We start from the raw sequence: 112472 nt of genomic DNA, 5'->3' as shown, positions 1-112472 counted from the left end.
CCGGTGATCGGGATCACCATCGGCCTCATGATACTGATTGCCGCGCTGCTGATGGCGCAGCCAGATTTCGGCTCCACCGTGCTGTTCGCTGGTGTGTGGTTCGTTCTCGTGCTGCTTTCCGGACTTGATCTCACCAAGATCGGCTGGACTGCCGGCGGCGCCGTCGTCTCGGTCCTGCTGGCCTATTTCTTCTACCCCAACGCGACGCACCGCATCGACGCGTTCCTTTCGGGCGGCAGCGAGTTCGATCAGGTGGACCTCGCCATGCGCACGCTGGTCAGCGGCGGTTGGAGCGGGGCGGGGCTCTGGCTCGGCAGCCGCAAGATGGCGCTGCCCGAGGCGCATACCGACTACATCTTCTCGGTCATCGGCGAAGAGTTCGGCCTGATTGCCTGCGCGCTGATCGTGGTGCTTTATTGCGCCATCGTCATCCGCGTAATGATGCGCCTGGCGGATGAGGAAGACCTGTTCACCGTGCTCGCCGCCGCCGGGCTCACCGCGCAGCTGGCGGGGCAGGCCTTCATCAACATCCTCGTCAACCTCCAGCTTTTCCCCTCAAAGGGCATGACGCTGCCGCTCATCAGTTACGGCGGTTCCTCGACCATTGCGCTGCTGCTCGGCGTCGGGTTCCTCCTCGCCATCACGCGGCGCAATCCCTATCTTTCGCGCGAGACGATGGACCTGAGGGAGCTCGTGCGCACATGACGAATCACATCCCCGGCGTGTCGCGCCATTTCGTTCTGGCGGCGGGCGGCACCGGCGGGCACCTCCTGCCCGCTTTCGCGCTGGCGACCGAGCTGGAGCGGCGCGGGCATCATGTCGCGTTGGTGACGGACGAGCGCGGCGCGAAGATCCCCGGCAAGCCTTCATTCCTGCCCGCGCACGTGCTGCCGGCCGGCCGCCTCGGCAAGAATCCGATTGCGCTCGCCAAGGGCCTCGCCGCGATCTGGCGCGGCCGGGCGATGGCGCTGCGCCTGTTCGAAAGCTTCCAGCCGTCCTGCGTCGTCGGCTTCGGCGGCTATCCGGCGCTCCCCGCGCTGCTGGCCGCGCGCGCGGCGAACATCCCCACGGTGATCCACGAACAGAACGCCGTCCTCGGCCGGGTAAACCGCCTGCTGGCAAAGCGCGTCGATGCCATCGCCACGGCCTACATGGAAGTCGAGCGGCTCGATCCCAAGCTCTGGGCCAAGGTCCACCGCGTCGGCAATCCGGTCCGCGCGGAAGTCCTTGCGCTGCGCGGCGAACCGTTCCCGCCCTTCTCGGAAGACAGCCTGTTCCGCGTGCTGGTGACCGGCGGCAGCCAGGGCGCCACGATCCTCTCCGAAGTCGTGCCCGATGGCCTTGCCATGCTCCCGCCGGCGCTGCGCCACCGCCTGCAGGTGACGCAGCAGTGCCGGCCCGAGGATATCGAGGCCGTTCGCGCGCGCTATGCCGGGCACCAGATCCCCGCCGAGCTCGGCACCTATTTCGAGGACATGGCCACCCGCCTCGCCGATACGCACTTGTTCATCGGCCGCTCCGGCGCCTCGACCATTGCGGAGCTGACTGCAGTCGGCCGCCCGGCGATCCTCGTGCCGCTCCCCATCGCGACCGACGATCATCAGGCCGTCAACGCGCGCGAGATGGTGAAGGCGGGCGGCGCCCGCGCGATCCGCCAGTCGGGCTTCACCCCCAAGGAACTCGCCAAGCAGATCCAGACCATGGCGCTCGATCCGACCTCGCTCGCCAATGCCGCCCACGCCGCTTGGAACTGCGGCTTGCCCAATGCGGTCAAGGACCTTGCCGACCTTGTCGAAAGCTTCGGCGGCGTGCCGCTGATGGACGTGATCCGCATGGAAGGCGCCGCGCAAACGGCCAGCACCCAGCAGGCGCTTGCCCGGGAGACCGCGGAATGAGCCGCGACGTCCTTGGTCCTCCCCATTTTTGCGAAGCGCAAATGGGGAGGTGGCAGCCCGCAGGGCTGACGGAGGGGTTTTCCCTCGCCGCCGATACCCCTCCGACCCGCCTGCGGCGGGCCACCTCCCCATTTGCGTCTGCGACGAAAATGGGGAGGACCATGTCTGCCTGCGGAGCATGTGCATGAAAGGCGTCGGCACCGAGATCGGGACGATCCACTTCGTCGGCATCGGCGGCATCGGCATGTCTGGCATTGCCGAAGTCATGCACAACATGGGCTATAGCGTGCAAGGCTCCGACATGGCGGAAAGCTATGTTGTTGATGGCCTGCGTGCGCGGGGCATTCCGGTGATGATCGGCCAGCGCGCGGAGAACGTTGCGGGCGCAGCGGTTGTCGTCACCTCCACCGCGGTGAAGCGCGACAATCCCGAAGTCGTTGCTGCACTGGAGGGCCGCATCCCCGTGGTGCGCCGCGCCGAGATGCTGGCCGAACTGATGCGCCTGAAAAACACCGTTGCGGTGGCGGGCACGCATGGCAAGACGACCACCACATCGATGGTCGCCTGCCTCCTCGATGCGGGCGGGATCGATCCCACCGTGATCAACGGCGGCATCATCAATTCGTACGGCTCGAACGCCCGGCTGGGTGACAGCGACTGGATGGTGGTCGAGGCCGACGAGAGCGACGGCTCGTTCCTGCGGCTCGATGGCACGCTGGCGGTCGTCACCAACATCGATCCCGAGCATCTCGATCACTACGGCTCGTTCGAGCGGGTGAAGGACAGCTTCGTCGAATTCATCGAGAACGTGCCGTTCTACGGCGCGGCGATCCTGTGCATCGATCATCCCGAAGTGCAGGCGATCATCCCCAAGGTGCGCGATCGCCGCGTGGTGACCTACGGTTTCTCCGCGCAGGCCGACGTGCGCGGAGAGGCGGTCACGCCAATCCCTGGCGGCAACCGCTTCACCGCGGTGCTGCGCCAGCGCGATGGCAGCTTCCGCCGGATCGAGGGCATCGAGCTGCCCATGCCCGGCCGCCACAACGTGCAGAACGCGCTCGCCGCTGTCGCCGTCGCGGTCGAGATGGGCGTTTCGGAAGATCTCGTCCGCACCGGCTTTGCGAAGTTCGGCGGGGTCAAGCGCCGCTTCACCAAGGTTGGCGAAGTGGACGGTACGACGGTGATCGACGACTACGGCCACCACCCGGTCGAAATCCGCGCCGTGCTTGCCGCCGCGCGCGAGGGTGTCACGGGCCGCGTCATCGCGGTCGTCCAGCCGCACCGCTTCACCCGCCTGCGCGATCACATGGAAGACTTCCAGGGCGCCTTCAACGACGCCGATGTGGTCTATGCCGCGCCGGTCTATCCGGCGGGCGAGCAACCGATCGAGGGAGTCGATAGCGCGGCCATGGTCGAAGGCATCAAGGCGCGCGGCCACCGCTCGGCGCACCTGATCGCGGGCGCTGACGCATTGGCCGAGGAACTGGCGGGCGTGGTCCAGCCGGGCGACATGGTCGTGTGCCTCGGCGCGGGCGATATCACCAAGTGGGCGGCAGGCCTTGCCAGCGCGATTGCATCGCAGCGGGGGGCGGTGTGAGCATGCAGGCGCCACCCCCAACCCCCTCCTCTGAAGAGGAGGGGGCTCTCGATCTCCCCCTCCTCTTCAGAGGAGGGGGTTGGGGGGTGGTGGAACACGTGCGTAGAGGCAAACTCACGCCCAACGCCCCGCTCGCCCCGCTGGTCTGGTTCAAGTCCGGCGGCACGGCTGAGTGGCTGTTCGAGCCCAAGGACGCGGCGGACCTGCAGGACTTCCTCGCCGGTCTCGCGCCCGATGTGCCCGTCATGGCGCTCGGTCTCGGCTCCAACCTGATTGTCCGCGATGGCGGGGTTCCTGGCGTTGTCGTTCGCCTCGGCAAGGCGTTCGCCAAGGTCGAGCGCGTGGACGAAATCACGCTCAATTGCGGCGGCGGTGCGAGCGGCATCCTCGTCTCCAGCACCGCGCGCGATCATGGCATCGCGGGCCTCGAATTCCTCCGCTCGATCCCCGGCACCGTCGGCGGCTTCGTGCGCATGAACGGCGGTGCCTATGGCCGCGAGGTCAAGGATATCCTGATCGATTGTGACGCCGTGATGCGCTCGGGCGAGATCGTCACGCTGTCGCTCGCCGATCTCGGCTACACCTACCGCCATTCGGAACTGACCGACGGCAGCATCGTCGTCGCCGCGCGCTTCCGGGGCCATCCGGGTGAACCCGCCGCGATCCAGGCCGAGATGGACCGCATCTCCGCCGCGCGCGAGGCGAGCCAGCCGCTACGCAGCAAGACCGGCGGCAGCACCTTCAAGAACCCTGATGGCCACAAGGCCTGGGAACTCGTCGACAAGGCCGGCTGCCGGGGCCTCACATTGGGCGGCGCGCAGGTCTCCGAAAAGCACACCAATTTCCTCATCAACACGGGCGAGGCGACCAGCACCGAGATCGAAGCGCTGGGCGAGGAAGTCCGGCGGCGGGTGAAGGAACAGTCGGAGATCGAATTGCAGTGGGAAATCCAGCGGGTGGGCAAAGCATGAGCCTGCCCAAACTCCATATCGCCGTCCTGATGGGTGGCTGGTCGAGCGAGCGCCCCGTCAGCCTCATGTCCGGGAACGGCGTCGCCGATGCGCTTGAAGCGAAGGGCCACCGCGTCACCCGCATCGATATGGGCCGCGACGTTGCGCAGCGCCTTGCCGAAGCCGCGCCCGATGTCGTGTTCAACGCGCTCCACGGCACGCCTGGGGAAGACGGCACCGTGCAGGGCCTGATGGACCTGATGGGCCTGACCTATACGCACTCCGGCCTCGCCACCTCGGTCATCGCCATCGACAAGCAGCTGACCAAGCAGGCGCTGGTGCCGCACGGCATCCCCATGCCTGGCGGGCGCATGGTGAAGAGCGAGGAGCTATACACCCGCGATCCCCTGCCGCGCCCTTATGTCGTGAAGCCGGTCAACGAAGGTTCTTCGGTCGGCGTCGCCATCGTGACCGCGGGCGGCAATTATGGCGATCCGATCAGCCGTGACAGCATCGGCCCGTGGAACGAATTCGACGAGCTCCTCGCCGAACCGTTCATCCGCGGGCGCGAACTCACCACCGCGGTGCTGGTCGATAAGGCGCTCCTCGTCACCGAACTTCGCCCCAAGTCCGGCTTCTACGATTTCGACGCCAAGTATACCGACGGCATGACCGACCATATCTGCCCCGCCGAAATCCCGGACGAGATTGCGGAGGCCTGCAAGGACATTGCGCTCCGTGCCCACCAGCTGCTCGGCTGCAAGGGCACCAGCCGCAGCGATTTCCGCTGGGATGACGAGCAGGGTGTCGAAGGGCTGTTCCTGCTCGAGGTCAACACCCAGCCGGGCATGACCCCGCTCAGCCTCGTGCCCGAACAGGCGCGCGCGCTGGGTATGGATTATGGCGATCTGGTCGAGGCGATTGTCGCCGATGCGCTCGCGCATGCGAAGAAGGAGGCCTGAGGCATGGCGCAGACCATTCGTCGGGGCGGCAAGGCGGTGCGGCGCGCCGCAGCAGCCAGCGGGACCAAGCGCAAGGTGACCGCCGCGCGCCGCCAGACCGGTTCGGTGATCGACCAGATCATGCAGTGGATGCCGTTCAGCGAGGAAACGCTGCACCGTATCCTGATGTTCATGATCCTTGGCGGCGCGGTGGTGCTTGCCTGGGTTGTCGCCAGCATGGCGGGCGTGCCCCAGCTGGCCGAAGCCGAGATGGCGATGATCTCTGCCAAGTCCGGTTTCGAGGTCAAGCGCGTTGAAGTGCGCGGCGTCAACCGCATGAACGAACTCAAGATCTACGAGAAAGTGCTCGGCCAGCGCGATCAGGCAATGCCCCGGCTCGATATTGCGGCTTTGCGCGATGAACTGCTCCAGCTTTCATGGGTGAAGGACGCCCGCGTCTCGCGCCAGCTGCCCGATACGCTGGTGGTCGATGTGATCGAGCGCAGCCCCAATGCCGTGCTGCGCCGTGACGGCAAGCTGACTCTGATCGACGAGACCGGCCACCCGCTCGAGGATGTGAACCCGGCCAAAGCCAAGGGCTTGCTCGTGCTTTCGGGCAACGGCGCGGAAGACCGCGTGCCCGATCTCGTCCACTTGCTCGATACCGCGCCCGCGCTGCGTCCGCAGGTTGCCGAAGCCGAATGGATCGGCAATCGCCGCTGGAACCTGACGTTCAAGACGCGGCAGGTCCTCGCGCTGCCCGAGGGCGAGACCGAATCGGCGAGCGCGCTGCTTACGTTCGCCCGCATGGACGGCGTGGACCGCCTGCTCGGCGGCAAGGTGGCGAGCTTCGACATGCGCAGCACCGACCGCATCTACATGCGCGTTCCGGGCCGCGCCGATGCCGCTGCCGCTGCCGTCCGCGCCGAAGCCAGCGCCAAGGCCGAAGCTGCCACTGCCAGGACAGAGGCCGCGCGCGCTGCTGTTGCCTCCGCTGCGCCTGCAAAGGCACCCGGCAGCAAGACCGCACAGGATTGATTATCCGGCCATGGCAGCCCCGCGCATCACCAAGGTCTTTGCGGCCGTCAATCTCGGCTCGTTCCGTGTCTCGGCGATCATCGCCGGGCTGACCGAGGCAGGCGAGATGGTCGTCATGGGCTCGGGCCACCGCCAGTCGCAGGGGATCAAGCGCGGCTACGTGACCGACATGGTCGCCGCCACCCATTCGGTACGCGATGCGATCGAGCGCGCCGAGAAGATGGCCAACGCCAGCGTCCAGAGCGTGTGGATCGGCTGCTCCGGCGCGGGGCTCGCCAGCACCACCGCCAAAGTCGAGGTCGAGATCGGCGGGCGGCGGATCGAGAGCGACGATATCGATCACCTGCTGATCGCCGGGCGTGAGGTGATCCAGCCCGATGGCCGCACAGTGCTCCACGCCCAGCCCGCGCATTACACGCTCGACGGGGCGGACGGCGTGCCCAATCCCAAGGGCCTCCATGCCGAACGCCTCGCGGTCGATATCCATGTCATGCTGGCGGACGGTGCGCCGGTCCGCAATCTCAAGGAAACGGTCGAGAACGCGCATTTGCGGGTTGAGGCCGTGGTCGGCTCGCCCATCGCGGCGGGGCATGCCTGCCTCTCCACCGAGGAACGCGAACTGGGCGTCGCGCTGATCGAATTCGGCGCCGAAGTCACCACTGTCTCGGTCTATGCTGGCGGCATGCTGCTTGGCATGCAGGCCATCGCGTTCGGTTCGGGCGATATCACCGATGCCATCGCCTCCGCGTTCGGCATTCGCCGCTATCAGGCCGAGCGCCTGAAGTGCATGGCCGGTTCGGCCCTCGCGAGCCCCGCCGATCACCGCGAGATGGTGCCGGTGAGCGCGCCCGGCGATCCCGAGCAGGGCGCACCCGTTGCGCGCCACGCCGATGACAAGAACCGCATCCCGCGCGCAGAGCTTGTCTCGGTGATTACCCAGCAGCTTGGCGTGTTCACCGACGAAGTGGGCCGCGCGCTCAAGGCGCTCGGTTTCAATGGCAAGCGCGGCCAGCAGGTCGTGCTCACGGGTGGCGGCGCGCAGCTTCCGGGCCTTGCCGATTATGCGCAGGCGGCTCTTGGCCGTCCGGTGCGGATCGGCTCGCCGCCGACGATGCTGGGCCTGCCGCCGGGCCACGCGACGCCCAGTTCGTCCACGCTTGTGGGCCTCATGCTCTATGCTGCGGCCGATCCGGTTGACATCCGCAAGATTGGCCCGACCTGGGGGCCCACGCAGTCTTACAGCGGGCTTGGCCTCATCCAGCGCATCTGGCGCGCGATGAAGGACTATTTCTGATGGTGGAAGGCCGTTCAAACCCTCCTACTTGTGGAAAAACCTGTCGAAGCTTTGATTCGGTGAAACAATCCGTGCCAAAGCAATTATTACGATTTTCGGGGCTCCGTTTCCGGCCCCCCGCAGACCCGCACGGGAGAGCGCTATGAGCATCAACATCGGACCGCCGGCCATCGACGAACTGCGGCCGCGCATCACCGTCATCGGCGTGGGCGGGGCGGGCGGCAACGCCATCGCCAACATGATCAACGCGAAGATCGAAGGCGTCGATTTCGTCGTCGTCAATACCGACGCGCAGGCGCTCAACAATTCTATCGCCGATAACCGCATCCAGCTCGGGCCTGACATGACGCAGGGCCTCGGCGCTGGTGCCCGTCCCGAAGTTGGCCGCGCTGCTGCGGAAGAAACGATCGAAGACATCGAGCGCGCGCTGGAAGGCGTGCACATGTGCTTCATTGCCGCAGGCATGGGCGGCGGCACGGGCACTGGCGCCGCGCCTGTCATCGCAGAGGCCGCGCGCCGCAAGGGCGTGCTCACCGTGGGCGTTGTGACGAAGCCGTTCCTGTTTGAAGGCACGCGCCGCATGCGCGCCGCAGAAAGCGGCATTGCCGAGCTGCAGAAGCATGTCGATACGCTGATCGTCATCCCGAACCAGAACTTGTTCCTCGTCGCCAAGGCGGAGACCACGTTCAAGGAAGCGTTCCAGCTGGCCGACGAAGTGCTCCAGCAGGGCGTGCGCTCGATCACCGATCTCATGGTCATGCCGGGCCTTATCAACCTCGATTTCGCCGACGTGCGCTCGGTCATGGGTGAGATGGGCAAGGCGATGATGGGCACCGGCGAGGGCGAAGGCCCGAACCGTGCGCTCGAAGCTGCGGAACGCGCGATCGCCAACCCGCTGCTCGATGGCGTCTCGATGCAGGGCGCCAAGGGCGTCATCATCTCGATCATCGGCGGCGATGACATGAAGCTGCTTGAGGTGGACGAGGCCGCGAACCACATCCGCGAACTGGTCGATCCCAACGCGAACATCATCTGGGGTTCGGCATTCAACCCGAACCTCGATGGCAAGATCCGCGTCTCGGTGGTCGCCACCGGGATCGAGCAGAGCGCAGAAATGGCCGAATCCGCTGCCCGCCCGGCAACGACCGGCGGCATGCGCGGTCCGGCGTTCCCCGGTGGCATGGGCCGCACCGCTGCGCCCGAGCCGGCACCTGCTCCCGCGCCCATCGCGGCAGAGCCGCAGCCTTTCGCGCCGCCGCCCGGCTATGTCGCGCCCGAACCGGTTGCTGCCGAGCCGGAAGCCGCTGCCCCCGCTGAAGAACCGCTCGATCTGACGCTCGACCTGTCCGACGCGCAGGAAGCCGCAGCGCCTGCTGCCGAACCGGGTGAGCTCGAGCTTGGCCTGGGTGATGCGGAGCCGATCCCGCCGCGCTTCGGCCGCGCCCAGCCTGATCCTTCGGCCGAAGCGCCGCGCAGCGCGCCGGGGAGCACCTTGTTCGAACGGATGGCCAATCTCTCGCGCGGCGGTGGCCGTGTGGGTGAGGAAGATGCCGAACCAGAGGATGGCAGCGCGCTTAACATTCCGCGCTTCCTCGGCCGTCAGAACAACCAGTAAAACGGCACGGCCCGGCGCAAGGGTTTTGGCAAGGGGGTGCATGCCGGTTAGGCGCACCCCCTGCCTTCCCACTCCGCCAGGATTGCCGTCGGCTCAGCTTTGCGTGTCCCCCCAAGCCGCGATAAGGTCGGCCCCATGATCCGCCGTCTCCTCCGCTCCGGGCTCCCGCACCGCCTATCGATTGCCCGCTTCGGGCTCGTCGCGGCTACGGCGCTCGCGGTTGCCCAACCCGCCATTGCGGCGCAGCGGACGGGGCCGGTCGATGATGACGCGGTTGAACCGGTCACCACCACGTCGATCCCCGTCGTCCAGTCGACGGTTCCGAGCCCGACTCGCCTGCTCAATGCCGCGCTCGCCCGTCTCGCGCGCGATCCCCGCGATGTCAGCGCTCTGCTCGATGCCGGTGGTGCGGCGCTCGATCTGGGCGATAACGATGCGGCCATCGGATTTCTCACCCGCGCCGAACAAGTCGCGCCCGGCACCGCCGGCGTCCGCGCGCGGATGGGCATCGCGATGCTGCGCTCGAACCAGCCGTTCGAGGCGATCCACTGGTTCGATCTTGCCGAGCAGGCCGGTTTCAACCGTGTCGAGATCGCCACGGATCGCGGCCTTGCCTACGATCTCATCGGCGATAATGCCGCCGCGCAGCGCCAGTACCAGCTCGCGCTCACCGCCGGCCAGAATGACGAGGCGAGCCGCCGCTACGCGCTGAGCCTGGTGATCGCCGGTGACCGGCGCGGCGCCGAACAAGTCATCCAACCCCTGCTCGAACGCAGCGACCGCGGGGCGTGGCGGGTGCGCGCTTTCATCATGGCGATTGCCGGGCAGAGCGACGAGGCCGAAGGCATTGCCAAGGCGACGATGCCGGCCGATCTTGCCACCGCGATCTCGCCTTATTTGCGCTACATGCCGCGCCTCACCCCGGCGCAGCAGGCCGCTGCCGCCAACCTCGGACGCTTCCCGCGCGCCGCCGATATCGGGCGCGATGATCCGCAGATCGTGCAATATGCGCTGGCCCATCCGCGCGCGCCGCGCGTCGATGCCGCGCTTGTCCCGCAGGGTGAAGCGCTGGGCGCACGCGGCCGCGACGATCGCTCGAAGCGCCGCCGCCCCGGCAAGGAAGACCGCCGGGAAACTGCCGTCGCTGCAGCGGCTCCGGCGCCCGCTCCCGCAGCGCCTGCCGTCAGCGCGCCCTGGGGCCTCCCGCCTGGCACCCGCACCGCCGCCGCTGCGCCGCAGCCGGCGCCGCCCACGCCGCAGTTCCAGACCTTGCTGGAGCAGGCGCCCGCGCCGACTCCGCCGCCAGCTGCGGCGCAAGCGCGTCCTACTGTCCTGTCCAAACTCGATGTGCCGCCCGGCACGCCGCTGAGCCCGCCGCCGGCGCCGCAGCCGCGCGTTGTTACTCCGGGACCCGTACCTGTGCCGACGCCGCCGCAGCCAATCGCCCCGCCGCCGGTGCCGAAGCCCGCCGTCACCACTCCGGCACCCGCACCGGTGCAGGTGGCAACCGCGACGCCGACCGCGCCCGTGCCAGTCTCGGCGCCCACTACTGCTGGACCGCAGCTCGCGCTCGTCTCGCCCCCGCCGTCATCGGTGCCTGCGGCCCAGACGCCGGTCACACCAACGCCCATACCGTCCGCGCCAGTCCCACCGCCTGCGCCCGCGCCGACTCCGGCTCCTGCCGCAACGCCTCCTGCGCCAACACCGCCGCCCGCACCGGCTGATTTCCGCAGCGCGTTCGATGGTTTCAAGCCGCCCGCACAGGAAACCGCGGCCACGACTGAAGCAGTCGATCTCGCGCGGATCGAGGCGCTGCGCGAATCGGCAGCGAAGGCCGCGGCTGCCAAAGCCAAGGACCGCAGCGCGAAGGATCGCAGCGCCAAGGATCGCGGGGAGCGCCCCGACGGCCCGACCGCCGTCTCGCGCACGAGTGATCAGGAAGCGGCCGAACCCGCCGTGACCCGCAGCGGCAGGGAAAAGGCGGCCGAGAAGGACATCAAGGGCAAGAAGGATAAGCTCGCGCTCGATACCGACTGCCTCGACGCTTCCGCCAAGGGCAAGGCCGGCAAGGGCAAAGGCAAGGCCGCGCCGGCAAGAGGCAAGGCCGCCGCGAAATCTGGCACGAAATCCGCGAAGGGCAAGGCCGCTGCCGAAGCCCAGTGCCCGCCCGAAAACGGCAAGGCAGCCAAGGCCAAGGCGAAGGCGGAGCTCGCGCATGCCAGCCGCATCTGGGTCCAGGTGCTCACCGGCTCGAACCGCGCGGCGATGAGCAAGGAGTGGGATCGCCTTGTCCGCGAAGCCGCCGCGCTCAGGGGACGCAAGCCTTCGATCACCCCGTGGCGCAGCAATTATCGTTTGCTCACAGGGCCTTTCGCCAGCGATGCGGAGGCTCAGGCTTTCGTCGAGAAACTGCGCGGCGAAGGTGTCAGCAGCTACCAGTGGACCAGCCCGGCAGGCCAGGCGGTAGACAGCCTGAGCGTGAAGTAGTTGGCGTGGAGGACCGGCGGCCTCCCACCGCTTCTCCACAGCTTATGAACAGACTAGTCGAGTTTTGCCCAGCCCCGGACGGGGCCCCGATTGCCGCCACGGGCCTGCTCCGCGATGGCACGCAGGTGCCCAGTCCGGGTACTTGAGGAACACGCGATGCGCACCGGCCATGAAGACAGCGAACGCGAGGATGCGGCGCCGGTCGATATGCTCGCCTCGCTGTTCGAGGCGCGCGGTTGGCCTTGCGAGTTCGTGTCCGAGGACGAAATCCACGGCGAGATCCAGGGCAGCTGGGCCAGCTACCAGCTCCGCTGCATCTGGCGCAGCGAGGACCACGTCCTCCAGATTCTCTGCCTCCCCGATATCCGCGTCGCCGAAGAAAAGCGCGGCGCGATGTTCGAGATCATGGCGCTGATCAACGAGCAGGTCTGGCTTGGCCACTTCGATATCTGGTCGAACGGCTCGGTCCTGCTCTATCGCCACGGCCTCATGCTGGGCGATGATGGCCTGCTCAGCCTCGTCCAGGCGCAGACCGCGATCGAGGCGGCGGTGGATGAATGCGACCGGTTCTACCCGGCGTTCCAGTTCCTCCTGTGGGGCGACAAATCCCCCGCCGAAGCCCTCGCCAGCGCCCTCATCGACGCAGCCGGCGAGGCTTAGCCAACCCCGCCAACCTTCCCACCGTTCGTGTCGAGCGAAGTCGAGACACCACCCGCAGCGCCTGGTGTCTCGACTTCGCTCGACACAAACGGGAAAAAAGGCTGAAATTCTGTCAGCCCCCATCTTCCGGAAAGGGGCAGGAGACCTGACGTGACCTTTTCCCTTCTCCAGTTCGGCTGCGGCAACATGGGCGGCGCGATGCTGAACGGCTGGCTTGCCGCCGGGTTCGATCCGGCCGCCTTCACCGTGGTCGATCCGCTGCTGGTCGAAGCTCCTACCGGCGTCAGCCTGCTGCGCGAAGCGCCGGAAGGTGCGCTGCCGGCCGATGTGGTGCTGCTCGGCTTCAAGCCGCAGCAGTTCGCTGCTTCTGCCGCCGCGATCCGGCCGAATGTGGGGGAGGGCACGCTGCTGTTCTCGATCCTCGCCGGGGTGGATCTTGCCACCTTGCGCGGCGCTTTCCCGCAAGCCGCCGCCATCGTGCGCGTCATGCCCAACCTTGCCGCGGCAATCGGCAAGTCGCCCATCGCGCTCTACGGTGATGCTGCGGGCGCCTTGCGCGAGCGGGCCGAGGCGCTGATGGCCCCGCTCGGCCCCGCCGAATGGCTGGCGGAGGAAGGCGCCATGGATATCGTCACTGCGCTGGCGGGCTCCGGCCCGGCCTTCGTTTACCGCTTCATCGATGCGCTGGCCGAGGGCGCCGCCACGCTCGGCCTCCCGCGCGCCCAGGCCGATCGGCTCGCGCTCGCCATGGTCGAAGGCGCCGCCGCGCTCGCCGCGTCCGCCGCCGATGCGCCGGGTGAGCTCGCCCGCCGGGTCGCCAGCCCGGGCGGCACCACCGAGGCCGGGCTCAAGGTGCTCGATGCGGATCAGCGCCTCGCCGAGCTGATCACCGCCACCCTGCGCGCCGCGCGCGACCGCAGCGCGGAGCTGACAGAGGCCGCTAGGAAATAGGGCCAGAAAATAGGGCCAGAAATTGGGGACACTCCCTATTTTTACTGAGCCGGGCCAAAACCGGAACTTATTACGCTTTGACACACTCTGTTATGGCCCCCGCGCTTGAAAAGGCGTCGCTTTGGGGCGATATTGGCAGCACTCGGTCCATCCCGGGCCGAAACGGAGTTTGGTACGTCATGGCAAACTGGAATGACCCCCAGCCCTCAGGCTGGAGCCCGGCAGGCTTCGGCGCTGCGGCGGGTCTCGCCGGGCGCGGCGCCGCGTATGATGCGGGTCTGCGCCGCTACATGCTGTCGATTTACAACTACATGGCCTCGGGCGTGCTGCTCTCGGGCGTGGTCGCGCTGTTGTTCGCCTCGACCGGCATGGCCGAGGCGGTGTTCGGCACCCCGCTGCGCTGGCTCGTCGCGCTCGCCCCGCTCGCCATCGTCATGGTCATGAGCTTCGGCATCAACCGGATCTCGACGACCACGATGCAGGCGCTGTTCTGGGCCTTCAGCGTGCTGATGGGCATCTCGCTCTCGGCGATCTTCGCGGTCTACACCGGCCCGTCGATTGCGGCGACGTTCTTCGCCACCGCGGGCGCCTTCGCCGGTCTCAGCCTCTATGGCTACACCACCACGAAGAGCCTGTCGGGCTTCGGCACGTTCCTTATCATGGGTCTCGTCGGCATCCTGATCGCCAGCGTGATCAACATCTTCCTGCAGTCGCCGGGCCTTGCCTGGGGCATCAGCTTCCTCGGCGTGCTGATCTTCGCAGGCCTCACCGCCTACGATACGCAGAAGCTCAAGCTGATGTACGATCAGGTCGCGGGCACGGAATTCGCCGGCAAGATGATCGTGCTCGGCGCGCTCACGCTTTACCTCGATTTCGTCAACATGTTCACGTTCCTGCTGCAGTTCATGGGCGATCGCCGCTGATCTGAAGCCGGTTCGGTTCACATTACCGTGCCCGGCGGGCCATCCGGCTCGCCGGGCATTTTCTTTGTGCGATAGGCCGGTTAAACCGCGCGTCAGCCTTTTTCCGGGGGAACCTTCTCGCATGCCACGTACCTCGCGCCCTGCGGCGCCTGTTTTCCAGACGATCGCCCGGTTCCTCCCCGCCGCCGTGCTCGCGGCTGCGCTGGCAAGCTGTGCCGCGCCCGCGCCGCCGCCACCCCCGCCGCCGCCCCCGCCGGCGCCCAAGCCCTATATCCCGCCGCCGCCCAAGCCGACCCCGCCTTCCGGCGCGAGCGACAGCCTCGCCATCCCTCCGCTCGATGCCAGCGGCCTGCGCCAATCGGTCAATCGCAACATCTCGCCCACGCAGATGCTGTGGAACCTGCGCTCGGCGTTCAACGTCGCTGCGCTCAACTGCAACGATCCCAAGCACGCCGAGATCCTGCCGCGGTACAAGACGTTCCTGAAAAACTACAACATGACGCTGGCCGCGGCGAACCGCAAAGTCGATGCCGAGTTCAAGACCCGCTATGGCGCCAAGTTCACCGCCCCGCGCGAGGCTTACATGACCTCGGTCTACAACCACTTCGCGCTGCCGCCGGCCATGCCGGAATTCTGCAACGCGGTGCTGGCAGTTACGGGCGATCTGGAGTCGCTCACGCCAGCAGCGCCCAGCGCGCCCACCCCGAAGACGGCACGGGCCAAGGCTGCCGCACTCAAGGCGCCGCCACGGGTGATTACCCTGAAACCGGCCGAGCTCGAGGCTTTTGCCGTGCGCAGCCTGCCGAACATCGAGATCGTCTACGACGATTTCTACCGCCGCTATGAGAAGTACCGGGTCGATCTCGCCGAATGGAACGCGCGCTACGGCCCGCCGACCGCCTCCGCGACGGCCGCGAGCGGGACGCCTTGAAGGGTTTTCACCGAATACCCAAACCGCGCATGCTGAGCTTGTCGAAGAATAACAGCGCGACGCGGCCGCGCCAGCACCCTTCGACAAGCTCAGGGTGAGCGGGTCATGAGATGATCCGGCGTGTTTCATTTTGCACTTGGCAAGCGCGGCCCCGCTGGGCTAAGGGCCGCGCTCCCGGCAGGGCAGCGTTCGCGCGGTCATGCCGGCGGATACTGGGAACGGGGCCGTAGCTCAGCTGGGAGAGCGCGTCGTTCGCAATGACGAGGTCAGGGGTTCGATCCCCCTCGGCTCCACCAGTATGCCGTAAATTGGTCCTGAGCGGCCTGCGAACGGCACCTTTCTGCGCTTCCGGTGCTCACGGCCATCAAGGCCGCTGCGCCGGTTCGCGAACGGCACCATTCTCGGCTCGCTCAGAGCCAATTTCCGACATACTGGTCTTCACCGCCAGCGGGTCGGGACAAAATGTCCTCTTTCCGTTAGAACTGTCCCATGCATTTTCTCGACCAGGCCAAGATCTTCATACGCTCGGGTGCGGGCGGGCCGGGTGCGGTCAGCTTCCGGCGCGAGAAGTATGTCGAATATGGCGGCCCCGATGGCGGCAATGGCGGCAAGGGCGGGGACATCATTTTCGAGGCGATCAGCGGCCTCAATACCCTGATCGACTTCCGCTACACCCAGCACTTCAAGGCCCCGCGCGGCGGCGGCGGCGCGGGCAAGAACCGTACCGGCGCGGGCGGCGATGATCTTGTCATCAAGGTCCCCGTCGGAACGCAGGTGATCGACGAAGACGGCGAGACTGTGCTCCTCGATCTCAGCGAGCCGGGCATGAGCGCAACCCTCCTGCGCGGCGGCGATGGCGGACGCGGCAACCTTTCCTACAAGACCTCCACCAATCGCGCCCCGCGCAATGTCGGCCCCGGCTGGCCGGGCCAGGAAATGTACGTCTGGCTGCGGCTGAAGCTGCTCGCCGATGCGGGCCTTGTCGGCCTGCCCAATGCCGGCAAGTCCACGTTTATCAACCAGATCACCAACACCAAGGCCAAGGTCGGCGATTACGCCTTCACCACACTGCGCCCGCAACTGGGCGTGGTGCGCCACCGCAATCGCGAATTCGTGCTGGCCGACATCCCCGGCCTGATCGCGGGCGCTGCCGAAGGGGCAGGGGTGGGCGACCGCTTCCTCGGTCACATCGAGCGCTGCCGCGTGCTGATCCACCTGATCGACATCAACGGCACCGACCCCGCCGATGCCCTGCGCATCGTCGAGGAAGAGCTTGAAGCCTACGGCGGCGGCCTTGAAGACAAGCCGCGCCTGATCGCGCTCAACAAGATCGACACCGTCGACGCCGAACTCGTCAGCGCCTTCCGCGCCGAACTGCGGGCCGCCGGCGCTCGCCGTGTGTTCCCGATCTCGGGCGCCACGGGCAAGGGCATGAACGCGCTGCTCGATGCCGTTCTCGATCACCTCCCCGCCGCCACCGCCACCGAACGCCCGGAAGGCGAGGTCGAGGACGCGGCTGATCAGGTACCTTGGTCACCGATTTGAGTTGAAACTCGTCATCCCCGCGCAGGCGGGGATCCAGAGCGGCATAGCGCCCCGCCCGCGATCAGCACGGACGGCTCAACCCAGCCCCTTCCCGCGCCGCCGCATTTCCCCTAAGCGGCGGCCACCATGTCCGTCGAGAACCTTCCCCAACTGACTGATCCTGCTGCCGCGCCGCGCCTTGTCATCAAGGTCGGTTCGGCGCTGCTGGTGGGCAAGGATGGCGCGCCGCGCCGTGCGTGGCTCACGCTGCTGGTGGCGGAGATCGCCGCCGCCCGTGCGCGGGGGCAGGATGTGATTGTCGTTTCGTCGGGCGCGATTGCGCTGGGCGCGCGCAAACTTGGCCTTGCGCGGGGCGGGCGGGGGAGCCTTGCCGATGCGCAGGCCGCCGCCGCCGTCGGCCAGATCGCGCTGGCCGGGCTGTGGGCGGAGTTGCTCGCCGCGCATGGCCTGATTGCCGCGCAAGTGCTGCTCACGCTCGAGGACCTTGAGGACCGCCGCCGCTATCTCAATGTCACCGCCACGCTCGGCACGCTGCTCGCGTCGGGCGCGGTGCCGGTGATCAACGAGAACGACACCGTCGCGACCGAGGAAATCCGCTTCGGCGATAACGACCGCCTTGCCGCCCGCGTCGGGCAGGCGGCGGGCGCCAGCGCGGTGCTGCTGCTCTCCGATATCGACGGGCTCTACGATCGCGATCCCCGCCTTGAAGGTGCGGTGCGCATTCCCGTGGTGCGCGGCGTCACGCCGGAAATCCACGCCATGGCAACCGGCGGCTCCTCTTCCGGGCTCGGCTCAGGCGGGATGACCTCCAAGCTCCAGGCCGCCGAGATCGCGGGCCTTGCCGGGATTGCGCTCGCGATCATCGATGGCCGCCCGGATAGCCCCATCGCCGCCGCCTTTGCCGAGGAACGCGGCACCCTGTTCTGCCCGCCCGGCAAGGCCCGCGCGCGCAAGGCCTGGCTTGGCGGCAAGCTGCGCATGAAAGGCGCGGTCACAGTCGATGCAGGCGCCGCCGCCGCCCTCGCGCGCGGTTCCAGCCTGCTCGCCGCCGGGGTCACAGCGGTCGAAGGCACGTTCCTGCGCGGCGATGCGATTGCCGTCAACGGACCGGATGGCGCCGTGCTCGCGCGCGGCCTCAGCGAATATGACGCTGCGGAGTGCACCGCGCTGATGGGCCACCCTTCCGCCGATCATGATGCGCTGCTCGGCTATGCGCCGCGCTCGGCGCTGATCCACCGCGATCAGCTGGTGATGCTGTGAACGCAGCGGGAGGCGATCTCGTCGCCGTTACCGGGGCGACCGGCTTTGTCGGGCAGGCGGTGCTGCTCGCCTCAGCCCGCCACAAGATCGAGGTGCGCGCGCTCACCCGGCGCAAGCAGCGCCTGCGCGGCGGGGTCGAATGGATCGATGGCGATCTGGCCAGCAAGGATGGCCTCAAGCGGCTGATGGATGGCGCCAGCGCGGTCGTTCATATCGCCGGGGTGGTGAACGCGCCCGATGCGGCCGGCTTCGAGGAAGGCAACGTGCAGGGCACCCTGCGCGTGATCGAAGCGGCGCATGAAATGGGCGTGAGCCGCATGATCCACGTCTCGTCGCTCGCCGCGCGCGAGCCGCAGCTCTCGCTCTATGGCGCATCCAAGCTGCGCGGCGAGAAGCTCGTCCGCGCCTCCGGGCTCGATTGGACCGTGGTGCGCCCGCCCGCCGTGTTCGGTCCGCGCGATACTGAAATGTTCGAGCTGTTCCGCCTCGCGCGCCGGGGGATCGTGCCGCTGCCGCCGCCGGGCCGGCTTTCGGTCATCCACGTCGCCGATCTTGCCGAGCTGCTCCTCGCCTTGCTCCCCGGCAGCGAGGCGACCACGCACCAGATCTTCGAACCCGATGACGGCGAGCCGGGCGGCTGGACGCATGTCCGCCTCGCTAAGGCTATCGGTGCTGCGACCAATGCAGGGACCGGGCGCGAAAAGCCGATTCGCCCGCTCTCGCTCTCGCCCCGGATGATCGGCCTTGCCGCCCGCGCCGATCGCTTGCTGCGCGGCCGCAAGGCCAAGCTCACGCCGGACCGCGCGCGCTATATCTGCCATCCGGACTGGACGGTGGGGGAGGGCGCCCAGCCGCCCGCATCGCTCTGGCGCCCCCGCATCGACACGCGCGAAGGGCTCCACGCCACCGCGGCCTGGTACCGCGAGGCGGGCTGGCTGAAGTAGAGCATCGTTTGGACCGAGAGCCGTCGCCTCCCCAAACCCCGCTCATGCTGAGCTTGTCGAAGCATCATACGCGTCGGTCGCGCCAGCACCCTCCGACAAGCTCAGGGTGAGCGGGAGTTGGGAGATCAAGGGGGCTCAGGCAGGCTCGACCAGCCCCGCCAACCGCGCGGCGACCATCGCCTGCAGCGGCAACCGCGCTTTCATCCGCACCGCCAGCAGCGCGGTGCCGCTCACCTTGCGCTGCACGAACAGCGTGTCCATCGGCGGCAAGTGCCAGGTGTCACGGTCCTGCGCCACCGGCTCGCCGAAATCGCGTAAGCGGGCCACGAAGCTGCGGTCGGCGAAGTCGAAGATCTCGGCCTTGTTCACATGTTCGAGGATAACCCCGATCACACCTTCAAACGCCGCGCCGTGCCGGGCCATCTGCTCTTCCGAGGCAAAGCCCACCTCGCAGATCCGGCGCTTGAGCTCGGCGGGATCGCCGTCGAGCCCGGCCTGCATCATCCGCCGGTAGGCCGTCTGCGTCTCTTCCGGCACGCCCCGCGCCGCGCCGAAATCGAGCAGCACCACGCGGCCCGTTTCCGGCTGCCAGCGATAGTTGGCAAAGTTGGGATCGGTTTGCATGAAGCCGAAGGTGAACAGCTCGCGCAGCACCAGATCGAGCATTGCGCCCATCACCCGGTCGCGCACCTCCTGCGGTGCATCGGCCAGCGTATCGATGGGCTTGGCGGCGATGAAGTCCATCGTCAGCACGCCGGGGCCAGTCAGCTCGTCCACCGGCGCAGGCACCACGAACTGCGCCTCGCCCGCCAGCATCGCGCCGTAGCGGCGCATCTGCTCGGCCTCGCGCAAGTAATCCGCTTCCTCGTGCAGCTGGCGCTTCGCTTCGGCGAGCAGCGGCGTGATATCGAGCGCCTTTGGCAGCAGCCCCGAAACGCGCAGCAAGGTCGCCACGTTGTCGATATCGGCATCGATGCTCGCCGCGATCCCCGGATACTGCACCTTGACCGCCACGGTGCGCCCATCGTGCATTACCGCGCGGTGGACTTGCCCGATGGAGGCCGCGGCAATTGGCGTCGCTTCGAAGCGCGCGAACTTCCGCCGCCAGTCCGGCCCCCACGCGGCGGCGAGCACCGTCTGCAACTGCTTGGGCGGCATGAAATGCGCCGCATCGCGCAGCCGCGCGAGGATCGCGGTCAGTTCCTGCGGCAGCAGATCACCCGCATCGAGCGAGATCATCTGTCCCAGCTTCATCGCCGCCCCGCGCAGCCGCGAAAGCTGCTCGGTCACGCGCGTGGCATTGGCGGGAGTGAGTAGCAGGTCCGCCATCGCCGGCCGCTCGCCGCGCGCCAGCCGCTTCGCGCCCTCGGCGATCACTCCGCCAGCGACACCGCCCGCCAGCTGGCCAAACGCGGAGAAGCGGCCGAGGCGGCTGGTCGGAACCTTGCGATACCTGTCGTCGCTCAACGCATCATCCTTTGCAGCGCGGGCCGCACCCGCAGAAACCGCACATAGGCCCATTCAAGCGCCGAGAGCACTACGGGAATGCGCGCGATCAGGCCCAGCGGAAGCAGCAGCGGGATCGCCCGCCACATCGCGGCAAACGCCGCCGCGCCATCGAGCAGCACGCCATCCTCGCGCGCATGGAGCCGCGCCAGCAGCAGCGTCCGGTCACGCGGGCAGGCGGCGCCGTCCTTGCTCACATCGACAAAATCGATCCGCCGCGCCCGGTCCAGCCGCCGCATCAGCGCAATCTCGCGCGTGCAGAGCGGACAAGCGCCGTCATACCAGACAGTGAGCGGGGAAGGGGGCATGCCGACCCGCCTAGGCCTTCGGGAGAAGTCCTCACAAGGTGCTCAATGGTGAGGGAGACCCAACCGCCGTTGTGCCCCCCCAACCCCGCTCATGCTGAGCTTGTCGAAGCATCAAACGCAACCGTAGCGCCAGCACCCTTCGTCAGGCTCAGGGTGAGCGGGGTTGGTAGGGGGAGATAAGTGCGCCTCAGAACGCCGGATCATACCCCGGAGGCAGTTCGCCATCGCTCTCGCTCGCGGGCGAACCCGGCACGTGAATGCCGCATTCCACCTTGTCCCAGCCCTTCCACCGGCCCGAACGCGGGTCTTCGCCCGGCGCGACCTTGCTGGTGCAGGGGGCGCAGCCGATCGAGGGATAGCCCTGCGCCACCAGCGGATGGCGCGGCAGATCGTGGAGCGCCATGTAGGCTTCCAGATCCTCGGACGTCCACGAAGCGAGCGGATTGAACTTCAGCCGCCCTTCCGCGTCGGTCCGGTCGATCTCGAAGCGCGGGAGGCCCGAACGCGTGGACGATTGAAAGCCCTTGCGCCCGCTGATCGAGGCATCGAACTCGAGCAACGCGCGCGCCAGCGGCTGCACCTTGCGGAGATCGCAGCAACCATCAGGGTCCCACGACCAGCGCAGCCCGTTCTCGTCCTTCTTCGCCACCAGGTCCATATCCGGCTCGACAATCAGGAGGTTGGTCAGCCCCAGATGCGCCACCAGTTCGTCGCGATAGGCGATCGTTTCCGGGAAATGCTTGTGCGTTTCCAGAAAGATCACCGGGATCGCCTTGTCCACCTCAGCAATCAGGTGCAGCAGCACAGCGCTTTCAGCGCCGAAGCTGGAGACGACCGCCACCTCGCCGATCAGCTTGTCCTTCAGGACGCTGCGCAGCATTTCGGGCGTATCGGTACCGCGAAACAGGTTGTTGAGCCGGATCGCATCACTTTCGGTGAAGCGCGGCCCGGTCGAAAGCCGGTCGATCTGGCGGGTCTCGTTAGAGGCCATGGCGCTTGGCCCAGATGGGCGAGCGGCCGTCCACCGTCTTCTGATAGACGTCGGGCCAGGTCGCGAAGGCCTGCTGCGCCGCTTCCGGAGCAATCGCCTTGGCGGGCGCAAAAGCATCGAACCCGCAGCGCTTCATGTGGCTCAGCTGATCGAGCAGCACATCACCAGTCGCGCGCAGTTCGCCCTTGTAGCCGTACTCGCGCAGGATCCGCGCCGAGGAATAGCCGCGCCCGTCGCCATAGGCCGGGAAGCTCACTTCGACGAGCGCGATGCGGCCGATGTGCGGCAGCAGCGCGCGCGCATCCTCGCCCGGCTCGATCCGCACGGCAGCCGCGTTATCGGAAGCCAGAAAGTCCGCCAGCGAAAGCACGGGGGCACCGCTCGCCGTATCGACGCGCAGGCGCAAAAGGGACTCAGCCATAGATCGCCTCCTTGAACGGCGCGGCGCCAATGCGGCGGTAGGTATCGATGAAGCGCTCGCCCTCGGCGCGCGCCTTCAAATAGACTTCGGTCGCGGTCTCGATCGCATCGACGATCCCGTCCTCGCTGAAGCCCGGTCCGACGATCTGCGCGAGCGAAGTATCCGCCGCTTCCGAGCCGCCAAACAGCAGCTGGTAGTTCTCGGTGCCCTTCTTATCGACACCCAGGATGCCGATGTGGCCCGCATGGTGATGCCCGCAGGCATTGATGCAGCCCGAAATCTTGAGCTTCAATTCACCCAGCGTCCGCTGCCGTTCGGGTGAGGCGAACCGCGCCGAAATCTTCTGCGCCAGCGGGATCGAGCGCGCATTGGCAAGGCTGCAATAATCGAGCCCCGGGCAGGCGATGATATCGCCGATAAGGTCGAGGTTCGCGGAGCCCAGACCTGCCGCATCGAGCTTCTGCCACAGTGCGTAGAGATCGCTCTGCTTCACATGCGGCAGCACGATGTTCTGCGTGTGTGTCACGCGCAGTTCGTCGAGGCTGTAGGCCTCCGCCAATTCGGCCATCAGGCGGATCTGGTCCGCCGTGGCGTCACCCGGAATGCCGCCCGCAGGCTTGAGGCTGATCACGACCGCCTTGTAGCCCGCCTGCTTGTGCGCGGCGGTGTTCTGGTCCGCCCACACGGCAAAGTCGGGATCGCTGCGGTCATAACCATCCGCCAGCCCGCTCTCGAGGCCGGGATCGGCAAAGAACGCCGCAATCCGCTCGAACTCGGCCTGCGGCGGCTCCAGCCCCAGGGTGAGGATATGCGCGAACTCTTCCTCGACCTGGCGGCGGTATTCGTCCGCCCCGATCTCGTGGACGAGGATCTTGATCCGCGCCTTGTACTTGTTGTCGCGGCGGCCGTAGCGGTTGTAGACGCGAAGGCACGCCTCGGCATAGCTCACCATCTGCAGCGCGGGCACGAAGTCGCGGATCACCGGCGCGATCATCGGGGTGCGCCCCATGCCGCCGCCCACATGGAAGCGCGCGCCGATCTCGCCCGCTTCGTTCGTCACGATCTGGATGCCGATATCGTGCAGCCGCATCGCCGCGCGGTCGGTATCGCTCGCGATCACCGCAATCTTGAACTTGCGCGGCAGGTAATCGAACTCCGGATGGAAGCTCGACCACTGGCGCAGCAGCTCGGCATAAGGGCGCGGATCGACCAGCTCGTCCGCCGCCGCTCCGGCGAAGTGATCGGAGCTGATGTTGCGGATGCAGTTGCCGCTGGTCTGGATCGCATGCATCTCGACGCCTGCGAGATCGGCCAGGATCTGCGGCGTGTCTTCCAGCTTGATCCAGTTGTACTGGATGTTCTGCCGCGTGGTGAAGTGGCCATAGCCGCGGTCATACTTGTCGGCGATATCGCCCAGCAGCCGCATCTGGCGCCCATTGAGCGTGCCGTAGGGAATGGCCACGCGCAGCATATAGGCGTGGAGCTGGAGATAGAGCCCGTTCTTCAGCCGCAGCGGCTTGAACTGGTCCTCGGTGATCTCGCCCGCCATGCGCCGTGCCACTTGCCCACGGAATTCCTCCACGCGTGCATCGACCATCGCCTGATCGTATTCGTCATACTGGTACATGTTCAGACTACCTGCTTCGCGGCTTCGGGATCGCCGGGGCGGAGGGAAAGGTCGAGCCGGACCGTGGGGCCAAGCGCGCGGATGCGGTCCTTGATATGCGCGGGGCGCACGCCGTCTGCGGTCTGCGTCGCGGCGATCGCATAGCCCGCGTTCACGCGCTGCGCGGCTTCTTCGGCGGCGAGGATCGCATCGGCCGCATCGCCGACGTCAACCGCGTCGTTCACATCGCGTGACCAGCCTTTGCCGTCCCACCACACGACATCGCCGGACGCCAGATCATTCCCCGTCAAAATCTTCACGCCGCATTCTCCGCAATCTTCAGGAGTTCATGAGCCTGCTCGCGCGCGGTCACTTCGCCGATCACGATCAGGGCAGGGCTCTTCACCCGCTCCTCCGCCACCAGTGCGCCAAGGCCCGCCAGCGCCCCGCGCAGCACGCGCATCGTCGGCCGCGCCGCGTTCTCGATCACCGCAACCGGCATATCGGGCGCAAGGCCGTCGGCCATCAGCTTCTCGGCAATCGCATCGCTGGTGGCGACGCCCATGTAGATCACCAGCGTGCGGCCGACGCCGGCAAGGCCCGCCCAGTTCTGATCGGCAAGGCCCTTGCATTGCCCGGCCACGAAGCTGACGATCGAGGCACTGTCACGGTGCGTCAGCGGAATCTGCGCCGCCGCCGCCGCGCCCAGCGCCGCGCTCACGCCGGGCACGACCTGCACCGGAACCCCGGCGGCATGGCAGGCCTCCGCCTCTTCACCGCCGCGCCCGAAGATAAACGGATCGCCGCCCTTCAGCCGCACCACATCGTGCCCGGCCAATGCCTCGCGCACCAGCAGCGCATTGATATCGTCCTGCTGCATCGTGTGCCGCGCGCGGCTCTTGGCGACCGAAACCAGCCGCGCATCTGCGGGGACCAGGGCCATGATCGCCGGATCGACGAGCCCGTCATGCACCACCAGCGTCGCCGCGCTCAGCAAACGCGCCGCGCGCAAGGTCAAAAGGTCCGGATCCCCGGGGCCTGCGCCCACGAGGTAGACGGTTCCGATTCTGCCAGAATCGCTAGAGGCGGGCGAATTGCTCATGGGCGCCAGATGGTCCCTGCGCCCCGCAATCGCCAGCGAGGAATGCTAGGGGGAGGGCTAGGTAAGCTTTAGCCGATTGCCCACCCTCGCGCCCGCGCCGAAGTCTGCTTGTCTTCCCCGTTTGAACGGGTCTTAATGAAGCCAAGTTCAAGAGCGGGGGAGAAGCCGAATGGAACTGGTGCACGAGTTCACCTTCAGAGCCGGTCTGAAGCCGCCGCTTCCGGTTGGTGCAGGCCCCATCGGCACCCGCATGTACTACGAGATCGACGGCGGCGAAGTGGTTGGCGAGCGCCTGAGCGGAACCATCCGCGGGGGCGGCGAGTGGGCTCTGATCGGGCCCGATGGCTTCCTCAGGGTCGACGTCCGCGCCCAGGTAGAAACCCACGACGGGGCCTTTCTATACGTGCAGTATTTCGGCCTGCTCGAAATGAACGCCGCCGTCATGGGCGCCATCGAAAACGGCACCGGGACCGAGTTCACCGATCAATACTTCTGCACCAATCCGAGGATTGAAACCGGCGACCCGCGCTACAGCTGGGTCAACACAACGTTCTTCGTCGGCGAAGGCCGCGTCCTGCCCGGGCTCGGGATCGAATACCGCGTCTACCGTCCGTCTAGGGGGGCGGCAGGCTAGCGCAACTCAACTGGCTTCGCTATCCCCGCGCCCCTTCAGCGCCTCCGCCAGCAGCCGCAGCCCGTCCGAATCCCGCAAGGTCACGTCCGATTGCGGCAGCGGAATGCTCACCTCGCTGTCCCTCAGCGCATGCCATGCCGCCTTCAGCACATCGGAACGCACGTTGCCCACGCCGTTTTCCGGGTCATTGATCGAGATGTAGATTAGCAGTTCGATCGCGCTCGGCCCGAAGGCGTTGAGCAGGATCGAAGGCGCCGGGTCCTGCAACACGCGCGGCACTGTCTGCGCGGCTTCCAGCAGCAGCCGTTCCGCCAGATCGAGGTCGCTGCCGTAAGCCACGTTCACCGGGATCGTGATCCCCACCATGCGCGAGGAGTAGGACCAGTTCTCCACTTGCGTGGTCATCAGGATTTCGTTCGGGATCAGGATCTCGCGGTTGTCGCGCGTCGTCACCGAAACCGCGCGCACGCCGATCCGGCTGACCTCGCCGAAGGTGCTGCCCTTGGTGTCAGTCAGCGCGATCACGTCGCCCGGCTTGATCGAGCGGTCCATCAGGAGGATCACGCCCGCGATCAGGTTGCCGAACGTCTTCTGCAGGCCAAAGCCCACTGCGAGGCCGAAGGCGCCCGAAAACACCGTCAGCGTGGTGAGGTTGATGCCCACCGCATCGATGCCGACGAGCACCGCCACGGTCCACACCGTCACCGTCATCAGCTTCTCGCCCAGCGCGCGCTGCGTGCCGTCGAGGCCCTTCATGCTGCGGACCGCGCGCCGCCCGACCCGGCCGGCCAGCCGCCCGAACGCGATCACCGCGATCACGACCACGATCATCCACACCGCGTTGAACAGCGAGATATGCGTGCGGCCGACATCGAAGCCGACATCGTCGAGCGAGGCGGCCCATTCGGCAATCGTGCGGCGCAATTTCGAAAAGTCGCTCATGCCGCTGCACTCCATACACCGAGCGCGCGTTCGAGATCGGCGATCAGATCGGCGGTATCTTCAAGCCCGATCGAAAGCCGCACCCCGAACCGGTCGCCCGCGTCCAGCCCCGGCAGCGGCCAGGGGCTCGCGGTGCGGATCGGTGCGGGATCTACGGGCGTGGCAAGGCTCTCGAACCCGCCCCACGAATAGCCGATGCCGAACAGCGCCAGCGCATCGATGAGCGCATCGCGCGCTGCCGAAGTGCCGCCCTTCAGCACAAAGCTGAACAGCCCGCAGCCGCCGGTGAAATCGCGGCTCCACAGCGCGTGTCCCGGCGATCCCGGCAGCATCGGGCAAAGCACTTTGGCGATTTCAGGCCGCGTTTCCAGCCACTCGGCAATCGCCAGCGCCGAAGCCGTCTCCTGCGCCAGCCGCAGCCCCATCGTGCGCAGGCCCCGCAGCATCAGCGAGGCATCATCGGGCGAGACCACATTGCCCAGCCCCTGCGCCCGCAGCCGCAACTTGCGGTGCCATGCCGGCCCCGCGCTCGCGCTGCCCATCATCGCATCCGAATGCCCGCCGACATGCTTGGTCAGGCTCATGATCGCGATATCCGCCCCGCGCTCCAGCGCCGGAAAGCCGAGCGGCGAGGCCCAGGTGTTATCGAGCACCACCGTCAGCCCATGTGCCTTGGCGATGGCGGAAAGCGCGGGAACATCGCAGACTTCGATAGTCAGGCTGCCCGGCACCTCCAGCAGCACCGCCTTGCTGCGCGGGCAGATCGCCGCTTCGAACGCCGCCGGGTCCGCGGGATCGAACCAGCGCGTCTCCACGCCGAAATCCTTGAGGAGGCCGCGCCCCATCGCCCGGCTAGGCTCATAGGCATTGTCGATCATCAAGATCACATCGCCCGGCCGCAGCACCGTGAGCAGCGCGCCCATCATCGCCGCGACGCCCGAAGGATAGAGCACCGTGCCTTCCGCCCCCGGCTCCAGCGCCGTCAGCGCCTCGGCCAGCGCCCACTGCGTCGGCGCGCCGCGGCGGCCATAGTAGAATTTCCCGTCAACATTGGCCGGATGCGCCCTGAGCGCTGCCATATCGGGATAGAGATGCGTGCTCGCCCGGTAGATCGGCGGATTGACCACCGCGCCGGGATGCTCCGCCGTCCCCGTCCAAGCCGCGCGCCGGCCTGCGCCGACCAGCCGCGTGCCGGTGCCGAGGTGTTCGTTGTCATGCTCTGCCATGCGCCACTCTTAGGGGCATTTTGCGGCGAAGGGAATCGTGCAGTCCAACCCAAACCCAGACCTGCCCCAAAACCCAAATCCCAAATCCCGCTCATGCTGAGCTTGTCGAAGCATCGCACGCAGCGCCCGCGCCAACACCCTTCGACAAGCTCAGGGTGAGCGGGGAAGGGGGGCCCCGTTACGCTCTCCCGTTGAACCAGTCCGTCGCGACAATGAAGCGTTCCGCAGCCAGCGGCGTATCGAATGGACCTACCAGCCTGCCCTCATGCCGAGGCGCAAACGTCGTTCCCTCAACCCGATCGCTTTCCCGCAAGTAAGTCTTGCCCCAGCGGAACTTCAGAATTTCGGCGCAGCGCTTGCCGTCGGCGCTGTAGAGTGTTGCTGCAATGCGATAGGCCTTTCTGGCCCGCGAGGTTTCAAGGCCCTTCGAGCGCAACTGCCTCCACCATCGCATCGGCGAAAAACCGGCCATTGCCCCCTACCGCGCCGCCCCCGTCTCCTTCGGCGTTTCGGGATCAGCGCCCCACTCCGTCCAGCTGCCGTCGTAGAGCGCGGCGTCGTCCTTGCCGATGAGGTGCAGCGCGAAGATCAGCACGTTGGCGGTCATGCCCGAACCGCAGCTCGAAATGATCGGGCGGGAGAGGTCCACGCCCGCCGCCTCGAACACGGCGCGGATTTCGGCGGGGCTCTTCCATGTGCCGTCGGGGCCAAACAGGCTGGCGTAATAGACATTGCGCGCGCCCGGGATGTGGCCGCTGGCGAGGCCCGGCTTCACTTCGGGTACGTCGCCGGTAAAGCGCCCCGGCCCCCGCGCATCGACGACCAGTTCGCCTCCGGTTTCAAGGTTTGCGAGCACATCGGCCTTGCTGCGCACGGTGCGGTCGTCACTCCACACCGTGAAGTGCCGGTGCCGCAGCGTTTCGCGCCCTTGCGCGCAGGGGCGGCCTTCCGCTTTCCACTTGGCGATCCCGCCATCGAGCAGCGCCACGTTCGCCGCGCCGAACATCGTCAGCATGAACCACGCGCGCGTGGCCGAGCGGATCGGGCTGTCGTCATAGATTACGATGCGGCTGCCATCGCCAAGCCCCAGGCTCTGCATCCGGCTGGCAAACCGCTCGGCGCTGGGGAGCATGTTCATCCCCGGCTGCGCGGGATCTGTCAGCTCGGCGAGGTTCATGAACACCGCCCCCGGGATATGGCACGCCTCATATTCGCGCAGCGGATCGCGCCCGTGCTCGGGCAGAAAGGCGCTGGCATCAACGATGCGCAGATCACTCGCGCCCAGCTCGCTGGCGAGCCACTGGGTCGAGACCAGGGAATCCATGGGTCAGCTCCGTCCTGCATGCGGCCCGTCTGTGCGGGTCCTTGGGGGTGAGACTAGTCGCGCTGTGCAAGTGCAGCAAGAAGGAAGAAGGGCTCGCGCAGAGGCGCAGAGGCGCAGAGTAATTGTGCTTGCGGCGCAGCCGCTCTGGTAAGTTGGCGCGGCGCACGCAAGTCTGGAGCGGCTTCGCCGCAAGAAGGCCATCTCCGCGCCTCCGCGCCTCTGCGCGAAACCCGCTTCCTCTTCTGCCCGCTTGCCCCGCCGCGCGCCGGGGTGCAAAGGCGCGGGCGCAAGAAAGGACCCGTCATGACCGATATCGGCGCCACCCCCCTCCACCTCGGCCAGACCAGCAGCCTGCCCGCCTCGCCGGAAGAGGCCGTCCTCGATTATGTGCCCAATCCGCGCGCTGGCTCGCTGTTTCTGGTGCGTTTTGCGGCGCCTGAATTTACCTCGCTCTGCCCCGTCACCGGCCAGCCTGATTTCGCACATCTGGTGATCGATTACGCGCCGGGCGAGACGATCGTCGAATCGAAGTCGCTCAAGCTGTTTCTCGGCGCGTTCCGCAATCATGCCGGCTTCCACGAGGATGTTACGGTTGGCATCGGCCAGCGCCTCTTTGCCGAGATGCAGCCGCGCTGGCTTCGCATCGGCGGCTACTGGTATCCACGCGGCGGCATTCCGATTGACGTGTTCTGGCAGTCGGACGCGCCCCCCGCCGGGCTGTGGGTGCCCGATCAGGGGGTCGCGCCCTATCGCGGCCGAGGCTGAGGCGGGGGTTGAGCCGGGGGCTGGGGCGGGGGCTGCTCAGCGCCCCCAGTAACCGCCGGATTCCCGGGCGATCCAGTCGCCGATGCGGTCATAGTCGCGGCTGATCTTGCCCACCGCGCGCCAATCGCCTTCGCTGCATTCGTGCTGTTCTTTCCACTGCAGCTTGTCGATCGCGCCCTGGATGCGCTGCGCGGTCCAGCCGTCGATCCGCCCGCGGTTCACTTGCCAGCGCAGTTGGCGCTCCAGCCCGTACCCGCGCTGGCCCGAGCAGGTGCCGCCAAAGTCACCGCGATCGCCCTGCCAGCCGCCGCCATACGGTTGGGCATAGCCCCAACCGTTCCCGCGCCAGTCATGCGCGCTTGCCGTACCACCCAGGGCCATCGCGCTGCCAAGTGCGAGCGCGGTGGCAAGAACCTTCGTCGTCGTCTTCATCGTCGTAACCCTTCACTGGTGCCGATGAAGCCATCGTGCCTGATTCGCCTTGGCATGAGCCTGAATGCCATGTTGGCTTTCGTTCAGGTTTATGGCCACTTTGCTGAACAAGATGTGCAGCCTCTTGCGCACACCCCGCTCCCTGCCGAAAAGGATGCGCAGGGAGGGCGCCGGCACATCAGGCCGCCCCGGGAGAGAGCATGCACAAGAACGGCGATACCGATTTCACCGGCCGCAAGGTCCTCGTCGTCGGCGGATCGAGCGGCATCGGCAACGGCATCGCCCATGCCTTCCGCCAACGCGGCGCGGCGGTGCATGTCTGGGGCACGCGGGCGCGGGCGGAAGACTATGATCCGGCCGAAGGTTCCGATCTCGCCGGCCTCGGCTACACCTCGGTCGACGTTGCCGATCCCGATGCCATCGAAGCCGCACCCTTGCCCTTCGCCAGTCTCGACATCCTCGTCCTTTCGCAGGGCACCGTCGTCTACAAGCGCGGCGAATTTGCGCGTGAGGGGTGGGACAAAGTCATGGCGATCAACCTCGACAGCCTGATGAACTGCGCCCGCAAATTCAAACCGCAACTCGCCGAGGCCAGAGGCAGCTTGATCACGGTCAGTTCGGTCGCGGGCTTCGGGGCCAATGTCGGCAACCCCGCATATGCCGCCTCAAAAGCGGGCGCGGTCAGCCTCACGCGCACGCTCGGCAATGCCTGGGCGGGGGAGGGCATCCGGGTGAACGGGATTGCCCCCGGCCTCGTCGATACCAAGCTCACCAAAGTGACCACCCAGAACCCGCAGCGCCTCGCCGGCTCCATCGCCCGCATCCCGCAAGGCCGCCTCGGCACGCCCGAGGACATGGCCGGCGCGGTCCTGTTCCTCGCCTCCCCGCTCGCCGCCTATGTCACGGGGCAGACGCTGATTGTCGATGGAGGGCTCACGCTGTGAGTGCACTCCCATCTCGCCTCCCCGCGTCCACCATTCCGCTCACCCTGAGCTTGTCGAAGGGTGATTGCCGCAAGCGCTGCGCTATGATGCTTCGACAAGCTCAGCATGAGCGGGTGCGGGTGCGGTGCGAGAGGAATACGGCAGCGAAAGGCCCCTGCGCATGAAGGCCCTGCGCTACTACGGCGCGCGCGATGTCCGCTATGAAAGCATGGACGATCCCGCGCCCCAGTCCCCCGCGGATGCCGTGGTGCGCGTCACCGCCTGTTCGATCTGCGGGTCTGACCTCCACATCTACCACGGCCACGGCTTCTCGGAAGACAAGGGCTTCTGCGTCGGCCACGAGGCGGTGGGCGAGGTTGTCGAAGTCGGCAGCGGCGTCCAGCGCCACAAGGTCGGCGATCTCGTCATGCTCCCAGCCGCCGTCGGCTGCGGACGCTGCCGTTCGTGCCTCGCGGGCGTGGTCCACACTTGCGAGTTTGGTGCCAGCGCCTGCTACGGCCTCTCCGCCCGCCTGCAAGGCTCGCAAGCCGAAGCCGTGCGCGTGCCCGCCGCAGACATGAACGCCGTCCCCATCCCCGAAGGCGTGAGCGAAGAGCAGGCGCTGATGATGACCGACGCGCTGGCGACGGCATGGTTCGGCGCGCGGCAGGCCGATATCCGCCCCGGCAGTTCGGTCGCGGTAATCGGCCTCGGCCCCATCGGCCTGATGGCGGTGGAAAGCGCCTTTGTGATGGGCGCGCACGTGGTCTATGCGATCGATCCGATCCCCGAACGCCGCGCCATGGCCGAAGCTTCGGGCGCGATCACGCTCCACCCGGACGAGGCGCTTGAACGCATCAAGGCCGACACCAAGGGCCGCAAGCTCGATTGCGTCGTCGAAGTCGTCGGCAGCGACGCGACGGTCGATTTCGGGCTGCGCCTGGTCCGCCCGCGCGGCACCGTCTCGGTCATCGGCGTCCAGCAATCGCGCCGCTACGCCTTCCCGCTCGAACGCGCCTTCGCCGCCGGCCTCACCTTCCGCATCGGCACGTGTTCGGTGCCCGAGGAACTGCCCGCGCTGTTCCCGCTCGTCCAGTCCGGCCGCCTCAAGCCCGAACGCACGATCACCCACCGCATGCCGCTCAGCGCAGGCGCGGAAGCCTACCGCCTGTTCGAGGCAAGGGAGGCGGGGGCGCTTAAGATGGTGCTGGTGCCGGATTGAGGGTCGCGAGGCATTCCCCCTCCCGTTCGTGTCGAGCGAAGTCGAGACACCGGGCGCTGCGTATGGTGTCTCGACTTCGCTCGACACGAACGGGAGGGGGGAAAGTCCTTCCACCAAAACCGCTCATGCTGAGCTTGTCGAAGCATCAAACGCAACCGTCGCGCCAGCACCCTTCGACGAGCTCAGGGTGAGCGGTTGGGGCAAACGTTTCTACCCCGCCACCACCAGCTCCACCCCAGCCGCGCGCACCATCGCCGCATGGTCCGGCGCAATCCCCGCATCCGTCACCAGCACATCCACCTCGTCTAACCCGCACACAATCGTGCCTGAACCGGAAGCGAACTTCCCCGAATCCACCAGCAGGATCACCTGCTCAGCCCGGTCGATCAGCCGCCGCTCCGCCGCCACCAGCACAACATCCTGTTGCATTACCCCCTGCGGCCCGACCGCCGCCGCGCCCATGAACAGCTTGGGCGCGTGGAAGCGCGGCATCGATTCCTCGCCCGCCGCTGCCAGAATGATGTTCTGCTCGCGAAACACCGTGCCCGAAGGCACCAGAATGCGCGTGCCGGCCTGCGGCAGCAGCGCGTTCACGATGTGGAGCGAATTGGTCAGCACTTGCAAGCCGAGCCCGGCCAGATGCGGGCACATCTGCAAGGTGGTCGTTCCGCCGTCGATCATCACGCCTTCGCCGGCCCCGCACAAAGCCGCCGCCGCCGCGCCGATCGCGCGCTTGGCCGCCATGTTGCGGTTGATCGATTGGTCAAACGGCGTGCCCGCCAGCTGCAGCACCGGCCCGCGCGGCCCTTCCGCCAGCTTCGCCCCGCCATGCACGCGCACGATAAGGCCCAGATCCTCCAGCCGCGCCAGATCGCGCCGGATCGTCGCGGGCGAGGCATCGAGCGTCGCTTCCAGCTCGCGATAGGTCACGAAGCCGGTGCCCTGCATCGCCTCGACGATCACCTTTTCGCGTTCCGCCGCGTGCACCCGTGCCCCCTTGATTAATTCCAATCAGAAACCGTCATGCCGCTCGGCCTCGAGTTGTTCAAGGCTTTTGCCCTCGTTGCGCGGCGCCCAGGCAAAGCCGATCACGCCCGAGATCACGAGGAACCCCGTCAGGATCACCGCCAGCGCGGTAAAGCCCGTCGCGGTCAGCAGCGGCACGAAAAAGCTGAAAATGCCAAGGCTCACGCGCACCACGGCAAAGCACACCCCCTGCGCGGTCGAGCGCAGCATGGTCGGAAACTCCTCCGCGCTCCACAGCTGGAAAAAGCTCTGCGCGCCGAACCCGCCGCCAAACTGCAGCAGGAACACATAGAGCAGCGCCACCGGGATCGTCAGCGGAAACACCACCAGCAGCCCCATGCCGATCACCTGAATGACTGCCGAAATCGCAAACAAGGTGCGCTGGTTCACCCGGTCGGCCAGGTTCATGAACACCAAGCCAATCGAGGCCATGCCGATGGCAAAGCTCAGCGCCTGAATGCCCACCGCCTGCGCCTGCGTCGCCGCGCCCACGGTGCGCAGGATATAGGGGAAGAAGAAGCCGTTGGTCCCGGCCCACAGGTTCCAGAAGCCGTACATGCCGACGAGCCCAAGGATCGAGGCGAGATGCTTGCCCTTGAACAATGAGGAAATCGGCGGGCGCTTTTCGCCCGAGGCCTGCGCCTCGGTCCACCGCACCGATTCCGCCATGCGCGAACGCAGGAATGTCAGCCCCAGCGCGATCACCAAAAGGTGCGCAAACACGATCCGCGCGCCAAGCTCGCCGAGCCCCGTCAGCGCAAGGCTCATCAAGAGCACCACGACCGGCCCCAGATACCACAGCACTTGCGCCATGCCCGAATGCCGCGCCCGCTGCCCGTCCGGCGCCCCTTCGGCGATCAAGGACCACGAGGCGGGAATATCAGCCCCCACCGCCAGCCCCACGATCAGGAACCCCGCCACGATCATCCACGGCGCGACGGCAAACACCAGCAGCGCCATGCCCGCGGCATAGATCAGCATGTCCCACTGGTAGATCGTCTTGCGCCCCAGCCGGTCGCACAGGATGCCGCCCACCAGCGCGCCAATCCCTGCGCCAATCGCATTGGGGCCAAACGCGCCGAGCAGGCCAAGGAACCCCGGCGAGAGGTGGTAATGCTCCTGCCACAGCGCCAGCGCCACCGATCCCGCCACGATCGAGCCCGCATCGATATAATTGGCGAGCCCCGCCAGGATCGTGTCACGCCATGCGGTGTTCCCGCGCGCTGCCTCGCCCAAACCCTATCCCCCCACCAAATTGTCCCGGCTGATCGCGCTCACCCGCGTGCAACCCGTCAGCGCCATGGCGACGCGCATTTCCGCCGCGATCAGCCCCAGCATTTTCGTAACCCCGGCCTCGCCGCCCGCCGCCAGCGCGAAGGCCCATGCGCGGCCCAGCAGCACGCCCTGCGCCCCCAGCGCCAGCATGCGCACCACATCGAGGCCCGATCGCACCCCGCCGTCCGCCAGCACCGTCAACCGGTCCCCCACCGCATCGACAATCGGCGGCAAGGCGCGCGCGGTCGAAAGCACGCCATCGAGCTGCCGCCCGCCGTGGTTGGAAACCACGATCCCGTCCGCCCCCACAGCGGCGGCCTGCTTCGCATCCTCCGGATCGAGAATCCCCTTGAGGATCAGCGGGCCAGACCACTCGCTGCGGATGAAGTCGAGATCGCGCCAGTTGATGCCGGGATCGAAATTCTCGCGCATCCACGCGAAGAAATCCTCAAGGCCGGTCCGCCCCTGCAGCACCGGCGCGATATTGCCGAGGTGATGCGGACGGCCGCGTAGCCCCACATCCCACGCCCAGCCCGGCCGCATCGCCGCCTGTCCCGCACGCCGCAGATCGCCCAGCAGCCCCGAAGCGCCCGCAAGCCCTGAGCGCACATCGCGGTAGCGGCTTCCTGGCACCGGCATGTCCACCGTGAACACCAGCGCCGAGCATTGCGCCTCGCGCGCCTCGGCCAGCAGATCGCGCATATGGCCCCGGTCGCGGATCATGTAGAGCTGGAACCAGAAGGGCTTGGCCGCCGCCGCTGCCACTTCACCCAGCGGGCAGACCGAAACGGTGGAGAGCGTGAACGGCACCCCCGCCTTCTCCGCCGCGCGCACCGCCTGCACTTCGCCCCGCCGCGCGTTCATCCCGGCAAGGCCAATCGGCGCGAGCGCCACCGGCATCGCCAGTTTCTGGCCAAACAGCTCCGCCGAAAGATCGATGTGTGCCACATCGGCCAGCACCCGCTGGCGCAGCGCGATATCGGCCAAATCCGCCACATTCCGCCGCAGCGTCGCTTCCGCATAGGAGCCGCCGTCGAGATATTCGAACAGGAAATGCGGCAGCCGCCGCCGCGCGGCTTCACGGAAATCGGCGATATTGGCGATGATCACGGCATGGTCTCCAGCAGCCAGCGCGCGCGATAGGCAAGGAAATCGCCGGCCAGCGGTTCCACCTGCCGCAACCGTGCCGCCGGCACCAGCCCCGGCTCCGCCAACCGCAGCGCGCCGAACGCCGCGTCGCATGGTCCATCCGCCACCATCACGCGCGTGTCCGGCCGCAGCGCCGCCAGCGCGCGCACGAAGACCTCGGCCCCCGCAAACCGCCCCTCGATCAGCAGCGTGTCCTTCGCGCCGATCAGCTCGAGCGCAGCATCCGCCATCAGCGCGCCATAGAGGCACGCGGCGGCGCGCTTGTCCGCCGGTTCGCCGATCCACCGCGGCGCGTGATCCGGAAACGGCCCGCATCCCGGCGCCAAAGTCGGTAGCAGCATCGCGCCCGCCGCCAGTAGCCCCGGCACATCAGCCAGAAGCGCCTCCTGCTCCGCCGGATCATCGACCGCCGCGCCCCCGGCGGCCAGTTCAATCTCCCGCCCGCCCATGAACCGCGCCGAAGGCACCGCGCGGCCTTCGATATCGACGTTCACCAGGCAATCGCGCCTTTCCGGCAAGACCGGCGCTTGCCCCCGCGCCCGCCGCATCGCGACGAACCACGTGCCGGTGGAAAGCACGGTCGCTTCATGGTCCGCAATCTCGGCAAACCCGCGCGCGCCGTGCAGCGCCGCGTTGGAATCATGCACGCCGGCCAGCACGCGCACCTGCGGGGAAAGCCCCGTCGTCGCCGCAATCTCCGGCTTCAGCGTGCCGACCATATCGCCGGCACGCGCCAGCGGCGCAAACCGCTCCGCCCAGCCCATGCGGACCGCCAAGGTCGAGAACGCAGCGGCAGCCGGTTCCCACAAGTCGGTATGACACCCCAGCGAGCTTACCTCGCTCACCGCCGCGCCGGTCAGAAACCACGCCCAGTATTGCGCCCAAGGCAGCAGCGTCACCCCCTCCAGCGCGCCCCGCTCCTCCAGCGACCACAACTGCGCACCAAGGTTCAGTCCATGGGGCAGGGCGGGGGAGCCCGTCACCGCAAAAGGATCGCGTGCTGCCCGGTAGTGCGCCATCACGTCGGCCGGGATCGCGGCTTCATAATCCGCCGGCGCAAAGGCCAGCGCGCCATCCCGCAGCGCGGCCACCCCCGCACCGTGCCCCACCGGCACGATCGCCTCCACCGGATGGGCAGGCCACGCCCCCAGCGCCTCGATCAGCCAGCCCGCAATCCCCGCCACATCGAGCGCACCGCCGGCCACACCATTGGCCCGCGTGCGCACATCGATTCGCCGCCCGGCGCGGTCCCACAGGGAAACCTTGGCCAGCGTCTTGCCCAGATCGATCACGATGTACGCGCCTTGGTTCAGCGCCTCTCTCCCTTTGTCTGAAACGATCATTATCAATCAATATTGATCGTTTCCAGTAAAAATGTTAGCAGGCTCATCAAGCGCAGCTCCTTTGCTGCCGCCGGAAGGATGCCATGAACGCCGCCACAACCCTATCCGCCGCGATTCCCTTTGCCGTGCCCACCAGCCGCTGGGACGACGCCCATGCCGCCACCCTCAGCTCGGCGGAATTGCTGCTCTATCGCTCGAACCTCCTCGGCAGCGACCTTACAGTCACCAACTTCGGCGGCGGCAATACCTCGGCCAAGCTCACCGGCACCGATCCGCTCACCGGCGAGGCTGTCCTCGTCCTCTGGGTCAAAGGCTCGGGCGGCGATATCGGTTCGATGAAGCTCGATGGCTTTTCAACGCTTTATCAGGACAAGCTCCTCGCCCTCGAAACGCATTATTCCGGCCCGGACGACGACGACGCAATGGTCGGCTTCCTCCCCCACTGCACCTTCAACCTCAACGCCCGCGCCGCCAGTATCGACACCCCGCTGCATGCGCTGCTGCCTTTCGCCCACGTCGATCACGTTCATCCCGATGCGATCATCGCACTAGCCGCCAGCTCGGGCGGCGAGGCGGCGACCCGCGAGATCTGGGGCGGCAAGATCGGCTGGCTGCCGTGGAAGCGCCCCGGCTACACCCTCGGTGTCAACTTACGCGATTATGTCCGCGCAAACCCTGAGGTGCAGGGCGTCATGCTCGCCGGCCACGGGATCATCTGCTGGACCGACAGCGCCAAGGCCGCCTACGAACACACCATCAGCCTCATCGCCGACGCCGCCCGCTACCTGAACGCCGCACTCGCCGGAAAGCCCGCATTCGGCGGCCAGGTCATCGCTCCGCACCCGGACCGCGCGGCCATCGCCGCCGATCTCATGCCCCGCCTGCGCGGGTTGATGAACGGCAGCCGGCGCAAGATCGGCCACTTCTCGGATGATGCCGAAGCGCTCGAATTCACCGGCAGCGCGCACTTCCAGCGCCTCGCCGCGCTCGGCACATCGTGCCCCGACCATTTCCTGCGCACCAAGATCGCGCCCCTCACGCTCGACCCTGCGCGCCTGACGGACGACGCCTATCTGGCGCAGCAACTCGCCGATTACCGCGCGCTCTACGCCGCCTATTACGAACGCTGCAAACGGCCGAATTCGCCCGCCATGCGCGATCCCAATCCGGTCGTCGTGCTCGTCCCGGGTGTGGGCCGCATCACTTTCGCCACCGACAAGACCACCGCGCGCCTCGCCGGAGAATTCTACGGCAATGCCATCAACGTCATGCGCGGTGCGGAAGCGATTGGCGACTACATCGCACTCGAGACCCAAGAAGCCTTCGACATCGAATACTGGCTGCTCGAGGAAGCCAAGCTCCAGCGCATGCCGGCCCCCAAACCCATGGTCGGCCGGATCGCGCTCGTCACCGGCGGGGCAGGGGGCATCGGCGCCGCCACCGCCGCGCGCCTCCTGAAGGAAGGTGCCTGCGTGCTGCTGGCAGACCGCGACGGCGAGGCGCTTGAATCCACGCGCACAAGTCTCGCCAGCCAGTTCGGCAAGGACGTGATCCGCACCATCACTTGCGACGTTACCGATGAAGCCGCCGTCGCCGCCACTTTCGCCACCTGCGCGCGCGAATTCGGCGGGCTCGACATGCTCGTCGCCAATGCCGGTATCGCCTCCTCCGCCACCATCGAGGAAACCACGCTAAGTCTCTGGCACCGCAACCACGATGTCCTCGCTCAGGGCTATTTCCTCACCGCCCGCGCCGCCTGGCCGCTCCTCAAACGCATGAAGGAGCAAGGCGGCACCTCGGTTGTCTTCATCGGCTCGAAGAATGCCATCGCCGCCGCCGCCGGGGCTTCCGCCTATGCCTCGGCCAAGGCCGCCGCCAACCACCTCGCGCGCTGCCTTGCCTTGGAAGGCGCGCCCGATGGCATCCGCGTCAACATCGTCAATCCTGACGCCGTGATCCGCGGCAGCCGCATCTGGGACGGTGACTGGCGCCGCGAACGCGCCGCCGCCAACAAGGTCGATGCGGGCGAGGAGCTCGAAGCCCATTACCGCAATCGCTCGCTGCTCAAGCGCGATGTTCTCCCCGAAGACATCGCCGAAGCCGCCGCCTGGCTCGCCTCCGATCTTTCGGCCAAGTCCACCGGCAACATGATCAATGTTGACGCCGGCAACGTCCAGGCGTTCACCCGCTGAACGGGAAGGGAAGACCAATGACCGAATTGCCCATCTCGTCTGACCTCATCGCGGACCGCAACGCCGCCCACCTCGCGGCGCTCGAAGACGATTACGCCGCGCTCGGCCGCAAGCTCGCCCGCGCCGGGATCGCAATCGACGCCATCAAGGCCAAGGTTGCCACCTTCTCCGTCGCCGTCCCCTCGTGGGGCGCCGGGCGCGGCGGCACGCGCTTTGCCAAGTTCCCGATCCCCGGCGAGCCGACCAATATCCACGAAAAGCTCGAAGACTGCGCGGTCATCCACCAACTCGGCCGTACCACGCCGCGCGTCAGCCCGCATTTCCCGTGGGACAAGGTGAGCGACTACAAGGCCCTGCGCGAAGAAGCCGCCGCCCTTGGCCTCGGCTTCGATGCGGTCAATTCCAACACCTTCCAGGACCAGCCCGGTCAGGCCCACACGTATGCCAACGGTTCGCTTGCCGCACAGGATGCCGCCACCCGCGCGCAGGCGGTGGAGCACAACATCGAATGCATCGAAATCGGCCGCCAACTGGGCTCCAGGGACCTTACCGTCTGGGTCGGCGATGGCACCAATTTTCCCGGCCAGCAGGATCTTGGCCGCAGCCTCGATCGCTATCTCGAAGCCGCCGCGCAGATCTATGCCGCGCTGCCGGATGATTGGCGCATGCTGCTCGAACACAAGATGTTCGAGCCCGCGTTCTACTCCACCGTCATATCGGACTGGGGCTCCTCGATCCTCGCCGCGCAGGAACTCGGCCCCAAGGCCAAGTGCCTCGTCGATCTCGGCCACCACGCGCCGAACGTGAACATCGAACAGATCGTCGCCCGCCTCCACCGCTTCGGCAAGCTCGGCGGGTTCCATTTCAACGACAGCAAGTATGGCGACGACGATCTCGATGCGGGCTCGATCAATCCGCACCAGCTGTTCCTCGTGTTCAACGAGCTCGCGGAAGCCGAGCTGAACCCGAGGGAAGGCTTCAACCCCAGCTACATGATCGATCAGTCGCACAACGTCACCGATCCCATCGAATCGATGCTCTCCTCCGCCGAAACCATCGCCCAGTGCTTCGCCAAGGCCGCGCTGGTGGACCGCGCCGCGCTCCACGCAGCGCAAGGAGCGAACGATACGATGATGGCCTTCCAGGCGCTGCGCCGTGCCTATAACACCGATGTCGCGCCGATCCTCGCGATGGCGCGCATGGAAGCCGGCGGCGCCATCGACGCGCTCGAGGCCTACCGCCTCAGCCAGTATCGCGCCCGCAAGGCGCAGCAGCGCAAACCGGTGGGGCTGGGCGCAGGGATCGTGTAAGCTCAAGCAATACTGCCCATGAAATCTGACGATATCTCGTCAAATTTCTGTCACGAAACTGGCTTTGCTGAGCCGGCGATGGTCTAGAGAGGGTAGGTTTTTACCGGGAGTCCTACCATCCGACAGATCGCCGCCTTGCCCTATCGCTTCGAAGACGTAGCCGCCGATACCCAGGTGCGGCTGATGCTGGTCACTTCGCGTGAGACCAAGCGCTGGGTCGTTCCCAAGGGCAATATCAGCGCGTCGATGCTCCCCCACCTCGCCGCCGCGCGTGAGGCTGAGGAGGAAGCCGGCGTCGCGGGCGCAGTCTGCCCCACGCCGCTTGGCAGCTATCGCTACCGCAAGAAGCGCGGAAACGGCGCCTCGCTGATGGTCGATGTCGATGTCTTCCCGCTCGCTGTCACGCGTGAAATGCCCACTTGGAAGGAACAGCACCAGCGCGAGCGGCGCTGGTTCACGCTGGCCGAGGCAGCTGATGCGGTGGACGAACCCGATCTGCGCGATCTCATCCGATCTTTTGCTGCATCCGAATTCAAGGCAGCGACACAGCGCACGAGTATGCTAGGAGCCGTCGCACATCACACACGGATCGGATCGATGTTCGCCTGGTTTCAGCGCCTCCTGCCCCAATCGGGCAACTTCTTCGACATGTTCGAAGCCCATGCCTCCACCGTCCTTGCCGCTTCCGACGCGATGTCGCGGCTGCTCGATGAAGGCTCCTCCAGCAACGATCACATCCGCGAGATCGTCGAGCGTGAGGCCGACGCTGACGAGATCACCCGCGCGGTGCTGCAAACGGTGCGCAAGACCTTCCTCACCCCGTTCGACCGCGGCGCGATCACCAGCCTGATCGGCGCGATGGACGATACGGTGGACGAGATGCATTCCGCCGTCAACGCGATCGCCATCTACGAGCTCAAGACATTCGCCCCCGAAATGCGCGACATGGCCGCGATCATCGTCGATGCGGCGCGCGTCATGGCCGAAGCGGTGCCCTTGCTGCGGGATGTGGCGCGCAACGGCACGCGGCTGCACGAGCTGACCGAGCGGCTGGTCCGCATGGAAGCCCATGCCGATGAAATCCACGCCGCCGGCCTGCGCCGCGCGCTGCGCGATTACGGCACCGCCGATACCCTGCGCTTCGTGGTCGAGCGCGAAGTCTACAAGCACCTCGAGAGGATCGTCGACGCCTTCGAGGATGCAGCGAACGAGATCGACGGCATCGTCATCGATCATTCCTGAGGGAGTGGGGTCATGCACCAGCTTGCCTTCCCGCTGCTTGTCGGGCTGATCGCCATCGCGCTTGCGTTCGATTACCTTAACGGCCTGCACGATGCCGCCAACTCCATCGCCACGGTCGTCGCCACCCGGCTGCTCACGCCGGTGCAGGCGGTCCTGTTCGCGGCGGTGTTCAACGCGGGCGCCTATTTTCTCACGATCAGTTTCCCCAGCCTCCAGGCTGTTGCCGCCACCATCGGCAAGGGCCTGATCGACAAGGACCTCGTCACCCCCGCCGTCGTCTTCGGCGCGCTGATCGGGGCCAGCTTCTGGAATATCCTCACCTGGCTCAAGGGCATTCCTTCCTCGAGCAGCCATGCGCTGGTGGGTGGCCTCATCGGCGCGGGCCTTGCGCATGCGGGCCTTTCCGGGATCCAGTGGAGCGGCCTCAACAAGACCGTCATCGCCATCGTGCTCTCGCCCACCATCGGCATGATGCTGGCGATGCTGGTGATGCTGGTGACCAGCTGGGCCTTCCGCCGCTCCACCGCGCGCGAGGCGGAGACGCGCTTTCGCTATCTGCACCTCATTTCCTCGGCGGCCTATTCGCTCAGCCACGGCCTCAACGATGCGCAGAAGACGATGGGTGTCATCACCGTCCTGCTCTATTCGACCGGGCGCCTGACCGGCCCGTTCGAAGTGCCGCACTGGGTTGCGATCAGCTGCTACCTCGCAATCGGGCTCGGCACGCTCACGGGCGGCTGGAAGATCATCGAGACGATGGGCGGGCGCATCACCAAGCTCTCGCAACACCAGGGCTTCAGCGCCTCGCTGGCTGGCTCCATCGTGCTGTTCGGCGCCTCGGCCCTCGGCATCCCCGTCTCGACCACCCACACCGTGACGGGCGCGATCATCGGTGCCGGCACCGCCCGCCGCGCTTCAGCGGTGCGCTGGGGCGTGGCGCAAAGCGTGGTCGTGGCGTGGATCATCACGATCCCGGCATCAGCTGCCGTCGGCGCGCTGTTCTACGCCCTGACGACGCTGTTCTAGGGTCCGCTTCCCAACCTTCGTCATTCCCGCGCAGGCGGGAATCCAGAGCGGCATGGGCCCACCGTCGCGCACAAACGCCCTGGACCCCCGCCTGCGCGGGGGTGACGAAAAATGGGAGAGTAGCGCTGAGAGTGATGGTGCCGGCTACAGGATTCGAACCCGTGGCCCCCTGATTACAAATCAGGTGCTCTACCAACTGAGCTAAGCCGGCTTGGGTTGCGTCCATAGCGTCAGGTGGCGCCAAACGTCCAGCCCTCGGTGCGGGCAATCTCGTCAGTCAGCCCAGCGGGCCGCCACAGCGCTGGATCATGCGCCACCTTGCGCAGCCATGCGGCGGTGATGAGCGCGTCGCTCGTGTGGTCATCCACCGCGCCCTCCAGTCCTGACGGCGCGCTGCCCAGCCGCGCCAGCGCTGTATCAAGCTCGCCCGCGTCCCGGATTTTCGACCGCGCTGCGCTGCGCCCCGCCGCCATCGCTGCAATCGTCGTGTAGATCTCGCAGATCACCGAGCCCGTCTCCGGCAGCGGATCAATCGGCCAGACCGGCAGCCGCCCTTGCAAGCGGTGCAGCACGCGCATCCCCGAAAGGCTCGATTTGCCCACTTGCGCCGCGCCGACCAGATTGAAGTTCGAGTAGGGTTTGCAGCCCAAGGCCTGCTGCGCCAGTTCGGTCACGCGGAATCGCCCGCGCCCGCCGCCGAACGCGGACCCCTCGCGCCCGCCATGCCGCCGGAAATGCGGGCTCGCCTCGGCATGATCGACAAAGGCCCCCACCGACAAGTGCGGCTCATCCGCGCAAACCCTGTCGATCAGCGCCCACAAGGCCCTGGCATCTGCGGGGCTCTCGGCCCAGCCGGGAAAGAACGCGCCCTTGTCGGCAAACGCCAGACTGATCCCCAGATCCATCCCCACCAGCGTGTCCGCGGGCAGCGCGTTCTGCAGCCACCCCAGCACTTCCGGCCTTGACCAGCGATGCCCCGGCCGGACCAGCTTCGGCGCTGCCGCGCCTTCGTCGCAGATCGCCAGCGCAATTCCCCGATGCCGCTCCCCCGCCGCGCCGGACCAGTCAATGGCGGCGAAGTGCCGAAACCTTGCGGAAGTCACGCCCCCCGCCGCTCGCGCCGCTTCTTCTCCCACCAGTCCAGCCGCTTCAAAATCTCGCGTTCGAACCCGCGCTCCACCGGCTTGTAGAACTCCTGCGCGCGCATGCCTTCGGGCCAGTAGTCCGCGCCGGAAAAGCCATCTTCGGCCTCGTGGTCATAGGCATAGCCTTCGCCGTAACCGATATCCTTCATCAGCTTGGTCGGCGCGTTGAGGATATGCGGCGGCGGCGCGAGTGATCCCGTTTCCCGCGCGCTCGCGAACGAAGCCTTCTGCGCCGCATAGGCCGCGTTCGATTTGGGTGCCGTGGCAAGGTAGAGGCAGGCCTGCACGATCGCCAGTTCCCCCTCCGGCGAGCCGAGGAACTGGTAGGCATCCTTCGCCGCAAGGCACTGCACCAGCGCCTGCGGGTCCGCCAGCCCGATATCCTCGCTGGCAAAGCGCACCAGCCGCCGCAGCACGTAGAGCGGCTCCTCGCCCGCTGTCAGCATCCGCGCCATGTAGTAGAGCGCGGCTTGCGGGTCCGATCCGCGCAGCGCCTTGTGGAGCGCGGAAATCAGGTTGTAATGCCCGTCGCGGTCCTTGTCGTAGACCGCGACGCGCCGCATCAGGAACTTCGCCAGCTCCTCCGGCCCCAGCGGCGCGGGGAGCGATACATCGAACAGCGTCTCGGCCTGCCCGAGCAGAAACCGCCCGTCCCCATCGGCAGAGGCAATCAGCGCCTCGCGCGCCGGCGGGGTCAGCGGCAGGCGCAGCCCGGTCAGGTCCTCCGCGCGGCTGAGGAGCGATCCCAGCGCCTCGGCATCGAGCCGGTGCAGGATCAGCACTTGCGCCCGGCTGAGCAGCGCGGCGTTCAGCGCAAAGCTCGGGTTCTCGGTCGTCGCGCCCACCAGCGTGACGGTGCCTTTTTCCACATAGGGCAGAAACCCGTCCTGCTGCGCGCGGTTGAAGCGGTGGATCTCGTCCACGAAGAGCAGCGTCTTGCGCCCGAAGCCATCGCGCATTTGGGCCATCGCCTCCGCCTCGGCGAAGGCTTTCTTGAGGTCCGCCACGCCCGAAAACACCGCGCTGATCGCAACATAGCGCAGCCCCACCGCATCGGCGAGCAACCGTGCAATCGTGGTCTTGCCGGTGCCCGGCGGGCCCCACAGGATAATCGAGGAAAGCTTCCCCGCCGCAACCATCCGCCCGATCGCGCCGTCCGGCCCGGTCAGGTGATCCTGGCCGACGACCTCGCCAAGGTGCGCCGGACGCAGCCGCTCGGCCAGCGGCGCATCGTGGCCGGCAGTATCGCGCGGCGTTTCGGCGGGGGAGGGGGCGAAGAGGTCGGACATCAGAGTCCCGCACTACCAACCCAGACCAGCACCGTCACCCCGGACATTATGCGGCGCGGGCTTCCACACGAACCGCAGGAAGAAAGGCAAACCCCGGGTCAAGCCCGGGGTGACGAGGGAAGAACCGGAAAACCAGTCAATCAAACCATTTCCGTCACCCCGGACTTGATCCGGGGTTTGGCTTCTTCGGCACTGGCAAGCTCGGCGTCCGACCCCCCAGCGGGCACCCGCAAACAAATTTCCATCCATCCTCTTGCCAAGAGCGTTTTAAGATATATCTTAGAGCCATCATGAAGCATCAAGGATACACAATGCGATTCGATAGACACGGCCATGGACATGGCCACAAACACGGCCTCGGGCACCACTTCGCGCTCAAGATGATGGCGCGCGGTTTCGGCGGCGGCTGGGGCCATCGCGGGGGTTGGGGCGGCGGTTTCGGCGGCGAGGACTGGGACGACGATGGCCCGGGCTTCCGCGGTCGCGGCCGCCATGGGGGAAGGGGCGGCCGCATGTTCGGCCCGGGCGAACTGCGCCTCCTCCTCCTGCTTCTGCTCGATGAGCAGGACCGCCACGGCTATGAACTGATCAAGGCGATCGAGGAACTCGCCGCCGGCGCCTATGCGCCCAGCCCCGGCGTGGTCTACCCCACGCTCCAGCTGCTGGTCGATGAAGGCATGATCACTGAAGTTCCGGGGGAGGGCGCCCGCAAGGCCTTCACCATGACCGAGGCCGGCCGCGCCGAACTTGCCCCCCGGCTTGAGGAAGCCAAGGCCGTCGTCCAGCGCCTCGGCGATTTCGGCAAGGCAAGGGAGGCAGCCGAAGGCCGCAGCGGCAGCCCGCCCTTGCGCCGCGCCGTGGCCAATCTCATGGTCGCGCTGCGCCACAAGGCCGGCGGCGGGCTCGACGAGACCACCGCCCACCAGATCGCCGATATTCTCGACGAAGCCGCGCGCAAGATCGAACGTCTGGGAGCCACGCAATGACCGCCGCAGCCACTGCCAAAGTCGTCACGCAGCACGCCAGCAAGTACCTCCAGCAGGTCTGCAAGCACTGGGAACACAACCTGGCCGTCACCTTCGATGCGGCGCAGGGCACTGTCACCTTCCCCCGCGATGCGCGTGGCGCTTCGTGGGCGGGGGACGCGGTAGTCACCTTCACCGCGCACCCGGACACGCTCGAATGCCACATCGCCGCGAGCGAGGCGGGCCAGCGTGACGGCCTCAAGGGCGCGGTCGAGCGCCACATCGATCGCTTTGCCTTTCGCGAAGCGCTCGCCTGGGCCTGGACCGATCTGGATTTCGATCCGGACGCCTGATTGCCAGCCCGCTCTCTCCGGCGTAGACTTGCCCCTACGTCGGAGAGGGAAAAACCACATGGGACTGAACGCCAAACCCAAGACGCCCCCGTCGTTCTGGATCATCGCGGTCCTCAGCCTCTTGTGGAACATGTTCGGCTGCTACGATTACCTCATGTCGAAGCTGTCCCCCGCCAGCTACTTCGCGGCCAACGGGATGAACGCCGAAAGCGCCGCTTATATGGCCGCGCTGCCCGCGTGGCTCACCGGGTTCTGGGCGCTCGGCGTCTGGGGCTCGCTGCTGGGCTCGCTCCTGCTTATCGCCCGCTCGCGCCAGGCCGCTCCGGCCTTTGCGCTCTCGCTGCTCGGGCTCGCCGTCAGCCAGCTCACGCAGGCCTTCTGGCTCCACCCGCCGCAGCCCGCGCCGATCGGGCTCACGCTGACGATCTGGTCCGCGCTGGTCTTCTTCCTGATCTATGCGCGCAGCATGGCCGCCAAGGGTGTGCTGCGCTAGCGCCGCGTCAGCGCGTTCTTCTGCCGGATCAGCCGCAGATAGGTATCCGCCACGGCCTGGTTGATCGCATCCCAACTGAAATCGAGTGAGCGCTTCTCGCCCGCCGCACCGTGGCGCGCGCGCATCTCCGCATCCTCGACATAGGCGCGCAGCGCCTGCGCAAACTGATGCAGCGCGCCGGGCACGATCAGGCGGCCCGAAACGCCATCGGAAACGAGGCTCTGGCTCCCGGTCGCCGCCGCTGCCACCACCGGCACGCCGCAGGCCATCGCCTCCAGCGTCACGTTGCCGAACGTCTCGGTAACAGAGGGGTTGAAAAGCACGTCCATCGCCGCCACCGCGCGGCCAAGGTCCTTGCCGCCCTGAAACCCGGTGAACACCGCGCCCGGCAGCCGCGCCTCGAACCACGCGCGCGCGGGCCCTTCGCCCACCACCATCACCCGGTGCTGCGTACCTTCGCGCGTGCCCCGGCGCTCCAGCTCGTCGATCGCGTCCGAAAACACGTCGAGCCCCTTTTCCATCACCAGCCGGCCGAGAAAGCCGATCACCACCTCGTCGTCGGCAATGCCAAGGCTGCGCCGCCATTCCAGATCGCGCCGACCGGGGTTGAAGATCGTTCGGTCCACCCCGCGCGACCATAGCGAGATGTCATAGTTCATCCGCTCCTCGCGCAGCACTTGCGCCATCGATTCCGAAGGCGCCACCAGCGCGTCGCAGCGACGGTAGAACCGGCGCAGCAGCGCGGTCAGGATCGGCTCCAGCCAGGCCATATTGTAATACCGCGGGTAGGTATCAAAGCGGGTGTGCACGCTCGCCAGCACCGGCAAGGAGCGCGCGCGCGCCCAGCTCACCGCGCGGTGTGCGGCCGGATCGGGCGAGGAAACGTGGACCACATTGGGCTGAAACGCCTTGAGATCCGCGCGCGCCTTGCGGCCCAGCCAGAGCGGAATGCGATATTCCGCGCGCCCCGGCAGCGGCAGCGAAGGCAGCCCGACGAGCTTGCCCATCGAGGGGAACGCGGGCTTCCTCACCTTGGGCGCATAGACATGGACTTGCGCGCCCTGCCGCTGGAGATAGCCTACCAGCCGGTTGAGCGCCTGGTTCGCCCCGTCGCGCACATAGTTGTAATTGCCGCTCAGCAGCGCCACGCGCAGTCCCTTGAGCGGCGCTTCCGTTGCCGGAGTCGTTTCCTGAGGGGGCTCGGTCTTGGCGGTCTCGGCGGCGGGGTCCATCCGCGCGGCCATAGTGGCTTTTACCCTCTTAAGAAAGGCGCACCGGTCACCTGCGGGCGGAGCGCCGCGCAAGTAACCGGTGCGAGCAGGGTTATCGCGGGGGCAGGGCGGTAGCCGGACCCCGGAGGCAGTTGGAATTTACCAGCCGCGCCAGCCTCCGCGATGCTCCCAGCGTTCGTGATCTTCCCGGCGCTCGTGATCTTCCCAGCGCTCGTGCTCGCGCCACCGCTCGTAGCGCGGGTCATAGCCCCGCCACGCCGGGTACTCGCGGTAGACCGGGTAGGCCGGATAGTAATACCCGCCATAATACCTCGGCCGATTATCGTAGCGCACGTAGACGTCGGAATTGTGATCCGATGCGATCGCTGCGCCCACGGCAAGGCCGAGCACGCCAGCGCCGATCGCCACTGCGGTGCCGTCGCCGTGATAGCGGTGCGCTTCGGCCGGCACGGCCATCGCCATGCTCCCGGCTGCAAGTGCAGCAGCGACAAGTCCTGATTTCCAAAGCTTCATGGCTCTTCTCCTGCGCTGGCCGCATCACGGCCCGCGTCCATGGTTGATAAAGGAGCTTCCCCGCCCTGAACCGTTTCTGAAGCGGCGCGCCCAATGCGGCGCGCCGCCCCGAACCTGCGATCAGCCGCTCTGATCAGTTACCGCGATATCCGTCCTGCTCGCTCTCCGGATCGCGGTAGCCGCGCCGGTCGTAGTAACCGTCGTTGCCCTGCGGGTAGCCGTCGCGGCTGTAGCCCGGCTGTCCGCCCTGATAGCGCTGGTCATAGGGGTCGCCATTATAGGAACCCTGCCAGGTCGGCTGACCCCGGTACTGGCCCTGATACTGGCCCTGATACTGGCCGCGATAGCGGTTGTCATAGCGGCGGTCGTAGTGGTCCCGGTTGTGGTTGCTGTTCGCTGCCGAGACGATGATCGCGCCGAGCGCCAGCCCGATGATCCCGCCCGCGATGGCCGCGCCGGTGCTGTCACCGCCGCCGTGGTGGCGATACCCGCCGCCGTAGTAAGGATCCGCCATCGCCGGGGTGGCGCTTGCCAGCGCGCTGGCGGCAAGGGCGGTGGCCAGCATGGCCTTCTTCGCGAAACTGATCATGGTCCGTCTCCTGAGGCGAAGGAAAGGCCAGCTGGAACATCCCGCTGCGATTCGTCGCCGTCGAATATCCGTCTAGCGCGCGCTGGCTGAACGCATGTGGGACGGAGCTTGCAGGAATCGTTCATATTTAAGCCGTCTTTTCTGAACGCCCGTTCGCACCGCACGGCTTTCGGCTGGCTCCAATGGTAAACAAAATGCACTTGAATCATGATTTTACAGATACCTCCTAATCCGAACCATCTCTGAAATCAGAGACTCCGGATCGCGCCCCCGGCGTGGCAATCCGCTCGTCATGTTCCTGAATGGGGAAGGGCGTTCATGACGATTCGCGATATTCAGACCGCGCTGGCCAAGGCTGGATACCGGCCCGGCACGATCGATGGCGTGTGGGGCCGGCAGACCGCCGCCGCGCTGCGTGCGTTCCAGAAGGCCAGGGGACTGCGCCCCGATGGCGTTGCCGGCCCGCAGACCTTGGCCGCGCTCGCCGCACTTTCCGCGCCTCCAGGCACCGTGCCCGCCCCGCCGCGGCCCCCGCTGGTCTGGCTCGCCGAAGCGCGCCATCTCCTCGGGCTCAAGGAAGGCCCCGGCGCGATCGACAACCCGAAAATACTCCAGTGGGCAGAGGATATCGGCCAGCGCCTCTACACCTCGGACGATATCCCCTGGTGCGGCCTGTTCGTCGCGCACTGCATCGCCGCCACCCTTCCGCACGAACCGCTCCCCGCCAATCCGCTCGGCGCCCGCGCCTGGGGCAGCTTCGGCCACAGCATCACCCCCACGCGCGGCTCGGTCATGGTGTTCTGGCGCAAGTCGCGGCAGAGCGGCCTTGGCCATGTCGGCTTCTATCTCGGCGAGGACGCAGGCGCCTACTGCATCCTCGGCGGCAACCAGTCTGATAGTGTATCCCTCGCATGGATCGCCAAGGACCGCCTCGTCACCGCCCGCTGGCCCAACTCCTTCGCCCCGCTGCTCGAAGGCCCGACCATGCTGGCAAGCCGCACCGCAGGGCTTTCGGTAAACGAGGCCTGAGGGAGGCGCTGCACGAAGCCCGCAACCTTTCGTGCCCCCTTTTTCGTGCCCCCTTTTTTTCGTCCCCCCCCCCATTTTTCGTCATTGCGAGGAGCGCAGCGACGAAGCAATCCAGAGCGTCACACACGGCCGCCCTGGATTGCTTCGCTACACTCGCAATGACGAAGTGAGGGGGGCGGAAACAAAAAAGGGCGGCCCGCAAAGGCCGCCCTCCCTGTCTCACCTCTGGGCCGAAAGCCCGCTCAAGTTCACCGCTTGATGCGCGGCATGCCCATGAAATCGCCTTTGCCCACCTTCACGCCCTGCGCCCGCAGGATCGCATAGGCGGTCGTGGCGTGGAAATAGAAGTTGGGCTGCGAAAACGAGAGCAGGAAGTTCGCGCCGGTGAAGGGCAGCTTCATCTCGCCAAACGCAAACAGCGTGTCATTCTCGCCAAGCGCATCGAACTCGGCCTGGTCCAGCGCGGAAAGTTCGGCAATGGCGCCCTGAATGGCCGCGTGGAGACCCGCGAAATCGGTCGGCCACGGCGAAAGATCGGGCCCGAACTGGCCAGCCCTTACCCCCGCGATAGCCCCCACCGAATGCGCCGCGCAGCTCTTCACCTGATAGCCCAGCGGCAGCATGTCGGGCGCGAGGCGCGCGTCGATCAGATCGCTGTCAGCGCGGCCATGCTCGGCGCAAAACGCCTCCGCCTTGCCCAGCAGCTTGTCGACAGCACCCAGGATCTGGAGGTTGGAAGGCACAACGGCATCGTAAAGGGAAATCGGCATGGTCCTGCTCCGTTTGTTTGGGTGCAGCCTATGTCATTGCCGGGCAGTCAGGTCCATGCCCGCGTTCCCAAACAAAAAGGGCGGCCCGCAAAGGCCGCCCCTCGTGTCTCATCCGAAAGCGGAAGCGCTTACGCCGCTTCCTTCTTCCGCCCGGCCTTCTTGCGCTCGTGCGGATCGAGCAGCGCCTTGCGCAGGCGGATCGACTTCGGCGTCACCTCGACCATCTCGTCGTCGTCGATATAGGCGATGGCCTGTTCCAGCGTCATGATCTTCGGCGGGGTCAGGCGGATTGCGTCGTCCTTGCCGGTCGAACGGAAGTTCGTCAGCTGCTTGGACTTCATCGGGTTGACTTCGAGATCGTCGGGCTTGGCGTTCTCGCCGATGATCATGCCTTCATACAAAGGCGTGCCCACGCCCACGAACAGGATGCCGCGCTCTTCCAAGGGCCCGAGCGCATAGGCCACAGCCTCGCCCGCGCCGTTGGAGATGAGCACGCCGTTCTTGCGGCCTTCGATCTTGCCCTTGTAGGGGCCATACTTCTCGAACAGGCGGTTCATGATTCCGGTGCCGCGCGTGTCCGAAAGGAACTCGCCGTGATAGCCGATGAGGCCGCGCGACGGGGCGGAGAACGTGATGCGCGTCTTGCCGCCGCCCGAAGGGCGCATGTCGGTCATCTCGCCTTTGCGAGTTGCCATCTTCTCGACGACCGTGCCGGCGAACTCGTCGTCCACGTCGATCACCACGGTCTCGTAAGGCTCGGTGCGCCCGCCGTTCTCGTCCTCGCCAAACAGCACGCGCGGGCGGCTGATGCCAAGCTCGAAGCCCTCGCGGCGCATCGTCTCGATCAGCACGCCGAGCTGCAGTTCGCCGCGGCCTGCCACTTCGAAGCTGTCCTTGTCGGCGCTTTCGGTCACGCGGATCGCCACGTTCGATTCGGCCTCGCGCTCCAGCCGGTCGCGGATCATGCGGCTGGTCACCTTGGTGCCCTCGCGGCCCGCCATCGGCGAATCGTTCACCGCAAAGCGCATCGAAAGCGTCGGCGGATCGATCGGCTGCGCATAGAGCGGCTCGGTCACCGTCGGATCGGCGATCGTGTTGGCCACCGTCGCCACGGTGAGGCCCGCGATGGAGATGATGTCGCCCGCCTTGGCTTCGTCCACCGGCACGCGCTCAAGCCCGCGGAACGCCATGATCTTGGAGGCGCGGCCCGTCTCGACGATCTTGCCGTCGCGGTCGAGCGCGTGGATCGGCGAGTTCACCTTGATCGTGCCCGACTGGACCTTGCCCGTCAGGATGCGGCCGAGGAAGTTGTCGCGGTCGAGCAAGGTCACAAGGAACTTGAACTGCCCGTCAACGTCGGCGGCCGGCGGCGGCACGTGATCGACGATCTTCTGGAACAGCGGGGTCAGCGTGCCTTCGCGTGCGTCCTGGTCCTCGCTGGCGTAGCCGTTGCGGCCCGAGGCATAGAGCACCGGGAATTCGAGCTGCTCGTCGTTCGCGTCAAGGCTCACGAACAGGTCGAACACTTCGTCGAGCACTTCCTGCGGGCGGCCATCGGGGCGGTCGATCTTGTTGACGACGACGATGGGCTTCAGGCCCAGCGCCAGCGCCTTGCCGGTCACGAACTTGGTCTGCGGCATCGCGCCTTCCGAGCTGTCCACCAGCAGGATCACGCCGTCGACCATGCTCAGGATGCGTTCCACCTCACCGCCGAAGTCGGCGTGGCCCGGGGTGTCCACGATATTGATGTGCGTGCCGTTCCACTCGACCGAGGTGCACTTGGCGAGAATGGTGATCCCGCGCTCCTTTTCGAGATCGTTCGAATCCATCGCGCGCTCTTCCACGCGCTGGTTGTCACGGAACGTGCCGGACTGGCGGAACAGCTGGTCGACCAGCGTGGTCTTGCCGTGGTCGACGTGCGCGATGATCGCGATATTGCGCTGGGAATTCGAAACGGGGGCGCTGGCCATGGGGTATGCTTTCGCTTGCAGTCGGGTGGTCCGGCACACGGCGCTTGCGCGCCCGACCGGGTCCGGCCGTCGGGGGCCAGATCATGGGCGCGGCGCTTACCCGCAATTGTGCGCTGCGGCAAGGGCGCGCGGAGGGCAAAGCGGTGGCAAGCCTTGCGGTGCGTCCCATTTCGTGGCTCAAGTGCGGCAGCGCCGCCACGGCACGAGGACCACCGCGATGAACTGGATGCTGCTGCCCTACCGCCGCTATGCCGAGTTTTCCGGCCGCTCGCGCCGCCGGGAATACTGGATGTTCGTGCTGTTTTACGTGCTGGTTTTCATGGCGCTCAACCTTCTGTTCGGCACCAATGAGCTTACCCGTACGCCCACCGGCTTCGGCTATGGCAGCCGCCTGGTCGGCGGGGGCGGCATGATCGGCGGCCTGTTCGCTCTCGCCAGCTTCGTCCCCGCGCTGGCGCTTTCGGTGCGCCGCCTCCACGATCAGGACCGCTCCGGCTGGCTCCTCCTCCTCGGCCTGATTCCCTTCTTCGGCGGCTTCGCGCTGCTCGTCCTGATGTGCCTAGATGGCACCCGCGGCCCCAACCAGTACGGCCCCGATCCCAAGGACCCCGGCAACGTGGACGTATTCCGTTAGGGCCACCCTCGTCACCAAATCCTCCTCGTCATTGCGAGGAGCGCAGCGACGAAGCAATCCAGAGCCGATGCGCACGAGGATGTGTTTCGCGCAGAGGCGCAGAGGCGCAGAGTCGGTGGTATCGCGGCGCAGCCGCTTTGTGGTCTTGAAGTAGAATCCAAAGACGGGCCTGCGGCGCACGCAGTTCCTCCGCGCCTCCGCGCCTCCGCGCGAACCCCAAATCAAAGCGCCCGCAGCGCCTCAGCCGGCCTCGTCCGCAGCACCGATAGCGATCCCGCCACTGCCAGCACCATGACGAGCGCCACGCCTCCCGCCAGCACGGCGAACACGCGTCCCCAGTCCGGCGACCAGTCGAACTCGAACAACTTCACCACCACCAGCCACGCCGTCCCGTCGCCCAGCACGAGCGCCACCAGCGCCAGCACCGCGCTCAGCAGCGCATATTCCGCCGCCAGCAGCGCCAGCAGCTGCCCCCGGCTCGCGCCCAGCACGCGCAGGATCACGCTGTCATACTGGCGCGCCGCCCGCGCCGCCGCGATGGCACCGGCCAGCACCGCAAGCCCCGCCAGCACTGCCACGCTCGCCGCCGCAAAGATCGCGGTGCCAACTTGCCCGAGCAGCGTCCGCGCCTGCCCGAGCACTGGCCCCACCTCGATCACCGAGCTTTCCGGCAGCGCCCGCACCAGCCCCGAAAGGATCGCGCGGCGCACGGCTGGCCGCTTCTCCGGCGCCCCCAGCGTGATCGTCGCGGCATAAGTGTGCGGCGCGTCCTCCAGCGCATTGGGGCTGAACACCAGCGCATAGTTGAATCCGAAGGACGACCAGTCGATCCGCCGCAGCGAAGCGACCCGCGCCTCACGTTCGGTGCCGAGCAGACTGATCCGCAGCTTGTCCCCCACTTTCAGCCCGATCGCCCTGGCCTGATCCTCGTCGACCGAAACCAGCGGCTCGCCCGCATAGTCCTTCGGCCACCAGCGCCCGGCGGTCAGCACGTTGCCGGGCGGAATTTCCGCAGCATAGGTCAGCCCCCGGTCGCCTCGCAGCAGCCACGAATCCTCCGGGATCGCCTTCAGCGTGGCGACATCGGTCATCGCCGCCTCGGGCCCATAGGCGATCACCGTCCCGCGCAGCGAAGGCACCATCCGCACCGTCGCATGCGGGGCCGTGCGCGCAACAAGCGCCTTGAACGTTTCCGCCCCGGCACCCCTCGGCACATCGAGCACGAAGTAATCCGGCGCCCGCTCCGGCACGCGCTTGGCGATATTGGCATCGATGCTCGTCTGCACCGCCGCCAGCAGCACGAAGGCCGCCAGCGCAAAGCCCAGCGCCACGACCAGCGCGGAAGTCTGCGACCCCGGGCGGTGAAGGTTGCCCAGCGCCATCCGCAGCAAGGGCCGCTTCGGCCGAGGGAGCCGCGCCGCCAGCCACGAAAGGCCGCGCCCGATCAGCGCCAGCAGCGCAAACACCGCCGCCGCCCCGCCAAGGAACCCCGCCGCCAGCATGGGCTGCGGCGATGTCAGCACCGCCAGCGCGGCAATCCCCGCAAGCCCCGCGCCCACTGGCAAGACCCACAGCGGAATGCGCCACCCGCGCCCGACCGGCGCTACCCGCGCGCGCAGCAAGGCCATCGCAGGCACCCGCCGCGCATCGAGCAGCGGCGGCGCGGCAAATGTCAGCGCGATCAGCAAGCCGTATGCCCCCGCGACGGCAAGCGCGCCCGCGTCCACGGTGAAACCCGGCGGGATCGGCAGCAGCCCTTCCAGCGCCCGCGCCAGCAGCGGCGTGATCGCCACACCCAGCAGCAGCCCCAGCGCGATTGCCGCGCCCGCCGCCGCCGCGATCTGCAGCAGATAGATCCGCACCACATCGCCCGACCCGGCGCCGAGGATCTTCAGCGTCGCAATGCTCGCCCGCCGCGCCTCAAGGTACGAGGATACGCCCCCCGCGATCCCGATGCCCGCAATCCCCAGCGCCGCCAGTGCCACCAGCACCAGAAACTGCCCCATCCGCTCGACAAACCGGTCCAGCCCCGGCGAAGCCTTGTCGCGCGTGCGCACCTGAAAGCCGCTGCTCACAAACCGCGCCTTGAATGCGTCTGCCAGCGCCGCCGGATCGGCCTTCTCCGGCACGCGCAGCCGATACTTCCACCGCGCCATGCTGCCCACTTGCACCAGGCCGGAAGCGCTGAGCGCCTCCTCGCTCACGATCACCGTCGGCCCAAGCGCAAAGCCTTCCGACAAACGGTCCGGCTCGCCCGCGATCACCCCGCCGATGATGAGCTGCGCATTGCCGATCTTCAGCCGGTCGCCCGCTTTCACCCCCAGCCGGTCGCCCACGCCGGGATCGATCCACGCGGTCATCCCCTGCGGCGCACCTACGCGGCGCCCGCCTTCAATGGTGAAAGCACCATAGAGCGGCCACTTCGCATCGACCGCCTTGAGTTCCACCGGCACCGCATCGTCGGCGCTTTCCGCGCGGCGTGCCCCGTTCTGCTGGGCCATCGCCTGCAGCCGCACGCCCTGCGATACCGTGCCAAGCCCGCGCATCGCTGCCAGCTCATCCGCCGCCGCCGCGCGCCCCGCCAGCGTGAATTCCAGATCGCCGCCCAGCATCGATTGCCCGCGCGCGGCCAGCTCGCGCCCGATCCCGCCCGTCAGCGTCCCGATGGCCGAAAGCGCCGCCGTCCCTAGCACGAGGCACACGATCAGCAGCCGAAGCCCGCGAAACCGCCAGTCCAGCCCCCGCCGCGCGAGCCGCCACGCGAGCGCCCAGCGGCTCATGATCCAAGCCCGCCCGCGCTGCCCTTGAAGCCCCTCTCCGTTGGGGAGGGGTCGGGGAGGGGTGCCCACCGCTGCCGGTTCACGCTGCGCCGTCCGAAATGATCTGCCCGTCCTCCAGCCGCACGATCCGCCCGCAGCGCGCGGCGAGCGCTTCGTCATGCGTCACCAGCAGCAGCGTCGCGCCCACCTCTGCCACTTGCGCAAACAGCAGGTCCGCCACCGCCTCGCCATTGGCATGGTCGAGATTGCCCGTCGGCTCGTCCGCAAACACCAGCGCCGGGCGCGGCGCCAGCGCACGGGCAATCGCCACGCGCTGTTGCTCGCCGCCCGAAAGCTGCGCCGGATAATGCCCCATGCGGTGCGCGAGGCCCACGGCCTCCAGCGCCGCGCGCGCCTGCGGAGCCGCCTCGCGCGCGCCCGCCAGTTCCATCGGGGTCGCCACGTTTTCCAGCGCGGTCATCGTCGGCAGCAGGTGAAAGGCCTGCAGCACCACGCCGATCCGCCCCCGCCGCGCTGCGGCCAGTGCATCCTCGGAAAGCCCCATGAAATCCTGGCCCCCCACGCAGAGGCTGCCGCCATCCGCGCGTTCCAGCCCAGCCAGCACCGCCAGCAGCGAGCTCTTGCCCGAACCCGAAGGCCCCAGCAGCGCGACCGTCTCCCCGGCCGAAACCGCAAGGCTCACACCGCGCAGCACATTCACCCGCGCCTCGCCTTGTCCAAGGCTCAACGTCAGATCACGTGCGTCGATCAACGGGGAAGGGGAGGGCGAGCCGGTGGCGGAACTTGTCACATCCCGCTATTGCCACGGATCGGTTGCACCTCGCAACCTAGCCCTTGAGGACTCCCGATGCGCCGCCTCGCCTTGCTTCTTCTCGCTGCTCTCGCCGCCTGCTCGAAACCGGCCCCCGCGCCCGAAGCGCCCACAGCGCGGGCAAGCTCCGCGCCCGCCATTCCCGCCGATGCTTCGGTCATCCTCGCCTTCGGAGACAGCCTCTACGCCGGCTACCGCCTCGCCCCCGGCGAAGGCTATCCGCCCCGCCTCGAAGCCGCCTTGAACGCGAGCGGGGTCAAGGTCCGCGTCGTCAACGCCGGCGTTTCGGGCGATACCACCGCCGCCGCGCGCGAACGGCTCGCCTTCACGCTCGATGGCCAGAAAGTGAAGCCCGCGCTCGTCCTCGTCGGCCTCGGCGGGAATGACATGCTGCGCGGACTTCCCCCCACCGAAACGCGCGCCAATCTCGATGCCATCCTCACCGAGCTCGACAGGCGCCACATCCCCGCCATGCTCACCGGCATGCTCGCCGCGCCCAATCTGGGCAAGGACTACGTCAGCGCCTTCAACCCGATCTACCCCGCGCTCGCCGCCAAACACAAAGCGCCGCTCGTGCCGTTCTTCCTGCAAGCCGTGATCGGCAACGACAAGCTTCTGCTAGACGATCACATCCACCCTACCGCGCAAGGCGTCGACAAGATCGTCGCAGCGACGAAGGACGATGTCGCCAAGGCCCTCAAGGCCGCGACGGCGCGCTAAGGCCCCCCGCCGCCACCCCGTCACGCCCCAGCCGGCAATCCCGCCGTCATTGCGAGCGTAGCTCGCAATGACGATCCCTGGGTTTGGCAGAGCCAAACAGATCCAATCCTCTTGCACCCCTCTCCAATCCATGGCTCATTCCCCTTCGGCGAGCACACCCGCGCGCGCCAAGGGGGACCACGCAATGGAATGGATGCTCATGCCCTATCGGCGTTACGCCGATTTTCAGGGCCGCTCATGCCGCCGCGAATACTGGATGTTCACGCTGCTCTCGGTGATTGTCGCTTTCGGCACGGTCGTTCTCATGGCGAGCGGCGGCGGGCTCAGCGCCAATGGCGAAGCCGCGCCCAGCGTGCTGTTCTGGATCGGCGGCGCCATCCTCGTGATCTGGGGCCTCGGCTCGATCATCCCCTCGATTGCGGTGCAGGTTCGCCGCTTCCACGATCAGGAACGCTCCGGCTGGATGGTCTTGCTCGGCTTCATCCCCTATGTCGGCGGGCTTATCGTGTTCATCTTCATGTGCCTCTCCGGCACTCGCGGCCCCAATCGCTTCGGCCCCGATCCACTCGATCCCTCGAACGTCGATATCTTCAACTAAACACAACTTTCCCCCTACCTTCGTCATTGCGAGCGAAGCGAAGCAATCCAGAGCGTCACGCACCACCGCCCCGGATTGCTTCGCTATGCTCGCGATGACGAAACCTCAGGCTATCCCCGCGCCACCGCCCCATCGGCCACGCGCCACACCGCCGCGTCTGCGCCCAGCGGCTCGAACGGCGCAAGCTCCGTCCCCGTCATCCACACTTGCGCGCCCGCCTCGCCAAGCCGCTCATACAAGGCCGCGCGCCGCACCGGATCGAGGTGCGCGGCGATCTCGTCCAGCAGCAGCACCTGCGGCCGCGCCCCCGCCGTCAACGCCGCATGGGCGAGCACGATCGAAATGAGCATCGCCTTCTGCTCACCGGTCGAACAATCCGCCGCCGGTGCCGCCTTTGCTGCCAGCGTGACGCCCAGATCATCACGGTGCGGCCCCACCAGCGTCCGCCCTGCCGCGCGGTCACGCCGCCGGCCTTCGCGCAGCGCGAGGCGCAGCGCCTCCGCCTCCACCGGCCCGCCTGCCACATAAGCCAGCGCCGGCCGCGCAAACGGCGCTTCGGGCAGGGCTTCCAGCGCCCCCGCCAGCCCCGCGACCAACCCGCTCCGCGCCCGCACCAGTTCCGCGCCCGCTTCGGCAAGGCCCGCCTCGATCCCGTCAAGCCACAGCGGATCGGGCTCCCCCGGCGCTTCGAGCAGCCGATTGCGTTCTCTCAGCGCCGTCTCATAGCGGCTCGCAGCGCGCGCGTGCCCCGGCTCCATCGCCAGCACCAGCCGGTCGAGAAACCGCCGCCGCGCGCTCGCGCCTTCGGCAAAGAGGCGGTCCATCGCGGGCGTCAGCCAGGTGATCGAAAGCCATTCGCCCAGCCGCGCCGCCGGACCTTCGGCGCCATTGATGCGCACAGTTCGCCGGCCCGGCGCGCCGGGCGATGTAGACGTCGCCAGCGCCACTTCGCCGCTTTCCAGCTCTGCCGCCACGGCAAAGCTGCCGTCCCCGCCGCGCCCCGCCATTTCCGCCGGCTGCGCGCGCCTCAGGCCGCGCCCCGGCGAGAGCAGCGAGATCGCCTCCAGCACGTTGGTTTTCCCCGCGCCGTTCTCCCCGATCAGCACATTGAACCGCGCCGTCCCCTCCAGCCGCGTCGCGGCATGGTTGCGAAAATCGCGCAAGGTGAGGCGGGTGAGGGGCATCGCAGGCGGCGTTAGAAGGTTTCGGCAGCGTGCGCAAAACAAGGAAGGGGTTTCGCGCAGAGGCGCAGAGGCGCGGAGGGGTTGCGTCGGGCCGCAGGCCCTTTTTCTGCATCATCGCGGTTAGGGGGACATGGGAATGGAGAGCGGCTTCGCCGCAAGCACTTTCCCTCCGCGCCTCTGCGCCTCTGCGCGAATCAATCTTGCTGCCTTTACGCCACTTCCCCCCGCTCCAGCAGCCCATGCTTCCTCAGGCAATGCCGCAGCTGATCATACGTCAGCCCCAGCGCCTTTGCCGTCTGCCGCTGGTTATAGCGGTTGCGGCCCAGATGGTGTTCCAGGATCGCCCGCTCATGCGCATCGACCGCGCCGCGCAGGTCGGTCACCCCGTCCAGTTCGGGCCGCAGCGCCGCCGGGGCAGGGGCCTCCGCCGCCGCGCCGCCTGCCGCAGGCGCTTGCTTGGCTGGCGCCGGGCTCGCTCCCGAAGGCCGCCACGGGCTTTCGAACGGATCGAACTGGATATGCCCGATGCCGCGGCCCGGATCGTCCCAGCGATAGACCGCGCGCTCCACCACGTTGCGCAGTTCGCGCACGTTGCCCGGCCAGGCGTAGTCCTCCATCGCCCGCGCCACATGCGCGGCAAAGCCGGGCCATGCCGGCCAGCCGAGCTCCGCCGCCATCCGCCGCCCGTAATAATCCGCCAGCACCGCAATATCCCCCTCGCGCACGCGCAGCGGGGGCAGGGTGATCACCTCGAAGCTCAGCCGGTCGAGCAAGTCCGGGCGGAACCGGCCTTCGTCGGCCATTTTCGGCAGGTTCTCGTTGGTCGCCGCCACGATGCGCACATCGACCATGATCGGCTTGTTCGCGCCGATCCGCGCCACTTCGCCATATTCCACCGCGCGCAGCAGCCGCTCCTGCGCGCCCATCGATAGCGTGCCCAGCTCGTCGAGAAACAGCGTGCCGCCATGCGCTTCCTCAAACCGCCCCGCGCGCGCCCGGGTCGCGCCGGTAAACGCGCCCGCCTCGTGGCCGAACAGTTCCGCCTCGATCAGGGTCTCGGGCAGCGCCGCGCAGTTCATCGTCACCAGCGGTTCCTGCCACCGGGTCGAGAGGCGGTGGAGGCGTTCGGCGATCAGTTCCTTGCCGGTTCCGCGCTCGCCGATCACCAGCACCGGGCGGCGCATCGGCGCGGCGCGGCTGGCGCGCTCCACGGCATCGAGGAAGGCGCTGGACTGACCAATGAACTGGACTTCGCGATCCATCCCGCACCTCGCTTCGTGACCTGTCCCAACCTCTAGCAGAATTTCCCAAGTCTAAGCAAGAATCCCCACATGACCGCTGCTGCCGATCCGACAAACCCCAGCAATTCCGCCTCTTCCGCGGTTTGGCACGCCCCATGCAAAGCAAGGATCAATTCCCGCAGAGGGAACCAACAGGAGACTTTCGATGTACAATGCCCGCTTCTTCTCGACCCAGCTCGGCCGCGCGGCGCTGATCAGCATCGCAGCGATGATGGCGCTCAACGTCGCCGTCGCGACCCGCCCCGTTTCGGCTGCCGCTCTCCAGGTCGTCGCTTCCAGCGCCGCGATCACGGGTGAGCTCGCCTGATGGGTGCCGATACGCCTGTGCGGCCTGCTGGCAGCGCCAGAGCCACAGGGCGCTCGCAATCCCGTTTCGAAATCGAGCTCGGTGCGCTACGCCGTCCCGATAGCGAAACCCTGCGGACTTCCGCCTCGTTCACCTCCGGAGCCAACCTGATGGGCATCTTCTCCCGCACCCGCGACATCATCGCCGCCAACTTCAACGACCTGCTCGACAAGGCCGATGACCCCGCCAAGATGATCCGCATGATCATCATGGAGATGGAGGAAACCCTCGTCGAAGTGCGCGCCTCTGCGGCCCGCACCATCGCCGATCAGAAGGAGATGGCCCGCCATGTGGCGAAGCTCGATCGGCTCCAGGCCGATTGGGCGGACAAGGCGCAGCTCGCGCTCTCCAAGGGCCGCGAGGATCTCGCCCGCGCCGCGCTCGTGGAAAAGAACAAGGCGGCCGACATGGGCGCCCAGCTCGCTGGCGAGATCAAGGTGCTTGACGATTCGATGCGCGCTTACGAGATCGACATCGAGAAGCTCCAGACCCGCCTGCGCGAAGCCCGCAGCCGCCAGACCGCGATCGCCGCCCGCCTCGAAAGCGCCGAGAACCGCGTCCGCCTGCGCACGCTGATGACCAGCGAGCGCGTCGACGAAGCCCTCTCGCGGTTCGACCAGCTCGAACGCCGCGTCGATTATGCCGAAGGCCGCGCCGATGCGCTCAGCCTCGCTGATGGCCAGCAGCCCGGCCTCGCGGACGAGATCGCCGCGCTCGCCGGGCAGGACAAGGTCGACGAGGAGCTCGAGGCGATGAAGCGCGCACTCGGTCAGGCCGAGAAGAAGGAGGGCTGATCCATGGAGGACGTTGTGGTTCCCATCGTTGCCATTCTCGGCATCTTCGTGGGCCTGCCCTGGGTCGTGCTCCACTACATCACCCGGTGGAAGACTGCCGCCACGCTCACCTCGGGTGACGAGGCGCTACTCGAGGAGCTCTACCAGCTCGCCCGCCGGCTCGATGAACGCATGGACACCGTCGAGCGCCTCGTGGCGGCCGACAATCCCGAATTCCGTCCTGCGCGCGTCCTTCCGGACCTCGACAGCGACAACCAGAAACTGCGCGAGCTGGACCGCATGCTCGCTGAAAAGAGGGGGACTTCCAAATGAGCAACCAGCTGCCCCAGCGCACCCGCTTCTATCGTGACAAGGTCAACGGCAAGTTCATGGGCGTGTGCTCCGGCATCGCCGATTACACCGGGATCGATGTCCTCTGGGTCCGGATCGCCTTCCTTGTCCTTGCCTTCTCGATGGGCTGGCCCTTCCTGATCTACTTTGCGATTGGCCTGCTTGCCGAAAAGAAGCCGGCCCGGCTTTACGTCGACCGCGAGGAGCAGAAGTTCTGGCAGGGCGTGCGCCAGTCGCCGGCCCGCACCGCACGCGAAGTGCGCTCGAACTTCCGCGATATCGACCGCCGCCTCGCGGAAGTCGAACAGTTCTACGTCTCGGGCAATCCGCGTCTTTCCGCCGAAATCGAAAAGCTGCGTTGATCGCCTGAACCACCAGGGGGAAATCACATGGACAACGGCACACTTGCGCTGATGGTTCCCATCCTTGCCCTGCTGATCCCGGTCCTCGCGATCTGGACCCAGCACCAGCGCAAGATCGAGGAAATCCGCGCCCGCTCGCTTTCCGAAACCAACGCCCAGGCCGCCGCGCGCGCCCAGGCGCTGGAGGAGCGGGTCCGCACGCTCGAAGCCATCGTCACCGACAAGAGCTACGATGTCGCCAGCCAGATCGAAGCGCTGCGCACGTCGGACATTATCAGGAGCACCAAGCAATGACCGCTGCCGATGCCATTGCCTTCGCCGCGCTGATGATCGGTCTCGTCACCATCTTCAACGTGATCGCCGAAATCTACAAGCGCACGCTCGCCCACAAGGAGCGCAAGCTCGAACTCGCCGTCAAGGAAAGCGCCGAACAGGCCGCCAGCTTCGCCGCGCAGGCGCAGAAGCTGGAACAGCGGGTCCGCGTCCTCGAACGCATCGCCACCGATCGTCAGGGCCAGGAGGTCGCCGCGCTTGCCAGCGAGATCGAAGATCTGCGCACCGCCGCTGCCAACTGAAACCCGCCAGCCAACTCTTCCCCTCGAACCCTCCCCAAGGACTGATCCATGAGCTTCTGGAGCGCCATAGTCGCGATCGTTGCCATTCTCGCTTTCGCCAACACGCGCAGCGCCCGCCTGCGCGCCAGGTACCCGCTCGCCGACCTGCACGATGCCCCCGCCGCCAGCCCCGCGCTTGAACGCGAAGTCATCGAACTGAGGAAGCGCGTCGAAGTGCTCGAACGCATCCTCACCGATGGCCGCGATGCCAGCCGCCTCGCGCAGGATATCGAAGCCTTGCGCGAACATTGATCTTGAGCCCTCTCCCCTGCAGGGGAGAGGGTTGGGAGAGGGGAAACCCCCAAAAGGAGAGCCGCCATGCCTTTCACCACTGCCGCCGTGCTCGCCGCTGCCGCGCTGGTGGCCATCGCGATCCTCGCCCGCACCGCGCTCACCGCGTGGAACGGCTGGCTCGATCTCAAGCGCGCCGAAATCGCGCGCCCCACCGATGGCTCGCCCCACGCACTCGGCATGATCGACCTCAGCGATCTCAAGGAACGCCTGCGCAAACTCGAAGCCATCGCGGCGGGCGTCGATCTCTGACCATCAAGGTCCTCCCCATTTTTGCGCAGCACAAATGGGGAGGTGGCCCGCCGCAGGCGGGTCGGAGGGGTATTTTCCTTCCCCACCGTCCCGCTTGCCCCGCCTGCACGATCCGCTATGTCCGCCCGCCATGAGCCAGCTCGACGACATCCTTGAAGAGTACGAATTCCTTGACGCGGACGAACGCTATCGTCTGCTGATCGATCTCGGCCGCAAGCTCGAACCCATGCCCGAAGCGCTGAAGACCGACGCCACGCTCGTGCGCGGCTGCTCCGCCAGCGTCTGGGTCTATCCGGTGGCGGGCACCGGCGATGCGCTGCATTTTCTCGCAGACAGCAACGCCGCGATCACCAAGGGCATCGTCGCGCTCGTCCTCGCCGCGGTGCAGGACCAGCCGGCAAAGCAGGTCGCCGAAACCGACATCGCCGCGCTGCTTGCGCCGTTCGACTTGAAGAACCAGCTTTCGTCGAACCGCACGCAAGGCGTCCCCAACATGATCGCCCTCGTACGCGAACACGCCGCGCGGATCGCGGCAGCTTGATGGTGCCTCCCCCCAACCCCCGCTTATGCTGAGCTTGTCGAAGCACTGTTCTTCTTGCGGCTGCAGCGCCGCGTCGCCACATGGGCGGCACGTGAGCGCAATGGCACAAAGCGGACTCGCAACATGAAGCGCCACCTCTGGACCGGCGCCGGCCTCATGTTCGTCGGCATCGGCGCGGTCGGCGCGGTGCTCCCGCTGCTGCCCACCGTGCCGTTCCTGCTCCTCGCGCTATTCTGCTTCGCGCGAGGCAATCCCGCGTGGGAGCAGCGCCTGCTCGATCACCCCACCTACGGCCCACTGCTGCGCGATTGGCGCACCCGCCGCGCCATCCCCCGCCGCGCCAAATGGGCCGCGCTCATCGCGATGGGGATCTCGGTCGCGGTCACCGCCTTCACCGCCGGATGGCCCTGGCTCCTGATCCCCGCCGCCGTCATGGCCCTCTCCGGCACCTGGATCTGGACCCGCAACGAGTAGGCATGAAAAAGCCCTCTCCCCTTCAGGGGAGAGGGTTGGGTGAGGGGGCGGCACAACGCAGCACCGCCTTTGCGTCCCTCAGTCCACCGCGTCCCGCACCACCGCAATCCCCGCCGCGCGCTGCCGTCGCAGTTCCTGCTTCAGCTTGGCCGGATCGAGCGCGATGATGAAGCCGAAGCTCACCCCGCCTTCCTTGCCGATCGTCGCGTGGTGCAGCTTGTGCGCCTGCACCAGCCGCTTCGCATATCCCTTGCGCGGCACAAACTTGAACCAGCGCTGGTGGATCAGCCCGTCGTGGATCAGCGTATAGATGATGCCGTAGATCAGCACGCCCACGCCGATCCACGTCGCCGGCCACCACGCATAGGCGCCCACGATCAGCGGGCTGCCGATCATGAACCCGCTGATCGAGATCGCCGCGCCGACCACCGCATAAAGGTCGTTGCGCTCGAAAAAGCCGTCGTGCGGCTCGTGATGGTCGCGGTGCCACGCCCAGCCGAAGCCGTGCATCACATACTTGTGGCTGCTCCAGGCAACGAACTCCATCGCCCACACGGTCGCGAACACGATCAGGAATTGAATCATGCCGCTGCCCTTACACCACGCCGCGCCGGGTTCCCAGCCATCCTCTCGGGCATACCCCAAGAGAGTAACATAATTGCGCGAGGAGGGCCCGCCGCGCCTTGAAATGTCCGCGCGCCGGGTCTAGCGCGCAGGGCATGACCAGCACCTCTGCACCCCGTACGCTCTATGAAAAGATCTGGGCCGCCCACGTCGTGGAAGATCGCGATGATGGCACCAGCCTCGTCTACATCGATCGCCACCTCGTCCATGAGGTGACGAGCCCGCAGGCGTTCGAGGCGCTGCGCCTTACCGGCCGCACGGTGCGCCGTCCCGATCTCACGCTCGCGGTGCCCGATCACAACCTGCCGACCACCGCCCGCCGCGATGCCCAGGGCAACCACGTGCCGATTGCGGACCACGAAAGCGCCGCGCAGCTCGAAGCGCTCGAAGCCAATGCGCCCGCATTCGGCATCCGCTATATCGGCGATGCCGATGTGGAGCAGGGCATCGTCCACGTCGTCGGGCCGGAGCAGGGCTTCTCGCTCCCCGGCGCCACCATCGTCTGCGGCGATAGCCACACCGCCTGCCACGGCGGCCTTGGCGCGCTCGCCTTCGGGATCGGCACGAGCGAGGTCGAGCATGTGCTCGCCACGCAGACCCTGCTGCTCAAGCGCTCGAAGACAATGGAAGTCCGCGTCGAAGGCACGCTGCTCCCCGGCGTCACCGCCAAGGACGTCGTCCTCCACATCACCGGCGTGCTCGGCGCGGCGGGCGGCACCGGCCATGTCATTGAATATACCGGGCAGGTCATCCGCGACCTCAGCATCGAAGGCCGCCTCACCGTCTCCAACATGGCGATCGAACACGGCGCCCGCGCCGGCCTGATCGCGCCGGACGAGAAGACTTTCGCCTACCTCAAGGGCCGCCCCTACGCGCCCAAGGGCGAAGATTGGGACAAGGCCGTCACCTGGTGGCGCAGCCTCGCCACCGATGCGGGCGCCAAGTACGACAAGACGGTCGTCATCCAGGCCGCAGACATCGCTCCCAGCGTCACCTGGGGCACCAGCCCGGAGGACGTCCTCCCGATCACCGGCGTGGTCCCCGCGCCCGAAAGCTTCGCCGATCCGTCCAAGCAGGCCGCCGCCCGCGCCAGCCTCGATTACATGGGGCTTGAGCCCGGCCAGCCGCTCACTTCGGTCGAGATCCAGAACGTCTTCATCGGCTCCTGCACCAACAGCCGCATCGAAGACCTGCGCGCCGCCGCCGCCGTGCTCAAGGGCCGCAAGAAGGCCGCGAACGTCACCTGGGCCATCGTCGTCCCCGGCTCGGGCCTCGTGAAGCGCCAGGCAGAGGAAGAGGGCCTCGACAAGGTGTTCCTCGAAGCCGGCCTCGAATGGCGCGAACCCGGCTGCTCGGCCTGCCTCGGCATGAACCCGGACAAGGTCCCCCCCGGCGAACGCTGCGCCTCGACCTCGAACCGCAACTTCGTCGGCCGCCAGGGCCCCGGCGCCCGCACGCACCTCGTCAGCCCCGCCATGGCGGCGGCTGCGGCGGTGACGGGCCGGCTGACGGACGTGCGCGAATTGGTTGCATGAACTGGTTTCGCAAGAAGCGTCCCACCGACGCACTTGCGATCCTGCAGGGTGCCGAATGGAAATGCGCCGGGTGTGACAATGTCCACCAGGGCATGTTCGATATTGCTGCATTCGCGCCAGACCCATGGCCAGGTCCGGAAAGGTACGAATCCAATTCAGCCCTCAGGCTTGATGGCGATTTCCTTTCTGAGGATTTCTGCGTTCTGGGCGGGCGCCATTTTCTGGTCCGCTGCGTGCTCGAAATCCCTGTCACAGGGCTGGACCGGTCGTTCGGTCTAGGATGCTGGGGCACCCTCTCGAAAGAGAATTTCGACCTCTACGTCTCGCGGTTTGACGATGCCGACTATGCCGGTCTGGGGCCATGGACTAGCTGGCTCTGCAACGATCTGATGCAACTGGTTGGCAGCGAACCGATTGGCTGCCACATGTTTCCGCAACTGGATCGCCAGCGCCCGGTCTTGCGGGTACACGACGACGAGCATCCTATTGCACTGATGCAGGATCAGGGCATTGCGCCTGAGGATGTGCTCGGCATTTATGCCATGTACGGGCATCCGGTCTCGTAGGGCTGTTACTCGACCTGAGTTGACTAGATTCACGTGAAGTCCCACTCATTGCGCATGACTATGAGAACGCGCCATTCAAGTCGCTCCACTGTTGAAACGGTAGAGGGCAGTCAGGTCGTCTCTATCCCCGCAAAGCTCGCATTTCCTGCTAATGTCTCGAAAGTCGTGGTCCGGAAGCAGGGTGGTTCCCTTGTCTTCACGCCCGTCGACCTGTTTTGGGATGAGTTTTTCGCGCAGCCCGGAAGTGCCATTGAAGAGCCAAGTGATCTTCCTGCGCCCCCAGCCGCCTCGTGGTACGATTGAGCTTGAAGCCGGGCATGGCGAGTTATATGAGTTGCTAACTGCAACTTAAATTGTAATCGGACATCCCCATGCGCATCGTGATGACCGGCGCCACCGCCGGCTTCGGCCTCTATGCTGCCGAGCGCCTTCTCGATGCAGGCGCCACGCTCACCATCGGCGCCCGCAACCCCGCCGCGCTGCCGCCTGCGCTGGCAGGCCGCGTCACCGCGCTGCCGCTCGATCTCGATGCGCTCGCCAATGTCCGCACCTTCGCCGCCGCGCTGGGGGAGGGGCCGATCGACGTCCTCATCCTCAACGCCGGGCTCCAGCTCGCCAAGCCCGCCGTCAGCGCCGATGGCTTCGAGCGCACTTTCGCGGTCAATCACCTCGCGCACTATCTGCTGCTGCGCCTGCTCGCCCCGCGCCTCGCCACCGGCGCGCGGGTGATCCTCACCGGCAGCGGCACGCATGATCCGGTGGAGAAGACCCCGGTCACCCCGCCCGTCCACGCCGATGCCGCGCGCCTCGCCCACCCCGAAACCGATCCCACCGCGGAGAAGGGCGTGCGGCAAGCCTGCTTCCGCGCCTACAGCACCTCCAAGCTCTGCAATATCATGACCGCGCGCGAGGCCCCGCGCCACTTGCCCGGCATCGATTTTCTGTCGTTCGATCCGGGCTATGTCCCCTACACCGGCCTCGGGCGCGATAATGGCCGCGTGATCGCCGCGCTGGTCAGCCTGATCCTCCCGCGCCTGATGAAGCGCGATCGCACCAGCACGATCCCCCGCTCGGGCCAGTTCCTCGCCGATCTCGCCATCGATCCGCGCTACGCCGGCGCGCGGGGCGATTACTGGTCGGTGCGCAGCCCCTCGCTGGAGCGCATCGAACCCTCGACTCTGGCCCGCGATGATGATGCCTGCGCCCGCCTGTGGCAGGACAGCGCTCGCCTCGTCGGACTATGATGTCGCCCCGCCGCGCCACAGCAACGGCTGGTCGATAGCGCCTGATCGGGCGGAATCTGGCGGCCTGCCTCTCCCACAACGTTCCGCCGCAGTACCCGCACGGCGTACCCTCGGCACGCCCCGTCTGAACCGCTCTGTTCATGTGGCAGAAAGCTTGCTCCAGCAGTGAGGAAGGCGAAGTCGTTCATCTTGGGGCCGCAAAACCTTGCTGTGCACCACTCGGCTTCCCCCGCGGCGCCCCCGCGCGGCGTCATGACAGAGCTTGAAGGAGTAGCCCGATGCGTGCCCCCACTTCCGCAAAGACCGGCCTTATGCTTGCCGCCGCGCTTGTCGCGTCGCTGCCGGCCGGCTCACTCGCGCTGGCGCAGGAACTCCCGCCGGTCGATCAAAACCAGGCCCAGCCGACCCAGCAGCCTGCCGCCAATTCCGAAATCCACACCACCGTTGCCCCTACCGGCGATACCGCCACCCTGCCCAAGGGACCGGACATCAAGGGCGTGATCTCGCGCCGCAGCGCAGACCGCATGGAAATCACCGCCGATGATGGCACCAAGACCATCGTCAACGTCAACGATTATACCAAGATCCGCTCGAGCAAGGGCCTGTTCGGCATGAGCCGCCAGCAGCTTGCCGCCAATGCCCTGCTCAATGGCCTCCCGGTCACGGTCCACACCTTGCAGTCGGGCGATGCGCTCATGGCCGCTGATATCCAGTTCAAGGACAAGGATCTCAAGATCGCCAACATGATCCGCACCGGCACCAAGCAGGGCTTCGAGGAGCAGACCGCTGCCACCGCCGAAGTCCGCACGATGACCGAGGCGCTGCGCAGCCGCTTTGGCGATATCGACGATTACAACATCAAGGCCACCACCAACGTGAACTTCGCCTCGGGCAAGACGCAGCTCACGCCGCAGGGCAAGGCCGATCTTTGCGCCACCGCCACGCAGGCGCAATCGATCAAGAACGCAGTCCTGCTCGTCGTCGGCTATGCCGATTCCAGGGGCAATGAAGATCTCAACCAGCGCCTCAGCGATCAGCGCGCCACGCGCGTTGTCAACTATCTGCAGCAGACCTGCGGCTGGAAGCCCTACCGCATGCTCACGCCCAGCGGCATGGCCACTGCCAATCCGCTGGCAGATAACAGCACCCCTGAAGGCCGCGCCCAGAACCGCCGCGTTGCAGTCAACGTGATGGTCAGCAAGGCCGTCGACGGGCTCTGAAGACGGTATTTCTCGCAGTGACGCAGAGGAAAACAGGATCGCAAAAAGGCAGCGCTACCCGGCGTGCCTCAGCGCTCTTGTTTCCTTTCGCGTCGCTGCGAGCAGCCACCCCTTCGTCTTCTCAGCCACCCCTTCGTCATTCCCGCGAAGGCGGGAATCCAGCGCCGCGCACCACATGCCTGCGGATAGCCACCTCCGCCCGCTTGCAATCCCGGTCTGCCAAGGCCACTTCCATGGCTTGCGGGATCAAGGAGCACGTCCGTGACCAAGAAGACCGATAAAGAGAGCAGCAACAGCTGGACGGGCCCCGCGGCCATTGCCGGCGCCGCAATCGGCTCGGCCGCGCTGGCCGCAGCCTTGCTCTATTCCTCGCGCCGCAAGGAACGCGCGGATAAGGCCAAGCCCAAGCCCCCCGTCGATCCCATCGATACGGACTGACCTCTAGCCCTCTGCCCTTCAGGGGAGAGGGTTGGGAGAGGGGGTGTTAGAGCAACGCTGAAGCCTTGCGTCCGGCCCGCCCCACCGGCTAAGGCCCACGCCATGGAACCCGTCACCACCATCGATGGCCGCGCCATCCCGTTCGGCCGCAAGAACGTCGATACCGACGTGATCATCCCTGCTGCCTGGCTCAAGACGATCAGCCGCGAAGGTCTCGGTCGCGGCGCGTTCGAGGCGATCCGCAAGGATCCGGACAACATCTTCGACAGCGCCGAGTTCAAGGGCTCCCCGATCCTCATCGCGGGTGACAACTTCGGCTGCGGTTCCAGCCGCGAACATGCCGCCTGGGCGCTGCTCGATCTCGGCATCAAGGCCGTCATCGCGCCATCGTTCTCGGATATCTTCTCGGGCAACGCCTTCAAGAACGGCATCGTCACCGTCGTCCTCCCGCAGGAAGCGATCGACCGCCTGATGGAAGTCGCGGTGACCGAGCCTGTCCATATCGACCTCGAAGCCCAGACCGTGACGACCCCGTTCCAGGATCGCTTCACGTTCGAGATCGACGCCTTCCGCAAGCACTGCCTGATGGGCGGCCTTGACGAAGTCGGCCTCACCATGGCGCGCGGCGACGCCATCAGCGCCTACGAAGCCAAAGCCAGCGCCGAACGCCCCTTCCTCGTCCACCCGGCGTAAGTTTCTCCACCCGGCACCCCAAGTCCGTTCGTGTCGAGCGAAGTCGAGACACCATGCGCCGCGCTTGATTGGTTTCGCGCAGAGGCGCAGAGGCGCAGAGAAGCCGTCTTGCGCCGCAGGCCTTTCATTCCAGCGGACCTGAAATAATGAGCGGCGCTGCAGCAGGCGCCACCCCTCTGCGCCTCTGCGCCTCTGCGCGATCCAATCTTCGTACCCGCTGCGCCCTCTTGCTCCTCTGCGTCCTCTGCGCGAACCCCTTAACCACCCGCTTAAAAAACCCTTCCCAAGGCCGCCAAAACGTGGCTCAAAGGCGCCAACCAAAGCACCGGAGAGATCGATGAAAGCCCCCAATCCATGAAGGCTCTGCGCACCCACGCCGTCGGCGGCCCCGAAACCCTCACGCTCGACGAGATCGACGCGCCCGTCGCCGGCCCCGGCCAGGTCGTCGTCGCGGTCAAGGCCTGCGCGATCAACTACCCCGATACGCTCATGATCCGCGACATGTACCAGTTCAAGCCGCAGCGCCCCTTCGCGCCGGGCGGTGAGGTCTCCGGGGTCATCGAAAGCGTGGGGGAGGGCGTCACCCGGTGGAAGGTGGGTGACCGCGTGATCGGCATGTGCGGCAACGGCGGCCTCGCCGAAAAGGTCGCGCTCGAAGCCGCCCGCATGTTCCCGCTGCCCGAAGGCGTCTCCTTCGAAACCGGCGCCTCCTTGCTGATGACCTATGGCACCACCATCCACGGCCTCAAGGATCGCGGCCGCATCAAGGCGGGCGAAACCATGCTCGTCCTCGGTGCCGCCGGCGGTGTCGGCATTTCCGCGATCGAGCTCGGCAAAGCCTATGGCAACCGCGTGATCGCCGCCGTCTCCTCCGAGGAAAAGGCCGCCGCCGCACGCGAAGCCGGCGCGGATGATGTCGTGATCTACGGCCGCCCGCCCTTCGACAAGGACCAGAGCAAAGCCCTTGCAGACGCGTTCAAGGCCGCCTGCGGGCCTAACGGCGCAGACATCGTCTACGATATCGTCGGCGGCGATTATTCCGAACCCGCCGTTCGCGCCATTGCGTGGGAAGGCCGCTTCCTTGTCGTCGGCTTCCCCGCCGGCATCGCCAAGCTGCCGCTCAACCTCACGCTGCTCAAATCCTGCGACGTCTGCGGCGTGTTCTGGGGCGCCTTCACCGCGCGCGAGCCCGAACGCAATGCCGCCAACGTCGCCGAACTCTTCGCCCTCCTCAAGGAAGGCCGCATCAACCCGCGCATCTCGGCCCGCTTCCCCCTCGAACGCGGCGGCGAGGCCATCGCCATGCTGGCAGACCGCAAGGCGGTGGGCAAAGTCGTCGTCACGATGGGGTGATTTTCTTCTCCCTCCCCATTTTTGCGGCACGCACAAATGGGGAGGTGGCCCGCCGCAGGCGGGTCGGAGGGGTAAGCCCCCCTACCGCACCTTCGCCCACACCTGAGTCTTGCACAGCGGCCACACCACGCAGCCCTTCACCACCAGCTCCCCCGGCGATTTCAGCGAAACTGTCGCCGCATATGTCCCGCCGTCGTTGGGATTGTAGATCGAACCCTTCCAGCTCCCGCCCGCAGGCTTCAGCCCCCGGAAGAGATACAGGCCCTGCAAAGGCCGCCCGCGCAGCGCCGGGTCCTTGTTGTTGCGGTCAAACCTGTCGTCCGCGTCCCCCGATCCGCCGATGATTTTCCCGCACAGACCGCCATCGCACTGCGAAACCTCGACCAGCCCGCCGCGTTCGGGCGTGCGCCAATGGCCATAGGGGCTCACCTGCTCCGCCGCCGCGCCGGCTCCCGCCAACATCAACGCCCCGGCCATCACAACTTTACGCATCGTCATTCCCTTCCGCGTCGCTGCCCATAGGCTGGCAGCGCCAGCTGCCAGTGGATCGCCGCGCCGCGTAGCCCAAATCCTGCCAGTGCCGCCAGCGGCCATACAGCCATATTGGAGAGACCGGCCATATGCCCGCCCGCGCAGAGCGCCGAAGTGAGCGCGGCGGGTGTCACATAAAGCTCGGGCCGCATGATGATCGAAGGCCGCCCGGCGATCACGTCGCGAATCACGCCGCCCACGCAGCCGGTGATCACGCCCATCATCGCGGCGGGCACCGGCGCCACGCCCAGCGCCAGCGCCTTCGCCGTTCCCAGCACGGCATAGGCGCCAAGCCCCGCCGCATCGGCCCATTCGATCACCCGCGTGCCATCGCCCTGCCACCAGCGCGCCGGGCTGAACCACACCAGCAGCGCCACGCCCAGGCACACCGGTGCGGTCCACGCATTGTGCACCCAGAACACCGGCGCGCCGATCAGCAGATCGCGCACCGTGCCGCCGCCCACGCCGGTTACCACGGCAAAGAACGCCATCGTCACAAAGGTTTGCCGCATCCGCGCGGCCAGCAGCGCCCCGCTCAGCGCGGTCACCGCAATGCCTGCGGGATCGAGCGCCGCGATCAGCGCGAACACGTCCGAGGCCGCCGCATGGGGCGGGGCAGGCAGCTGAAGCACAAGCGCAGTCATCGCGAGGGGCTTACCACCAAACTTAGGCTGAAAGTAACCAACTCGGGGCTAGAATAGAGCCGAACCGGCTTTTTCCTCCAACAGGCACTCTGCTTCAGGTGAAAAAACTGCTCAGGAACTGGACCACTGACAGGCGGGGCAACCGGCCTCAGCCCGATGCGCCCGCTCCTGATGAAGCGGCGCACCGGCTCGCTGTGTTCGAGGATATCGAGCGCGGCCATGCCGGCTGGTTCTGGGCCACTGATGCCGCCGGCCGCCTCAGCTACATTTCCCCCGCCGCCTGCGAACGCTTCGGCCTCTCCGCTGATGCCCTGATTGGCCAGCCGTTCACCAGCCTGTTTGAAACCGATCCCGAAAACCCCGGCGAACGTTCGGATCGCCCGCTTCAGTTCCTGCTTGGCGCCCATGTGCGGATTGCCGATGTCACCGTCCGCCTCATGCCCGATCGCTGCGTGCCCGGTACGCGCCCGGCATGGTGGGCGCTGTCCGGCCAGCCCAAGTTCGATGTGACAACGCCGGGCAGTGCCAGGTTGGAAGTAGGGGGCGCCTTCCACGGCTATCGCGGCAGCGCGCGCGATATCACGCTCGAATACGAACGCCGCATCGAGGATTCGCGCCTCGCGGAGTTCGATTCGCTCACCGGCCTTGCCAATCGCTACCGCATCACCCGCCGCTTCGATTCAATGCTGGCCGCGTTCAAGGGCACCCTGCGCCCTGCCACGCTGATGATGCTCGATCTCGATCGGTTCAAGCATGTCAACGATACGCTGGGCCACCAGGCGGGCGATGAACTGCTCCGCCAGGTGGCGCAGCGGCTCACCCGCGTCGTCGGCATCTCCGGCGAGATCGGCCGCCTCGGCGGCGATGAGTTCCAGATCCTGCTCGCCGATCAGGAAGATCGCGGCAAACTGGGCGAGCTGGCTGACAAGATCATCGCCGTCATTTCGCAGCCCTATTCGATTGACGACAACCATGTCGTCATCGGCGTCTCGATCGGCATGGCCATCGCCCCGTTCGATGGCACCGATCGCGAGGACATCGTCCGCGCTGCAGACCTTGCGCTCTATGCCGCCAAGCACGGCGGGCGCGGCCAGTTCCGCTTCTACTCGTCCGATCTCAAGGACGAGAAGGAAGAGCGCCGCCTGCTCGAAGAAGCACTGAAGGATGCGCTCGCGCTGGTCGCCGGCCCGGATGGCAAGCCGGATCCGGAAAGCTGGGAAGATCCCCAGCTCTCGATGGCCTACCAGCCCGTCGTGCGCACCGATGATCACACCGTTGTCGGCTTCGAGGCGTTGATGCGCTGGGAACACCCCCAACGCGGGACGATCCCGCCCACGGTGTTCATTCCCGTCGCCGAAGATACCGGCATGATCCTGGAACTCGGCGCCTGGGCGCTGCGGCAGGCCGTGCGCGATGCCGCACAGTGGCCGCATCCCTTGCGTATTGCGGTCAATGTCTCGGCAGTGCAGTTCGCCCACCCTGATTTTCCGGGCATCGTTGCCGATGCGCTCGATAGCACCGGGCTCGATCCCGATCGGCTCGAGCTCGAACTCACCGAATCCGTGTTCATGGGCGATAGCGAAGTAACCGACGGCGCCTTCAAGGCGCTCAAGGCTATCGGCGTCCGCCTCGCGCTCGATGATTTCGGCACCGGCTACTCCTCGCTCAGCTACTTGCGCGCCGCGCCGTTCGACAAGCTGAAGGTCGATCGCAGCTTCGTCGAAAGCTGCACGCTCAGCGATCAGAACAGCGCCAAGATCATCGCCGCGATCATTGGCCTCGCCGATGCGCTCGGCATGGAAACCACCGTCGAAGGCGTCGAGGCCTTCGATCAGCGCGATGTCGTCTGCGCCAAGGGCGCGCGCTTCATCCAGGGCTTCCTCTATTCGCCTCCGCTCGAACAGGAGGTGCTGCTCCACCGCATGGCCGCAGGCGAACTGCGCATCCCGCCCGATGGCCCGCAGCGCCACCGCCCGGAACGCCGCTCGGTCTATCGCCGCATCGGCGTGATCCACGAAGACCACCGATACGAAGCCCTGCTGCGCAATCTCTCGGCCACCGGCGCGCGCATCGAAGGCCTTGTCGGCGTACCCGTCGGCACCAGCCTCGTGCTCGATCTCGGCGCCGGCCAGCTCGCCGTCGTCACCGTCTCGCGCTCGGAAGACGCCACCATCGGCGTCGAGTTCGAAATCCCCCTCGTCAGCGACGGCGCCGGCGGCCTCGTCACCCGCTACCGCGCGAGCCCCTATGCGCTGGCATCTGCCGCCCGCATGGCCAGCACCAGCACCCCCCAGTTCCTCGAAGTAGAAGTCCGCAGACGGGCGTAGTGTGGCGGAACTGAAGTTCGGTTCCTCATTCAAAAGCTCTCGTCGGCCCGCGCTTGACACGGGCCGACGGGGATTTTCTGAACTGAGCTTCGGTTGCGGAGACCTAGACCTAGATCCTCCCCATTTTCACGGAGTGCAAATGGGGAGGTGGCAGCCCGAAGGGCTGACGGAGGGGTAATTCCTTCCCGGCACGGGGGCGGGGGACCACCAAAGGGGGTGGAGGCGCGCCCTCAGCAGGAAATAGTTTCGCGCAGAGACCGCAAAGATCGCAGAGAAGCGCCGGCAACCTGCCGCAGCCCCTCTGCGCCCTCTGCGCGAACCAATCTGCGGCAAGAGCCGCGCGCCTCAAATATGGATCGGCTTGCCGCCAATACCCATCGCCGCTTCCTTCAGCGCTTCGGCATGGGTCGGGTGCGCGTGGCTGGTATAGGCGATGTCTTCCGCCGTCGCGCCAAATTCCAGCGCCAAGGCGGCTTCCGCAATCATCGATCCTGCGACCGAGGCGATGCACCACACGCCGAGCACGCGCTCGGTCCTGGCATCGGCAATCACCTTCACGAAGCCGTCGGGCTCGTGGTTGGTCTTGGCGCGGCTGTTCGCCAGCATCGGGAACTTGGAAACCTTCACCTCGCCCTTCTCGCGCGCGGCCTCTTCGGTCAGCCCCACGCCCGCGATTTCGGGGAAGGTATAGACTACGCCCGGGATCACATTGTGGTTCACGATGCCCGTCTGCCCGGCGATGAACTCTGCCACGGCCACGCCTTCGTCCTCCGCCTTGTGCGCCAGCATCGGCCCCGGAATCACATCGCCGATGGCCCAGACGCCCGGCACCGAAGTGCGGAAATCATGCCCCGTCTCGATCTGCCCGCGCTTGTTCAGCTCAAGCCCGATCTTCTCCAGCCCCAGCCCATCGACAAACGGCCGCCGCCCGATCGCCACCAGCACGCAGTCCGCGCTCAGCGTCTCCGCCGCGCCGCCCGCCGAAGGCTCCACCGTCAGCGTCGCGGTCTTGCCCTTCACGGCAACGCCGGTCACCTTGGTGGAGAGCCTGATCTCCATGCCCTGCTTCTTGAAGATCTTGGCCGCTTCCTTGCGCACATCGCCGTCCATGCCGGGCAACAGCTGGTCGAGGAACTCCACCACCGTCACCTTCGCGCCGAGCCGCCGCCAGACAGAGCCCAGTTCCAGCCCGATCACTCCGCCGCCGATCACCACGAGATGCTCCGGCACTTGGCTCAGCGCCAGCGCGCCGGTGGAATCGACCACCACGCCCGCGTTGTTGTCCACCGTCACCCCCGGCAGCGGCGTCACGCTCGAACCCGTGGCAATCACCACGTCCTTCGCCGTAACCTTCTGGCCCGCCACAGAAACCGTGTGCGCATCCTCGAACGCGGCATAGCCCTTCAGCCAGGTCACCTTGTTCTTCTTGAACAGGAACTCGATCCCGCCCGTCAGCTGCTTCACCGAATCAAGCTTCTGCGCCTGCATCGCCGCCAGATCGAGCGTCACCGGCCCGGTCTTGATCCCATACTTGGCAAACGTCCCGTCCACCGCCTCGGCAAACTTCTCCGAACCATGCAGCAGCGCCTTGGAAGGAATGCACCCGACATTGAGGCACGTGCCCCCCAACGTCTCGCGCCCATCGGCGCAAGCCACCTTCAGCCCCAGCTGCGCCGCGCGAATGGCCGCAACATAGCCGCCCGGGCCGGCACCGATGATGAGGACGTCGTAGTCGTATTCAGCCATGGGAGATTACCTTTTCTGCGCCTGGACCCGCAGCGTCCGGCTCATATGCGTAACAATAGGGTCCCAGAATGCACGCTGGTCCGCAGGATAAGTCATATTCAGTTCAACGGTCTCGGTCGCATCGCTGGCGCCGACACGGTAGGTCCGACCGAACTTCTCGACATGGTAGACCACCTTGCCGTCCATGAGGCAGGAGTAGGCGAATATGTTCGTCCGGCTTATCCGATACGTGGCAGCGTTGGCACCGCAATCGACTGTTCGTTCGTTCACATGGGGCGTGGACCAGCTCAATTCAAAACTCGCCCGCGGGTCACCAAGCGCTACCTGAAAACTGTCGGCGTCAATTCGCTTTGCTGCTGCCGGAATCTCGATTGCCAGAAACTGATCGGTGAAGGGAACGAAGTGCAAGGGTTCCGCATTCGCGTGGAGGGGTAAGGCACCCGCCAGAAGCATGAACGCAAGAACCCCGCGCATAACGCCCTCACATATCAATCAGCAGCCGCGTCGGATCCTCGATCGCTTCCTTGATCGTCTTCAAAGCCGTCACTGCCTCGCGCCCGTCAATCAGACGATGGTCGTAGGAGAGCGCGATATACATCATCGGCCGCACCACGATCTCGCCATTTCGCACGACCGGCCGGTCCTCGATCCGGTGGAGGCCGAGCACCGCCGACTGCGGCGGATTGATGATCGGCGTGGACATCAGCCCGCCAAACACGCCGCCGTTTGAAATCGTGAAAGTGCCGCCCGCCATGTCGGCCATGGTCAGCGTCCCGTCGCGCGCCTTCTTGCCGTATTCGGCGATGGCCTTCTCGATTCCGGCAAAGCTCATCTTGTCGACATCGCGCACCACCGGCACGACCAGCCCATTGGGCGCCGAAACCGCGACCGAAATGTCCACGTAATCGAAGTAGACGATCTCATCACCCTGCAGCTGCGCGTTGACCGAAGGAATGTCCTTCAGCGCCAGCACCGAAGCCTTCGCGAAGAAGCTCATCAGGCCCAGCTTCACGCCGTGCTTCTTCTCGAACACGTCCTTGTACTTCGCGCGCGCTTCCATCACCGCGCTCATGTCCACGTCGTTGAACGTGGTGAGCATCGCGGCGGTTTCCTGCGCCTGCTTCAGCCGCTTGGCGATGGTCTGGCGCAGGCGGGTCATCTTGACCCGCTCCTCGCCCCGCCCGCCCGACGACGACACGGCCGCCACCGGAGCCGGGGCAGGGGCCGGAGCTGCCACCACCGGCGCGGGCGCGGCCTGCTTGGCCACTGCCGCCGCCAGCACGTCTTCCTTGGTCAGGCGCCCGTCCTTGCCGGTCCCGCGCACCGTTGCCGGGTCGATCCCGTGCTCCAGCACCGCGCGGCGCACGGCAGGCGAAAGCGCCGCCGCATCATCGACTGGGGCCGCCGGGGCAGGGGCCGCCGCCGCCGGAGCAGCAGCAGCAGGCGCAGGCGCGGCCGCAGCCACCCCGCTCGTCTCGATCAGGCCCAGCAGCGCGCCCACCGCCACGGTGTCACCCTCGGCAGCCACATGCGCGCCCATGATCCCCGCCACGGGCGAGGGCACTTCCACCGCGACCTTGTCGGTCTCGAGGCTGGCGATGGGTTCATCCACCGCCACCGCTTCGCCGGGCTGCTTCAGCCACTGGCCAACCGTCGCTTCGCTGACGCTTTCGCCCAGCACGGGCACTTTCACTTCGATAGACATAGATTGTCTTCCTGAGAAAATTGCGGCCGTTCAGGCCTTCTTCTTGGTCCGGCGCAGCTCGCCGCGCACCGAAAGCGAAAGCGCATTGCTCACCAGCGCGGCCTGTTCGGCGGCATGGCGCTTGGCAAGGCCCGTCGCGGGCGATGCTGCCGCCAGACGCCCGGCATAGCGCGCGCGCTTCACCTTGCTGTGCGCCGCCTTCAGCGATTCCTCGATCAGCGGCTCCACAAAGAACCACGCACCGTTGTTGCGCGGCTCTTCCTGGCACCAGACCACCTCTTCAAGGTTCGCCATGCGCGAAAAACGCAGCGCCAGCGGCTCACCCGGGAAGGGATAGAGCTGCTCCAGCCGGATGATCTGCGTATCGGTAATCCCCGCCGCATCGCGCGCCTCGATCAGATCATAGGCGACCTTGCCGCTGCACAGCACCACGCGCCGGGTATCCGCGTCGCTCGCCGGATTGAGGTCAGAAAGGATGCGCATGAAGTGCCCCTCGCCAACGAAGTCCGAAGCCTTCGATTTCGCCAGCGGATGGCGCAGCAGGCTCTTGGGGGTCATGATGATCAGCGGCTTGCGGAACGGCCGCTGCATCTGCCGCCGCAGCACGTGGAAGTAGTTCGCCGGGCTGGTGATGTTGCAGACCTGCAGGTTGTCCTCGGCGCAAAGCTGGAGATAGCGCTCCAGCCGCGCGGAGGAATGCTCCGGCCCCTGTCCTTCATAGCCATGCGGCAGCAGCATCACGAGCCCGTTGGCGCGCAGCCACTTGGCTTCCGATGCCGCGATATACTGGTCGATCACGATCTGCGCGCCGTTGGCAAAGTCGCCAAACTGCGCTTCCCACAGCACCAGCGTCTTGGGGTCCGCGCTGGCATAGCCATATTCGAAGCCCAGCACGCCGTATTCGCTCAGCGGACTGTCATGCACTTCGAACTTGCCGTGGGGCAGCGTCGTCAGCGGCACGTACTTGCGCTCGTCGGTCTGGTCGACCCACACCGCATGGCGCTGGCTGAACGTGCCGCGGCCCGAATCCTGGCCCGAAAGCCGCACGTTGAAGCCCTCGGTCAGCAGGCTGCCAAACGCCAGCGCTTCCGCCGTCGCCCAGTCGAAGCCCGCACCCTCGCCAAACATCGCCCGCTTGGCCTCGATCACCCGCGCCAGCGTCTTGTGGATGGTCAGGTCGTCCGGCACCGTCGTCAGCGTCCTGCCCAGCGCGTCGAAGCGCTTCTGGTCGATGCCTGTGGCCACGTTGCGCCGCGCGGTTTCCGGATCGGCCGGCTTGTTCAGCCCGCTCCAGCGCCCGCCAAACCAGTCGGCCTCGTTCGCCTTGTAGCTCTTCGACGCCTCGAACTCGTTCTCCAGCGTGGCGACGAAGCGGTCCTCGTTCTCGCCCTTCCAGTCCTTGTCGATCACGCCCTGCTCGATCAGGCGGCGCGCATAGACTTCCGAAACCGCCGGGTGCTGCTTGATCCGCGCATACATCAGCGGCTGGGTGAAGCTGGGCTCGTCGCCTTCGTTGTGGCCAAAGCGGCGATAGCACCACATGTCGACCACCACATCGCGGCCGAACTTCTGGCGATAGTCGATTGCCAGCTTGCACGCGAAGGTCACCGCTTCGGGATCATCGCCGTTCACGTGGATGATCGGCGCCTGCACGCCCTTGGCCACGTCGCTCGGATAGGGCGAACCGCGGCTGAACTGCGGGCTCGTCGTGAAGCCGATCTGGTTGTTGATGATGAAGTGGATGCACCCGCCGGTGTTGTAGCCCTTCACGCCGGAAAAGCCGAAGCACTCCCACACGATGCCCTGGCCCGCAAAGGCCGCGTCGCCGTGGATCAGGATCGGCAGCACCTGCTTGTGCTTGCCCTTTCCAATGTCATCGCGAAACGCCTGCTGCGCGCGCGCCTTGCCCAGCACCACCGGGTCCACCGTTTCCAGATGGCTCGGGTTTGGCTGAAGGCTCATGTGCACCTTGATCCCGTCGAACTCACGGTCCGTGCTGGTGCCGAGGTGATACTTCACGTCGCCCGAACCGCCGACGTCCTCGGGGTTCGCCGTACCGCCGGAAAACTCGTGAAAGATCACGCGGTAAGGCTTGGCCAGCACGTTCGCCAGCACGTTCAGCCGGCCACGGTGCGCCATGCCGTAGATGATCTCGCGCACGCCCAGCTGCCCGCCGTACTTGATGACGGCCTCGAGCGCCGGGATCATCGATTCCCCGCCATCGAGGCCGAAGCGCTTGGTGCCGACGTACTTCTTGCCGAGGAACTTCTCGTACTGTTCGCCGCGCACCACCGCCGCCAGAATGGCCTTCTTGCCGTTGGGGGTGAAGTCGATGCTCTTGTCGCCGCCCTCGATGCGGTCCTGCAGGAACTTGCGTTCCTCCACATCGGCGATGTGCATGTATTCAAGGCCGACCTTGCCGCAATAGTTGCGCTGCAGCACGCTGACGATTTCGCGCGGGGTCGCCCACTGCATGCCCAGCACGCCGCCGACAAACACCTTCTTGTCGAGGTCGGGGCCGACAAAGCCGTGGTATTCCGGGGTAATGTCCGCCGGCAGCTCCTGCCGTGCCAGGCCCAGCGGATCGAGGTCCGCCGCAAGGTGCCCGCGCACGCGGTAGGTGCGCACCAGCATCATCGCGCGGATCGAAGCGCCTGCCGCGGCTTCCAGCGCCGCTTCATCCAGCGGAGCGCCGGCAGCCTTCGCGGCCTTGGCGATCTCCACTTTCAGCGCCATCGGATCGAGCGCGCGGGTCAGGTCGTCGCCCGCGCCGGGATCGGTCACCGGCCAGCGCTGCGAAGCCCACGAAGGCCCTGCTTGCGGACCCTCCTGCAGCGGATCCACTTCGAAAGCGCGCTCTTCGTAACCCATATCTCACTCCTCTCGCCCCGGGGAGGGTGGGGCTTCGGACCATCCGGCACGGCTTTCGCGCACCGGTCACTTTCCCGCGGGCGTGTGCGCCGCCCGGAATACTAACCATGCAAACCCGCGCTGCTGCGGGGTTTACCCGTGTCCCGGCAAAAGGAGCGCACTCCCGGGCCCACGTAAAACTTCGTAGCTGAACGGGGCGCGAACCTGCTGCGGGCAGGTCTTCGCGCCCCGGTCCAGCTCTCAGGCGAGCCCGCTCAAGAGAGCGAGGGGTCGATCCCCTTGCACGCCACCAGCAGTTCCTTCACCGCATCGACCGAAACCTGCAGGCCGGCCTTGTCGGCCTCGTCCAGCTCGATCTCGATGATCTTTTCCACGCCGCCAGCACCGATCATCACCGGCACGCCCACGTAGAGGCCGTCAACGCCGTACTGGCCATCGACATAGGCCGCGCAAGGCAGGATGCGCTTCTGGTCGCTGAGATAGGCTTCGGCCATCGCGATGCCCGAAGTGGCGGGCGCATAGAACGCCGAGCCAGTCTTGAGCAGGGCCACGATCTCGCCGCCGCCGCTGCGGGTGCGCGCCACGATCGCGTCGATGCGCTCCTGCGTCGAAAGGCCCATCTTGACGAGGTCGGGGACAGGGATGCCGTTGACGGTCGAATAGCGCGTCACCGGAACCATCGTGTCACCGTGGCCGCCGAGCACGAACGTGTTCACGTCCTTGACCGAAACCTGGAATTCATCGGCGATGAAGTGGCTGAAACGCGCCGAATCCAGCACGCCCGCCATGCCCACCACCATGTGATGCGGCAGGCCCGAAAATTCGCGCAGCGCCCAGACCATCGCGTCGAGCGGGTTGGTGATGCAGATCACGAAAGCGTTCGGCGCATTGGCCTTGATGCCTTCGCCCACGGCCTTCATCACCTTGAGGTTGATGCCCAGCAGGTCATCGCGGCTCATGCCCGGCTTGCGGGCGACACCGGCGGTCACGATGATCACGTCCGCGCCTGCGATATCGGCATAATCGTTGCTGCCGGTGATCTTCGCGTCAAAACCCTCAACCGGCCCGCACTGCGAAAGATCCAGCGCCTTGCCCTGCGGCACGCCTTCGACCACGTCGAACAGTACGATGTCGCCGAGTTCCTTCTGCGCCGCGAGGTGCGCGAGCGTACCGCCGATGTTGCCGGCGCCGATCAGCGCGATTTTCTTGCGAGCCATGCCTATGCATTCCTTTCCCGGATACGCGGGACACGCGGCCATGCATGGCCGCCCGAGAGCTACCGCCATAAGGGCCTCCCGCGTCCCGCATGACGGGAAGGAATCCAAGCGGATAGGAGCGACCTAAGCCTGCAGGATGGTGATTGCAAGGCGCAAAAACCCGCACGAGTCGGGTTTTTGTGATAACAGTTCGCAATAGCAATAGGTGTTTCGGGTGGCTCAGGCCTGCAAGCTGGCCCGTGCCGCAAATGCGCGTTCCATTGCTCTGGCCATCGGCCCATCGAGCATCGCGCAGACCGCGATCCACCACTCGGCCCCGGCGCTGTCGCCGCTGCCCGCGGCGATTTCCGCCGCCTCGCACGCGCGCTGCGCTGCGGATAGTCCGTGCGCGGCAAACAGCCGCAGTGCTGCGGCGAGCAGTGCTTCCTCGTGGGCATCCTGATCGTTCGCGCCCGCGGTACGACCGCGCACGGCGGCGCCGTTGTCGTTGGCCGCGCGCGGCACCCGCAGCGAGCGGGGGCGAACCGCGCCCCAGTTCAGCCGCCAGTGCAGGCACGGCGAGATCATCCCATAGCGAGGGGCAAAGTGCAGCATGGGGGGGCTCTCCTCGAGTGGTGCGGTGAGCAGGGTCTACCAAGCGCGAATGAACAGAGCCTTCGCCCTTAGGGTAAAGGCAATACTAACTCTAGTTTATGGGTGGTAAAGCCCTTAAAATCAGCGGTTTGCTTGGCCGGAAAAGTTGTCCGCAGGCAGTGACCGCAGGCAAACTACACCCGAATCGGACTAAACTCAGCCCCCCGGCTGGGCAATCCACTTGCCCGCATTCTCGTATGCGGGATTGACCGTTGAGCCCCCCGGCAGCTGCCCGGCGCGGTAGAGCGCATCGCCCCCGCGCGCCTCGACTGCAGGCGCAAACTGAGGGCCACCGGTGGCGCCACCACCGCGCTGCTCGCCGTAGCCCGGCAGCGGCATCTGGCCGAACGAAGCCGCATTGCGCCCCGCCGCGCCCGGACCCGCCTGCGCAGTCTTGAGCGCCTCGATCCGTCCGGTCTCGAAAGCCTTCTCCAGCTGGATCGGATCAGCCACGTCCGCCGCCGCCGGAGTCCAGGTGCGCGGATGCGGCGCTGCGAGCGGCTCGCCCCCGGCATAGACCGCCGAGAACGCCGCCGGCCGCCCCGCCGCGCCGCTCCAGCGGTAGAACCGGTGCGCCCCGATCGTCCCGATGAACGCCAGGCTGTCCGCCCAGTAGGGATGCACCGCGCTCGTATGATAGTGCGTTGCCAGCCCCACCGGCGCATAGACATAGCCCGCCAGCGCATCCGCCGCCACGCGCCGCGCCCGGTCCCAGAACACCGCCATGGGCTTCCTCGCCAGCGATCCGTCGCAGGCAAAGCTGAACTGGCAGCCCGGCCGCTCCGATCCCTGATAGACCACGCCGCACACCGTCTTGGGCCAGGCCGGATGCGCCACGCGGTTGAGCACCACTTGCGCCACCGCGCGCTGCCCCGCATCGGGCTCGCTCGCCGCTTCATAATAGATCGCCGCCGTCAGGCACTGCAGCGCGCGGCTTTGGTCAAGGCTCGTCCCGTGCAGCATGATCGGCCGCGCCGCCGGTCCGCTTCCGGTGATCGGAGCCGCATCATCGCCATGGATCTGCGCCAATTGCGCATCCCACGCGGATTTCGCCGCATCGGGCGCGAGCATGCCCGTGTCATCGTTCGCCAGATAATAGAACGCCGAACCCGGGAAGCTGTCCCCCGGCCGCTCGAATGGCTGCAACCCGTCCCGCGCCTGCGCCGAAGGCACCCCCGGCGCGATCCAGCCCGGCCCCGCCAGCCACAGCGCAAACCCCAGCACCGCCACACCCGCGATTCCCGCCCAGCGCTTGAATTTCGCCTCCCGCTTGCGCGAAGGGGTGGGCATGTCACGGACAACCGGCGCCTCAATCATCGGCGCCACAGGCGTGGCCACTCGCCGAGGCGCCAGGGCCTCAGGCGGCAGTTTCACCGGCCGGTAGTCAATGATCAGTGGCATAGGGCAACAGCACTCGGAGCAAGGCACATCAGCACTACGGCACCCGCCCGCGCCCCGCACCTCGCCATTTCACCCCGTCCCGCTAAGGCACACCCCCCTGCCAGAGCGTTAACGCACCCGATCCGCCCCATTTTCACGAAGTGCAAATGGGGAGGTGGCCCGCGCAGCGGGTCGGAGGGGTTCTCCTTCTCCCACTTGCCCCAAAGTGCATGTCCCGCTACCACTCCGCCCGACGCCACCGGTGCCCGCAGCAGCGGGCTAAGAGGGAATCCGGACAAGTCCGCAAGGATCTGATCCCGGAGCTGCCCCCGCAACTGTGCCCGGATAGCGCCCTGTCCATCATGCCACTGGCCGCAAGGCTGGGAAGGCGGGCAGGGGGCGATGACCCCGGGCGAGCCAGGAAACCTGCCGGTGTGTGGTCGTTCCGCGGCCGGGCGGGGTGTACCGGACGCATGCGAGAGAGGCGCGCCAGCAAGGCCCCGCGTCAACTCCCGCCATGGACGGCAACGTCCATGGGCCCGTGGAGAACCGCAATGAACTCACGTCACAAAACCCACCCGCAACTCCCCCAAACCCGCGCAGACCACCAAACCCATCCCCAAACCCCGTCTACCCTGAGCTTGTCGAAGGGCTGTCCTTCCTTTGCGGCCCACGCGGCGCTCCAGAACAAGAACGATCCTTCGACAAGCTCAGGACGGACGGGGTCTGGCGGTGCGTTCCGCGTGCTTCTGGCAGCGGGATGGGCTTGCGCAGCGTTGGCGATAGCAACAACCGCGCAGGCGCAGACCAAAGCGAGCGAAGAACTGCCGGAGCCGGACATTTACGAATTTCCATCTCGGATCCGCCCAGAAACCATCACCGTCATCGCCACCGGCAGCCCCCAGCGCCTCGACCAGACCGGCCAGCCCATCACCGTCCTCACCGCCGCCGATCTCGCCCGCCTGCAAGGCCCCGACGTGACCCGCGCGCTCGAACAAGTCCCCGGCCTCACCCTCAGCCGCAACGGCGGCCCCGGCGCCTTCACCGGCGTCCGCCTGCGCGGCTCCGATTCCGAACAGGTCCTCGTCCTCATCGACGGCGTCCGCGCCGAAGACGTCTCCGCCCCCGGCGCCGGCTTCGATTTCGGCACGCTCACCACCGGCGGCATCGAACGCATCGACGTCCTGCGCGGCTCCAACTCGGTGACCTGGGGCAGCGCGGCGCTCGGCGGCGTTATCGCCATCCAGACCCGCGAACTCAATGGCTATGAGGCCAGCGCCGAAGGCGGCAGCCGTGGCAGCTTCGCCGGAGACGCTGCCGCCGGTCTCGCCAAGGACAAATACGCCCTCTCGCTCACCGGCGGCTACACCACCACCGATGGCATCAGCGCTGCCGCCATCGGCACCGAACCCGATGGCGCGCGTCAATGGCACCTCGGCGGCAAGGCCCGCCTCGATCTCGCCCCCGGCCTCTCGTTCGTGGCAAACGCCCGCTACGCCGATACCCGCACCGAGATCGATGGCTACCCCGCGCCCGATTACACGTTCGCCGATACCCCCGAATACCAGATCACCCGCCAGCTCTCCGGCCGCGCCGGCCTGCGCTACGAAGGCGCGTGGCTCACCCTGAACTCGGGCTTCGCCCTCTCCGATACCAAGCGCGATTATTACGATCCCACCTTCGGCACCGCGCCGTCGTACGGCTATCGCGGCCGCAGCGAACGCGCCGATCTCACCGGCCGCGCCACGCTTCCCGCAAACTTCGCGCTCGATTTCGGCGCCGACAGCGAATGGACGCGCTACTCCGGCACCTTCGATGCCGAACACCGCGCCCGCCAGACCAGCGGCCACGCCATGTTCGGCTGGTACACTGATGCCATCTCGCTCGCCGCCGGTCTGCGCTACGATGATCACAGCCGCTTCGGCAACGCCACCACTCTCGGCGCCAACGGCACGGTCCGCCTCGCCCAAAACCTGCGCCTGCGCGCCAGCTACGGTGAGGGCTTCAAGGCGCCCACGCTGTTCCAGCTCCTCTCGGACTACGGCAACACCGCCCTCCAGCCCGAACGCAGCCGCAGCTACGACGCTGGCCTCGAATACAAGAGCGGCCCCGTCACCGCTGCGCTCACGCTCTATCGGCGTGACAGCCGCAACCTGATCGCCTTTGTCTCCTGCTTCGGCGAGAGTACCGGCATCTGCACCAATCGCCCTTTCGGCACCTATGACAATGTCGGCAAGGCCCGCGCCGAAGGCGCCGAGGCGGAGCTTACCTTGCGCCCGGTCAGCACCGTCACCTTGCGCAGCCTTTACACCTGGACCCGGGCCAGAGACCGCACCTCGGGCAACGATCTCGCCCGCCGCCCGCGCCATGCGCTCACGCTCAGCGGCGATTGGGAAACCCCGCTCGCCCATCTTGCGCTCGGCGCAGACCTCAGGCTCACCAGCAACAGCTTCGATGATGCGGCGAACACCGTGCGCCTCCCCGGCGGCCCCGTCGCCACGTTCCGCGCCAGCCTGCCGGTGAACGACCGCTTCACCCTCTACGCCCGCGTCGAAAACCTCTTCGACAACCGCCTCCCCACCGCCGCCGGCTACGGCGCCATCGGCCGCGGCGCCTTCGCCGGCCTCAGAGTGCGCTACTGATGGCCAGGCCCACCCCCGGGTCCTCCCCATTTTTTCCTGAGCTTGTCGAAGGGACAAATGGGGAGGTGGCCCGCCACAGGCGGGTCGGAGGGGTATCCTTCCTCCTTCCCCCCCTCCTCTTGCACGGAGGGGGCCGGGGGGTGGTGCTGGCCGCACTCGCAGCCCTCACCGCCTGCACCCAAACCCCCACCACCAAAACAACCCACCGCATCCCCACGATCGTCAGCCTCAACCCCTGCGCCGATGCGATCCTCGCCGAGGTAACGCAGCCCGGCCAGCTCCTCGCCCTCTCGCACTATAGCGCCGATCCGCGCGCCGCCTCGATCGATCCGGCGAAAGCCCGCCAGTACCACACCACGCGCGGCACGCTCGAAGAAGTCCTCGCGCTGAAGCCCGATGTGGTGGTGGATAGCACCTTCGTGCCCCCCGCCACCGCCGCCGCCTATCAGCGCCTCGGCCTTCGCCTTGAGACGCTCGGCATCGCCAGCACGGTCGAGGAAAGCCGCGCCCAGATCCGCCAGCTTGCCGCGCTCGCCGGCAACCCGGCCAAGGGCGAGGCGCTCATTGCCCGCATCGAAACCGTGCTCGCGCAGACTGCTCCCGCGCCCGGCACGCAGCCCATTCCCGCGCTCGTGTGGGAGCCCGGCGGCATCGTCCCGGGGGACAACACGCTGATCGCCGATCTTCTGCGCCGCACCGGCTTTGCCAATTTCGCCGCCGCGCGCGGCCTCGGTCAGGCCGATCAGCTTCCGCTCGAACGCGTCCTCGCCGATCCCCCGCGCGTCATCCTCGCCGCCGGGTCAGACCGCGCCTTGCGTCACCCCGGCCTCACGAACCTCACCGGCACCGCCCGCGCGAGCCTCGATCCCCGCCTGCTCTACTGCGCCGGCCCCACCATCATCCCCGCCGCCCAGCGCCTCGCCGAAGTGCGCCGCACGCTCCCGCTCCTCCCCATTTTTGCGCAGCACAAATGGGGAGGTGGCCCGCCGCAGGCGGGTCGGAGGGGTCCTTTCCCCCTCAGTTTGTCCCAAGCGCTACCGAGCCCGAACCCGGCATGACCCGCCCCATCGCTCTCCTCATCGGGCTCCTCGCGCTCGCCATTCCGCTCAGCCTTCTCGCCGGGCAGGTCTGGCTGAACCCGTTTGCCCCGCAGGCGCCCAACGCCTTCGTCATCCTTGCCGAACTGCGCGCCCCTCGCACCGCGCTTGCGCTTGTCATCGGTGCCGGCCTCGGCGCGGCAGGCGCCGCGATGCAGGGCTATTTGCGCAATCCGCTTGCCGATCCCGGCCTGTTCGGCGTTGCGCCCACCGCCGCGTTCGGCGCGGTGCTCAGCCTCGCGCTCGGTCTCGGCGCGCTGCTTCCGCTCGCGTCGCTGCTTGGCGCCGCCGCCGCGATGGCGGCACTCGCGCTGATCGCGGGCAATGCCAGCGGCCAGAACAGCACCACGCTGTTCGCGCTCGCCGGGCTCATGCTCGCCAGCCTCTCGGGAGCGCTCACCAGCCTCATCATCAGCCTCGCGCCCAATCCCTTCGCTCTCAGTGAGATCGTCACGTGGCTCATGGGCAGCCTTGAAAGCCGCGCCTGGTCCGATGTCCTGCTCGCCGCGCCGCCCACTGCGCTGGGCCTGCTGCTGCTCGCCCGCGCCGCGACCGCGCTCGATGCGCTCACCCTTGGCGAGGAGACCGCCCGCTCGCTCGGCGTGAACCCCACGCGCCTGCTCTGGCTCATGGTGCTCGGCACGGGCCTTGTCGTCGGCGCAGGCGTGGCGGCTGCGGGGATCATCGGCTTTGTCGGCCTGGTCGTCCCGCATCTCCTGCGCCCCTTTACCGATCAGCGCCCCTCCAGCCTGCTACTGCCCAGCGCGCTCGGCGGCGCGCTCCTCCTGCTCATCGCCGATTGCCTCTGCCGCCTGCTGCCGCTCGCGGGCGGGGAACTGCGCATCGGCATTGCTCTCAGCCTCCTTGGCGCGCCATTCTTCCTGCGCCTGCTCCTGCGCCTGAGGAGCGAACTCGCATGATCCTTGCTGCCGAAAACCTCACCGTCCCCGGCCGCCTCACCAGCGTCAGTGCAGAGCTTCGCCCGGGCCAGCTCACGGCCATCTGCGGCCCCAATGGTGCAGGCAAGACCACGCTGCTGCGCGCGCTCGCCGGTCTCGAATCCGCGTCCGACCTTGGCCTCGTCACGCTCGGCGGAACCCCGCTGGAGGCCATGCCCTCGCGCACCCGCGCCCAGACCATCGGCTATCTCCCCCAGCAAGCGGCGCCTGCATGGAACCTCACCGCCGAAGCGCTTGTCCGCCTCGGCCGCCTGCCGCATCGCACCGCCCGCGCCGAAGACGATGCCGCCGTCCACGCCGCGCTGGCCGCGCTCGATGCCACTCACCTCGCGCCGCGCGGCATCCACACCCTCTCCGGCGGCGAGCGTGCCCGCGTTCTCCTCGCCCGCGTTCTCGCCGGCCAGCCCCGCTGGGTCCTTGCTGACGAACCACTCGCCAGCCTCGATCTCGCCCACGCCGCCGCGCTCCTCGCGCATTTCCGGGGGCTCGCGGATCAGGGCATCGGCGTCGTCCTGGTCGTCCACAGCCTCGCCCACGCCATGAACCACGCAGACCGCGTCATCGTCCTCCACCGCGGCCACATCGCCGCCGATGCATCGCCGCAGGCCGCCTTGTCCGAAGAACTCATCGAACACGTCTGGGGCGTCCACGCCCAGTGGACCGGCCCCACCGGCGCCCGCGCCCTCTCCCTCTAGCCGCAAGCCCTCTCCCCTTCAGGGGAGAGGGTTGGGAGAGGGGAACCTGCTCTGCGTTTCCAACCTTGCCCCCCGCGCCACCTTGCGCATGGCTGCCCCGCCACCCACGTGTCGCAAAACCTCCGCGCGCCTCTTGCCGGAATCGAACAAATCTGGAACAAACCGCCCCCATGTCCCTCAGCACCATTTCCATTCGCGGCGCGCGTGAGCACAATCTCAAGGGGATCGACGTCGATCTTCCGCGCGATAGCCTGATCGTCATCACCGGCCTCTCCGGCTCCGGCAAATCGAGCCTCGCGTTCGATACGATCTACGCCGAAGGGCAGCGCCGCTATGTCGAGAGCCTTTCGGCCTATGCGCGCCAGTTTCTCGAGATGATGCAGAAGCCCGATGTCGAACATATCGACGGGCTCTCCCCCGCCATCTCGATCGAGCAGAAAACCACCAGCCGCAACCCGCGTTCCACCGTGGCGACAGTCACCGAGATCTACGATTACATGCGCCTCCTCTGGGCGCGCGTCGGCATTCCCTATTCGCCCGCAACGGGGCTCCCGATTGCGGCACAAACGGTCACCCAGATGGTCGACCGCGTCCTCGCCCTGCCGGAGGGCACGCGCGTCTATCTTCTCGCCCCTGTCGTGCGCGGCCGCAAGGGGGAGTACCGCAAGGAACTCGCCGAATGGCAGCGCGCCGGCTACACCCGCGTGCGCATCAATGGCGATCTGATGGCCATCGAAGACGCCCCTGCGCTCGACAAGAAGCTGAAGCACGACATCGAAGTCGTCGTCGATCGCATCGCGGTGAAGCAGGCCGACGAAGGCTTCCGCACCCGCCTTGCCGATAGCTTCGAACAAGCCCTCAAGCTGGCAGACGGCACCGTCTACCTCGATCTCGCGGATACGACTGTTGAGGCGGTCAGCGGCGAGGGGGCAGCCCCCAATCCCGCTCAGCCTGAGCCTGTCGAAGGCCCCTCGGCCAAGCGCAAGGCGGGCATGAAGAAAACCGGCCTCCCGCCCAACCGCATCGTCTTCAGCGAAAAGTTCGCCTGCCCCGTCAGCGGCTTCACCATCGAGAGCATCGAACCGCGCCTCTTCAGCTTCAACGCCCCCCAGGGCGCCTGCCCCGCCTGCGATGGCCTCGGCGAAAAGCTCCTGTTCGATCCCCAGCTCGTCGTCCCCAACGAAGCGCTCAGCCTCAAGCAGGGCGCCGTCGTGCCCTGGGCCAAGTCCAACCCCCCGTCGCCCTATTACATGCAGGTCCTCGCCAGCCTCGCCGGCCACTTCGGCTTCAGCCTCGAAACGCCGTGGGAAAAGCTGCCGGGTGAGGTCAAGGTCATCATCCTCTACGGCACCGCCGGCAAGGCCGTCCCGCTCACCTTTATCGATGGCAAGAAGAGCTACACCGTAGCCAAGGCCTTCGAAGGCGTCATCGGCAACCTCAACCGCCGCATGCTGCAAACCGAAAGCGCCTGGATGCGCGAGGAGCTCGGCAAGTTCCAGACGGCGCAGCCCTGCGAAACCTGCCACGGCGCCCGCCTCAAGCCTGAGGCGCTCAGCGTCAAGGTCGCCGGCGCCGACATCTCCTCGATCACCCGCCTCTCCGTCGCCGCCGCGGTCGAATGGTACGGCCAGCTCGATGCCCAGCTCACCTCGCAGCAGAGCCAGATCGCCAAGGCCATCCTCAAGGAAATCAACGAGCGCCTCGGCTTCCTCAACAACGTCGGCCTCGATTACCTCAACCTCGATCGCACCTCCGGCACCCTCTCCGGCGGCGAAAGCCAGCGCATCCGCCTCGCCAGCCAGATCGGCTCCGGCCTCTCCGGCGTGCTCTACGTGCTGGATGAGCCCTCCATCGGCCTCCACCAGCGCGATAACGATCGCCTGCTCATCACGCTCAAGCGCCTGCGCGATCTCGGCAACACCGTCATCGTGGTCGAACATGATGAAGACGCGATCCGCACCGCCGATCACATCGTCGATCTCGGCCCCGGCGCCGGCGTCCACGGCGGAGAGATCGTCGCGCAGGGCGATCTCGCGGCGATCCTGACGAACCCCAACAGCCTCACCGGCCAATACCTCACCGGCGCCCGCCGCATCGAGGTGCCCAAGAAGCGCCGCAAGGGCAACGGCCTCAAGCTCACCGTCGAAGGCGCCCGCGCCAACAACCTGCAGAACGTCACCGCCTCCATCCCCCTCGGCACCTTCACCTGCGTCACCGGCGTCTCCGGCTCCGGCAAATCGAGCTTCACGATTGACACGCTCCACGCCGTCGCCGCGCGCACGCTCAACGGCGCCCGCGTCATCGCCGGCGCGCACGACCGGGTCACCGGCCTCGAACACTGCGACAAGGTGATCGAGATCGACCAGTCCCCCATCGGCCGCACCCCGCGCTCCAACCCCGCGACCTACACCGGCAGCTTCACCCTCATCCGCGATTGGTTCGCCGGCCTGCCGGAAAGCGCCGCCCGCGGCTACAAGCCCGGCCGCTTCAGCTTCAATGTGAAAGGCGGCCGCTGCGAGAAGTGCCAGGGCGATGGCCTCATCAAGATCGAGATGCACTTCCTGCCCGACGTCTACGTGACGTGCGAGGAATGCGAAGGCCGCCGCTACAACCGAGAAACCCTCGAAGTGAAGTTCAAGGGCCACTCCATCGCCGATGTGCTCGACATGACGATCGAGGACGCCGAGGAATTCTTCAAGGCCGTCCCCCCGATCCGCGATCGGATGCACATGCTCAACGAAGTCGGCCTCGGCTACGTCAAGGTCGGCCAGCAGGCCACCACCCTCTCCGGCGGCGAAGCCCAGCGCGTCAAACTCGCCAAGGAACTCGCCCGCCGCAGCACGGGGCAAACACTCTATATCCTCGACGAGCCCACCACCGGCCTCCACTTCGAAGACGTGCGCAAACTCCTCGAAGTCCTCCACCGCCTCGTCGATCAGGGCAACAGCGTCGTCGTCATCGAACACAACCTCGATGTGATCAAAACCGCCGACTGGCTGCTCGATCTAGGCCCCGAAGGCGGCGTCCGCGGCGGCGAACTGGTCGCCGAAGGCACCCCCGAAACCGTCGCCAAAAACCCCCGCAGCTTCACCGGCCACTACCTGGGCCCGCTGCTAACGCGCTGATGAGGAAAGCCCTCTCCCCTTCAGGGGAGAGGGTTGGGAGAGGGGCTCCCCACCAAAACCAAGCCACCCAAAAAGCAGCCTCCGGCGGGCAAGGGCCACAGCCCTTGCATCCCCAAAACTCTAAAACCCCTCCCCATTTTTGCGAGAGCACAAATGGGCCAGCCATCCCCTGAGGTCCTCCCCATTTTTCCCTGAGCTTGTCGAAGGGACAAATGGGGAGGTGGCAGCCCGCAGGGCTGACGGAGGGGTAACGGCGTCACACCCAGCGCCCGCCGGGGACACAACCCGCATATGCCCCCCACCAAAGCGAAACGAGCCACAGCGCAAAAGCAAAGAAGGGGGCCATCGCCCCCTTCACCCCCCACACTGTCAACGTGGGCGCCCACCCCGCACCAAAGCGTGAGGCTGCCCAGACAAAAGCCCTCTCCCCTTCAGGGGAGAGGGTTGGGAGAGGGGGGAAAGCCCACTACCCCGGCAAATCAGCCACCCGCAAAACCCCCGCCGCCGCGCATGCGCGTGAGTCTAATTCATTAGGAATTTGGAGACTTGTGTATCTTGCACTGCAATTCGGAGAAGAACAGAGTTCGCGGTTTGAAGCTGAGGGCGATCGCATGATGACCGCTGGCGAACTAGGCCACATCGAGGCTGATAAGAGCTCTGACATCGTAGTCCGGAACGGGGCCGCGAATCAAAAACGCCGCCCGTAGGCGGCGTTTTCTTGATCACCTAGGATCGGTTTTACCCACCAGTGTTCATAACGGGATCCTCCGAGACTACCTCATTCTGAGAACATTCTATGCCGTGGCTCTTTCCTAGCCACATGGCGTATCGGCTTGATGTCTATCTAGGCGATGTCCTTCAACAAAACAACCTGCCCTGCAGCGACCGCAATCAGGTGCACCCATGGCTGAAGAGCCTTAAGATTCCGTGACGTGGGAGTTATCACTGTCGCGCTGCGGAAATCTCTGCCGTGAGAAAGCGCATTTCGAATGTCTCGAATCGCCTTAGTGAAAAGTTCAACGCCTTTGGGCGCGAACGTCGATTGTTTCGCGGTGGCAGACACAAGTGCTTTTATGACAAAGCCCCCATCACATTTGAAATCCTTTGAGAACGCAGGGAGGTTTTCTTTAATTTCTGACCAAAGGAGGTTGGGGTCAATTGTGTCTTGGATCAATTGCGCAAAGCGTGCATATTCGTCAAGTTTTGACATCGAAAATGCAGACATTAATTTATCCGTAGTTTCGGATATATCATCAATCGCGTGAGGTGAATTGAGTATTCTCTTGACGGCTAAGCGTGTAGAACTCTCAAGATAAAAGAAAGATGCGTATTCCATTATCCGATAATAATATTGAAATCGCCTAGCAGGGTCTCCAAAGTTTGGTGCTTCCCAAAAACTTAGAAGATTATTATCTAATTTCTTACCATTTATCAATGAAGGAAATTTACCAGAAATATATCTCAGTCTAGGCATTGGCTTATTTTCGGATTCTGCTGGGTGAAGAACAACTATGGGCCCACTTTTGTCGTAATAACTTAAGTAAAAATTGAGATTATTTACAAATTCCACTGTCAATTCAGGATGAAAATCCAGACCATCAATCCAAAATGATACTGGATCTCCTAATGATTGATCAGGTTTTCCTCCTGGCCTTGTGGCCTTGTAGTGCCTATCAAATGATTGTAAGTTTCTAAAGCTTGTAGAAGACATTTTAAGTGGCAAAAAATTCTTCGCTATCGAAAGTAATCTTTCGCTTGATTTAGAAAAGTGGCACTTATAATTAGCGCCAAGATATTTAAATGTAAATCTTCTGCCAATTATGTCATTCTGGGAATCCGGAAGTTTATAAGCAGTCCATATGACTTCTAAAGATTTCTTATCAATGTGATAAATTGCCGTAAATCTCTCCGGCAGTATAATTTGATTTAGTGCGCTATAGAAATCGGCTGGCTCATCTTTAGGTATCATGAGAGCTAAAGATGCATCGTTCCATGGGCGATCGATAAATAGGTGAACCTCACTCGAGCGATTAACTTCAATGACAGATGAACACTCGTTCGCCTTCAAGAAAGGCTCCAATGCTTCGCGCGCAGCTTTCAAAGCTGCCGATTCGGCTTTCTGTTTTGTCGCCTCCGACATTTTTGCCCCTTACAACATCAAGATGTCAGCACGCTACCATGTGCAAATGAAAAACCAAGTAGGTACGCCAAGGACGATATTGTCATTTTATCCCCCCCTGTCCTACACACCCCCACCCATGCCACAATGATCCCCTTTTGTTCCAATCGGGAGTCGCACGGCATGTCACAGCACAATTCCAGCGGGTTCGGGCGCGGGTGGATTCCCATGGAGCGCGATATCGGGCTGCCCGATGATGTCGATCCGTTTGCGCCCCCGCCTCTTGCACGGAGGGGGTTGGGGGGTGATGGCTCTCCGACTGGTGAAGTGTATGCGGCAAGACACCGCCCCAACCCCTCCTCTGAAGAGGAGGGGCTCAAGTTCACCCCTGCACAGCCCTTCACCCCGGATCGCCGGGTGCGCTTCCTCCATCACCTCGCCACCACCGGCAATGTCCGCCGCGCCTGCGCGGCGGTCGGTGTCTCGGCGCAGGCGGCCTATGTCCACAAGCGGCGCGACGGGGCGTTCGCTCATGGCTGGGATGCCGCGCTGCTCCTCGCGCGCGATGCGGCGGAGGAAGTCCTCGCCGAACGCGCGCTGAACGGGGTGCAGGAGACGATCTTCTACCGGGGCGAGGCGGTCGGCCACCGCGTCCGCTTCGATGCGCGCCTGCTGCTGGCCCACATCGCCCGGCTTGATCGCCATGCCGATCAGGCGGTGCAGGAGGGTGCGCCCGCGCCGGGCATCGCCGCCCGCTTCGATGAATACCTCGCCGAACTGCGCGAAGCGGCGGAGCCCGGCGACGAACCCGCCTTCGCGCCGCCGGATTATGATTTCGATGCCCCGCCGCAATGGACCCCCGCGCAGCCCTCGCGTGAGGAAGCCCTCCTCGCCGCGCGCGAAGAGGTGCTCTATGACTTCCCCCCTGAATCGGAGGACCTCACCGCCGAAGCGCTCGCCGGGCTCGATCTCGATGCCATCGATCCGATCGATATCTGGCCCGAGGCGCTCGCCCACGCCCAGCACACCGCCGAAACCGCCGCCGCCGCCGAATGGGACGCCGCCAGCCAAACCCGCCTCGCCGCGCTCGACACCCTGTTCGCGCAGGACGCCGCGCCCCAGGATCCTCCCCATTTTTCCCTGAGCTTGTCGCAGGGACAAATGGGGAGGTGGCAGCCCGAAGGGCTGACGGAGGGGCAAATTCCGCCCCTCCCGGCCAAGGAACCCCCCATCGAAACCAAGTCCGCCAAGCTCCCTCAGGACCCTGTCAACCGTGTCAACTTGCGCGCCGTGATCGCGGCCCGTCAGCCCCGGCGCGTCACGCACCCCAGCGCAGCACATAGGGCTGGCGCGGTTTGCCGGTGATTTCCACCACCACCCGCCGCTGCGCCTGCGCGCCGCCGGGGCCGTGGGCCGTGGCGATGATCGTCACCACGCGGCCGCTCCAGTCGGCCGGATCGCTGATCGCCAGCGCCGGGCGCTGCCCCGCGATCTCGCGCTGCCGCTCGATCACAGCGGGTGAGGCGCGGTCGCCGTCGTTCATCACCTCGATCGCCAGCGGATCGGCGTACCGCTTGTCAAACGGCTTGCCGGCCACTTCCACCGTCGCGATCCGCGCCACGCGTTCGACCAGCGCGGGGGTGAAGCCGCGAATGTCGCCCAGCTCCTCCACGCTCTGCGGCGGACCGTTGCGCGCGGCGTAGCCACGGCGGCGATAGTCCGCGCTTTCCGCGCCGTTGCTGCGGGGCTCGTCGTCCTGGTCGATCCAGTCGTCAAAGCTGTCGCGCATCGTGGCGATCTGTGCGGGCGGCAGGCCGAGCGCGGCCATCAGCCAGCCGATGTTCTCGCCGTCGATGCGGTTGATCATGATCTTGCCTGCCTCGTCCTCGATCCGGATGCTGATGGGCACGGCGTTGAAGTTGGCGTCATACGTCCGCCCGTCGATCGCCCAGCGCGCGGCCAGGCCCGGGCGAGTGAGGTTGGCGAGCGCGATTTCCACCCCCGCATCGGCCGCCGCCGTCAGCCGCGCCCGGCTCGTCTCGGCCTCCAGCGTATCGAGCCGCGCCGCCGTCGCCGCCGCCGCCCCTGCCGCGAGCGCTGCCATCACGCCGATCCCCGCCACCACGGCAAGCATCGCGTAACCGCGCTCGGTCCGGGGGCGGGCGGGCGGTGTCACGGGATCTTGCCCTTGGTCTTGAACGGCTCGACCGACTGGATCTTGGCGCGCAGTTCCTCGGTGATCGCGGTGAGGTCATCGGGGGTCCGCAGCACATGCGGCTTGATCAGGATGATCAGCTCGGTGCGCTTCTGCGAATTGTCGTGGTTGCCGAACAGCAGCCCGCCCAGCACCGGAATGCGCGAGAGGATGGGCAGGCCGTTCTTCCCGAAGCTCTTGTTGTCGCGGAACAGACCGCCCAGCGCGATGACCTGCCCGTCCTGCACCGAAACCGTGGTGGCCACGCGGCGGGTGGTGATCGTGGGGGAATTGGTCACGCCGGTCTTGGTCTGCTGCACATCGCTCACTTCCTGCGAGATATCGAGCAGCACCGCCCCGCTCACATTCACCCGCGGGGTGATCTTGAGGATCACGCCGGTATCGCGGTACTCCACCGTGTTGGCCGAGAGCAGATTGCCCGAGCTGCTCCCGCCCCCCAGCGGCGTGACCTGCTGCGAAAGCACCGGCACCTGATCGCCCACCTGCAGCGCCGCGGTCTGGTTGTTGAGCACCATCAGCTTGGGCGCGGAGACAACCTTCACCGTCGTGCGCTCCTCCAGCGCATTCAGCGTCGCGCTGATGTCGTTCTTGTTCGAGTAGAAGTAGGAGAAACCCGGAAACCGTCTCGTCGGCGAACTGTTATCCCCTTCGCTCAGCGCGAAATTGGATTCGCCGGTCTGGAAGTTCCACTGCACCCCGTAGCGCAGCCCGTCATTGAGCCCGACTTCCGTGATCGCCGCCTCGATCATCACTTGCAGCGGCGGCACATCCAGCTTGCGCAGCGCATCCTCGACGATCGCGTAATCATGCACCGAACCGTAGACCACGACAGCGTTGTTCACCTCGTCTGCCGAAACGCGGACTTTCAGCCCGCCGCCGTCCGGCCCGCCGCCATTCTGGATCGGCGGAGAAGTCTTGTCCGCCCCGCCGCGCGTTTCGGGCGCGAAGGGATCGGGATTGTCGGGCGATCCGCTGCCACCTGCGCCGAAGCCGAAGCTGGCGTTGAGCGTCTTGACCAGATCCCGCGCCCGGCTGTTCTGCACGCGGTAAACGAACAGCCGCGCTTCGTTGTTCGTGCCCTCCCGGTCCAGCACTTCGACCCAGCGGCGCACGTCCTCGAGGTATTGCTTCTGCGCGCTGATTGCGATCACGCCGTTGATCCGCTCCATCCCGATCAGGCGGACAAGCCCGCGCGTCGGCGCATCCGGCGCGTTGATCAGCTTGTCGAGCTCGGGCACGATCAGCCGGCTGTCGAGGTTCTGCGGCACGAAGAGCGCGAAGGACATCGAGCGCAGCCAGTTCACATCGAACTGCTCGATCACCTTGTGCACGCTCTTGCGCTGCGCTTCGGTGCCGGCGATTACCAGCGCGTTCTGCGTCGTATCGAACGACTGGACCGCGCCGGGCACCACGGTATCGAGCAGCTTGCGCATTTCCTCGGCATTGGCGAACTGCAACCGCACCGTTTCGCTGCCGAAGCCGCGATCGGGGAGGAATTCGGTGCCGCGCGCCTTGGCCGCGTCGATCGTCATGATGCGGTAGCCGGTGCCTTCCCACACCATCGCGAGGTTCGCCTTCCTGAGCGAGGCCTCGAACAGATCGAGCAATTGCTGGCGGCCGACCGGTCCCGGTGTCGTCAGCCCCACGTCGACATCGCCTTCGAGGCTCACGGTGTAGGGTATGCGCAGCGTATCGCGCAGCACGATCTGGGCGAGGGTGCGCACATCGGCGCTCGGGATGGTGAACTCGATGTTGCCCCGCGGCGCGGTGCGCGTCCTTTCGCTGCTGCTGCCGGAAAGAGAGGGTGCAGGCTCACTGCCGCCCACGATGGCCGTTATCACGCCTTCGGGACGCGGGCTGGGCGCGGGCGCCGCCGCGGCAGGCAGCGCGCGCTCGACCGGCTCGACCGCCGCCTTGGGCGCGCAGCCCGTGACCGCGGCGAGCGCCAGTGCGGAGAGACCTGCCAGCCGGATCGAGGGGTGCTTATTCACTGTTGTTCTCGCTTGCGCTGGAAATGAGTGCGGAACCTGCCGCCGGAGCACTGGCGCCGAAGCCGATGCGCATGATCGTGCCGTCCTTGCGGAACCGGGCGCCGCTTGCCTCGATCCGCAGCAGCTGCCAGCCCCGATAGCTGCGGCCGGCAGCCAGGCGCAGCACGCGCCCGGTTCCCTCGCGGAGCAGCAGTGCCTGCGCGGAGCCGACCCGCAAGGCGCCGAGCACCAATGTGCCGCCCAGCGGGCCAACCGGCCTTGCGCCCACTACGCTCGCATCGAACGGTCCCGCACCGACCACGCGCAGCGGGGAAAACAGCGAGGAGCGTCCGGTCAGATTGGGAGCCGCGACGTCCGCGATGGCAGGCAGCCGCCGGTCCGGCGCGCGCGAGACACCCGAGGCCAGCGGCACGGTGGCGCCTTGCGGCAACGCGAGTTGCAGCGCGGCGCCCGCCAGCAGCACCAGCGCGAGCCCTGCGGGCAGCAGCGCACCGTTCACCCTATCGGGCCGGTACGAAAGGAGCCGTTGCTTCAATTCTGACATCCAGCAGATCCGATTTTGTATTGGTGAGCGCATCGTCGGCGATCACGGTCACGCTCTCGACAGCGAGTGCGGGTTTCAGGGCATTGAGGCGGGCAAGCAGGGCGGCGAGCTGGTCATGGCTCATCCGCGTGTCGATCGCGGCGCGCGCCCAGCCTTCCTCGGTCGGCATGGCTTCGGAGGCCTTGACGTCGCCGCCAGCCTCCTGCGCCGCCGCCTCCACGCGTTCGCGCAGCGTTTCGCCCGCGTCCTCGGCATCGGGAGCGGCGATGAACAGCGTCCGCATCTCACCGACCTGACGCTCGGCCTCGGCCTGCAGCGCGCCCACCGCGCCGATGCGCAGCTCGTTGGCATGGAACGTCTGGACGAGCGCATCGCGCCGGGCGGCGCGTTCGGTAAAGCCCGAAACGATGGGGCCGATCATGAGGGTGAGCACCAGTGAGGCCGCCAGCACCAGGACCAGCACGGCGATCAGCTTGCGCTCGCGGGACGAAAGCGGCCTCATGCGCCGTCCTCCGCCCACGGGCTCAGCACCAGATCGAAGGGCCGACCAGTCCCGGTTTCGGCCAGTGCTTCCGATCGGCTGGCCCGCACGCTGGCAAACAGGCCCGAGGCCTTGAGCGCCGAGACGACGTTGACGCCCGGCGCGGCATAGCCTGACAGCCGCAGACTCTTTCCGTCCCACTCGAAGCGCTGCACCCACGCTCGCCGCGGCAGGGCGCCGCTCACCTTGGCCATCAGCCGCAGCGGCTGGTGCGCTGCGCGTCGCGCATTGAGGGCGCTGACCAACCGTGCATTGCCGAGGACGCGGTCCTCGATGCGCCGTACGGCGTCAAGGGCAGGGGCCTGCGCTGCGACGAGTGCCTGCAGGCGGCCCACTTGCTGCTGGTTGCGCAGCACGGCTGTGCCGATGTTGATGAGCACCAGCACCGCAACCACCGCCCACCAGAACCGCGCTACTGCGGCGCGCGGCGGCAGCAGCCCCGCCGCGCGCATGGCAGGTGCAAGATCGAAATCGAGCCGTTCGCCCGCTGCGTCGAGCGGGCCCAGCTGCGCCGGGATGATCCCAGCCTCGCGCGCGGCAGCAGCGATCTCGCGCGCCCGGGCTATCGGCAGCGCGCCGACCTGCACTCGCAGCAAGCCCGTGTCGTCCGCTTGCCCTAGCGTGCGAATGCCGAGCACCACACTGTCCGCCGGAACGGGCATGATCCGATCCGCATCGAGCGTGATCATCGCGGCGAGATCGGCCTGCGGGAGGCGCGGCAGGGTGAGCGTCCGCACGAGGCAGAGCTCGCCCGGGATCACCAGCGCATCGGCCCCGGCGCGGCTAGCGGCGATAACCGCGCCGTGTTCGTAGCGGTGCCATGCGGTGAGGCTTCGGCCCCGGACTAGGCCCGCCGGGAGCAGTTCTTCGAGTTCGCGGAGCCACCAATCGAACCCGCTGCGCGCCATCCGCGCCAGCGTTGTCATATCGGTGTCGAGCAGTTCGGAGAGCGTCATCGCACCTCTCCGCAATCGAGGCTCTGGCGGCCATCCGGACAAGCTAGGCGCACGCCGCTCATCGGCCGCACGATCAGCACGGGCCAGCTGCGCGCATCTCCCGTCGCGAAGCCAAGGCGCATGCGCACAAGCTTCGGCGGCTCCGCGCGGTTGAGCCAGCGGTCCTGCCAGACGTCCTGCCCGGTGATGCGGTCTGCGCCGTAATAGGCAAGCTCCACTGTCTGCACCCCGTCCAGCAGCGGCGAGGCGCTCCAGCCTGCGACCGCAGGTGCGCGGATATCGGGGCCCGCCAACAGCGGTGCGGTAAAGAGCACGAGCTGGCCGCCAGCGGTGCGCTTGAGGCGGATTGCCTGCAGCTGGTGTGCGCCGCCTGCCGCAAGGCCGGGCGCGGTGAACGTCACTTCGTCCCGCAGCCCCACCATCGCGATCGTATCGCCGGCACCGCGCGGATCGACTTGCGGGCGCATCTGTTCGATCCGCGCGCGGAGCAGGTCCTGCGCGCTGGCGACCTGTTCGATCGCATCGCCCTGCCGGCGCGAGGAATCATCGAGCCGGACGATCAGATTGATGACCGAGGCCAGCAACGCCGAGATCATGCCGAACAGCGCGAGGGCGACCAGCATCTCCGCGAGGGTGAAGCCTGCCGCAGACCCGCGCTGGTTGAATCGGGAAACCGCGCGGCTCATGGCTGCGCTTTCAGTGTGGTCAGCCGCGCGAGCACCTTGCCGGTCGCGGCGTCGCTGACCGCAACGCGCACTGTCTCGAGCCGCAGGCCGTCTGCCGCCTCGCCCGCATAGCCCTCGCTCGAAACCGTCCAGGCAAGTCGGCCATCTCCCCCCCGCGGCGCGATGGCAGAGCCGGAACCCGGCACGCTCGCCGCCGTGAGCACCGAACGCGCGAGCAGCAGCGCCTGCCGCTGTTCGGCCGCGGCCGCGGCAGTGCGGCCCATCTGCCAGACGGTATCAAACACCAGCGCCGCCATCAGCGCGGCGATGGCCAGCGCCACCAATGCCTCTACCAAGAGGAAACCGCGCTCGCGCGGACCGGGTTGCACCGTTCAAACTCCGCTCTCGCCGGTCGGCAAGGCCGCCTGCAACCGGCCGCCTGCGCGCGACACTTCAAGCGTCGGCGCATCACGCCCGCTGCCAAGGACGAGCCGGCCGCCCGTCGTGCTGCCATCGGGGTAGAACAGGATGGTCTGCGGCCGCACGGTAAGCCGGATCAGCCCCGTGCTATCGAGCGTGATCCGGCGCGCGCCGCCAATCAGCAGCGCAGCGCCGCCCGGATCCGCCCGCAGCGTCACCGGCGCGCCGCTGCGCAGTGCCATCGCCCGCGCCGCTTCCGCGCCCGCCGCCACTTGCTCGCGCGCCACCCGTTGCCGCACCGCAAAGCGCGCGGTTTCGATCTGCGGATAGAGCAGCCCCGCGATCAGCCCGGTGATCGCCAGCACGACAAGCATTTCCAGCAGCGTGAAGCCACCGTGAGTGCCGGAAGGCCGGGGAAGGACCGGGGGAAGGTTGAGCGCGCGCTGCATGGCCTACCAGTTGCCGAGGTCCTTGGCCTCACCCGTGCCGCCCTCTGCGTTGTCCGATCCCAGGGTGTAGACGTCGATCTCGCCGTGCTTGCCCGGATTGGCGTAGCGATAGGGGTTGCCCCAGGGATCGGTGAGCGCCGCGGTATTGGGCAGGTATGGCCCGCGCCAGTTCGGCATGCCGGCGGGCTGGGTGACGAGCGCCTGCAGGCCTTCCTGCGCGCTCGGGTAGCGCCCCGCATCGAGCCGCAGCAGCTTCATCGCCGCGTCGACGTTTTTGACCTGGACCGAGGCTGTCTCGCTCCGCGAGCTCGAAAGGTACTTGATCACCTGCGGCCCGACGATCGCATAGAGCAGGCCGAGAATGGCGAGCACGACCAGCAGTTCCAGAAGGGTAAAGCCGTTGCGCGCGGGGATCGTGTTCCGGGTTCTCATTGTGCCACCGCCAAATCGTTGAAGCCGAGGATTGCCGACAGGATCGAGGCGACCATGGCCGCAACCAGCGCGCCGAGCGCGACGACGATGACCGGCGTCGCCACTGCAATCACCCGCTCGAGCCGCGCTTTCACATCGCGGTCGAGCACTGTGCCGAGCCGCGCGAGCATGGGGCCGAGCTGCGAGGTTTCTTCGCCGGTGCGGATGAAGCTGAGCGCCATGCCGGGCAGCACGCGCCGCTCGGCCAGTGGGGCGGCAAGCCCGCCGCCCTGGCGGACGATATCGGTTACTTCACCGATCCCGGCGTTCATGTGGCGATTGGTCAGGGTGCGGCGGGCGAGTGCCAGGGCATTCGGCAGCGGCACGCCGCCTTCGATCAGCGCGCCAAGGCTGCGGGCAAAGCGCACGGTCTCGATATTGCGGATGAGCAGGCCAATCTGCGGCACATCGAGGATCACCCGGTCGAACCAGGCCTTGCCGCCCGGCCGCGCCAGTGCCGCGCGCGCGGTCAGGCCCGCGCCTGCCAGCACGGCGAGGATGGCGAGGCCATGCGCACGCACGAACCGGCTGGCGCCCATCACGATGCGCGAGGCGGCGGGCAGCTTGCCCGGCGGTGCGGAAGCGAACAGCCCTTCGAACTGCGGCACCACGAACAGCAGCATGAGAAGGATCACGCCGAGCGCGATCACCCCGAGCGCGAGGGGGTAAGTCATGGCAGCGCCGATCTGGCGGCGCTGTTCGTCGGCCTGCTCCAGCATCTGTGCGAGCCGGGCCAGCGCCTCACCCAGCTTGCCGTTGGCCTCACCCGCTTCGGTCATCGCGGGGGCAAGGCCGGGGAAGAGATCGGGCTGCGCAGCTAGCGCGGCCGAGAGCGGCTTGCCCTCGCGCACCGCCACCAGCACTTCGGCAAGGCGCGCGCGCAGCAGCGGCTGCTCGACATTCTCGACCGCGATGGCAAGCGCCCGGTCTAGCGGCAGGCCCGCCTGCAGCAGCACGCCGAGTTCGGCAAACACATTGGTGATGAGGCGGGCGGGCGTCTTGCCGCGGCGCTTGCGGGCGGCTGGCGAACCCGGCTTCGGCTCGGCGATTTCGATCGGGCGCATGCCGGACTTGCGCATCGTGGCGATCGCGTCCGCGCGGCTCGCCGCTTCGATCTGGCCGGAAATGGCCGTCCCGCTCGCGCCCAGCGCCCGGTACTGGAAGGTGGCCACCCCGCTCAGTCCTCGCTCGCCACGCGCAGCACTTCTTCGAGCGCGGTAAGCCCGCGGCGCGCCTTGGCGATGCCGTCCGCGCGCAGCGTGCCGAACCCGGCGCGCGCTGCCGCTTCGGCAATCGCGCGGGTATCGGCGCGCTGGAGGATCAACGCGGCCATGTCGCGGTCGACGCGGATGAACTCGAACACGGCGGTGCGCCCGGCATAGCCCGAGCCCTTGCATTGCGGGCAGCCGACGGGGCGATAGAAGGTGTGGTCCTCGCCGGGGTGCGCTGCGATCCCCAGCCGCTCCAGCAGCGCGGGGCCGGCTTCATACGGTTCGCGGCAATGCGGGCAAAGCCGCCGCACCAGCCTTTGCGCCAGCACGCCCGTCAGCACCGAGGAGAGGAGAAACGGCTCCACCCCCATGTCGAGCAGGCGCGTGACGGCGCCCGCCGCGGTGTTGGTGTGCAAGGTCGAGAGGATCATGTGGCCGGTGAGCGCAGCCTGCACCGCGATCTGCGCGGTCTCGCTATCGCGGATTTCGCCGACCATCATGACATCCGGGTCCTGCCGCAGGAACGAGCGCAGCGCGGCGGAGAACGTGTAGCCGATGGCGGGGTTGATCTGGCTCTGCACCACGCCGGGAAGGCGGTATTCGATCGGGTCTTCGATCGTCATCAGCTTGCGTTCGGGCGCATTGAGGTGCGCGAGCGCGGCGTAAAGCGTCGTCGTCTTGCCCGAGCCGGTTGGCCCGGTCACCAGCATGATGCCGTGCGGCTGGGCCAGAGCGGCGAGGAATTGCGCTTCAAGCTTCGCGTCAAAGCCCAGCGACCTGGGTTCGAGCGCGAGGTTCGCACGGTCGAGGATGCGCATGACGACGCTTTCGCCGTGGATCGAGGGCGCGGTCGCGACGCGTAAGTCGATCTCGTGGCCACGCACCGTCAGCCGCAGCCGCCCGTCCTGCGGGAGCCGGCGCTCGGCGATGTTGAGGCCGGCCATGACCTTGATGCGGCTCACCACCGGCGCGCGCATCGCGGCGGGCTTGGGCGCCATCTCGCGCAAAAGGCCATCGAGGCGGAAGCGCACGGCAAGGCGGTCCTCGGTCGGCTCGAGGTGAATGTCGGAGGCGCGGGCATCGACGGCATCGGCAATCAGACGGTTGACCGCGCGGATCACCGGCGCGTCGCTCACCAGGTCCTTCAGCCGCTCGAGATCGCCTTCGTCGACTTCGTCTTCGACCCCGGCAATCACTTCGGCGCGGTAGAGCCGGTCGATGGCGGCATCGATGTCACCGCCGCGCGCCACGCAGCGCTCGACCCGGCGGCCGGTGGCAAAGGCGATGCCTTCCACCGCATCACGGTCCAGCGGATTGGCCATGGCGACCACCACCGCCGTGCCTTCGATGCGCAGAGGGAGGGCGCGGCGATCACGCAGGAACGGGGCGGAAACCTCGGGAACGGGTGCGGTTTGCTCCGGGAAGCTTGCGGCATCCACCAGCGCCAGCCCCAGTGCACGGGCGAGGGCACCGGCCAGCGCATCCTCTGAAATCAGGCCGAGCCGGGTGACGATCTTGTCCAGCGTTTCGCCGGTTTCGGCTTCGACGAGCCGCGCGCGTGCCAGCGCTTCCTCGGGCATCGCGGCCTCGCACCGCAGGATCGCGACAAGGCTGGCGGCCTCCGGGTTTGCCCCGGCGTTTTCAGCGGAAAGGCTGTCTGCCTCGCTCACCAGCCCGGCACCGCCGCCCGCCGCAAGCGAAGCAAGGGGAAGGGCGGCGGCGGACACCGACTATCGAACCTTGCGCGGCGCTGCGCACGATCCGCATCCGGCAATCCAGCGGCGGCAGAATTTATGCGCAGCATGTGACAAATCCATCCCCCGACCAGCGCCCCATGTTACCCTATTGAATGCGCTGCTTAGCACTGAAACTTGGCCGAAAATGCAGCAATCCGCAACACGCGCAAGTGAGGGGCTTGCGCGGTCCGGATCAACTGATTGTCACAAAAGCCGCAGGCCGGATTTCCGGCCGCGCAGAGGTGGCGTCGGGCCTAGTCTGCGCCCTGTGCGCCAAGCGCGCGGATCACGCGCGAAATCTCTTCTTCCGGGATTGCGCCTTCGGTCATCGCCATGGTCCCGGTGCGATTGTCGCGCACCACGATGGCGGGCGTTCCGGTCACTCCGGCGGCATTGGCGGCCTCGAACTCCTGTCCGAGCGCCTCGATCGTTTCCGGCGCATGGACGCAGGCGCCGAGCGCCTGCACATCGCGCACCCCGGCCTCCCGCGCGAGGGCTTCCACGCTGGTTCCGGCGGACGGGGGAAGGCCGGCGCCATTGGTCCTGGTCAATTCCATGTAGCGGTCGAGAAAGCGGTAGTAGCCCGGTGTCGGGGTCTGCCGACCGACGCAGAGCGCCGTTGCCGCCGCGATGAACGCGGCCTGCCCATGCATCGGCAGCGGCAACAACCGCACCGCAAGGTTCACCCGGCCGCCGCTGGCATCGACAACCTTTTCCGGCGTCCGTCCCAGCATCTTGCAGTAGGGGCATTCGGGATCGAGCCAGACGATCACGCTGAAATCACTCGCCGGTTGCCCGTAAACCGGTTCACGCGCCGCATCGACCGGCGCGACCGTCCCGGCGCCGTGCCAGATCGAACCGGGCTCGGCGTTCGCCGTAACCGGCGCTCCAACGAGGGCGACAAGGGCGGTCGCCGCCAGCAGCGGGCGGGCCAGAACAGAGCGGAGAGTGAACATCGGCGGGCCTTCGGCTGAAACTGTGTAACGGGCATGACAGCGGGACTTCGCCGATCGCCGGGGAGCATAGGCTGCGAAATGGCTCTAGGCAATTTGGCGCGATCTTGTATATCCCGCAATATAGCTGACTGGAGTTCCTGCGTGCTGTCTCTCTTCCGCCGTATCCGCCAAAGTCTTGCCCTGTGCGCGCTCCTGCTCGCCGCGCTCGCTTCTCCCGCGCATGCCGAGGAGCGCGGACCGCTCGTGCTGGCGGCCGCCAGCCTGCAGGAAGCGCTGACCGCTGCGGCCGATAGCTGGGCGAGGAAGGGCCACGCGCGGCCTGTGCTGTCGTTTGCCGCCTCCTCCGCACTCGCGCGCCAGATCGCGGCCAAGGCCCCGGCCGATCTGTTCCTGTCCGCCGATCAGGAGTGGATGGACTATATCGCCGCCCGCAATTTGATCGTCTCGACCACCCGGGCCGATCTCCTGACCAACCGCCTTGTCATCGTTGCCCCGGTCAAGAGCCGGGTAAACCTCGTCGTCCGGCCCGGCTTCCCGCTGGCGGCGGCGCTCGGCGGCGGGCGGCTTGCGCTGGCCGATCCCGATGCCGTTCCCGCCGGTCGCTATGCCAAGGAAGCGCTGACGAGCCTCAAGGTCTGGCCGAGTGTCGAGGGCAGCGTGGCCCGCGCCGAAAACGTGCGCGCCGCGCTGGCGCTGGTGGCGCGCGGTGCGGCGCCGCTCGGCATCGTCTATGCCACCGATGCACGGGCGGAAAGCGCGGTCCGCGTGGCAGGCTGGATTCCGGCGAACATGCATGCGCCGATCGTCTATCCGCTCGCCCGCCTCGCCGCCTCGACCAATCCGGAGGCAGAAGGCTTTCGCCGCTACCTCGTTTCGACGGAAGGCAAGGGCATCTTCCGCCGCTACGGCTTCGGTACGCGCTGAGCGCCGAAGGGTCCGGCATGGGCATGACCGCCGAGGAGTGGGGCATTGTCATGCTCTCGCTGCAGGTCAGCCTCGCGGCGATCTGCGGCGCGCTGCCGCTGGCCTTCGTGCTTGCGTGGGTGCTCGCGCGGCTGCGCTTTCCGGGCAAGATCCTGCTCGACGGGCTAGTCCACCTGCCGCTGGTGCTGCCGCCGGTGGTGATCGGCTGGCTGCTGCTGATCGCCTTCGCGCCCGATGGTCCTGGCGGGCGCCTGCTCGCCCTGTTCGGGGTGAGCGTGCTGTTCCGCTGGACGGGCGCAGCCATCGCGGCGGCTGTCATGGCGCTGCCGCTGATGGTTCGCGCGATCCGGCTCAGCCTCGAAGCGGTCGATCCCCGGCTCGAGCAGGCCGCGCGCACCTTGGGCGCCGGGCGTGCGCGCACTTTCGCCACGATCACGCTGCCGCTGGCATCGCCCGGCGTGCTGGCCGGCGCGGTGCTCGGCTTCGCGCGCTCGCTGGGTGAGTTCGGCGCGACGATCACGTTCGTTTCCAACATCCCGGACGAAACGCGCACCCTGCCGCTGGCGATCTACGCCGCGCTGCAGCTCCCCGGCGGCGACAGCGCGGTCTGGCGGCTGGCGGCGCTGGCAGTGGTGCTCTCGCTGGGCGCGCTGGTGGCGTCGGAAGCGCTGACGCGGGCTTCGGGGCAGGGCAGGGGAAGTCATGTCCTTTGACATCGACCTGACTCTGAAGCGGGGCGAGCGCACGATTGCCTGCCGCTTTGCCGCGCCGACCGGGATCACCGCGCTGGTGGGACCATCCGGCGCGGGCAAATCAAGCGTGCTGGAGGCGATTGCCGGCCTGTTGCGGCCCACGGCTGGCCGCATCGTTGTCGGCGGCGCAGTGCTTTACGACAGCGCGGCGGGCGTGAACCTCCCCCCCGAGGCGCGCGCCTGCGGCATGGTGTTCCAGGACCTGCGCCTGTTCCCGCACCGCCGCGTGCGCGACAACCTGACCTATGGCGAGAAGCTCGCCCCGCCCGAACGCCGCTTCCTGAGCCTCGACGAAGCGGCGGCTTTCCTCGACATTGCCCCGCTGCTCGGCCGCCGCCCGCGCACGCTTTCGGGCGGCGAGGCGCAGCGTGTCGCAATCGGCCGCGCGCTGCTTTCAGGCCCGCGCTTCCTGCTCATGGACGAACCGCTCACCGCGCTCGATGATGCGCGGCGCGAGGCGATCATCGCGGTGATCGAGCGCATCCGGGCCGAACTTGCGCTGCCGATCCTGCTTGTGAGCCACGACCGCGCCGATGTTGCCCGGCTGGCGGATCAGGTGGTGGAGCTTCGGCCCTGAGGTTGTTCTGCGCCCTCACTTCGAAGGTGGGGAAATAACCTCGGTTTGACGGCCCGGGCTGTCGTCAAATCTCCAGCTGGCTGCCCAGCTCGATCACCCGGTTGGTTGGCAGGCGGAAGAACACCATCGCGCTTTCCGCGTTGCGCACCATCCACGCGAAGAGCTTCTCGCGCCAGATCGCCATGCCCGGCCGCTTCGAGGCGATCAGTGTCTGGCGGGCGAGGAAATAGCTCGTCTCCATCGGCTTGAACGGCCCGCCCGCGCGCGTCTCTGCCGAGAGTTCGGCGGGCACGTTGGCTTCATCCATGAAGCCGATGCGGATGATCATGCGGTAGAAGCCGTGGCCGAGGTCTTCGACTTCGCGCCGCCGCTCGGGCGGCACATGCGGAACGTTCTGCGTCTCTACCGTCAGCACCACCACGCGGTCGTGCAGGATGTGGTTGTGCTTGAGATTGTGCAGCAGCGCGGGTGGAATGCCTTCCGCGTTCGAGGCGAGGAACACCGAAGTGCCGGCCACGCGCCGCACTTTCTGGCAGACCGAACCGAGGAAGATGTCGAACGGCATCGAATCCTCGGCCAGCCGCTCACGCAGGATGCGGCGCCCGGTTGCCCAGGTCGTCAACATGGTGAAGGCGATCCCGGCGACCACCAGCGGGAACCACCCGCCATCGGGGATCTTGGTGATGTTCGACGCAAAATAGGCGCCATCAACCAGCAGAAACAGGCCGGTGAAGAAACCTGCCACCAGCGGCGGCCAGCGCCAGACCAAGAACGCCAGCACGCCGAACATGCATGCGGTGATGAACATCGTCCCCGTAACCGCGATACCGTAAGCCGAGGCGAGGTTGCCCGAAGTCTTGAAGCTCAGCACCAGCAGCACGACCAGCACCAGCAGCGCCCAGTTCACCATTGGCACATAGATCTGCCCCGCCGCGCTCGCGCTCGTATGGCGGATGCGGATACGCGGCAGGTAGCCCAGTTGCACCGCCTGCTGCGAAACCGAGAACGCACCGGAGATGACCGCCTGGCTGGCGATCACCGTTGCCATCGTCGCCAGCAACACCAGCGGCAGGCGCAGCGCTTCAGGCGCGAGCAGGAAGAAGGGGTTCTCCACCGTCTCGGGATGGCGCAGCATCATGGCCGATTGGCCGAGGTAGTTGATGAGGAGGCACGGGAACGCCATGCCGAGCCATGCCAGCGTGATCGCGCGGCGGCCGAAATGGCCCATGTCGGCATAAAGCGCCTCGGCTCCGGTCACTGCGAGCACGATCGAGCCGAGCGCGAGGAACGCCAGCATCGGATCGAGCAGGAAGAAATGCACGGC

General features: G+C 66.8%; 109 protein-coding genes, 2 tRNA genes and 1 riboswitch (2 of these 112 cut by a window edge). Of the genes, 59 read left to right on the top strand and 52 right to left on the bottom strand.

All coding sequences use genetic code 11. The annotated features are described in order from the left end of the window. From ACO056_RS16460 to ACO056_RS16380, 17 genes are all read left to right on the top strand, one after another. Positions 1 to 705, top strand: the 3' portion of a protein-coding gene (locus ACO056_RS16460) for an FtsW/RodA/SpoVE family cell cycle protein (RefSeq protein ID WP_421848667.1). Its footprint begins 528 nt before the window's first position; 705 of the gene's 1233 nt are visible here — the last part of the coding sequence; its start codon lies off the left edge, out of view; it ends in the stop codon at positions 703 to 705. A gap of 8 nt (positions 706 to 713) precedes the next feature. Continuing rightward, the gene (gene murG, locus ACO056_RS16455) at positions 714 to 1895 is read left to right on the top strand and encodes an undecaprenyldiphospho-muramoylpentapeptide beta-N-acetylglucosaminyltransferase (protein WP_421855548.1); all 1182 of its coding nucleotides are present in this window, start codon (positions 714 to 716) and stop codon (positions 1893 to 1895) included. Positions 1896 to 2079: 184 nt separating this feature from the next. Next, complete coding sequence (murC, locus tag ACO056_RS16450; protein ID WP_421848665.1) at positions 2080 to 3492, top strand: UDP-N-acetylmuramate--L-alanine ligase; 1413 nt, start codon at positions 2080 to 2082, stop codon at positions 3490 to 3492. Positions 3493 to 3494: 2 nt separating this feature from the next. Next, on the top strand, positions 3495 to 4463 hold the full coding sequence (gene murB, locus ACO056_RS16445; RefSeq protein WP_421848663.1) for a UDP-N-acetylmuramate dehydrogenase: 969 nt from the start codon (positions 3495 to 3497) through the stop codon (positions 4461 to 4463). Further along, a complete protein-coding gene (locus tag ACO056_RS16440; protein ID WP_421848661.1) occupies positions 4460 to 5404 on the top strand; it encodes a D-alanine--D-alanine ligase in 945 nt (314 codons plus the stop codon). The genes murB and ACO056_RS16440 overlap by 4 nt, the downstream gene beginning before the upstream one ends. Positions 5405 to 5407: 3 nt before the next feature. Further along, a complete protein-coding gene (locus tag ACO056_RS16435; protein ID WP_421848659.1) occupies positions 5408 to 6421 on the top strand; it encodes a cell division protein FtsQ/DivIB in 1014 nt (337 codons plus the stop codon). A 10-nt stretch (positions 6422 to 6431) separates the two neighbouring features. Then, the gene (ftsA, locus tag ACO056_RS16430; protein WP_421848657.1) at positions 6432 to 7715 is read left to right on the top strand and encodes a cell division protein FtsA; all 1284 of its coding nucleotides are present in this window, start codon (positions 6432 to 6434) and stop codon (positions 7713 to 7715) included. Between the two features lie 142 nt (positions 7716 to 7857). Then, complete coding sequence (gene ftsZ, locus ACO056_RS16425; RefSeq protein ID WP_421848655.1) at positions 7858 to 9330, top strand: cell division protein FtsZ; 1473 nt, start codon at positions 7858 to 7860, stop codon at positions 9328 to 9330. Between the two features lie 135 nt (positions 9331 to 9465). After that, positions 9466 to 11817: an SPOR domain-containing protein gene (locus tag ACO056_RS16420; protein ID WP_421848653.1), complete on the top strand. Its 2352-nt coding sequence runs from the start codon at positions 9466 to 9468 to the stop codon at positions 11815 to 11817. A 156-nt stretch (positions 11818 to 11973) separates the two neighbouring features. After that, complete coding sequence (locus ACO056_RS16415; protein ID WP_421848651.1) at positions 11974 to 12477, top strand: YbjN domain-containing protein; 504 nt, start codon at positions 11974 to 11976, stop codon at positions 12475 to 12477. A 150-nt stretch (positions 12478 to 12627) separates the two neighbouring features. Continuing rightward, positions 12628 to 13428: a pyrroline-5-carboxylate reductase gene (proC, locus tag ACO056_RS16410; RefSeq protein ID WP_421848649.1), complete on the top strand. Its 801-nt coding sequence runs from the start codon at positions 12628 to 12630 to the stop codon at positions 13426 to 13428. Between the two features lie 179 nt (positions 13429 to 13607). Next, complete coding sequence (locus tag ACO056_RS16405; protein ID WP_421848647.1) at positions 13608 to 14351, top strand: Bax inhibitor-1/YccA family protein; 744 nt, start codon at positions 13608 to 13610, stop codon at positions 14349 to 14351. A 121-nt stretch (positions 14352 to 14472) separates the two neighbouring features. Then, on the top strand, positions 14473 to 15282 hold the full coding sequence (locus tag ACO056_RS16400; RefSeq protein ID WP_421848645.1) for a hypothetical protein: 810 nt from the start codon (positions 14473 to 14475) through the stop codon (positions 15280 to 15282). 220 nt (positions 15283 to 15502) lie between these two features. Then, positions 15503 to 15578: transfer RNA gene (locus tag ACO056_RS16395), tRNA-Ala, on the top strand. A gap of 193 nt (positions 15579 to 15771) precedes the next feature. Next, positions 15772 to 16827: a GTPase ObgE gene (obgE, locus tag ACO056_RS16390; RefSeq protein WP_421848643.1), complete on the top strand. Its 1056-nt coding sequence runs from the start codon at positions 15772 to 15774 to the stop codon at positions 16825 to 16827. 126 nt (positions 16828 to 16953) lie between these two features. Beyond that, positions 16954 to 18087 (top strand): glutamate 5-kinase, encoded by a 1134-nt coding sequence (gene proB, locus ACO056_RS16385; protein ID WP_421848641.1) that lies wholly within the window; start codon positions 16954 to 16956, stop codon positions 18085 to 18087. After that, positions 18084 to 19031 carry an NAD-dependent epimerase/dehydratase family protein gene (locus tag ACO056_RS16380; protein ID WP_421848639.1) on the top strand — a complete coding sequence of 316 codons (948 nt, stop codon included), beginning with the start codon at positions 18084 to 18086 and terminating at the stop codon, positions 19029 to 19031. The genes proB and ACO056_RS16380 overlap by 4 nt, the downstream gene beginning before the upstream one ends. 135 nt (positions 19032 to 19166) lie before the next feature. On the opposite strand, the gene ACO056_RS16375 is transcribed toward ACO056_RS16380, so the two are convergent. The 7 genes from ACO056_RS16375 to cobA all read right to left on the bottom strand — a co-directional run bounded on the left by ACO056_RS16375 (position 19167) and on the right by cobA (position 24965). After that, positions 19167 to 20498 carry an ABC1 kinase family protein gene (locus tag ACO056_RS16375; protein ID WP_421848637.1) on the bottom strand — a complete coding sequence of 444 codons (1332 nt, stop codon included), beginning with the start codon at positions 20496 to 20498 and terminating at the stop codon, positions 19167 to 19169. Continuing rightward, positions 20495 to 20845 (bottom strand): DCC1-like thiol-disulfide oxidoreductase family protein, encoded by a 351-nt coding sequence (locus tag ACO056_RS16370; RefSeq protein WP_421848635.1) that lies wholly within the window; start codon positions 20843 to 20845, stop codon positions 20495 to 20497. Before ACO056_RS16370 ends, ACO056_RS16375 begins: the two co-directional genes overlap by 4 nt. A 187-nt stretch (positions 20846 to 21032) precedes the next feature. After that, on the bottom strand, positions 21033 to 21836 hold the full coding sequence (locus ACO056_RS16365) for a phosphoadenylyl-sulfate reductase (RefSeq protein ID WP_421848633.1): 804 nt from the start codon (positions 21834 to 21836) through the stop codon (positions 21033 to 21035). Continuing rightward, positions 21826 to 22257 carry a DUF934 domain-containing protein gene (locus tag ACO056_RS16360; RefSeq protein ID WP_421848631.1) on the bottom strand — a complete coding sequence of 144 codons (432 nt, stop codon included), beginning with the start codon at positions 22255 to 22257 and terminating at the stop codon, positions 21826 to 21828. The genes ACO056_RS16365 and ACO056_RS16360 overlap by 11 nt, the downstream gene beginning before the upstream one ends. Next, the gene (locus ACO056_RS16355; protein WP_421848629.1) at positions 22250 to 23884 is read right to left on the bottom strand and encodes a nitrite/sulfite reductase; all 1635 of its coding nucleotides are present in this window, start codon (positions 23882 to 23884) and stop codon (positions 22250 to 22252) included. Before ACO056_RS16355 ends, ACO056_RS16360 begins: the two co-directional genes overlap by 8 nt. Before the next feature lie 2 nt (positions 23885 to 23886). Continuing rightward, complete coding sequence (locus tag ACO056_RS16350; RefSeq protein ID WP_421848627.1) at positions 23887 to 24183, bottom strand: DUF2849 domain-containing protein; 297 nt, start codon at positions 24181 to 24183, stop codon at positions 23887 to 23889. Beyond that, positions 24180 to 24965 (bottom strand): uroporphyrinogen-III C-methyltransferase, encoded by a 786-nt coding sequence (cobA, locus tag ACO056_RS16345; RefSeq protein ID WP_421848625.1) that lies wholly within the window; start codon positions 24963 to 24965, stop codon positions 24180 to 24182. Before cobA ends, ACO056_RS16350 begins: the two co-directional genes overlap by 4 nt. Before the next feature lie 169 nt (positions 24966 to 25134). Here cobA and ACO056_RS16340 point away from each other — a divergent pair, with 169 nt between their 5' ends. Beyond that, on the top strand, positions 25135 to 25599 hold the full coding sequence (locus tag ACO056_RS16340) for a DUF3237 domain-containing protein (protein ID WP_421848623.1): 465 nt from the start codon (positions 25135 to 25137) through the stop codon (positions 25597 to 25599). Between the two features lie 6 nt (positions 25600 to 25605). On the opposite strand, the gene ACO056_RS16335 is transcribed toward ACO056_RS16340, so the two are convergent. The 4 genes from ACO056_RS16335 to sseA all read right to left on the bottom strand — a co-directional run bounded on the left by ACO056_RS16335 (position 25606) and on the right by sseA (position 29091). Further along, positions 25606 to 26541 (bottom strand): mechanosensitive ion channel family protein, encoded by a 936-nt coding sequence (locus ACO056_RS16335; RefSeq protein WP_421848621.1) that lies wholly within the window; start codon positions 26539 to 26541, stop codon positions 25606 to 25608. Further along, entirely contained in the window at positions 26538 to 27767 is a 1230-nt protein-coding gene (metC, locus tag ACO056_RS16330; protein WP_421848619.1) for a cystathionine beta-lyase, read from the bottom strand. The genes ACO056_RS16335 and metC overlap by 4 nt, the downstream gene beginning before the upstream one ends. Before the next feature lie 178 nt (positions 27768 to 27945). Next, the gene (locus tag ACO056_RS16325; RefSeq protein ID WP_421848617.1) at positions 27946 to 28239 is read right to left on the bottom strand and encodes a hypothetical protein; all 294 of its coding nucleotides are present in this window, start codon (positions 28237 to 28239) and stop codon (positions 27946 to 27948) included. Positions 28240 to 28245: 6 nt separating this feature from the next. Further along, the gene (gene sseA, locus ACO056_RS16320; RefSeq protein WP_421848615.1) at positions 28246 to 29091 is read right to left on the bottom strand and encodes a 3-mercaptopyruvate sulfurtransferase; all 846 of its coding nucleotides are present in this window, start codon (positions 29089 to 29091) and stop codon (positions 28246 to 28248) included. Between the two features lie 303 nt (positions 29092 to 29394). Between sseA and queF the strand changes: the two genes are divergently transcribed. Continuing rightward, positions 29395 to 29856 (top strand): preQ(1) synthase, encoded by a 462-nt coding sequence (queF, locus tag ACO056_RS16315; protein WP_421848613.1) that lies wholly within the window; start codon positions 29395 to 29397, stop codon positions 29854 to 29856. 36 nt (positions 29857 to 29892) lie between these two features. Here the strand turns inward: queF and ACO056_RS16310 are convergent, their stop codons facing one another. Beyond that, positions 29893 to 30288, bottom strand: coding sequence for a histidine kinase (locus ACO056_RS16310; RefSeq protein WP_421848611.1), 396 nt, complete (start codon positions 30286 to 30288; stop codon positions 29893 to 29895). A 200-nt stretch (positions 30289 to 30488) separates the two neighbouring features. Between ACO056_RS16310 and ACO056_RS16305 the strand changes: the two genes are divergently transcribed. Together ACO056_RS16305 and ACO056_RS16300 are read left to right on the top strand one after the other, a co-directional pair. Further along, a complete protein-coding gene (locus tag ACO056_RS16305) occupies positions 30489 to 31232 on the top strand; it encodes an SDR family NAD(P)-dependent oxidoreductase (protein ID WP_421848609.1) in 744 nt (247 codons plus the stop codon). A 160-nt stretch (positions 31233 to 31392) separates the two neighbouring features. Further along, a complete protein-coding gene (locus ACO056_RS16300) occupies positions 31393 to 32433 on the top strand; it encodes an alcohol dehydrogenase family protein (protein ID WP_421848607.1) in 1041 nt (346 codons plus the stop codon). Positions 32434 to 32643: 210 nt separating this feature from the next. Here ACO056_RS16300 and ACO056_RS16295 read toward each other — a convergent pair whose 3' ends face one another. The 4 genes from ACO056_RS16295 to ACO056_RS16280 are packed head-to-tail and all read right to left on the bottom strand — an operon-like array spanning position 32644 to position 37175. Continuing rightward, positions 32644 to 33420, bottom strand: a complete 777-nt coding sequence (locus ACO056_RS16295) for a DeoR/GlpR family DNA-binding transcription regulator (RefSeq protein ID WP_421848605.1) — start codon at positions 33418 to 33420, stop codon at positions 32644 to 32646. Positions 33421 to 33444: 24 nt separating this feature from the next. Beyond that, on the bottom strand, positions 33445 to 34695 hold the full coding sequence (locus ACO056_RS16290) for an MFS transporter (protein ID WP_421848603.1): 1251 nt from the start codon (positions 34693 to 34695) through the stop codon (positions 33445 to 33447). Between the two features lie 3 nt (positions 34696 to 34698). Continuing rightward, positions 34699 to 35844, bottom strand: coding sequence for an FMN-dependent L-lactate dehydrogenase LldD (lldD, locus tag ACO056_RS16285; protein WP_421848601.1), 1146 nt, complete (start codon positions 35842 to 35844; stop codon positions 34699 to 34701). Next, positions 35841 to 37175 (bottom strand): FGGY-family carbohydrate kinase, encoded by a 1335-nt coding sequence (locus ACO056_RS16280; RefSeq protein WP_421848599.1) that lies wholly within the window; start codon positions 37173 to 37175, stop codon positions 35841 to 35843. The genes lldD and ACO056_RS16280 overlap by 4 nt, the downstream gene beginning before the upstream one ends. Positions 37176 to 37309: 134 nt before the next feature. Between ACO056_RS16280 and ACO056_RS16275 the strand changes: the two genes are divergently transcribed. From ACO056_RS16275 to ACO056_RS16260, 4 genes are all read left to right on the top strand, one after another. Further along, complete coding sequence (locus ACO056_RS16275; protein WP_421848597.1) at positions 37310 to 39418, top strand: bifunctional rhamnulose-1-phosphate aldolase/short-chain dehydrogenase; 2109 nt, start codon at positions 37310 to 37312, stop codon at positions 39416 to 39418. A 17-nt stretch (positions 39419 to 39435) separates the two neighbouring features. Further along, positions 39436 to 40728 carry an L-rhamnose catabolism isomerase gene (gene rhaI, locus ACO056_RS16270; protein ID WP_421848595.1) on the top strand — a complete coding sequence of 431 codons (1293 nt, stop codon included), beginning with the start codon at positions 39436 to 39438 and terminating at the stop codon, positions 40726 to 40728. 180 nt (positions 40729 to 40908) lie between these two features. After that, on the top strand, positions 40909 to 41970 hold the full coding sequence (locus ACO056_RS16265; RefSeq protein ID WP_421855545.1) for a DUF47 family protein: 1062 nt from the start codon (positions 40909 to 40911) through the stop codon (positions 41968 to 41970). Between the two features lie 12 nt (positions 41971 to 41982). Continuing rightward, on the top strand, positions 41983 to 42996 hold the full coding sequence (locus ACO056_RS16260; protein ID WP_421848593.1) for an inorganic phosphate transporter: 1014 nt from the start codon (positions 41983 to 41985) through the stop codon (positions 42994 to 42996). A 135-nt stretch (positions 42997 to 43131) separates the two neighbouring features. Here ACO056_RS16260 and ACO056_RS16255 read toward each other — a convergent pair. The 3 genes from ACO056_RS16255 to ACO056_RS16245 form a co-directional block, all read right to left on the bottom strand. After that, positions 43132 to 43207: transfer RNA gene (locus tag ACO056_RS16255), tRNA-Thr, on the bottom strand. A 19-nt stretch (positions 43208 to 43226) separates the two neighbouring features. Then, a complete protein-coding gene (locus ACO056_RS16250; RefSeq protein ID WP_421848591.1) occupies positions 43227 to 44099 on the bottom strand; it encodes a hypothetical protein in 873 nt (290 codons plus the stop codon). Then, positions 44096 to 45430, bottom strand: a complete 1335-nt coding sequence (locus tag ACO056_RS16245) for a replication-associated recombination protein A (RefSeq protein WP_421848589.1) — start codon at positions 45428 to 45430, stop codon at positions 44096 to 44098. Before ACO056_RS16245 ends, ACO056_RS16250 begins: the two co-directional genes overlap by 4 nt. A 311-nt stretch (positions 45431 to 45741) precedes the next feature. Here ACO056_RS16245 and ACO056_RS16240 point away from each other — a divergent pair, with 311 nt between their 5' ends. The 3 genes from ACO056_RS16240 to ACO056_RS16230 are packed head-to-tail and all read left to right on the top strand — an operon-like array spanning position 45742 to position 47241. Further along, positions 45742 to 46416, top strand: a complete 675-nt coding sequence (locus ACO056_RS16240; protein WP_421848587.1) for a PadR family transcriptional regulator — start codon at positions 45742 to 45744, stop codon at positions 46414 to 46416. After that, positions 46413 to 46748, top strand: a complete 336-nt coding sequence (locus ACO056_RS16235) for a DUF2218 domain-containing protein (RefSeq protein ID WP_421848585.1) — start codon at positions 46413 to 46415, stop codon at positions 46746 to 46748. The genes ACO056_RS16240 and ACO056_RS16235 overlap by 4 nt, the downstream gene beginning before the upstream one ends. 58 nt (positions 46749 to 46806) lie before the next feature. Continuing rightward, the gene (locus ACO056_RS16230; RefSeq protein ID WP_421848583.1) at positions 46807 to 47241 is read left to right on the top strand and encodes a hypothetical protein; all 435 of its coding nucleotides are present in this window, start codon (positions 46807 to 46809) and stop codon (positions 47239 to 47241) included. On the opposite strand, the gene ACO056_RS16225 is transcribed toward ACO056_RS16230, so the two are convergent. From ACO056_RS16225 to ACO056_RS16215, 3 genes are all read right to left on the bottom strand, one after another. Next, a complete protein-coding gene (locus tag ACO056_RS16225; RefSeq protein ID WP_421848581.1) occupies positions 47238 to 48485 on the bottom strand; it encodes a glycosyltransferase family 4 protein in 1248 nt (415 codons plus the stop codon). The two genes, ACO056_RS16230 and ACO056_RS16225, sit on opposite strands and share 4 nt — an antisense overlap. Positions 48486 to 48611: 126 nt before the next feature. Next, entirely contained in the window at positions 48612 to 48986 is a 375-nt protein-coding gene (locus ACO056_RS16220) for a hypothetical protein (RefSeq protein ID WP_421848579.1), read from the bottom strand. Positions 48987 to 49119: 133 nt separating this feature from the next. After that, positions 49120 to 49575 carry a hypothetical protein gene (locus tag ACO056_RS16215; RefSeq protein ID WP_421848577.1) on the bottom strand — a complete coding sequence of 152 codons (456 nt, stop codon included), beginning with the start codon at positions 49573 to 49575 and terminating at the stop codon, positions 49120 to 49122. 318 nt (positions 49576 to 49893) lie between these two features. Here ACO056_RS16215 and ACO056_RS16210 point away from each other — a divergent pair, with 318 nt between their 5' ends. After that, the gene (locus ACO056_RS16210; protein WP_421848575.1) at positions 49894 to 50604 is read left to right on the top strand and encodes a TIGR02594 family protein; all 711 of its coding nucleotides are present in this window, start codon (positions 49894 to 49896) and stop codon (positions 50602 to 50604) included. A 248-nt stretch (positions 50605 to 50852) separates the two neighbouring features. Here the strand turns inward: ACO056_RS16210 and ACO056_RS16205 are convergent, their stop codons facing one another. Both ACO056_RS16205 and typA read right to left on the bottom strand, forming a co-directional pair. After that, positions 50853 to 51374 carry a DUF1993 domain-containing protein gene (locus tag ACO056_RS16205; protein ID WP_421848573.1) on the bottom strand — a complete coding sequence of 174 codons (522 nt, stop codon included), beginning with the start codon at positions 51372 to 51374 and terminating at the stop codon, positions 50853 to 50855. Positions 51375 to 51502: 128 nt separating this feature from the next. Then, complete coding sequence (gene typA / locus ACO056_RS16200; RefSeq protein WP_421848571.1) at positions 51503 to 53344, bottom strand: translational GTPase TypA; 1842 nt, start codon at positions 53342 to 53344, stop codon at positions 51503 to 51505. Between the two features lie 217 nt (positions 53345 to 53561). Here typA and ACO056_RS16195 point away from each other — a divergent pair, with 217 nt between their 5' ends. Continuing rightward, positions 53562 to 53978 (top strand): DUF805 domain-containing protein, encoded by a 417-nt coding sequence (locus ACO056_RS16195; protein WP_421848569.1) that lies wholly within the window; start codon positions 53562 to 53564, stop codon positions 53976 to 53978. 221 nt (positions 53979 to 54199) lie between these two features. On the opposite strand, the gene ACO056_RS16190 is transcribed toward ACO056_RS16195, so the two are convergent. Further along, positions 54200 to 56758 (bottom strand): ABC transporter permease, encoded by a 2559-nt coding sequence (locus tag ACO056_RS16190; RefSeq protein WP_421848567.1) that lies wholly within the window; start codon positions 56756 to 56758, stop codon positions 54200 to 54202. 79 nt (positions 56759 to 56837) lie between these two features. Continuing rightward, on the bottom strand, positions 56838 to 57485 hold the full coding sequence (locus ACO056_RS16185) for an ABC transporter ATP-binding protein (protein ID WP_421848565.1): 648 nt from the start codon (positions 57483 to 57485) through the stop codon (positions 56838 to 56840). Positions 57486 to 57605: 120 nt separating this feature from the next. Here ACO056_RS16185 and ACO056_RS16180 point away from each other — a divergent pair, with 120 nt between their 5' ends. Both ACO056_RS16180 and ACO056_RS16175 read left to right on the top strand, forming a co-directional pair. Further along, a complete protein-coding gene (locus ACO056_RS16180; RefSeq protein WP_421848563.1) occupies positions 57606 to 58289 on the top strand; it encodes an arylesterase in 684 nt (227 codons plus the stop codon). A gap of 184 nt (positions 58290 to 58473) precedes the next feature. Beyond that, the gene (locus ACO056_RS16175) at positions 58474 to 58887 is read left to right on the top strand and encodes a DUF805 domain-containing protein (protein WP_421848561.1); all 414 of its coding nucleotides are present in this window, start codon (positions 58474 to 58476) and stop codon (positions 58885 to 58887) included. Between the two features lie 110 nt (positions 58888 to 58997). Here the strand turns inward: ACO056_RS16175 and recF are convergent, their stop codons facing one another. Both recF and pspF read right to left on the bottom strand, forming a co-directional pair. Next, positions 58998 to 60071 carry a DNA replication/repair protein RecF gene (recF, locus tag ACO056_RS16170; RefSeq protein ID WP_421848559.1) on the bottom strand — a complete coding sequence of 358 codons (1074 nt, stop codon included), beginning with the start codon at positions 60069 to 60071 and terminating at the stop codon, positions 58998 to 59000. Positions 60072 to 60280: 209 nt separating this feature from the next. Next, positions 60281 to 61333: a phage shock protein operon transcriptional activator gene (pspF, locus tag ACO056_RS16165; RefSeq protein ID WP_421848557.1), complete on the bottom strand. Its 1053-nt coding sequence runs from the start codon at positions 61331 to 61333 to the stop codon at positions 60281 to 60283. Positions 61334 to 61517: 184 nt separating this feature from the next. On the opposite strand from pspF, the gene ACO056_RS16160 reads away from it, so the two are divergent. The 10 genes from ACO056_RS16160 (at position 61518) to ACO056_RS16115 (ending at position 65376) form a co-directional block, all read left to right on the top strand. Then, on the top strand, positions 61518 to 61679 hold the full coding sequence (locus ACO056_RS16160; protein WP_421848555.1) for a hypothetical protein: 162 nt from the start codon (positions 61518 to 61520) through the stop codon (positions 61677 to 61679). Then, on the top strand, positions 61679 to 62512 hold the full coding sequence (gene pspA, locus ACO056_RS16155; RefSeq protein WP_421848553.1) for a phage shock protein PspA: 834 nt from the start codon (positions 61679 to 61681) through the stop codon (positions 62510 to 62512). The genes ACO056_RS16160 and pspA overlap by 1 nt, the downstream gene beginning before the upstream one ends. A 3-nt stretch (positions 62513 to 62515) precedes the next feature. Next, entirely contained in the window at positions 62516 to 62824 is a 309-nt protein-coding gene (pspB, locus tag ACO056_RS16150; RefSeq protein ID WP_421848551.1) for an envelope stress response membrane protein PspB, read from the top strand. Continuing rightward, a complete protein-coding gene (pspC, locus tag ACO056_RS16145) occupies positions 62821 to 63204 on the top strand; it encodes an envelope stress response membrane protein PspC (protein ID WP_421848549.1) in 384 nt (127 codons plus the stop codon). The genes pspB and pspC overlap by 4 nt, the downstream gene beginning before the upstream one ends. A 27-nt stretch (positions 63205 to 63231) precedes the next feature. Next, positions 63232 to 63498, top strand: coding sequence for a hypothetical protein (locus tag ACO056_RS16140; RefSeq protein ID WP_421848547.1), 267 nt, complete (start codon positions 63232 to 63234; stop codon positions 63496 to 63498). Then, on the top strand, positions 63495 to 63779 hold the full coding sequence (locus ACO056_RS16135) for a hypothetical protein (RefSeq protein WP_421848545.1): 285 nt from the start codon (positions 63495 to 63497) through the stop codon (positions 63777 to 63779). Before ACO056_RS16140 ends, ACO056_RS16135 begins: the two co-directional genes overlap by 4 nt. A gap of 48 nt (positions 63780 to 63827) precedes the next feature. Continuing rightward, on the top strand, positions 63828 to 64070 hold the full coding sequence (locus ACO056_RS16130; RefSeq protein WP_421848543.1) for a hypothetical protein: 243 nt from the start codon (positions 63828 to 63830) through the stop codon (positions 64068 to 64070). A gap of 66 nt (positions 64071 to 64136) precedes the next feature. Beyond that, on the top strand, positions 64137 to 64361 hold the full coding sequence (locus tag ACO056_RS16125) for a hypothetical protein (protein WP_421848541.1): 225 nt from the start codon (positions 64137 to 64139) through the stop codon (positions 64359 to 64361). A gap of 130 nt (positions 64362 to 64491) precedes the next feature. Continuing rightward, complete coding sequence (locus ACO056_RS16120; RefSeq protein ID WP_421848539.1) at positions 64492 to 64902, top strand: SufE family protein; 411 nt, start codon at positions 64492 to 64494, stop codon at positions 64900 to 64902. A 123-nt stretch (positions 64903 to 65025) separates the two neighbouring features. Then, a complete protein-coding gene (locus tag ACO056_RS16115) occupies positions 65026 to 65376 on the top strand; it encodes a YbaN family protein (RefSeq protein ID WP_421848537.1) in 351 nt (116 codons plus the stop codon). 78 nt (positions 65377 to 65454) lie between these two features. On the opposite strand, the gene ACO056_RS16110 is transcribed toward ACO056_RS16115, so the two are convergent. After that, on the bottom strand, positions 65455 to 65961 hold the full coding sequence (locus ACO056_RS16110) for a sterol desaturase family protein (protein WP_421848535.1): 507 nt from the start codon (positions 65959 to 65961) through the stop codon (positions 65455 to 65457). Positions 65962 to 66095: 134 nt separating this feature from the next. Between ACO056_RS16110 and leuC the strand changes: the two genes are divergently transcribed. The 7 genes from leuC (at position 66096) to ACO056_RS16075 (ending at position 73049) form a co-directional block, all read left to right on the top strand. Then, positions 66096 to 67535: a 3-isopropylmalate dehydratase large subunit gene (leuC, locus tag ACO056_RS16105; protein WP_421848533.1), complete on the top strand. Its 1440-nt coding sequence runs from the start codon at positions 66096 to 66098 to the stop codon at positions 67533 to 67535. Continuing rightward, positions 67532 to 68101 carry a DUF2199 domain-containing protein gene (locus tag ACO056_RS16100; RefSeq protein WP_421848531.1) on the top strand — a complete coding sequence of 190 codons (570 nt, stop codon included), beginning with the start codon at positions 67532 to 67534 and terminating at the stop codon, positions 68099 to 68101. The genes leuC and ACO056_RS16100 overlap by 4 nt, the downstream gene beginning before the upstream one ends. A 371-nt stretch (positions 68102 to 68472) precedes the next feature. Next, positions 68473 to 69345, top strand: coding sequence for an SDR family NAD(P)-dependent oxidoreductase (locus tag ACO056_RS16095; protein ID WP_421848529.1), 873 nt, complete (start codon positions 68473 to 68475; stop codon positions 69343 to 69345). 278 nt (positions 69346 to 69623) lie between these two features. Continuing rightward, the gene (locus tag ACO056_RS16090; RefSeq protein ID WP_421848527.1) at positions 69624 to 70565 is read left to right on the top strand and encodes an OmpA family protein; all 942 of its coding nucleotides are present in this window, start codon (positions 69624 to 69626) and stop codon (positions 70563 to 70565) included. A gap of 261 nt (positions 70566 to 70826) precedes the next feature. Further along, positions 70827 to 71003, top strand: coding sequence for a hypothetical protein (locus ACO056_RS16085; protein ID WP_421848525.1), 177 nt, complete (start codon positions 70827 to 70829; stop codon positions 71001 to 71003). A gap of 102 nt (positions 71004 to 71105) precedes the next feature. After that, on the top strand, positions 71106 to 71696 hold the full coding sequence (gene leuD, locus ACO056_RS16080) for a 3-isopropylmalate dehydratase small subunit (RefSeq protein WP_421848523.1): 591 nt from the start codon (positions 71106 to 71108) through the stop codon (positions 71694 to 71696). 354 nt (positions 71697 to 72050) lie between these two features. Then, positions 72051 to 73049: an NADPH:quinone oxidoreductase family protein gene (locus ACO056_RS16075; protein ID WP_421848521.1), complete on the top strand. Its 999-nt coding sequence runs from the start codon at positions 72051 to 72053 to the stop codon at positions 73047 to 73049. Positions 73050 to 73130: 81 nt separating this feature from the next. Here ACO056_RS16075 and ACO056_RS16070 read toward each other — a convergent pair whose 3' ends face one another. Both ACO056_RS16070 and ACO056_RS16065 read right to left on the bottom strand, forming a co-directional pair. Then, positions 73131 to 73541 carry a DUF2147 domain-containing protein gene (locus ACO056_RS16070; protein ID WP_421848519.1) on the bottom strand — a complete coding sequence of 137 codons (411 nt, stop codon included), beginning with the start codon at positions 73539 to 73541 and terminating at the stop codon, positions 73131 to 73133. 2 nt (positions 73542 to 73543) lie between these two features. Next, positions 73544 to 74224, bottom strand: coding sequence for a trimeric intracellular cation channel family protein (locus ACO056_RS16065; RefSeq protein ID WP_421848517.1), 681 nt, complete (start codon positions 74222 to 74224; stop codon positions 73544 to 73546). Positions 74225 to 74322: 98 nt separating this feature from the next. Here ACO056_RS16065 and ACO056_RS16060 point away from each other — a divergent pair, with 98 nt between their 5' ends. After that, positions 74323 to 76551, top strand: coding sequence for a putative bifunctional diguanylate cyclase/phosphodiesterase (locus tag ACO056_RS16060; RefSeq protein ID WP_421848515.1), 2229 nt, complete (start codon positions 74323 to 74325; stop codon positions 76549 to 76551). A gap of 345 nt (positions 76552 to 76896) precedes the next feature. On the opposite strand, the gene lpdA is transcribed toward ACO056_RS16060, so the two are convergent. From lpdA to ACO056_RS16025, 7 genes are all read right to left on the bottom strand, one after another. After that, positions 76897 to 78297, bottom strand: coding sequence for a dihydrolipoyl dehydrogenase (lpdA, locus tag ACO056_RS16055; RefSeq protein WP_421848513.1), 1401 nt, complete (start codon positions 78295 to 78297; stop codon positions 76897 to 76899). Positions 78298 to 78303: 6 nt separating this feature from the next. Further along, positions 78304 to 78771 carry a hypothetical protein gene (locus ACO056_RS16050; RefSeq protein WP_421848511.1) on the bottom strand — a complete coding sequence of 156 codons (468 nt, stop codon included), beginning with the start codon at positions 78769 to 78771 and terminating at the stop codon, positions 78304 to 78306. Positions 78772 to 78778: 7 nt separating this feature from the next. Continuing rightward, complete coding sequence (odhB, locus tag ACO056_RS16045; protein ID WP_421848509.1) at positions 78779 to 80002, bottom strand: 2-oxoglutarate dehydrogenase complex dihydrolipoyllysine-residue succinyltransferase; 1224 nt, start codon at positions 80000 to 80002, stop codon at positions 78779 to 78781. 30 nt (positions 80003 to 80032) lie between these two features. After that, on the bottom strand, positions 80033 to 82873 hold the full coding sequence (locus ACO056_RS16040) for a 2-oxoglutarate dehydrogenase E1 component (RefSeq protein ID WP_421848507.1): 2841 nt from the start codon (positions 82871 to 82873) through the stop codon (positions 80033 to 80035). Positions 82874 to 83127: 254 nt separating this feature from the next. Further along, positions 83128 to 84090, bottom strand: a complete 963-nt coding sequence (mdh, locus tag ACO056_RS16035; RefSeq protein ID WP_421848505.1) for a malate dehydrogenase — start codon at positions 84088 to 84090, stop codon at positions 83128 to 83130. 219 nt (positions 84091 to 84309) lie between these two features. Continuing rightward, positions 84310 to 84684 carry a hypothetical protein gene (locus ACO056_RS16030; protein WP_421848503.1) on the bottom strand — a complete coding sequence of 125 codons (375 nt, stop codon included), beginning with the start codon at positions 84682 to 84684 and terminating at the stop codon, positions 84310 to 84312. Between the two features lie 195 nt (positions 84685 to 84879). Further along, a complete protein-coding gene (locus ACO056_RS16025; protein ID WP_421848501.1) occupies positions 84880 to 86013 on the bottom strand; it encodes a cell wall hydrolase in 1134 nt (377 codons plus the stop codon). A gap of 333 nt (positions 86014 to 86346) precedes the next feature. Then, a riboswitch (cobalamin riboswitch) is annotated at positions 86347 to 86550 on the top strand. Between the two features lie 329 nt (positions 86551 to 86879). Here ACO056_RS16025 and ACO056_RS16020 point away from each other — a divergent pair. The 5 genes from ACO056_RS16020 (at position 86880) to uvrA (ending at position 94621) form a co-directional block, all read left to right on the top strand. Beyond that, positions 86880 to 88745, top strand: a complete 1866-nt coding sequence (locus ACO056_RS16020) for a TonB-dependent receptor plug domain-containing protein (protein WP_421848499.1) — start codon at positions 86880 to 86882, stop codon at positions 88743 to 88745. 143 nt (positions 88746 to 88888) lie between these two features. Then, positions 88889 to 89803, top strand: coding sequence for an ABC transporter substrate-binding protein (locus tag ACO056_RS16015; protein ID WP_421848497.1), 915 nt, complete (start codon positions 88889 to 88891; stop codon positions 89801 to 89803). Further along, complete coding sequence (locus ACO056_RS16010) at positions 89800 to 90762, top strand: FecCD family ABC transporter permease (RefSeq protein WP_421848495.1); 963 nt, start codon at positions 89800 to 89802, stop codon at positions 90760 to 90762. Before ACO056_RS16015 ends, ACO056_RS16010 begins: the two co-directional genes overlap by 4 nt. Further along, positions 90759 to 91496 carry an ABC transporter ATP-binding protein gene (locus ACO056_RS16005; RefSeq protein WP_421848493.1) on the top strand — a complete coding sequence of 246 codons (738 nt, stop codon included), beginning with the start codon at positions 90759 to 90761 and terminating at the stop codon, positions 91494 to 91496. The genes ACO056_RS16010 and ACO056_RS16005 overlap by 4 nt, the downstream gene beginning before the upstream one ends. A gap of 170 nt (positions 91497 to 91666) precedes the next feature. Next, a complete protein-coding gene (uvrA, locus tag ACO056_RS16000; protein WP_421848491.1) occupies positions 91667 to 94621 on the top strand; it encodes an excinuclease ABC subunit UvrA in 2955 nt (984 codons plus the stop codon). 844 nt (positions 94622 to 95465) lie between these two features. Here uvrA and ACO056_RS15995 read toward each other — a convergent pair. Continuing rightward, a complete protein-coding gene (locus tag ACO056_RS15995) occupies positions 95466 to 96761 on the bottom strand; it encodes a hypothetical protein (protein ID WP_421848489.1) in 1296 nt (431 codons plus the stop codon). A gap of 162 nt (positions 96762 to 96923) precedes the next feature. On the opposite strand from ACO056_RS15995, the gene ACO056_RS15990 reads away from it, so the two are divergent. After that, entirely contained in the window at positions 96924 to 98105 is a 1182-nt protein-coding gene (locus ACO056_RS15990) for a hypothetical protein (protein WP_421848487.1), read from the top strand. Here the strand turns inward: ACO056_RS15990 and ACO056_RS15985 are convergent. From ACO056_RS15985 to ACO056_RS15930, 12 genes are all read right to left on the bottom strand, one after another. Further along, positions 98059 to 98916, bottom strand: a complete 858-nt coding sequence (locus tag ACO056_RS15985; RefSeq protein ID WP_421848485.1) for a general secretion pathway protein GspK — start codon at positions 98914 to 98916, stop codon at positions 98059 to 98061. The genes ACO056_RS15990 and ACO056_RS15985 overlap by 47 nt on opposite strands. Then, the gene (gene gspD / locus ACO056_RS15980) at positions 98913 to 100946 is read right to left on the bottom strand and encodes a type II secretion system secretin GspD (RefSeq protein WP_421848483.1); all 2034 of its coding nucleotides are present in this window, start codon (positions 100944 to 100946) and stop codon (positions 98913 to 98915) included. Before gspD ends, ACO056_RS15985 begins: the two co-directional genes overlap by 4 nt. After that, the gene (locus ACO056_RS15975; protein ID WP_421848481.1) at positions 100939 to 101481 is read right to left on the bottom strand and encodes a hypothetical protein; all 543 of its coding nucleotides are present in this window, start codon (positions 101479 to 101481) and stop codon (positions 100939 to 100941) included. The genes gspD and ACO056_RS15975 overlap by 8 nt, the downstream gene beginning before the upstream one ends. Then, the gene (gene gspM / locus ACO056_RS15970) at positions 101447 to 101992 is read right to left on the bottom strand and encodes a type II secretion system protein GspM (protein ID WP_421848479.1); all 546 of its coding nucleotides are present in this window, start codon (positions 101990 to 101992) and stop codon (positions 101447 to 101449) included. The genes ACO056_RS15975 and gspM overlap by 35 nt, the downstream gene beginning before the upstream one ends. Further along, the gene (locus ACO056_RS15965; protein WP_421848477.1) at positions 101989 to 102987 is read right to left on the bottom strand and encodes a PilN domain-containing protein; all 999 of its coding nucleotides are present in this window, start codon (positions 102985 to 102987) and stop codon (positions 101989 to 101991) included. The genes gspM and ACO056_RS15965 overlap by 4 nt, the downstream gene beginning before the upstream one ends. Beyond that, on the bottom strand, positions 102984 to 103673 hold the full coding sequence (locus ACO056_RS15960; protein ID WP_421848475.1) for a PulJ/GspJ family protein: 690 nt from the start codon (positions 103671 to 103673) through the stop codon (positions 102984 to 102986). The genes ACO056_RS15965 and ACO056_RS15960 overlap by 4 nt, the downstream gene beginning before the upstream one ends. Next, the gene (locus ACO056_RS15955) at positions 103670 to 104041 is read right to left on the bottom strand and encodes a hypothetical protein (RefSeq protein ID WP_421848473.1); all 372 of its coding nucleotides are present in this window, start codon (positions 104039 to 104041) and stop codon (positions 103670 to 103672) included. Before ACO056_RS15955 ends, ACO056_RS15960 begins: the two co-directional genes overlap by 4 nt. A 3-nt stretch (positions 104042 to 104044) precedes the next feature. Next, positions 104045 to 104521 (bottom strand): type II secretion system protein, encoded by a 477-nt coding sequence (locus tag ACO056_RS15950; protein ID WP_421848471.1) that lies wholly within the window; start codon positions 104519 to 104521, stop codon positions 104045 to 104047. 3 nt (positions 104522 to 104524) lie between these two features. Next, a complete protein-coding gene (gene gspG, locus ACO056_RS15945) occupies positions 104525 to 104953 on the bottom strand; it encodes a type II secretion system major pseudopilin GspG (protein ID WP_421848469.1) in 429 nt (142 codons plus the stop codon). Further along, the gene (locus ACO056_RS15940; protein WP_421848467.1) at positions 104950 to 106164 is read right to left on the bottom strand and encodes a type II secretion system F family protein; all 1215 of its coding nucleotides are present in this window, start codon (positions 106162 to 106164) and stop codon (positions 104950 to 104952) included. Before ACO056_RS15940 ends, gspG begins: the two co-directional genes overlap by 4 nt. A 5-nt stretch (positions 106165 to 106169) precedes the next feature. Continuing rightward, a complete protein-coding gene (locus tag ACO056_RS15935) occupies positions 106170 to 107930 on the bottom strand; it encodes a GspE/PulE family protein (protein WP_421848465.1) in 1761 nt (586 codons plus the stop codon). Between the two features lie 263 nt (positions 107931 to 108193). Further along, complete coding sequence (locus tag ACO056_RS15930; protein WP_421848463.1) at positions 108194 to 108895, bottom strand: DsbA family protein; 702 nt, start codon at positions 108893 to 108895, stop codon at positions 108194 to 108196. A 141-nt stretch (positions 108896 to 109036) separates the two neighbouring features. Here ACO056_RS15930 and modA point away from each other — a divergent pair, with 141 nt between their 5' ends. From modA to ACO056_RS15915, 3 genes are read left to right on the top strand one after another with little or no spacing between them, the layout of a single operon-like run. Next, positions 109037 to 109819, top strand: coding sequence for a molybdate ABC transporter substrate-binding protein (gene modA / locus ACO056_RS15925; protein ID WP_421848461.1), 783 nt, complete (start codon positions 109037 to 109039; stop codon positions 109817 to 109819). Between the two features lie 17 nt (positions 109820 to 109836). Continuing rightward, complete coding sequence (modB, locus tag ACO056_RS15920) at positions 109837 to 110532, top strand: molybdate ABC transporter permease subunit (RefSeq protein ID WP_421848459.1); 696 nt, start codon at positions 109837 to 109839, stop codon at positions 110530 to 110532. Continuing rightward, positions 110522 to 111148, top strand: coding sequence for an ATP-binding cassette domain-containing protein (locus tag ACO056_RS15915; RefSeq protein ID WP_421848457.1), 627 nt, complete (start codon positions 110522 to 110524; stop codon positions 111146 to 111148). The genes modB and ACO056_RS15915 overlap by 11 nt, the downstream gene beginning before the upstream one ends. 64 nt (positions 111149 to 111212) lie before the next feature. Here ACO056_RS15915 and ACO056_RS15910 read toward each other — a convergent pair whose 3' ends face one another. Further along, positions 111213 to 112472, bottom strand: the 3' portion of a protein-coding gene (locus tag ACO056_RS15910; protein ID WP_421848455.1) for a potassium transporter Kup. 774 nt of this gene lie beyond the right edge of the window; the window shows 1260 of its 2034 coding nt (coding positions 775-2034); the start codon falls outside the window, past its right edge; it ends in the stop codon at positions 111213 to 111215.

It is taken from the genome of Novosphingobium sp. (assembly GCF_965228995.1).
Classification (GTDB): domain Bacteria; phylum Pseudomonadota; class Alphaproteobacteria; order Sphingomonadales; family Sphingomonadaceae; genus Novosphingobium.
This window is presented reverse-complemented; position numbering and strand designations above follow the sequence as displayed.

Bases quoted from the DNA above. Each gene is read 5' to 3' on its own strand.
- ACO056_RS16135 (WP_421848545.1), top strand. From the start codon at position 63,495: ATGACCGCTGCCGATGCCATTGCCTTCGCCGCGCTGATGATCGGTCTC.
- ACO056_RS16260 (WP_421848593.1), top strand. From the start codon at position 41,983: ATGCACCAGCTTGCCTTCCCGCTGCTTGTCGGGCTGATCGCCATCGCG.
- ACO056_RS15990 (WP_421848487.1), top strand. From the start codon at position 96,924: ATGTCACAGCACAATTCCAGCGGGTTCGGGCGCGGGTGGATTCCCATG.
- ACO056_RS16115 (WP_421848537.1), top strand. From the start codon at position 65,026: ATGAAGCGCCACCTCTGGACCGGCGCCGGCCTCATGTTCGTCGGCATC.
- ACO056_RS16305 (WP_421848609.1), top strand. From the start codon at position 30,489: ATGCACAAGAACGGCGATACCGATTTCACCGGCCGCAAGGTCCTCGTC.
- ACO056_RS15965 (WP_421848477.1), bottom strand. From the start codon at position 102,987: ATGACGCTCTCCGAACTGCTCGACACCGATATGACAACGCTGGCGCGG.
- ACO056_RS16215 (WP_421848577.1), bottom strand. From the start codon at position 49,575: ATGATCAGTTTCGCGAAGAAGGCCATGCTGGCCACCGCCCTTGCCGCC.
- ACO056_RS16190 (WP_421848567.1), bottom strand. From the start codon at position 56,758: ATGAGCCGCTGGGCGCTCGCGTGGCGGCTCGCGCGGCGGGGGCTGGAC.
- pspB (WP_421848551.1), top strand. From the start codon at position 62,516: ATGGAGGACGTTGTGGTTCCCATCGTTGCCATTCTCGGCATCTTCGTG.
- ACO056_RS16050 (WP_421848511.1), bottom strand. From the start codon at position 78,771: ATGCGCGGGGTTCTTGCGTTCATGCTTCTGGCGGGTGCCTTACCCCTC.
- murB (WP_421848663.1), top strand. From the start codon at position 3,495: ATGCAGGCGCCACCCCCAACCCCCTCCTCTGAAGAGGAGGGGGCTCTC.
- ACO056_RS16120 (WP_421848539.1), top strand. From the start codon at position 64,492: ATGAGCCAGCTCGACGACATCCTTGAAGAGTACGAATTCCTTGACGCG.
- ftsZ (WP_421848655.1), top strand. From the start codon at position 7,858: ATGAGCATCAACATCGGACCGCCGGCCATCGACGAACTGCGGCCGCGC.
- ACO056_RS16220 (WP_421848579.1), bottom strand. From the start codon at position 48,986: ATGAAGCTTTGGAAATCAGGACTTGTCGCTGCTGCACTTGCAGCCGGG.
- ACO056_RS16355 (WP_421848629.1), bottom strand. From the start codon at position 23,884: ATGTACCAGTATGACGAATACGATCAGGCGATGGTCGATGCACGCGTG.
- leuD (WP_421848523.1), top strand. From the start codon at position 71,106: ATGGAACCCGTCACCACCATCGATGGCCGCGCCATCCCGTTCGGCCGC.
- cobA (WP_421848625.1), bottom strand. From the start codon at position 24,965: ATGAGCAATTCGCCCGCCTCTAGCGATTCTGGCAGAATCGGAACCGTC.
- ACO056_RS16040 (WP_421848507.1), bottom strand. From the start codon at position 82,873: ATGGGTTACGAAGAGCGCGCTTTCGAAGTGGATCCGCTGCAGGAGGGT.
- ACO056_RS16025 (WP_421848501.1), bottom strand. From the start codon at position 86,013: ATGCCCACCCCTTCGCGCAAGCGGGAGGCGAAATTCAAGCGCTGGGCG.
- ACO056_RS16400 (WP_421848645.1), top strand. From the start codon at position 14,473: ATGCCACGTACCTCGCGCCCTGCGGCGCCTGTTTTCCAGACGATCGCC.
- leuC (WP_421848533.1), top strand. From the start codon at position 66,096: ATGACCAGCACCTCTGCACCCCGTACGCTCTATGAAAAGATCTGGGCC.
- ACO056_RS16205 (WP_421848573.1), bottom strand. From the start codon at position 51,374: ATGCCGATTTCCCTTTACGATGCCGTTGTGCCTTCCAACCTCCAGATC.
- queF (WP_421848613.1), top strand. From the start codon at position 29,395: ATGACCGATATCGGCGCCACCCCCCTCCACCTCGGCCAGACCAGCAGC.
- ACO056_RS16100 (WP_421848531.1), top strand. From the start codon at position 67,532: ATGAACTGGTTTCGCAAGAAGCGTCCCACCGACGCACTTGCGATCCTG.
- ACO056_RS16365 (WP_421848633.1), bottom strand. From the start codon at position 21,836: ATGGCCTCTAACGAGACCCGCCAGATCGACCGGCTTTCGACCGGGCCG.
- proB (WP_421848641.1), top strand. From the start codon at position 16,954: ATGTCCGTCGAGAACCTTCCCCAACTGACTGATCCTGCTGCCGCGCCG.
- ACO056_RS16195 (WP_421848569.1), top strand. From the start codon at position 53,562: ATGAACTGGATGCTGCTGCCCTACCGCCGCTATGCCGAGTTTTCCGGC.
- ACO056_RS16095 (WP_421848529.1), top strand. From the start codon at position 68,473: ATGCGCATCGTGATGACCGGCGCCACCGCCGGCTTCGGCCTCTATGCT.
- ACO056_RS16230 (WP_421848583.1), top strand. From the start codon at position 46,807: ATGGGACTGAACGCCAAACCCAAGACGCCCCCGTCGTTCTGGATCATC.
- ACO056_RS16405 (WP_421848647.1), top strand. From the start codon at position 13,608: ATGGCAAACTGGAATGACCCCCAGCCCTCAGGCTGGAGCCCGGCAGGC.
- pspA (WP_421848553.1), top strand. From the start codon at position 61,679: ATGGGTGCCGATACGCCTGTGCGGCCTGCTGGCAGCGCCAGAGCCACA.
- ACO056_RS16070 (WP_421848519.1), bottom strand. From the start codon at position 73,541: ATGCGTAAAGTTGTGATGGCCGGGGCGTTGATGTTGGCGGGAGCCGGC.
- ACO056_RS16010 (WP_421848495.1), top strand. From the start codon at position 89,800: ATGACCCGCCCCATCGCTCTCCTCATCGGGCTCCTCGCGCTCGCCATT.
- pspF (WP_421848557.1), bottom strand. From the start codon at position 61,333: ATGGATCGCGAAGTCCAGTTCATTGGTCAGTCCAGCGCCTTCCTCGAT.
- ACO056_RS16160 (WP_421848555.1), top strand. From the start codon at position 61,518: ATGTACAATGCCCGCTTCTTCTCGACCCAGCTCGGCCGCGCGGCGCTG.
- ACO056_RS16030 (WP_421848503.1), bottom strand. From the start codon at position 84,684: ATGCTGCACTTTGCCCCTCGCTATGGGATGATCTCGCCGTGCCTGCAC.
- ACO056_RS16140 (WP_421848547.1), top strand. From the start codon at position 63,232: ATGGACAACGGCACACTTGCGCTGATGGTTCCCATCCTTGCCCTGCTG.
- uvrA (WP_421848491.1), top strand. From the start codon at position 91,667: ATGTCCCTCAGCACCATTTCCATTCGCGGCGCGCGTGAGCACAATCTC.
- ACO056_RS15960 (WP_421848475.1), bottom strand. From the start codon at position 103,673: ATGAGCCGCGCGGTTTCCCGATTCAACCAGCGCGGGTCTGCGGCAGGC.
- ACO056_RS16415 (WP_421848651.1), top strand. From the start codon at position 11,974: ATGCGCACCGGCCATGAAGACAGCGAACGCGAGGATGCGGCGCCGGTC.
- modB (WP_421848459.1), top strand. From the start codon at position 109,837: ATGGGCATGACCGCCGAGGAGTGGGGCATTGTCATGCTCTCGCTGCAG.
- gspM (WP_421848479.1), bottom strand. From the start codon at position 101,992: ATGAGGCCGCTTTCGTCCCGCGAGCGCAAGCTGATCGCCGTGCTGGTC.
- ACO056_RS16310 (WP_421848611.1), bottom strand. From the start codon at position 30,288: ATGAAGACGACGACGAAGGTTCTTGCCACCGCGCTCGCACTTGGCAGC.
- ACO056_RS16075 (WP_421848521.1), top strand. From the start codon at position 72,051: ATGAAGGCTCTGCGCACCCACGCCGTCGGCGGCCCCGAAACCCTCACG.
- ACO056_RS16005 (WP_421848493.1), top strand. From the start codon at position 90,759: ATGATCCTTGCTGCCGAAAACCTCACCGTCCCCGGCCGCCTCACCAGC.
- ACO056_RS15995 (WP_421848489.1), bottom strand. From the start codon at position 96,761: ATGTCGGAGGCGACAAAACAGAAAGCCGAATCGGCAGCTTTGAAAGCT.
- ACO056_RS16370 (WP_421848635.1), bottom strand. From the start codon at position 20,845: ATGCCCCCTTCCCCGCTCACTGTCTGGTATGACGGCGCTTGTCCGCTC.
- ACO056_RS16420 (WP_421848653.1), top strand. From the start codon at position 9,466: ATGATCCGCCGTCTCCTCCGCTCCGGGCTCCCGCACCGCCTATCGATT.
- ACO056_RS16275 (WP_421848597.1), top strand. From the start codon at position 37,310: ATGAACGCCGCCACAACCCTATCCGCCGCGATTCCCTTTGCCGTGCCC.
- ACO056_RS16110 (WP_421848535.1), bottom strand. From the start codon at position 65,961: ATGATTCAATTCCTGATCGTGTTCGCGACCGTGTGGGCGATGGAGTTC.
- typA (WP_421848571.1), bottom strand. From the start codon at position 53,344: ATGGCCAGCGCCCCCGTTTCGAATTCCCAGCGCAATATCGCGATCATC.
- ftsA (WP_421848657.1), top strand. From the start codon at position 6,432: ATGGCAGCCCCGCGCATCACCAAGGTCTTTGCGGCCGTCAATCTCGGC.
- ACO056_RS16235 (WP_421848585.1), top strand. From the start codon at position 46,413: ATGACCGCCGCAGCCACTGCCAAAGTCGTCACGCAGCACGCCAGCAAG.
- sseA (WP_421848615.1), bottom strand. From the start codon at position 29,091: ATGGATTCCCTGGTCTCGACCCAGTGGCTCGCCAGCGAGCTGGGCGCG.
- obgE (WP_421848643.1), top strand. From the start codon at position 15,772: ATGCATTTTCTCGACCAGGCCAAGATCTTCATACGCTCGGGTGCGGGC.
- ACO056_RS16210 (WP_421848575.1), top strand. From the start codon at position 49,894: ATGACGATTCGCGATATTCAGACCGCGCTGGCCAAGGCTGGATACCGG.
- ACO056_RS16360 (WP_421848631.1), bottom strand. From the start codon at position 22,257: ATGGCTGAGTCCCTTTTGCGCCTGCGCGTCGATACGGCGAGCGGTGCC.
- ACO056_RS16125 (WP_421848541.1), top strand. From the start codon at position 64,137: ATGCCTTTCACCACTGCCGCCGTGCTCGCCGCTGCCGCGCTGGTGGCC.
- ACO056_RS16175 (WP_421848561.1), top strand. From the start codon at position 58,474: ATGGAATGGATGCTCATGCCCTATCGGCGTTACGCCGATTTTCAGGGC.
- ACO056_RS16245 (WP_421848589.1), bottom strand. From the start codon at position 45,430: ATGTCCGACCTCTTCGCCCCCTCCCCCGCCGAAACGCCGCGCGATACT.
- ACO056_RS16065 (WP_421848517.1), bottom strand. From the start codon at position 74,224: ATGACTGCGCTTGTGCTTCAGCTGCCTGCCCCGCCCCATGCGGCGGCC.
- ACO056_RS15930 (WP_421848463.1), bottom strand. From the start codon at position 108,895: ATGTTCACTCTCCGCTCTGTTCTGGCCCGCCCGCTGCTGGCGGCGACC.
- ACO056_RS16240 (WP_421848587.1), top strand. From the start codon at position 45,742: ATGCGATTCGATAGACACGGCCATGGACATGGCCACAAACACGGCCTC.
- ACO056_RS15950 (WP_421848471.1), bottom strand. From the start codon at position 104,521: ATGCAGCGCGCGCTCAACCTTCCCCCGGTCCTTCCCCGGCCTTCCGGC.
- ACO056_RS15915 (WP_421848457.1), top strand. From the start codon at position 110,522: ATGTCCTTTGACATCGACCTGACTCTGAAGCGGGGCGAGCGCACGATT.
- pspC (WP_421848549.1), top strand. From the start codon at position 62,821: ATGAGCAACCAGCTGCCCCAGCGCACCCGCTTCTATCGTGACAAGGTC.
- odhB (WP_421848509.1), bottom strand. From the start codon at position 80,002: ATGTCTATCGAAGTGAAAGTGCCCGTGCTGGGCGAAAGCGTCAGCGAA.
- ACO056_RS16440 (WP_421848661.1), top strand. From the start codon at position 4,460: ATGAGCCTGCCCAAACTCCATATCGCCGTCCTGATGGGTGGCTGGTCG.
- ACO056_RS16325 (WP_421848617.1), bottom strand. From the start codon at position 28,239: ATGGCCGGTTTTTCGCCGATGCGATGGTGGAGGCAGTTGCGCTCGAAG.
- recF (WP_421848559.1), bottom strand. From the start codon at position 60,071: ATGCCCCTCACCCGCCTCACCTTGCGCGATTTTCGCAACCATGCCGCG.
- ACO056_RS16435 (WP_421848659.1), top strand. From the start codon at position 5,408: ATGGCGCAGACCATTCGTCGGGGCGGCAAGGCGGTGCGGCGCGCCGCA.
- ACO056_RS16300 (WP_421848607.1), top strand. From the start codon at position 31,393: ATGAAGGCCCTGCGCTACTACGGCGCGCGCGATGTCCGCTATGAAAGC.
- ACO056_RS16130 (WP_421848543.1), top strand. From the start codon at position 63,828: ATGAGCTTCTGGAGCGCCATAGTCGCGATCGTTGCCATTCTCGCTTTC.
- ACO056_RS16090 (WP_421848527.1), top strand. From the start codon at position 69,624: ATGCGTGCCCCCACTTCCGCAAAGACCGGCCTTATGCTTGCCGCCGCG.
- mdh (WP_421848505.1), bottom strand. From the start codon at position 84,090: ATGGCTCGCAAGAAAATCGCGCTGATCGGCGCCGGCAACATCGGCGGT.
- ACO056_RS16225 (WP_421848581.1), bottom strand. From the start codon at position 48,485: ATGGCCGCGCGGATGGACCCCGCCGCCGAGACCGCCAAGACCGAGCCC.
- ACO056_RS16340 (WP_421848623.1), top strand. From the start codon at position 25,135: ATGGAACTGGTGCACGAGTTCACCTTCAGAGCCGGTCTGAAGCCGCCG.
- lpdA (WP_421848513.1), bottom strand. From the start codon at position 78,297: ATGGCTGAATACGACTACGACGTCCTCATCATCGGTGCCGGCCCGGGC.
- murC (WP_421848665.1), top strand. From the start codon at position 2,080: ATGAAAGGCGTCGGCACCGAGATCGGGACGATCCACTTCGTCGGCATC.
- rhaI (WP_421848595.1), top strand. From the start codon at position 39,436: ATGACCGAATTGCCCATCTCGTCTGACCTCATCGCGGACCGCAACGCC.
- gspG (WP_421848469.1), bottom strand. From the start codon at position 104,953: ATGAGAACCCGGAACACGATCCCCGCGCGCAACGGCTTTACCCTTCTG.
- ACO056_RS16335 (WP_421848621.1), bottom strand. From the start codon at position 26,541: ATGAGCGACTTTTCGAAATTGCGCCGCACGATTGCCGAATGGGCCGCC.
- ACO056_RS16180 (WP_421848563.1), top strand. From the start codon at position 57,606: ATGCGCCGCCTCGCCTTGCTTCTTCTCGCTGCTCTCGCCGCCTGCTCG.
- metC (WP_421848619.1), bottom strand. From the start codon at position 27,767: ATGGCAGAGCATGACAACGAACACCTCGGCACCGGCACGCGGCTGGTC.